Genomic DNA, 115343 nt, shown 5'->3' on the forward strand with positions numbered 1-115343 from the left:
AGCTCGCCGCCGCAGCCGGCAAGGACATCTCGGTGTGCGTGCTGGAAAAAGGCAGCGAAGTCGGCGCCCATATCCTCTCCGGCGCGGTCATGGATCCGCAGGCGATCACCGAACTGTTCCCCGACTGGAAAGAACGCGGCGCTCCGCTCAACACCGCAGTCACCGAAGACCGCTTCCTTTTCCTCTCCGCCGGCAAGGCCTACCAGACCCCCTCGTGGATGCTGCCGGCCTGTTTCCAGAACCACGGCAATTACGTCATCTCGCTGGCCAACGTCGTGCGCTGGCTGGGCCAGCAGGCGGAGGCGCTGGGCGTGGAAGTCTTCCCCGGCTTTCCGGCGGCGGAAATCCTCTATAACGACGACGGTTCCGTCAAAGGCGTCGCCACCGGCAACATGGGCGTGGACCGCCACGGCGAGCCGACCGCCGCGTTCCAGCTCGGCATGGAGCTGCACGCCAAATACACTTTCTTCGCCGAGGGCGCGCGCGGCCATCTGGGCAAGCAACTGATCGCGAAATACAAGCTCGATGCCGGCAAGGATCCCCAGACCTATGCCATCGGCATCAAGGAGATCTGGGAAATCGATCCGAAGATGCACAAGCCGGGCCTGGTGGTGCATACCGCGGGCTGGCCGCTGGACAGCAAGACCTACGGCGGCTCTTTCCTGTATCACCTGGAGAACAACCAGGTGGCGGTCGGCTATGTGGTCGGCCTGGCGTACGAGAATCCTTACCTGTCGCCGTATGAAGAATTCCAGCGCTATAAAACGCATCCGGAAATCCGCAAGTTCTTTGAGGGCGGCAGGCGTCTGGCTTACGGCGCGCGCGCGATTACCGCCGGCGGCCTGCAATCGCTGCCGAAGCTGACCTTCCCGGGCGGCGCGCTGATCGGCTGCGACGCGGGTTTCCTCAATGCCTCGCGCATCAAGGGCAGCCATGCCGCGATCAAGACCGGGATGCTGGCGGCCGAGGCGGTGTTTGAGGCATTGAATGGCGGCCGTCAGTATGACGAGCTGACGGCGTACAGCGCGGCGTTTGAAAAATCCTGGCTGCATGAAGAACTGCACAAGGCGCGCAACTTCAAGCCGTCGATGAGCAAGGGCCTATACACCGGCACGCTGCTGGTGGGGATCGATCAGGTGCTGTTCGGCGGCAAGGCGCCGTGGACGCTGCATCATTCGCACGCCGACCATGAATGCCTGAAGCCGGCGGCCGGCTTCACGCCGATTGCCTATCCGAAGCCGGACGGCAAGCTGACCTTCGACCGCCTGTCGTCGGTGTTCATCTCGAACACCAATCATGCGGAAGACCAGCCGATCCATTTGACGCTGAAGGATGCTTCGGTGCCGGTGGGCATCAATCTGGCGAAGTATGCCGGCCCGGAAGCGCGCTACTGCCCTGCGGGCGTGTACGAGTTCGTGAAGAACGACGACAATACGGATCGCCTGCAGATCAATGCGCAGAACTGTGTCCACTGCAAGACCTGCGACATCAAGGATCCGACGCAGAACATCGTGTGGGTGACGCCGGAAGGCGGCGGCGGACCGAATTATTCGAATATGTGATTTGGCTTCTGCATTGTTCGCAAAAATCAAAATGGCGCTTCGACAAAGACGAAGCGACTGCCATCGGCGTATCGGGATCGTCCAGCGCCGTACCTTTGACGTTTTGGAGAATCCTGATGATGGCCAAGACGGCGAACCAGCGTTGGGGTTCATTCTCATAAGCGTTTTCATGGCCGACGTTGGGACAGCAAACGCAGGCTTTGACGCGGCCTTGAGAAGCAAGCGTGATCGCGAACTTATTCTGGAAACGCATGCATCCGCCATGGCACCTTACGCTCCACCCCGCACCATGGCCAGGCGCTGTCGGTGCGCCAGCCAGGCGTTGACGCGAGCGGGCACCGGTGGTGGCGTCCCAGGCCTGGTAGAAGGCGTGGTTGAGCGAATCGAGAACCGCGCCGCGTGGCATGGTGGCCGTCGCGGTCCCAGTACGCGTCGCGCATGTTGTGGCCCATGACGAAGCCGACTGCATGGGCGGGGGCTTCGCAGTCGATGGAGACCATCTTCCTATGCCTGCTTCGTCTCAGGGTAGCCGATCAATGTCCATGTCACGTCAAGGGTGTGCGGATCCTTGGGCAAGACGTTATAGAGCAGGTCTTCGACCAGATTGGGCATCCAGGCATAAGTGCGGGTGTAGTAACGCAGGATGCTAGGCATGGGATCGCCTTTTCGCACGGCGATCTGCTCATGATCGCAATGGTGGTCGGTGTAACGCCAGACCCCACTCTCGGGACAGGCCGCGCCCGTTTTGATTTTAGTGCCTAAGGGCTCGCGCGGAATCAACAGGCCCGTGGTCGGGTCGAGGCGTTTGTCGTTGGCCAGGCGCTCGACCAGTTTCTCGTCAGGCTTGGCGGGGGGAACAGCGGCGTCTTGCTCCTTTTGCCATTGGAAGGTGCCGTCCCAGTGCGGCAACTTGGCAGGCGGCAAGGGGACGATCTGGTCGATGTCGGGGACTTTGGGGTTCTTGCTTTCGTTGCGGTCGATGAGCTGACCGATCAGCTTGTAACGGCGGGAGCGTTCGAGGTCTTCGGGGAGGGCGAGGTAGTCGAGAGTATCGGACGGTAAGACGCCTTTAAAACTATCTTCCAGTTTAAGAGCCGATTCGGTATTGCCTGCTGCTACAGCTTTTTGGAAGGCTTGCGCGGCTTCGGCGTAGTGCTTGTCTATTTTTAAGTTGATTCCTAATGCCTGAGCAGCCTCACCATGCCCTTGATCAGCCGCACATTTCCACATCTGCATGGCAATCTCCGGCGCAATATCAATCGGTGCTAATTGCTCGGCAACATAATATTGCGCCTCTGGGCTACCCAAGTCAGCCGCTTTGCGGTAGTAAGTCAGCGCATTTTGATGACTACGCTTGACGCCATAGCCCAGTTCCAGATACCGCGCCATGTCGTAGTAGCCGCCGGGAATGCCGGCATCAATCAATTGTTGTGCCAATAGCACAGTTTCCCTGCTCGGATTGGGCGACTCCACCTGTCCCTGCGACACCAGCTTTTGCAGGTTGCTGTTCGCCTTGTAATGCCCGTGAGCAGCCGCGATGCGGTAGTAGCGCGCCATCTCATCGTAGTGCTTCTCGCCGGGTTGCTTGTCCAGCCAGCGGGCGTATTTGAAGAGTTGATCGGCGTCGGGGTTCAGGGCGGGCAGACGGTCGGCTTCTTTGGCGCAGGTAAAAGCCAGATTGGCGCGCAAGGCGGTGGTATCAGGTACGGCAGGCACAGGTTTCTCCTTGGAGCAGGCAGTCAGTAAAAAGCTCGAAGCGAGCAGTAAAGTAATTAGGTGAAGGCAGGGATAGATACGCATGTTCAGTCCAGTGACTTGCGTTCAGTGCCGGTGTAGATGAAGCCGACCAGCGAGGCGATGGGACGCAGTTTTTTTGCTCGGTTGTATTTATTGTCTCTGATGATGTCGCCCCATTTCTTAAACGCCTCGCCCACATTGTCCTGCCCACCCTGCTTGTTCGTATGCAAATTCCACAACTTCTTACGCAACGGCTGAGTAGCATCAGACCGCTCATGGCAGATGTTTAATTCACTGTCTGCTTCCATGCTGCGCACATTGATATTGGCCGAGCCGAGCATGGTGTAGGTGTCGTCGATGAGCATCAGCTTGGCGTGGATGTAGACCGGCATCCAGTTCTCGGCGGGCGAGTCGGGGGCGACCAGGCTGCAGATGTGGGCTTTCAGGCCCGGGATGGCGGCAGGCAGGACGGTCTTTTCTGCGGCGTCGGGATCTTGCTGGAGCGCCTGCTGCTGTTGTGTGGCGTCTTTCATTTTCTGTTGCAGTTCAGCTTGCTTGTCCTTGGCTTGTTGCCCTTGCGCTTGTGCGGCCTTTAGCCTGTCGTTATTGGCTTGCCGTTGCGCCGGGGTGTCGTAGGGGCTGCGGTTGCCGGCAATGGCGTTGGCTTTGGCGTGGGCGCGTACTTCGGCATTGCAGGCTTCCTGATATTGCTGTTGCAGATTGTCTTTCTGGGTTGCGAGGGCGATGCCGGGCATGACGTCGGGACGGCCTAATGCGTGCAGGAGTTCGTAGGTGCGCAACGTCCCGGGGCCGATGCCTTCGTCGCTGGCGTTGGTGACGACGAACAGGTGGATCGGGTATTGGTCGGTGGGCCGCCCGGCATTGACCTGGCGTTGCACTGCTGCCTTGATCTGCGCGGCCAGTTTGGGATAGCGGAAGTATTGGTTTTCGATATAGAGGTAGTTGGTGGTGTTGTTGACGGCCACCGCGTAGCCGCGCTGGATGTCGGTTTCGTCATGCTCGGGCTGGGTGCGCAGGATTTGCGCCATGACGGAGGTGCCGCCTTGTCTGGGGAAGGCGTTTTTTACAGGTTGATGCGCTGCCTCGAAGGCTTTGCGTTTGGCCAGCAGGCCTTCCCCGGTGGCCTGGTCCCAGGCCTGACAGAAGTTGTGGTTGAGCGAGATGAGGATGGGGCCATGGAGACGGCTGGAGATGTCTTGCCGTGGCGTGGCGCCGTTGCGTCCTCTGTCGTGATCCTGCCGGGTAGCGCCGTGGCCGTCATTGTCCCAATACGCGTCGAGCATGTTGTGGCCCATGACGAAGCCGACAGCCTGGGCGGGGTCTTCGTAGTCGATGAGGACCATCTTTTGGTGATGAGTGGGGAAGAGGCTCATCATGCCGGTGGCTTGCGGATCTTTTGTTTGCTTACCGGTATGTGTGGCGGTGTGCGCGCGTCCCATCAGATTCATATCGCGGGTGGCGCAGATCAGATTGCCGCTCGGCAGCAAGGGATTGCCGGCGATTTGTGCCCGGCGGTACCAATGCGCATCGAAATCCCGTTGCCATGGGGTGCGCAGGTCTTTGGGCGCATGTTTATTCCAGGCGGCGGCGACGTGATCAACGGTGGTGGCGATGGGATTGGCACCGGGGGCGGGGTCTTCGATGAATTGGGCGAGGTTGTCTGTGCTTTTCCAGCGCAGCAGGCGCACTTTGATGCCTTTTTTCTCTGCTTTCTTGTCGAGCAACTGGCCGATGGCGAGGTTGCCTGCAATGTGGCCGCGCTTGAAGTACATCGAGGGCTGAAAACCCCAGCAGATGATGTCGATGCTTTTGGTGGCCTGCTCGATGGCGTCATGGATGGCGCCAAACGCGGCTTCGCCATTGACCAGGGCTTCAAACGAGCAGGCCGTGGGGTCATAGGTGGTGCGCTGGATGAACCATGGCAGCGTGAGGGTAGCGCTGCGCGTGCATTCGGTGGCGATGGGGACGGTGATGTGCTGGTCTTCGAAGAGAATGCTCATGCTGATCCTTCTTTGGTGGGGGTGAGCAGTTGCTGGTAATTGTCGCGATGCTGTGCGCGATCTTGCTTTGTTGCTGCGGCCGTCTGCCCTTGTTCGTGATGGTGAAATCCGGCGTTGGATAGCACGGCATTGGACGCTTCGCCTCGCCATGTTTCTGTGACGGGCAACTTCATCTGCACACCGTTGCCGAGTTTCACCGCATATTGCTGCACCCCACGCTGATGCGCCACCGGTATCTGCCCGCTGGCGTCGATGACGCCTTTGCCGACGGACACGCCATCGGCCAGCAGTGCATACGGCATGCCAACCGGCAGCATGGCGCGGCTGGCAGGGGCGGTGACGGCGCTGAGATGGAGTGCTTGCTTGGGCAGGAAGTCGCCAGCGGGCAGTGTCTGTTGACTGAACTGACTGGCCGGTCCTTGTCGGCGATGACTTGCGGCTTTCCACGTTCTGTCGCCCAGCGTGCCTTCTTCGATGCCCAAGGGAGTGATCTTGATGTACGAACCGCCTGCCTTGAGGATGATTTCTTCCTTGGCGCTGATGTCGAGGCGGCCGTTGGCGCTGGTCATCATGACGTTCTTGTCCGCCGTCAGCGCCATGTCGCCGCTTTGCGCCTGTATTTCCACTTTGCCTTTGGCGGCGAACAGCTTCATGCCCAGTTTGTGGGCAAACAGGGAGATGGCGTCGCCGGCGGCAACGGTGAATTTTTTCATGACGCTGATGTCGGCATTGCCGCCTGCCGAGACCGTCAGATGATCGGTGGCGCTGAGTTGCAGATGGTTACAGGAGGCCAGGGCGATGCCATCCGGGGCGCTCATCAGAATGGCGGCTTTTTGTAGTTGTCTGAATGTGTCGTCCAACTGTTGATGTAGCTGCTCGCAGTCCGCAGCGAGGGCTTGCGCTGCCTTGGCGGCTTCTGCCTGCGCTTGCACTTGCTCAAGCGCGGCTTCGAGCCTGGCAATTGCCTGCTGCATCTCCAGTTGCTGACCGTTGGCCTTGCTTTGCGCATCGGCGCTGATCAATACGCCCTTGCCGCCCCGAATGGCGGCGTGCGCATCGGTGCGCAATTCAACACCATGTCCTCGCTCCTTGCGCTGACTGTCGACCAGATGCCCCAGGTTCAATTGACTCTTGCCATGCTCAGTAGCCAGCTTGATGTGCTCTTGCCCCTTCCAGTCTTCCATCCTGAGCTTGTTGTTGCTTTGCGTGCGAATGACGTTGCGGCTCAGCCAGCGGTTCTCGGTGGTGATGTGGTCGGGCTGGCGGCTGTTGTGGTGCAGGTGGGCGATGTAGGGTTTATTGGGATTGCCGTCCATGAAGGCAATCGCCGCTTCGGTGCCGTCGATGATGGGGAAGTGGAAGCCGGTTTCGTTGGCCCCTGCAAACGGTTTAGCAAGGCGCAACGGCACGCTCTCCTGGCCCGGATCCCATTCGTCGAAATCAAGATCGAAGCGCACCTTGTAATGACCGTGCTTGGTGATGTAGGCATGGGGATATTGGTTCGGTGAGGTGACTCTTGCCGACAGCGTGCCGGCGATCTTCGGCCAGTTGGCTTCGTCGAGGGGGATGCGGAAGCGCCGGTCGCTGGGGATGGCGGTGTAGCTGTTCCTGTAGGCAGCATCGCGTGCGCCGCTGTGGGTGACGCTGACGATGACCTGGCCATTGGGCGCATCGGGCAGGGATTGATCCATGCGCAGGATGCGCGCCGGACGCAGTTCGAGGATATTGCTCTGGCCGGTGTAGACGATCTGACCGGCGATGGCGGCTTCATGTCTGAGTTGCGCTTCCCATTTGGCATCTTTCTGATCCAGATGGTGGCTGCCGTAGACGTAGGGCTGGCCGTAGGTGGTCTTGTCGGCGCGGGCGATATTCGCTTCTTCTTTGAAGCGCTCCCAGGCTGCGTTGGGATGATAATCGGCCACCAGATACGAAGCCGGCACGGTTTGCGATTGCGTTTGCAGGCTGAAGACCGTTTCCGTATTCGCTTCCAGTCCGGCGGTTTCGCGATACGGAACGCGTAATTCAGGCAGATAAATGTAATGGTCGATGTCGTCGCCGAAGACGATGATGTCGCCGAACTTGCCGGGGGTGAAGTAGCTATACAGACCTTCCTGGCGCATGAGCAGGTGGATGTAGTCCCAGTCGCTCATCTGGTATTGCAGGCGGAAGGCATGTTCGGGATAGGTTCGGCGCGTCTTGAACTGGAACTGATTGCCGTTGAAGTCATGTTTGCGCAGGATGGCTTCGATGATTTTCGGTGCAGTCTTCTTCTGGTAGATCCGACTGGCGTGGGTTAAACGCAGGCGCGCCACCAGCGGTTCGATGACGAATTCGTAGCTGTGGAAGTCGGCGGTCTGTTTGCGCTTGTTGAATTGGGTGATGCAACCGGCGAAGGTGCGGCCCTCGGGGGCATCGTTGGCGTAGCCGGTGAGCGCATCGATGACGGACGGGGTGATGGTGAAGCTGGCGTCCTTGCCAAGATAGTCGGCGCGATGCAGTTCTTGTGGATGGGTGAGTTGGATGGTGATGCGGTAAGGTTCGCCCAACGCTTCAGCAGCTTCAAAGGACACCACCGACAGCAGAGCGGCGGTGGCGGTGCCAGGGACGGTGAGGTGGTAACGCTGTTGACCTGACGCTGCATGAGCGAGCGCGGCGGCCTGATTGGATTGTGTGTTCATCTCTTGCATTCCTTCGAGGTGTCGTCGGGCTGACGTTATCGAAGGCTCATGCTAAGAGATGAACAAGAACATGCATATAGAACAATTTCTAAAATACATTTGATTATGCGAATGCATTACGGATTGAATTCTTTTTCGGGGCTGGCGGCGAGATGCCGCTCTTGACGATATTGAACAAAGGTAAAGTTCGGTCAGGATGGTGTTATAGTCCCCGGCACGGTTCTACACTGCATGCGTGATCAATCAGTGCAGAACCACCATGCGCTCAACAGCGATTTTCACGACCGGACCCGGCGGCTCATTGGACACCTTTTTGGATACCTTGCTGGCCGCGTTGCTGACCGCCGGCATCGCCTGCGCCCTGACCGGTTGCGCCAACTTCGGCGAAGTGGTTTCCGACGACGGCGAAGGCAATTACAGCCTGACCGCCACCGGCGTCAGCTACACCATGTCGATGTCCGAACTGACCGCCGCCAGCCGCGAAAAAGCCGGCGCGTATTGCGCCGCGCAGGACAAGGCAATGCAGTTGCGCCAGCAGATGCGCGGCTGGCGGCCGATGCAGGTGGAACTGAGCTTCCGTTGTTTGCCGCGGCAAGTCGGCCGGCTCGAACCGGCGCTTTCGCTGACCGTATCCGACCAGGATGGACATGGCGGCGCCCGCCAACCATGACGACGTCGCGGCCTGAAGCGAAGCCGCTTGTTTGATATGATCGACGCCAGCCGTCGATCATATTCCATGGTCGCGCACAACCTGGGAGTGCGCCATGCCGCCAACCGACACGTCCAACCCCTCCGCTCATCCGCAGCTCGACGACGCCACGCTGGAATTCGCCGCCAAGATGTTCGATCTGGCGCGCCACGGCGACGCAGACAATCTTGACGCCTTTCTGGCCAAGGGGCTGCCGCCCAACCTGCGCGATCACAAGGGCGACAGCCTGCTGATGCTGGCGGCCTATCACGGCCATGATGCCGCGGTGAAGATCTTGCTGCAACACAAGGCCGATGCCGGGCTGCGCAACAACAACGGCCAGACGCCGATTGCCGGCGCGGCGTTCAAGGGCCATGCGGCGGTGGTGCAATGTCTGCTGGACCACGGCGCCGATGTCGAGGGCGCCTCGCCGGACGGCAAGACGGCGCTGATGATTGCGGCGATGTTCAACCGCATCGATATCGTCGAGCTATTGCTGGCGCACGGCGCCGACATCAATGCGCGCAGCGACAATGGCGCCACCGCGCTGGAAGCGGCGCGCGCGATGGGCGCGCCGGAAACCGCAGCGCTGCTGGAACGCCATCCGGCGCGCTAGGATTCAGGCGTAGGGCTGGACGTTGACGGCGTTGCCGTCGGCGTCGAACTCTTCGGCCAGCGCCACCGATTTGACCCCCATGGTCAGCAGGGCGTCGCAGGCGTCGTCCAGTTCCGCCTGCAAGTCGCTGCCGGCGTCGAGCGGTTTGTCCGCCGTGGCGGCCACGGTCTCGCCGTTGTAGATGTTCACGCGCAGCGACACTTCCCCTTCCGTATGCACCGGCCCCATCACGGCGTGGGTATGCTGCGCGCTCACGCCGCTTTGCTGCAGGCCGTGGTCGAGTTCCGACATCATCTGCAGCGTGAAGTATTCGGCGATGCCGCGTTCCTTGCCGCCGTGAAACAGGTCCTGGTACAGGAAGTGCACATCGAATTCCCGTCCCTCGGCGACCAGGCAGCGCCGCAGCAGCGGCCCGACCTTTTCGCTCCAGGCCTGGAAGCGCTGGGCGCGCACGGCGAAGTAGGCGTCCATCGCCGCTTCGTCCTGCGGGATCGTGTAGAACGGATCGTCCGCGCTCTTGAGCGTGAAGCCGAGCAGGAAGCGCAATTCCACCGCGGTGTCGTCGGCGCCGAATCGGTTGGCCGGCCAACTGCTCATGCTGCGGTCGATTGCCGGCGTGGCGGTGATCTTCTTGTCGGTCATGGCGGCGAAGGCGTCGCGCACCATCGCTTCCAGATGGCTGTAGGTGATCGCGTCGATTTCATCGAGGTGGTAGGCGTAACTGACCAGCACCACCTTGGCCTCGGGGCTTTCGAGCTGGGCCTCCTTGATGCTGGCAGTCAGTTCGGCGAAGGCGTCGGCGTCGCGGAAGTTCTGTTCGGCGTCAAGGCCGCCGACGGTGCGCACGAACATCGGGATGACGAAGGCGTTGACTTCATAGCTGCGTTCGTTGCGGCTGAAGAAGACGATCTCGGCGGCTTCCTCGATCTTTTCGCGCAGGTAGGGATAGGCTTCGGCTTCCTGGTCGCGCGCGCGTTCCAGCGCCTCGTACAGGACGTCGTCCTGCTGCTGGCGCAGGCTCTTGGTGATGATGCGATGGAGGTCGCGCTGCTTGGCCGGCAACTCGGGGGATTCCTCGTCCTCGGTCGCCAGCTCGACGGCGAGATTGGCGAGCTTGTCGATCAGTGCGTCGTCGACCTGATGGTCGTCGGGACCGAGCGAGGGAGCTTTGGAGGTTTTGCCGGCGGCCGGGCGCTTGCTTTTGGACATGGCTGGAATGCTTGTGAAGAGAAGAGGCGGACATTGTAACTCCGCCCTCTTCCGCCGTCCCGCGAGCTTGCCGCGTCAGCTCGCTTTCCTGCCCGCAGTGCGCGCCAGGAACACCAGCCCCGCCGCGATCACCGACGCCACCGCCAGCGCATACAAACCGCCCTGGATGGAGCCGGTCTTTTGCTCCAGATAGCCGAAGGTCGCCGGCGCGAAGAAGCCGCCGAGGTTGCCGATCGAATTGATCAAGGCAATCACGGCGGCGGCGATGCGCGCGTCGAGGTAGGCTTGCGGGATCGGCCAGAACAGCGAGGACGCCGCCTTGAAGCCGATGCCGGCGAAACAGATGGCGACGAAGGCGAACACCGGACCGCCGGTGGTCGACGCGAACATGCCTGCCGCCGCGATGATCAGCGTCGCCGCGACCCACGCCTGCTGGCGCTTGAAGCGCGCCGCCAGGCTGGCGAATACATACATCGCGATGATCGAGATGATCCACGGGATCGAATTGAACAGGCCGACCTGGAAGTCGTTGAAGTGGCCCATCTTCTTGATGATGCTGGGCAGCCAGAAGGTCGCGCCGTAGATGGTCAACTGGATGGCGAAATAGATGAAGCAGAACAGCAGGATCTGCGGATCTTTCAGCAAGGACCACGACGATACGTGGACCGGCTTGCTGGCCTGGCGCTCCTTCTGTTCGCGCTCGATGACGGCCGCCAGGCTGTTGCGCTCGGCGTCGCTGAGCCAGGTGGCGTCTTGCGGGCGCGAATCCAGCCTGAACCACACCACCAGGCACAGCGCCACCGAGGCCAGGCCTTCGATGATGAACATCCATTGCCAGCCGTGCAGGCCGCCGCGTTCGATCTGCAGCAGCGCGCCGGAAATCGGGCCGGACAGGATCGAGGCGATCGCCGAGCCGCTCAGGAACACCGCCATCGCCTTGCCGCGCTCGCTGTTGGGCAGCCACTGCGTGAAGTAATACACCACGCCCGGGAAGAACCCGGCCTCGGCCACGCCCAGCAGGAAGCGCAGCACATAGAACGAGGTCTCGCTATGCACGAAGGCCATCGCCGCCGCCACCACGCCCCAGGTCAGCATGATGCGCGTGAGCCAGGCCTTGGCGCCGAATTTTTGCAGCAGCATGTTGGACGGCACTTCGAAGATGGCGTAGCCGACGAAGAACAGTCCCGCGCCCAGTCCGAACGCCGCCGAGCCGATGCCGAGGTCGGTCGCCAGATGCGAACGCACGAATCCGATGTTGACGCGGTCGATGTAGTTGGCGATGAACATGATCACGAACAGCGGCAGGATGCGCCATTTGATCTTGTCGATGGCGACGGCCAGCGTATCGCTCGCTGCGCCGTCGGGATGTGCGGGATGCTCAATGCTCGCCGCAATGCTTTGCTCACTCACGATGGATCTCCTTGATGTTGTTGCTACCGCCGGCCGCAATACGCGGCCGGCGCAATCTTTTTTTGTTTTGCATCGGTACGACGGTCCTGCAATTGCGTGCTGCGTTCAGCGCACCAGGCAAGGCTTCTTGTTATCGAACTTCCAGCCGGGTATCAGGTATTGCATGGCGATGGCGTCGTCGCGCGCGCCCAGGCCCCTGGATTTGTACAGGGCGTGCGCCGCCATGACCTGCTCCATGTCGATCTCGACGCCGAGGCCCGGCGCGGTCGGTACGTTCACCATGCCGCCCACGATCCTGAGCGGATCGCGCGTGAGGCGCTGGCCGTCCTGCCAGATCCAGTGCGTGTCGATGGCGGTGATTTCGCCCGGCGCGGCGGCGGCCACTTGCGTGAACATCGCCAGCGAAATGTCGAAATGGTTGTTGGAGTGCGACCCCCATGTCAGTCCCCATTCATTGCACAGTTGCGCCACGCGCACCGAACCCTGCATGGTCCAGAAATGCGGATCGGCCAGCGGAATGTCGACCGACTGCAACTGGATCGCATGGCCCATTTCGCGCCAGTCGGTGGCGATCATGTTGGTGGCGGTCTGCAGGCCGGTGGCACGGCGGAACTCGGCCATCACTTCGCGTCCCGAGAAACCGTTCTCGGCGCCGCACGGGTCTTCGGCATAGGCCAGCACGCCGTGCTGGTCGCGGCACAGGCGGATCGCGTCTTTCAGCAGCCAGCCGCCGTTCGGGTCGAGCGTGATGCGCGCCTGCGGAAAGCGCTCGTGCAGCGCGGTCACCGCTTCGATCTCGTCCTCGCCGCGCAGCACGCCGCCCTTGAGCTTGAAGTCGTTGAAGCCGTAGCGCCGGTAAGCGGCTTCGGCCAGGCGCACGATGGCGTCGGCGTTCATGGCCTTGTCGTGGCGCAGGCGCTGCCAGTCGTCGGCGGCGTCGGGTTCGCTGTGGTAATCCAGGTCGGTGGCATCGCGGTCGCCGACGTAGAACAGATAGCCGAGCATTTCCACCTTGTCGCGCTGCTGGCCTTCGCCGAGCAGGGCCGCGACCGGCATGCCGAGGAATTTGCCGAGCAGGTCGAGCATGGCGGCTTCCACCGCCGTGACCGCGTGGATGGTGATGCGCAGGTCGAAGGTCTGCAGGCCGCGGCCGCCGGCGTCGCGGTCGTTGAAGGTCCGGCGCATGCGGTTGAGGACCGCGTTGTAGGTTGCGATCGAGCTGCCGATCACCAGTGCGCGCGCGTCTTCCAGCGTCTGGCGGATGCGTTCGCCGCCCGGCACCTCGCCCACGCCGGTGTTGCCGGCACTGTCGGTGAGGATGACGATGTTGCGCGTGAAGTAGGGGCCGTGCGCGCCGCTCAGGTTGAGCAGCATGCCGTCGCGGCCGGCGACAGGAATCACCTGCATGGCGGTGACGACGGGCGCGCCCGAGGGCTGGAGTTGCGGAGCTGGCATAGGGACTTTCCGTAATCAGGGTTGGGGCAATGCGCTTGCCGGGCCGAAACCGTGTTGAGCTATCTGAGCCGAAACTCAGCCGAAGTAATTTGGTACCGCTACCAATTCAGATTGAAGCAAATGGTAGCGGTACCGTTTTGGACTGTCAATCGGTTTGCGAAGCTTGGCAATCAGGAAATATTGTTGAAACAACAATGAAACGCGGCATACGCGAATGGCAGGGAGCAGCGTTGCCGCCGCCGGCGGTGTGCCGGCTTGCCGCTAGACGCTCTCTCTTTCGATGATGGTGAAGCCGATGTCCTGCACGCGGTCGGCGACTTCCCGCCCCTCGGCGCGCTCGATGATGAAGTGCGCCGCCGCCTTGCCGATGCCGGTGCCGTCGATGCGCACGGTGGTCAGTTGCGGATGCAGGTCGCGCGAAAAGCTGAGGTCGCCGAAACCCATCACCGCCAGTTGCGAGGGAATGGCGATGTTGCGCACCTGCGCTTCGATCATCACGCCCATGGCGAGGATGTCGGAGCTGCAGAACACGCCGTCGATCCGCGCGTCGGTCGCCAGCAACCGGCTCAGGCCGCTGCGGCCGCTGCCCAGCGTGGTCGGCGCCGGCACCATGCACGACGGCACTTCCGCAACGCCGGCGGCAGCCATGCCGAGGCGCACCGCTTCATCGGAAAACGCCCGCGCGCGGCGGCGGCTGCGTTCGTCGACGCCGGCGATCACGGCCACGCGACGGCGACCGGCGGCGTGCAGGTGGCGCGCCACGGCGACGCCGATGTGTTCGTGCGAGAAGCCGACCAGCATGTCGATCGGCGTCGGCGTCAGGTCCCAGGTTTCCACCACCGGGATGCCGCTGGCCAGCAGGCGCTTGCGCGACTCCGCCGAGCGCATGATGCCGGTCAGCACCACGCCGTCGGGACGGCGGCCGATGATGGCTTCGAGCAGGGCGTCTTCGCGCGAGTTTTCGTAGCCGCTCTGTCCCAGCATCAACTGATAGCCCGCGTCGGCCAGCGACTCGGTCAGCGACTGCACGGTTTCGAGGAAAATCGGGCCGACGATGGTCGGCACCACGGCTGCGACCAGCCGGCTCTTCCTGGATGCCAGGCCGCCGGCCAGCAGGTTGGGTACATAGCCGGTGCGCGCGACGGCGTCGCGGACTTTCCTGAGCACGGTCTCGGAAACCGCGTCCGGCGTGTTCAGGGCGCGCGATGCCGTAATCGGCGCCACGCCGGCCAGCCGGGCGACATCGCGCAGCGTCAGTCCGGCGCCCTTGCGGCCTTTGCGCGGCACGGGCAACGGCGCGTCGACAACGGTCATGGAAACGTCAGGTGGGCGTGTTTTACTCATGGCAGGATTCTAGAACTCATTTCATCAATAGGCGTGAGTGCGAGCTTATCCTGTTTGGGATGAAGTGCAAGGCGCGAATTGGGGTCAAGACTGGACCGTCTTGCCCCCAATTCGTAACGCGGCAATTCGCCCAAAGAGGCCGCCCCCTTCGGGTTCTTCCCAGAAAGGGCGCTGGCCGCGTTGCGCTCCTTGCGCGTGGCACGCCTTGCCAGCGCCCTTTCTGGGAAGAACGCATCTCGCGCCTATTGATGAAATGAGTTCTAACATCGCACAATATGGTAGCGATACCATTCTGGTTGATGCATACTCGGATGCACGTTCATCATCGTGCCATGCCGCGCCATTTTTCCGGAGGAACGCTCTTGCGCCTCTTTGCCCTTGCTTCCGCCGCCTGCTTGCTGTTTGCATTGACAGTCGGGCCTGCCCGCGCGAGTGCCGCGCCGCCGGATTTTGCGCAGCCCGATGTCGACGTGATGTTGAGCCGTGCCAAGGGCTATCCGCTGTTTGAAGTGAAGACCGGCATCGTGGTCGATGCCAATGCGCAACGCAGTTGGAAGGTGTTGACGGACTACAACCGGCTGGCCGAATTCGTGCCGAACCTGTCCGCCTCGCAGGTGGTGTCGAGTCAGGGCGATGAGCGCATTGTCGTGCAATCCGGCTTCGCCAGATTCCTGTTTATCCGGCAAGCCGTCAACCTGACCTTGCAAGTCACGGAAGAACCGATCAACGCCATCGACATCCGGCTGGTCAGCGGCAACATGCGCGAGTACCAGGCGCGCTGGGAATTGAAACCGCTCGAAGATGGCCGCACGCATATCGCCTATGGCGGCATGATCGCGCCGGATTTCTATGTGCCGACATTGTTCGGCGCGACGCTGATGAAGCGCGACCTGCGCAACATGCTCAAGGCGGTGAAAGCGGAGATCGAGCGAAAATAGAAAAGCGGCCCGCCAATGAGCCGCCAACATGCGCCGCCATCGCAACCCGAGATGGACCGGCTCAGATTATTCCGAGTATCGAGTAACCGCCCTCGCACAATGCATCGTAGCAACGCGTGCATTGCGTGCAGAACAAGTGCGAGCGTTTGACCTGATGGCGGCGCAACACCAGTTGCAGCGCCACGCCGTCGCAATGCGGGCAGGTCTCGCGCATGGCGCCGACCGGAATCGGATCGGGCGCGAGGAACAGGCCGTTGTCGAGCACCACGCCATCCACCACCTCACGCGGATCGAGCTCCATCAAGGTGACCTGCAAATGTTCGCGGCGGCGTTGCGGCCTGGGTGATATGTCAATGCCGGGCGCCTCGGCGTAGGTTCTTGCAGCGCGTTCTTCCAATACGGCAGATGTGGCGGGACTCATTACTGTGCTCCTCGGGATGACAGTTCGAGCGTGTTATGCGCTATTTCCACCCTCGCGTTCGCTCTTCAGGCAAGCAGTTTTTCTGGTGGAATACCCAATTTAGTAAAGATGGAGGGGAAGTGCAAGGAAGGATTGCAAAGAGTTTTTGCAAACGGCGGGCAACTTCGTTCCGCTGCCCGCCGACTTGCAGAAGCGACATGTTTCCGCCGCGCAGCCAGGCTTGACCGTGTGTCAACAAGCCTGCCGGCAACATGATCCGACGACAACAATGCACGTCGTCAACAGAGTGTCCTCGTTCAACGTTCGATGGTGCGGTTCCAGCGCGTATTCCACACCGCGCGATTCTTGTTGACCTCGTCCCAGTCGACGTTGCGCGAATTCTTCACGTAGTCGTTCAGGCGTTTCTGTTCCGCCGCGGCTGTGCCCGTGACCTGGACTTTGGTGTTGGTCGGATTGAAGCTGCCGTTTTCCAGCGCCTTGCCTTGCGCTTCCGGGCTCAGCAGATAGGCCGCCAATTCCTGCGCCAGTTGCGGTTCGCTGTTGTTGGCGATCACGCATTGCGCCACCATCAACACCACGCCGCCTTCTTTCGGATGCACATATTCGACCGGGATGCCTTTGCTCTTCAGGATCGTGACTTGCGTCGGCGTGTACGGGAACAGGGCGGCTTCGCCGGTCTGCGCCATTTCGGATACCTTGGCGGAACTGGCGATGTATTCGACGACGTTGGGACCGACAGTCTTCGGCCAGGCGGCGAAGCCCGGTTCGACGTTGCTGTCGGTGCCGCCCTTGAGTTTGTTGAAGGCGAGGAAGGCATGCAGGCCGAAGGTCGACGACGACAGCGACTGGAACACCACCTTGCCCTTGAGCTTGGGATCGGCCAGGTCCAGCCACGAGGTCGGCGGCGCCCAGCCCTTGTCGGCGTAGACCTTGGTGTTGTAGGCCAGGCCGGTCATGCTGATGGTCACGCCGGTGGCCATGTCGCCCTTGATATGGGCGACGGGAAGAATGCCGGCGAGATTCGGATTGGGTTTCTGCTTTTCGCACAGGCCCATGCCGATGGCGCGGTACATCACGCCGTCGTCGAGGAACATCAGGTGCATCTGCGGTTTGTCCTTGGCGGCCTGCGCCTTGGCGAGAATGTCGGAAGAACCGCCCGGCACCACCACCACCTTGACGTTATATTTTTGCTCGAAGGGACCGAACACGTACTGGGTGTAGGTCTTCTCCATATTGCCGCCGTTCATGCCGATGTAAAGCGTCTTGGTTTCGGCATGCGCGCCGGCGGCGGCCGCCAGCATGCCGGCGAGGGCAAGGCTGAATCCGACGCGGCGGCGTCCGGCGGAAAGCGATGAAAGCGAAATCATTGAATTTTCCTTTCTGGTTCGGGAACAAGGTTGAAATCTGCAACGGGAAGAAAACGGCGGATGGAAAAAGCGTCGATCGGCGTGTCGCTGCGGCCGTGAAGGATCAGCTCGGCCAGCACTTCGCCGGCCGCCGGTCCGATCTGGAAACCGGCGCCGCAAAAACCGAAGCCGTGGAACAGGCCCGCCTGCGTGCCGCTCGGCCCCAGCACCGGCTGGCGATCCGGCAGGTAGCCTTCGACGCCGCTCCAGGTGCGGATGATGTGAACGTGGCGCAATGCCGGCAGCAATTCCACCGCCTGCGGCAGCAAGGACAGGATCGCCTCATGCGAGGAGCGCGCGCGACGCTCGTCCTGCGCATAGCCGCGGCCGCCGCCCAGCACGACGTTGCCGCGCCCGACCTGGCGGCAATAGATCGAGCCGCCCTCCACGCCCAGGCTCCACGGCAAAAAATGCGGGATCGGCTCGGTCACCGCCATGTTGGGATGGCCGCTGAACAACGGCACCGCCTCGCCGAAACCTTCCGCCAGTTTGCCGGCCCAGGCGCCGGCGCAGTTGATCATGACAGCGGCGCGCACTTGCAGCGGCTCGCCGTCGAGTTCGGCGCGCACCGAAAACGCCGTGCCGTCGTAACCGGCTTCGCGTACTTCGCAACGCTCCAGGATCTGCACGCCGGCACGCTGCGCGGCGCGCGCAAAGGCCGGCGCCACCAGACGCGGATTGGCCTGGCCGTCTTCCGGACACAAGGAGCCGCCGACCACCGCGCCGCCCAGCCACGGACATTGCGCGCGCAAGCGTGCGCCGCTGATGAGTTCGATGCCGAGCCCGAACGGCTTGCTGATCTCGGCATACGCTTCCAGCGCCTGCATGTCGGCTGCGCTGCGGGCCAGTTTGAAATGGCCGCTGCGCACGTATTCGCCGTCGATGCCGATAAGTTCGGGCAGGCCTTCCCAGATGCGGTGCGCGCGCTGCGCCAGCGGTAGTTGCGACGGCGGCCTGCCTTGCCGGCGCACGCCGCCGTAATTGATGCCGCTGGAACGCGAACCGCACAGGTCGCGTTCCAGCAAGACCACCTTGCGCCCGGCAACGGCCAGCGCGAGCGCAGCCGAGGCGCCGACGATGCCCCCGCCGACGATGACGACATCGGCGGCCATGCGCCGGATGCTGACGTGACGTTTCATTCGTCCTCCCCGGCGGCCAGCGCCACGCTGAAAACGGAGGAGCCTGCCGACGCTGATACTGATGCGGATGACGATGCCGATGACAATGCCGACATCCGCATGCCGATCGGCACCGGCTTGACCGGCGCCTGTCCGCGCAAACGTCCGACCTGCGCCAGCGGCACGGCGCTCGCCTGCGCCAGGATCTCGCCGGCGGCGGCGCCGCACATGCGTCCCTGGCAGCGGCCCATGCCGACCCGGGTCAGCGCCTTGAGCCGGTTCATTTCCTGCACATTGCCGTCGCGCACCGCCTGCCGCAATTCGCCGACGCTGATGTGTTCGCAGCGGCAGACGATCAGCTTGTCGTCCGCCAGTTGCGCCCACTTGTGCGGAAAGGGAAAAGCGCGCTCCAGTCCCTTGCGAAACACGGCGATGCGCGCCAGCCGGCGTTCCAAAAGATCGGCCCGCGCGGCGTCGACGCGCACGCCGCGATCGTGCAGCAGCGCCAGCGCGGCGCGTTCGCCGGCCAGTTCGGCGGCGTCGGCGCCCATGATGCCAGCGCCGTCGCCCGCCAGATACACGCCGGGCACGCTGCTGCGTCCGGCGTCGTCGCGCTCGGGCAGGTGAGCGCGCTGCACGGCGTCGAAACGGAAACGACAACCGAGCAAGTCCGCCAGTTGCGTCTCCGAACGCAGCGCATAGCCGAAGCCGACGGCGTCGCAGTCGATCGATCGTTCGGGACCGACGGCGAGCGCATCGGCCGTCATGCTTTCGCGCCGCCAGACGACTGCGCGCACATGCGCGTCGCCTTCGACGCGCAACACGCGCGCATGGCTTTCGAGCGGTATGCGATGCGCGTGCAGCCAGGCGAGGTAGTACATTCCCTTGAGCAGCAGCAGGGGTTGGCCGAGCATGTCCGGCAGCGCGGCGATGCGATCCGACAGGCTGCTGCTGTCGAGCACCGCCATCACTTCGGCGCCGGCCTTGACGTATTGATAGGCGACCAGATACAGCAGCGGACCGGTGCCGGCCAGCACCACCTTGCGGCCGATGGCGCAGCCCTGGAACTTGAGCGCCACCTGCGCGCCGCCCAAGGTGTACACGCCGGGCACGGTCCAGCCGGGAAAGGGCAAGACGCGGTCGGTCGCGCCGGTGGCGACGATGACGTCTTGCCAGGCAATGCTGTCGGCAGCCTGCGTCCCGGTATGCATCACGTCGAGCAGGCCGGGCTGCGCGTTCCACACCAGGGTCTCCGGACGATAGTCCAGTTTGCCGGCGAGTGCGCCGAACACGCGATGGATCGCGTCCGCGCGGCCTGCCTCAAAACCGTAAAGCGTTTTCTTGCTGCGGCGGAATCCCGGCGGCGGCTGGCGGTAGATCTGCCCGCCGGCGCGCGGCGCCTCATCCAGCAGGACCGGCCGCAAACCGTGCGCCACGAGCGTTTGCGCGGCGCGCACGCCGGCCGGACCGGCGCCGACGATGATCGGAGGCAATCCGCTCATTGCGATTCTCCCGGCGCATCGGTGAGCAATTGCATGCCGGCGCGGATGAAGGTCGAGCAGGCGCGCAGCTTTTCGCCGTCGGCGGTCTGCACCCAGCAGTCCTGGCATGCGCCCATCATGCAAAAACCGGCGCGCGGCTGGCCGCTGAATTCATTGCGTCGCACATGGCCGGCGCACGACAGGATCGCGGTCAGGACGGTGTCGCCTTCGAGCGCGGTAGCCGGCTTGCCGTCGAGCACAAAGGAAACCGGCCGGCGCGCGCTCTCGGCGACGCGGAAGAATTGCGGACGGGGCAGGCCGGCGTTCATGAGCGCCCCACCAGCACGCGATCGAGTCCGTAGACGCGATCCAGGATCACCATCGCGCCGGCGGTGATCGCCACCATCAGCGCCGACACCGCCGCCATCATCGGATCGATCGATTCGGTCGCATACATATACATGCGCACCGGCAGCGTCACGGTCGACGGCGAGGTCACGAAGATCGACATCGTCACTTCGTCGAAGCTGTTGATGAAGGCCAGCAGCCAGCCGCCGGTGATGCCCGGCAAGATCATCGGCAAGGTGATGCGCAGGAATACCGTGGTCTTGCTCGCGCCCAGCGACAGCGCCGCGTGTTCCGCGCTGCGGTCGAAGCCGATCAGCGCCGACATCACCAGGCGCATGGTGTAAGGCGTCACCACCAGCGCATGCGCCAGGATCAGCCAGCCGAAACTGCCGGCGCCGCCGATCAGCGTCAACAGGCGCAGCAGCGCCACGCCCAGCACCAGATGCGGAATGATCAGCGGCGACAGGAACAAGCCTTGCAGCACGCCGCTCCAGCGCATCGGATAGCGGATCAGCGCCATGCCAGCCGGCACCGCGATGACCGTGGAAATCGTCGCCGCGGACAGCCCCAGCCACAGGCTGTTCCAGAACGAGCTGACGAAATCGGGATAGTCGAATACCGCCTTGAACCAGCGCAGCGAGAGTTCCGGGCCGTGAATGGTCAGGGTGTTTTCCGGGGTGAAGGCGATCACGCACACCACCAGGATCGGCGCCAGCATGAAGCTGATCACCAGCGCGTTGAACAGCAGCGCAATCGGTCCGTTCTTGTTCATGATTTATCCCAGCGCTTTCTTGTAGCGGCGTTCGATCATGCGGTTCCAGCCGAGCATGATGACCAGATTCGCCAGCAGCAGCAGCAAGGCGATGGCGGCGCCGAGCGGCCAGTTGAGTTCGTGCAGGTATTCGTCGTAGATCAGCGTCGCCATCATCTTCAGGCGGCGTCCGCCCAGCAGGCCGGGAATCGCAAACGAGCTGGCCGACAGGCCGAACACGATCAGGCTGCCCGACAGCACGCCGGGCATGATTTGCGGCAGGATGATGCGGCGCATCGCGGTGAACGGCGAAGCGTTGAGCGACAGCGCCGCGTTGACCACGCCGGGGTCGATTTTTTGCAGCGAGGTCCAGACCGGGATCACCATGAACGGCAGCATCACATGCACCAGCGCGACCACGATCGCCGTCTCGGTGTAGAGCATCTTGAACGGGCCGATGCCGAAGGCCGACAAGGTGCCGTTGATCAATCCCTCCGGCCCCAGCAGCATGCTCCAGCCGAAGGCGCGCACCACCACCGAAATCATCAGCGGCGCCAGCACCACCAGCAGCATGATGGAGCGCCAGGGCTTGCGCATGCGATTGAGGATATAGGCCTCGGGCATGCCGACGGCGATGCAGATCAGCGTCACCAGCCCGGAAATCCAGAAGGTGCGCCAGAAAATCTGATAGTAGTAAGGATCGCCCAGCACCGCGCGGTAATGCTCCAGCGTGAAGGTGCCGCTTTGCGGGCCGGCGTCGGCATCGAACACGTTGAACGACAGGATCACGGTCAGCAGCAGCGGCACCAGCAGCATTACGCCGCACAGCAGGATGGCCGGCGCCGACATCAGCCAGGGCAGGCTGCGGCGGTGCATCGCCGTCGGCGCGGGCGCAAGCGCCGGCGCGGCGGGCAGGGCCGGCGCCGCGCTCATTGCGTCACCTCCGCCGCCGCAGCGGAGGGCATGCGGCTCGCCGAAATCAGGCGCAGGCTATGGTCGTTCCAGTCGATGCCGATGGTCTGCCCCTGTTCCAGCATGTCGGCGCCGTCGTTGGCGCTGAGCACGGTCAGTTCGCCCAGCGGCGTGGCGATGCTGTACATCCACTGGCTGCCCAGGAAGAAGCGCTGGCGGACCTGGCCGTCGCAGCGCCCGTGCCCGGCCGCCACGCATTTCAGCTTTTCGGGACGCAGCCCCAGCAATACCTGTGCGCCGGCGCGCAAGCCGCTGTCGGCGGCTGCCAGCGTCAGCGTCAGGCCGCCGGCGTCGATGTCGGCATAATCGCCGGCCTGGCGTAGCACGCTGCCGTCGAGCAGGTTGGCCTTGCCGACGAAGGTGGAAATGAAACGATTGGCCGGATGTTCATACACATCGAGCGGCCGGTCGACTTGCGTGACGTGGCCGGCTTCCATCACCACCACGCGGTCGCTGATCGACATCGCCTCGCTCTGGTCGTGCGTGACCATGATGGTGGTGGTGCCGACCTTGCGCTGGATGTCGCGCAGCTCGAACTGCATTTCCTCGCGCAGCTTGGCGTCGAGGTTGGATAGGGGTTCGTCCAGCAGCAGCACCGGCGGCCGGATCACCAGCGCACGCGCCAGGGCGACGCGCTGGCGTTGTCCGCCGGACATTTCGCGCGGATAGCGTTTGCCGTGTTGTTCCAGATGCACCAGCGCCAGCGCCTGCGCGACTCTCTCGCGGCGTTCGGCCGCGGGACAGTTGCGCATCTCCAGTCCGAACGCGACGTTCTGCTCCACCGTCATGTGCGGGAACAACGCATAGGTCTGGAACACGATGCCGAGGCCGCGGGTGTTCGGCTTGGCGTGCGTGATGTCGCGCCCGTCCAGTTCGATGCGGCCGCCGCTGACGTTTTCAAAACCGGCGATCATCTGCAGCGTCGTCGTCTTGCCGCAGCCGGACGGACCGAGCAGCGAAATGAACTCGCCCTTTTCGACGCTCAGGTTGAAAGACGATACCGCCTGGGTATCCCCATAGAACTTACTGACATTGGTCAGCGTGAGAAACGACATGGCAGGCCCTTTCCAGAATGATCGGCCGGGAGCGCGATCCGGCATGGTGCAGCGGGTATCCGAATTGCTTTAATCGGACAGGTTATTGCATACCTGATGCAATTTCCTTGCCAATTCTGCTATCGTATTTCACCAAACAGGATATTTTTTATATTTATTCCACTCAATGGAATAGATGAAACCAGACCGTCACAAGCATTCCACTCTATCGATATGGCGTCCGAACCTACCCTGCCGGCCAACGGCATCCAACGAACCTTTGCGGTGCTGCGCGCACTCGCCGCTGCACCAGCACAAGGCGCGCGCGTCACGCAGATCGCCAAAGACATCGGCCTGACGCAAGGCACGACGCATCGCCTGCTGCAGTCGCTGGCGACCGAGGGCATGGTCGAACAGGACGAGCGCAGCAAGCTGTACCGCCTCGGCATGGACCTGTTCAGCCTGGCGGCGCGCGCCGGCAACGGCTGGGATTTGCGCAGCCTGTGCCGGCCGGTGCTGCTGCGGCTGTGCGGCAGCCTGGGCGACACCATGTTCCTGCTGGTGCGTTCGCGCTTCGATGCGGTGTGCGTGGATCGCGTGGACGGACCGTTTCCGATCCGCGCCTTCACCGGCGACATCGGCGGTCGCGTCGCGCTCGGCGTGGGTCAGGGCGCGCTGGCGATCCTGGCGTTCCTGCCCGAGGAAGAACGCGAAGAAGTGATTCGCTACAACTTGCCGCGCATCCGCGAATTCGGCGTGTTCGACGAAGTCTATCTGCGCACGGAAATCGAACGCGTGCGCCAGAGCGGTTACGCCGCGCGCAACGCCGGCTTGCTGGATGGCATGGCGGGACTGGCGGTGCCGATCTTCGACTGCAGCGGCCAGATCGTCGCCGCGCTGAGCGTCGGCACGCTGACCACGCGCCTGAGCGAAGACCGCCTGCCGACGGTGGTGCAAATCCTCAAGCGCGAAGCCGATGCATTGAGCAAGCGCATCAATCCTTTCGACCCGGCGTTGCGCCGGCCCATGCATGCGGCAGGCGCGGCCGGAGAAACCGCATGAGCGCCGCCGGCCGTCGGCCGCTGTTGCTGGTCAAATCGGGCGGCGCCGAGGCGGTGGCGGAATGGCGCGCGCATTTCGGCAAGTTCGCGCCGGAAGTCGATGTGCGCTGGTGGAACGACCCCGAGGTCGATTCCCGCGCAGTGGAATATGTATTGGTGTGGCAGCCCGAAGCCGGACGCATCGCCGGCTATCCGAACCTCAAAGCCGTCCTCAGCAGCGCCGCCGGCGTCGACCACATCCTGGCCGACCCGGCCTTGCCGGCCGACATCCCGGTGATACGCATGGTGACCGGCGACACGGTGCAACGCATGGCGGAATTCACCGTCATGAGCAGCCTGATGCTGCTCAAGGACATGCCGCGCATGATCGCCCAGCAGTCGCAACGCCTGTGGAAGGAATTCGCCACGCCGCACACCGCGGTGGAAACGCGCGTGGGCATCATGGGACTGGGCGCGCTGGGACTGGCTTGCGCCCGCATGCATGCGCGCCTCGGCTTCATCACGGCGGGCTGGGCGCGCTCGCCGCGCACGGTCGACGGCATCGACTGCTACGCCGGTACCGACGAATTCGGCGCTTTTCTGGCGCGCACCGATATCCTGCTCTGCCTGTTGCCCGATACCGAAGACACGCGCGACATCATCAACGCCGACCTGCTGCGACAATTGCCGGCCGGCGCCGCGATCATCAATGTCGGGCGCGGCACGCATGTGCAGACGCAAGACCTGCTGGCGGCGCTGGATGCAGGCCATATCTCCTCGGCGCTGCTGGATGTCTTCGCGGTCGAACCGCTGCCCGCCGAATCGCCGTTATGGAATCATCCGCGCGTCATCGTCACGCCGCACGGCGCAGCGACGCCGTCGCGGCGCGAACGCGCACGCCAGGCCGCGACCGTGATCCGCGCCATCGAGAGCGGCGCGTCGGCGCCGCATGTTTACGACCGGCAGCGCGGGTATTAGGACAGGCCCTGGGACCTGACGCTGCGTTTGACCAGCAGCGAGATGCCGAAGCAGATGACGAAGTAGACCGCACCGGCAAAGAACAGCAGTTCGATGATGCGGCCGTCGCGTTCGCCGATGCTGTACGCGCGTCCGAAGAAGTCCGCCAGCGCGCTGACATAAACCAGAGAGGTGTCCTGAAACAGGATGATGCCTTGCGTGAGCAGCAGCGGAATCATGTTGCGGAAAGCCTGCGGCAGGATGACCAGGCGCATGCTCTGGCTGTACGTCAGGCCGAGCGCGGAAGCAGCCGCCATCTGGCCGCGCGCGACGCTCTTGATGCCGGCGCGGATGATTTCGGCGTAGTACGCCGCCTCGAACAACGAGAACGCCGCCAGCGCCGAGGTCATGCGCAGATCGTTGGAAGCCGACAGATGGAACAGCTTCTGCAGCAACTGCGGCACGATCAGAAAGAACCACAACAACACCATCACCAGCGGTATCGACCGGAACAGGTTGACGTAGCCAGTGGCGAACCATTGCAGCGGCTTCGACGGCGACAGGCGCATCATCGCCAGCAGCGTGCCCCAGACAATGCCGAAGACGATCGCCGTCGCCGTGATCTGCAGCGAGACCGCCATGCCGTGGCCGAGCACCTTGACGGCTTCCGGCGTGATGGAACTGAAATCGAATTGATAGCTCATGGCGCGCCTGCTCCTTATCGGGCGAAGCCGGGCAGGGCCACGCGCGCTTCCAGCCGACGCATCAGCGTCATGACCGTGATGTTGATCAGCATATAGGCCAGCGTCACGGCGATGAAGGCTTCGTACGGCTGCGCGGTATAGTCGACCAGTTGGCGTCCTTGTGCCGCCAGCTCCAGCAAGCCGATGGTGGAAGCCACCGCCGAGTTCTTGAAGATGTTGAGGAACTCGGACGTCAGCGGCGGCAGGATGATGCGGAACGACATCGGCAACAACACGTAGCGGTAAGTCTGCGCCAGCGTGAATCCCATCGCGAGGCCGGCGTTCTTCTGCCCCGGCGGCAAGGCGCCGATGCCGGAACGCACCTGCTCGCACACGCGCGCGGCGGTGAAGAAACCGAGGCACAGCATGGCCGTGACGAACTGCTGCGCCAGCGGGCTCATGCGCTTGATGTCGTCGCCGATGCCGAACGGCAGGAGCTCAGGCATGGCGAAATACCAGATGAAGATCTGCACCAGCAGCGGCACATTGCGGAACAGTTCGACATAGCCGGCCGCGACGCCGCGCAGCCAGCGATTCGGCACGGTGCGCATGATGCCCAGCAACGTACCCAGCGCCAGCGCGATCAGCCAGGCCGACAAACCCAGGGCCAGCGTGACCGACAGTCCCGACAGCAGCCAGTCGACATAGGTCTGGTTGTCGGCGGCCTGCGTAAGGAAGACGCTCCAGTTCCAGCGATAGTCCATCACGCTTTCCCGCAGGATGGCGGTTCGGGAAAGGGCAGCGCGGCCTGGCCCTCGGCGCGCATGCCGAAGACATTGAGCGTCATCGCAACCAATGCGTAATAACCGAGCAGGCCGATCAGGTTGACCACCACCCTGAGACCGAACAACTCCGCCGCACGCGCATACGTCGCATCGGCGACGCGCTTGTCGCGATACAGTTCCGTCGCGAAGGACCAGACCACGCGCTCGTCTTCCTGTTCAAACGACGGCGTCTGTCCGAGGCGGATCTGTTCCGCGACCTGCGCCGACAGGCCGGCATCGACGGCAATCGGCTGATGGATATGCCACTCCGCCTGCGATTGCCATTGCGCCGCCGTCGTCAGGATCGCCAGCTCGGACAGCCGCAGCGGCAGGCCGGTGCCGTAGCGGCAATAGGCCCCCAGCTTTTGCGCCAACTGGCCCAGTTCGGGACTGTGGATCCAGCTCACGAACGGACCGTTGAGATTGCCGCGCGGCCCCGACAGGATGTCGTCCAGCAGCGCTTTCTGTTCCGCCGTGGCATGCGCCGGATCGAATACCGGCAGGCGTGGTTGGGTCATGTTGTCGCTCCCGCGTGTCATGGATCGTCAGTCTAATCCATCGGCTTGTCGCTGGGATTGGCGTACAACTGACGCACCTGCTCCGGCATCGGAAAATTGAAACTGACGTTCTTCGGCGGAATCGGGAAGGTAAACCACTTCGCGTACATGCGGTTGATCTCGCCGCTCTTCATCAGCCCGGTCAGCGCACCGTCGACCAGTTGCTTGAATTGCGGATCGTCCTTGCGCACCATGAAGCCGTAAGGTTCGGCGCCGAAGGCCGTGCCGGTCAGCAGCCAGTCGTTGGGCTTTTGCGCGGTGGTGCGCGCGCCGGCCAGCAGGATGTCGTCCATCACATAGGCGGCGACGCGGCCCGATTGCAGGATCAGGAAAGCTTCGCCGTAGTCCTTGGCGCTCTGGATCTGCATGTTCATCTTGCGGCGCTCGTTGAGCGTGCGCAACAGGCGTTCGGAAGTGGTGCCGGCATTGGTGACCACGGCCTTGCCCGCGAGGTCGGGGAAGTCCTTGATGCCGCTGTCCTTGCGCGTCAGGATGCGGCTGCTGGCGACGAAGAAGGTGGTATTGAAGGACACTTGCTGCCAGCGATCCCTGAGGTTGCTGGTGACGCCGCATTCGAGGTCGATGGTGCCGTTTTGCAGCAAGGGCGTGCGGTTTTGCGACGTCACCGGGATCATGCGGACCTCAAGGCCGGGCATGTTGAGCTTGATCTTGACGCTGTCGATGACCTTGTTGCACAAGTCTTGCGAGTAGCCGACCACTTTCTGGTTTTCGTCGTAGTAGGAAAACGGGATCGAGCTGGTGCGGTGGCCGATGGCGATGACGTTGCCGTCCTTGATCTTTTGCAGGGTCGGACCGAGACCGGCGTCGGCGGCGTACACAGCGCTCGCACAGGCCAGCGTGGACAACAATGCAAGCAACGGATAAGTAAATCGTTTCATGGCGCTTCCTCTCCTGAAAGAATAGATGGGTGCTGCTTGGATGTCTTCTTATGCGAGCGCGGCGTCGACCGCCGGAACCAGTCGCTCGACCACGGCGTCGATGTCGGCGGCAGTACTGATGAACGGCGGCGCGATCAGGATGTGGTCGCCCTGGCGGCCGTCGACAGTGCCGCCCATTGGATACACCAGCAGCCCGCGCTGCATGGCTTCGCTCTTGACACGGCTGTGCGTGCGGCGCGCCGGATCGAGCGGCTGCTTGCGGTCGCGCTCGGCCACCAGCTCGACGCCGACGAACAGGCCGCGGCCGCGCACGTCGCCGACGTTGGGGTGATTCGCAAAGACGTCGCGCAGGCGGGCGCGCAATTGTTCGCCGCGCGCCTGCACGTTGAGCAGCAACTGTTCTTCGCGGATGGTCTGTTGCACGGCGAGCGCGGCGGCGCAGGCCGTGGCATGGCCGATGTAGGTGTGGCCGTGCTGGAAGAAGCCGCTGCCGCCGACCACGGCGTCATAAATGCGGTCGCTCGCAATCATCGCGCCGATCGGCTGGTAGCCGGCGCCGAGCCCCTTGGCGATGACCAGGATATCGGGCACGATGCCGTCTTCTTCGCAGGCGTACAGATAACCGGTGCGCCCCATGCCGGACATCACTTCATCGAGGATCAGCAGCACGCCGTACTTGTCGCAAACGGCGCGGATTTTCCTGAAGTAATCGCCGACCGGCGGCACCGCACCGGCGGTGGCGCCGACCACGGTTTCGGCGACAAAGGCAGCGACCTCGTCGACGCCGAGTTCGAGGATCTTGGCTTCGAGCTCATCGGCCAGGCGCTGCACGTATTGCGCGTCGGATTCGCCGCCCAGTTGCTCGCGATAGGCGTAGCAGGGCGAGACATGATGCGAAGGCATCAGCAAGGGCAGGAAAGCTTCTCGGCGCCAGGCGTTGCCGCCGATGGCCAGCGCCCCCAGCGTGTTGCCGTGATAGCTCTGGCGGCGCGCGATGAAATGGCGGCGTTGCTTCCGTCCGGTTTCCACATGATATTGGCGCGCCAGCTTGAGCGCGGCTTCCACCGCTTCCGAACCGCCCGACAGGAAATACACATGATTCAGGTCGCCCGGCGCCGATGCGCTCAGGTTGTCGGCCAGCTCTTCCGCCGCGCGGGTGGTGAAGAAGGAGGTATGCGCATAGGCCAGTTCGTCGACCTGTTTCTTGATCGCCGCGATCACGCGCGGATGCCCGTGGCCGAGGCATGACACCGCGGCGCCGCCGCAGGCGTCCAGATAACGCTTGCCCTGGCTGTCGATCAGTTCGACGCCCACGCCGGATACGGCGACCGGCAATTGATGTTTCGGATAGCGATGGAAAACGTGCGTCATGAAGCCGGCCCTGTATGGAATTCAAGTTGGGCCAACTATAAATTGAAAAAAATGCTTTTGCAACGTTTGTTGCATGAATATTTAAATTCGCATTTTTTGGTGCATTGCAATAAATGCACGCACCAAATCGGGCTGATCGGAAAATGGCTTCGGGGCAGGCGCGCTCAGATCGGCAAGGACGCTGGCCGACAGAGGCGAACGCGTTCTCGTTCCCGTCATCCCGGCGCACCCCGGGATGACGGAAAAGGAATACGAGGATGTCCGACGTTGCAACAATTGTTGCAACGTCGGCGACCAGAACAGGATTACTTGCTGCCGGCCTTCACATACGCGCCGCTGAGGTACAACTCATCCTCGGCTTGCTCCAACCGCTTGACCGCCTTGTCGTCGTCGAGCGAAATCACCAGCTCGATCAGGCTTTCGGCCACAGCGACCGCCGCCGCCATCGACGGGAAGAACGACGGGCTGTCGTGCGAGAACAGGATGGTGTGATCGGCCTGCAAGGCAATCGGCGCCACCGCGCTGTCGGTCAGCGCGATCAGTTTGCTGCCGGCGCGCTTGGCGGCTTCGGCCACTTGCACCGCCTCGATCGAATACGGCGCGAAGCTGATCACGACGGTGGCGTCCTGAGGCGCGACGGCGCGCAGTTCCATCGCCAGCGAGCCAGCGGTGCCCTTGATCAGGGTCACCGTCGGGCGGAACAGGCGGTACAGGTATTCCAACATGAAGGCCACCGAATACGCGGCGCGGAATCCGGCGATATGCACATGGCGCGCTTTGGTCAGCGTCCTGGCGGCGCGCAGCAGCTCATCGGCGTTCTTCGGTTCGGACGCATCGAGATTGGCGCGCTGGGCCTGGAAGATTTCGGCGATCAGGATGTCGCTGTTGTTGCGCTTGACCAGGTGTTGCGCCTTGTAGGCGTAGGCTTTGGGCGTGACGGCCAGGCGCTCGACGAACAGCGCGCGCAGCTCGCCCCAGCCGGGAAAGCCGAGATATTGCGACAGCCGCACCAGCGTCGATGGCTGCACGCCAGCCCGCGTGGCCACCGCGCGCATGGTCGACACCGCCACCTCGCCCGGATTATCGAGCAGGAAGGCCGCGCCGGCCTGGAACTGCGGACGCATCTCGGCATAGTTGGCGCGGATCAGCGCATCGAGTTCGGCAAAAGTGGCGGGCGTGGCGTTGGCTGTGGAATCCGTCATGGATGAATGCGCGCCGGCGGCAAGCCGGCCGATTGAATGAACGACGCTGCATTGTTTCACAAATTGCGGAGGAACAGGAATCTGCAATATTGGTTGCACCATGCCTGGCTCGCCGCTAGCCGCACCGCCACCACGCCCCTTTTTAATCCCGATCCATCCTGTTTCGCTATCCCGTCATGGCACCGTCGAGGTGCAAATCGGCCAAGGACGTAGTCCTTTGGTGCACGGGATTGAGTGCTTGTCGCCCGACACTTTTTGGGTATCCTTGCTGTTTTCCCTCTGACTGTCCCTATGGAAACGGGAAACTCGCCATAGACTTTCAGCTTGCCGGAGGGAATCGTTGAGCGCTGGCACGCACCTTGCATAAACCGGCATTGTGAAATTTAAATTTCAATAATAAGATTTTATGAAATTCAATTTCTTTGTCCACCGCCCTTCATTTTAAAGGAGTTCAAGATGCACACCTGCTCTCGCCTGCTTCGCCTCGCACTACTTGTCGGCGCCATATTTGGCGCTGCTGCGGTACACGCCCAAGATGCCTTGAGCACGATAGTTCAAAGCAAGAAAATCCGCGTCGCCATTCCTATTGATTATCCGCCCTATGGATTTGTCGGTGCGGACATGAAGCCCCAGGGGCTCGACATCGATATGGCCAATTATGTCGCCGGCAAGCTCGGCGTATCGACGGTCGAATTGGTGCCGGTAAACAGCGCCAATCGTGTTCCCTATTTATTGAGCAAGAAGGTGGATGTGGTCATTTCCACCTTGGGCAAGACGCCTGAACGGGAGAAAGTTGTGGATTTCACCCACGCTTATTCTCCTTTCTATCAGGCGGTGTTTGCGGCCAAGTCGACCAAAATCACCAACTGGGCCGACCTGGCCGGCAAGACCGTTTCCGTCACTCGGGGCGCGATGGCTGATACGGAACTGGAAAAAGTCATGCCCAAAGGAACCATCGTCAAACGGTTCGACGACCACGTGGGAACACTGTCAGCGTTCATGTCCGGTCAGGTTCAGGTCGTTGCAACCAGCGTCACCGAAGGTGCCGGGATGATCGAGAAGAATCCGCAGGTCGAGTACAAGCTGCTCCTGAAGGATAGTCCCAACTTCATGGGTGTGAATAAGGGCGAGGAGGCGCTTAAAAACAAGCTTGACCAAATTATTCTGGATGCCAGGAAAAACGGCGATCTTGAAAAACTCTCTCGCAAATGGCTGAATCGATCGACAGGAGATCTCCCTCTCTGACAATGGCATCGGCCATGAGCGCCGGCCAACCAGCCTCGTAAAACCGGGGGCATAAGCCAGAGCAACGCCCCACCGGCAGCAACAATATTTCGACATAACGCGACTGTCGCGCGATGAAGCCTTTCATCGCGTGTGGAAAAGCACGCCAAAAAATAGGGGTTACCACGCATGAAAAGAATCATTTACGCCGCCGCGACGGCAGGCATCCTGTCTCTGACCGCCACTGTTTACGCCCAGTCGCAGGTCACCGTCTACGGATTGGCGTCTGCCGAATTGCTGAACGTGTCGGGCTACAATTCGGGAACGGTGGCTGCACCGGCGCTGGGCACCGCTCGACGATTGGATAACAGTAAGGTCACCAATTCGCGTATCGGCTTTCGCGGCACCGAAGATCTTGGCGGCGGAACCAGCGCCTTCTTCACCATGGAAGCCGCATTCGCCATTGATACCGGCGCCCAGACAAATGCCAGTTCTCTCTGGAGCCGCGGTAGCTATGTGGGATTGAAGAATAATTCCCTCGGGGCGTTAAGCCTCGGACGCCAATGGGGAATCGAAGATCAGATGATGGGGCGCTATTTCATCGGCGCCGGTTATGCGGTTTTCCAATACCGCGAATTCGGTTACGTGAGCGACCTGATCGATAATTCGATCAAGTATGTGTCGCCCAGCGTGGGCGGCTTCTCCGTGCAGGCGCTGGCGGCCCCCGGAGAAAACGTGACGGGCTTCACCAAAGCGCTTGGCGTGAATTATGTGAATGGTCCCTTTGAGGCGGGTGCTACCTATCGAAGCACCAAGAACCTGACCGGCGGCGAAAGCAAGCAATCCGGACTCGGCGTCAGCTATTCATTCGGCGCGTTGCGCTTGCACGCCGGTTATGGCGTCAGCGATCCGCGCGCGCTCGTCCTTCGCAAGGCCAAAGCTTACGATCTCGGGCTGCAATGGGATGCGACCGCCAATACGTCTTACACGCTGGACTACGTAAAACGTGATCAGATCGGCACCAATGACGACTCCTTTTTTGTGCGTCTGCAAGCCACCTATCAGTTCACAAAACGCTCCTCTGTCTTTGTGAATCTGGTCACGCTGAAGAACGATGGCATCGCCAGCGAACGCTTTTACGGCAACGGCGCGAGCGGCGTCAACCAAAGCGTCATATCGCTGGGAGTCAGGCACGCGTTCTAGCGGCTCACGGGAGTCGACGAGCGCAATGGCTGGTATAAAATGCATTGTTGCTCGTCCAACCCAACCATCGTCCCCTATGAGAAATGCTCCTGATTCCTTTGTTCGTCGCGTGCGTAAGATTCTGGACGAATTATCTTCGACGGAACGGCAGCTTGCCGACTTCCTGTTGGAGTTTCCGGGAGAATTGGCGGGTTATGCAGGCAACGAGCTGGCGAACCTGGCGCAGGTCTCACCATCGACCGTGAGCCGCTTTGTACGCAGGTTGGGCTACGAGAATTACGAAGATGCCCGTCGCCACGTACGCAGAGAACAGGAAAGCGGATCGCCGTTGTTTCAGTCCGGCGTTGCCGCGGCAAAGCGCGGCGCGCTCGTCGCCACGCATTTTCAGCAATCTCAGGCCAATCTTGCGAGCACGTTTGACCGCCTCTCCGATGCAATGATGCTCGACATCGTCAAAGCCATGACAGATGCGCCTCAAGTCCTGATTTTCGGGAGCCGGAGCAGCCAGGCTTTTGCCGTCTATTTGCGCTGGCAAATCATCCAGGTGCTGCCCAGGGTCACGGTCATTCCCGGCCCGGGGGAAACCACCGCCGAGCACGTCGCCGGTTTGACCGAACGAGATTGCGTCATTGTCTTCGGCACGCGCCGACAGACGCGACAGATGGACGCCGTGCTGGCAGCCGCGGTCAAACTTCGCGCAAGAATTGTTTACATCAGCGATCAGACCTCTCCCGATTACAAAGCTGCAACCTGGTCCATTCAATGCGATTGCCGCGGCCCCGGCTCGCTGGACAATCATGTTGCCGTGATGGCCTTGTGCGATTTGCTCTCGACGATGGTGATCGAAGCATCGGGTTCTGCGGGAAGAAAACGCCTCACGATGATTGAGGCAATTCATGAAGACACGGAAGAATTGTAGACAGGGATGTCTTGAGATTCCTATCGAATGGGGGCAAGTATTTTCAAATCCGTATTTGAAATTATTATTTCAAATATATAACACAAAGAAAATATTGTGGCATCATGGAAAGATGTCCCTTGTAGCAATTCTTCGATTCTCGTCCTCAGTCCCGGCATGTTAGACATCCTCCTTATTAATCCGAATACATCGCAAGCCACCACCGACATGATGGTCGCCATTGCATCCGCAGAACTGCCGCCAGGTTTTCGGATTACGGGAATGACGGCGCGTTCCGGTCCCACGATGATCGTCAATGAAGAAGAACTGGCTGCCGCCGGCCTGGAGGTGGAACGCGTCTGGAGAAATGCCGGAGACCATTGGGCCGGCGTGATTATCAGTGCCTTCGGCGATCCCGGCATCGAGCGCGTCAGAGCGGTCAGCAAGGTGCCTGTCGTAGGAATTTGCGAAGCCTCGATGCTGGCGGCAGGGGCCGATGGCAGAGCCTTCGGTATTGCCACCGTCACCCCGGATTTACTGGAAGCAATCAACGCGGATGCCGACACCTTGGGGTTGAGCGAAAACTATACGGGAACCCGCCTGACAGTCGGCGACCCGCGTGTGCTTGCAAGCGACGCCGTCGCATTGGAAGCGGCCTTGAGTGGCGCGGTGCTGGAGTGTATGGAAGACGGTGCGCAGGCCGTCATCATCGGAGGCGGCCCCCTCGGTCAGGCTGCCGTCGGACTGGCTCCCCACTTTGATATTCCCATCATTGCGCCCATATCGGCTGCCGTTTCGCAGATGCTTGGCTTGCTTCAACAGAACAACAGGTGAGGGATCGCATCTGCCTTGCGATGCATACGTGGTCAGACCAGATTCATTTATCTGCCGCACCGGTCGCTTGAGGGCTCTGAACATCAGTGCTTTCACTGGCGCTTGCGTCCTCGCCGGTCGGCGATTGAGAAAGCGTGGGTAGTTTTTTGTTTATCAAAGGCAGATTTGCGCGCTCGGTCCCATCCGGCATGACCGCCTGTTCTGCGGATAACCAGCTTCCATTGTCTTTTGTCATCTTCGTTCTCCTTTGCTTGCTGTATGACAGCAGCTTACGGCGCCCGGCCGAGGAATTCGTTGATGCACCGCAAATCAATTCGATTTGGCGAGGCCTGCCGCCAAATGCGCGATGTCCGGATATGGCGCGCCTTGCCCGGCATGGCAAGGTTTTGGTATCGGAACAGCTCGCCGTTCGTGCTGCCGGCCAATCGCGGACTTCGGCAAGGCACAGACATGAGTCCGACGCATTTTTAACCGACTACGGGAGAAATCAGATCAACTGGGCCGCTCACTATCGCCATATGAGATGAAGCAGTTTCGCAGGCCGTATGTCGTGCCACGTCACATCCTCAGGTCTTGGACATTACATAGACCATGCGCGCCTGGAGAGAACGTGACATCAGACGGCTGCAGAAGATCATCATGACCCAGCGACATCGGAGAATTCCGTGTCGGTCAGGCCGGGCGACAGCATGGTTATTCGCTTCCGGCCGATGCGCCATTCGGATTCAATCAACTTAGTCGACCTTCGGCGCGACATCTCCGTTCAATGCCAACGGCAGCGCCCTGGCCCATCGGTTGGCCGACAGCGAAAAGCTCAGCGAGCGAACTTGGTGGTACCACCCCGCCGGCACATACAGGAGCTCACCGGCTTGCATGATGCATTCGATCATTGCTGCCTGGCGGGCAAGGGGAAACTTCTCGAAATCCGGCGCCTCGGGGTTAAACGGCGAACCGAACAGCATGGCGTTCGCCTCGCGCGGATAAAGGAATTCGTCGTGGTGGGGCGGGGCCAGGAAAATACGCTTGCCGCCCCAGATCTGCGCAAAAATATTATCGTCGTAGTCGCAATGCAGCGGCGTCACCGTTCCTGCCGGACCAAGCCAAAAACGCGGCGGGCCCATTTTATTGAAATAGGCCGGCCAGTAGCACAAGCTATTCAACGCGCGTAATTCGAGATTGCCGACATACGGCGGCAGCTCCTGCGTGTCATTGGCAACGAGCTCAAGATACGCCAGCAGAGACATGTCCTGCATTGCCCGGTCGGGCGCGAAAGCGGTATTGACATAGTCGCCCACCCTCGCGCGCACCTGCAGCTCGCCATAGCGGTCACGCAACGTTTGCGACGTGAGAGCGGACAGCGGCCACTTGCCGACGAGCCCGGTGATAACGAATGGCAAGCCTTTTGCTGCACGCAGACGGAACGCTGCTGCATCGAGCATGCCTATGCGCGGCACCGCCGAAATGGCAGGCAGGTCGCGGCTCGCCTGCTTGATCGCGTGACGCATTTCCTGTATCGAAGCGACCCCGCGAACCAGCGCGTCCTTCCGCTCCCGCGCCTGTTTTTCGACAATGGCCTCGTCGGGCGGCATGCTCGTCAATGACGGCCGAGGCGGCAGCGGTCGCGGCGATCGGCGCGTCTCCCGCCGTTCTTGATTAGCGGCTACCGGATCCTTCATATTTCCATATTTCTGTATCTGAACTTATTCACCCCTGACGGTAACTCACGAGATGTGCATTTGTGCCGCTTGGCAGCATTATGCTTCCAAATCCGCAAAGATTACTTGTACTGCCATTGGGCCGAAATATATATTTCATATATAATCAATACATATTTCGTATATGGAGGTTGGCATGGGTATTGTGAATATCGATGAAGATTTGCACGATCAACTACGCAAAGCGAGCGCGGTGTCGTGTCGGTCAATCAACGCGCAGGCGGCTTTCTGGATCAAGATCGGCATGTTGTGCGAAATGAATCCGACGCAGAGTTTCAATGAAATCGTTGGTCGGGAGCTGCGAACTGCGGGCGTTGTGGCGCAAACCGTCAGGGTGGCGTTGACATGACCAAGCGACCGGAAGAAATCGCATTGCTGGCGGAGTCAGGCAAGCTGCTGGCGGGTGTGTTCGGCCATTTGGATCGGCTGGACTTGATCGGCATGTCAACCATGCAGATCAACGATCTGGTCGATAGCCTGATCGTGAATGAACTCAACGCACGCCCGGCCAGCAAAGGGCAGTACGGGTATGCCTACGCGCTTAACTCCTCTCCCAACAACGTCGTTTGCCACGGCGTTCCATCGGCTACAGATATCTTGCAAAGCGGGGATATCGTTAATTTCGATATCACGTTGGAGAAGAATGGCTATATCGCCGATTCCAGCAAAACATATCTTGTCGGCGAGGTGTCGCCGCCGGCCAAACGACTCGTACAAACGACCTACGAAGCGATGTGGAAAGGAATCAAAGCCGTTCGTCCAGGGGCCAGACTGGGCGATGTGGGGCATGCCATCGAGCGGCACGCCCGGAGAAACGGCTATTCGGTCGTCAGGGAATATTGCGGGCATGGCATCGGACGTGAAATGCACGAGCCTCCCCAAGTGCTGCATTGGGGGAAGCCGCAAACAGGTCTGGTGCTGCGGGAAGGAATGGTGTTCACCATCGAACCGATGATTAACCAGGGGCGGCACGACGTTCAGACCGAGGAAGATGGCTGGACAGTCGTTACGACCGATGGGCAACTGTCCGCGCAATTCGAGCACACCGTAGCCGTGACTCGAAACGGCGTGCGCGTCTTGACCTTGCGCCCCGAGGAAAAGGCGCTGAACTGAGTCGGCGCCTGCCCGCGTTTCCGTGTGCCGAAGAAACCCGTATGCGGGCTTTTGACGCTATGCGGATGCAGGCTTCCGGCAGCAGATGGCAGCAGATAACGGACGTCCACTCGTCAATACTTGGGGAAATATTCCATCGCCGCCTTGCACATCATGCGCCCGGCACGAAGGAGCGACGCCTGATGACGCGGTCGATCAGGCCCCACTCCAGCGCTTCTTCCGCACTCATATAGCGGTCGCGGTCCAGCGTGCGCTCGACCTCTTCATAACTCCGTCCGCAGTGCTCGGCATAGAGGCGTGTAATGCGCTGCTTGGTCTTTTGCATTTCCTCCGCATGGATAAAAACGTCCGAAGCCTGCCCCTGGAATCCGCCCAGGGGTTGATGCACGTGCAGGCTTGCGTTGGCCAGCGCTGTGCGATGGCCGCGCTCGCCGGCCATGAGCAAAAAGGAACCCATCGAACGTGCCGTACCCATGCATAAGGTATGTACCGGCGCCGTGATGAACTGCATCGTGTCGTACATGGCCAGGCCGCTGGTGATGATGCCGCCCGGTGAATTGATGTAGAGATGAATGGGCTTGTCCGGATCCTCCGATTCAAGAAACAGCAACTGGGCGCAAACCAGGGCGGCGACGTTGTCGTTGACCTCGCCGTTGAGGAAGATAATGCGCTCCCGCAGCAAGCGCGAATAGATATCGAACGAACGCTCTCCTCTGCCGGACTGTTCTACCACCATAGGGACGAGTTGCATCGTTTCGTGCATGGACGAACTCCTTTCTTGCAGTTGCGGTGAGAGTGCAGGTCGCTGGAATCAGGCCGCGCACATATAGACGGCAGTACCGTCATTGGCCGCATCGGAGGCGGCGCTTGCGGCATGAATGATCGTAAGGATGGTTCCCCCCCCAGGCGCCGGAGCGATGTGCAAAGTGACCTCGCTTTCAAGGAAAGGCGGCTGAGCTTCGCGCATGGTGTAGCGGATTTCCTGCCCGGGCACGGAATGGATCGGATCGGGAGAGGCGAGCTCCAGGTCGGGCAACCAATGCTCGCGCAATGCGGGGACGCTGATGGCGCGCCACACTTTTCCCACGGAGGCGTCGAGCCGGTACCGTTGCTGTATCACCGCGCTGGGTTCAAGGTCGGCATTCTCACCGTCGCTGTGCTCGCTGTCGTCGCTTTTTTTCATTGATCCATGTCCTTCAACAAGGCCTTCAATGCGTTCACGCGCGCAGGCCAATAGGCGCGGTATTTACCCAGCCAGCCGGCGATGGCAGCGATACCGGCGGGGCTGACTTCGTAATGCACGAAACGTCCTTGCCGCTCTTCGCTCACCAAACCTGCTTCCCGCAAAACCGCCAAGTGCTGGGACATGGCCGATTGGCTGATGGTCATCCCTTCGCGTAATGCGCTGGCATTCCGACTTCCCCCGGCGAGCCTGTCGAAGATCATGCGGCGGGTCGGGTCGGCCAAAGCTTTGAAGATGTCGTTCTCGTTCATATGAAATACATTAGCACTTACTTATGTGTCGTGCAAGAGGGGAACGCAAACAATATCCGTTTATGACATCGTTGATTACATCCGGCGTAAGGGTGCGGCCGGCGACGCCTGGTCCTTTAAAAGATGGACGCCGTCGTCACGTACATGGTCGTCACACGACGGACGTCTTGGCCGTCAGGTCTGCTGGCAGTCAGAAAGTGTCGACGGAGACGATGGGTTGACCATCGCCAGTCTTGTGCCACAATGCCACAAGCGGCAACCGTCCGCCCATCCGACAGGCAGGAAAATGAGGCGAACTGCATGAAAACCAGTGACAGCGTCCAACGATCCGACACCGCTCGCGACGGCCTGGCGAGAGTTGCCTTGCCGGCCGGAAAATCGCCGCTGCAAGCCGACAGCGGCCAATTCCGCGACAACCGTCCGCAAGCGCGCCAGCACCACGCGCTGGTGCAAGCCATGCATGACACGGAGCGCGCCCAAACGCAGTCGCCCCTGACACAAGTGATCGCCCGTCCCGCCGCGCCGCATGCCATGCAAATGCGCGCGGCGGTAGCCATCAACGACGATGCCGAACTAGAACGCGAGGCTGACATCATGGGCGAGCACGCACTGCACGCTGGAGCAGGCTCGTCGCAGGCAGCACAAGCAAGTGCCGCGCCAACGCAGCCAACTATCCGCCCTGCCGCCAATGTCAGCCAGCGCAAACTGCTGCTGGACCCCGGGACGGTCAGTTATTCCATCGATGGCGCGGGACAGGATTACGCCTATGTCGGCAAGTATGAACATATCAACCGCTATGTCCGCTATGGCGATTTGCCGTTGTTGAAAACCGAAGCCGACAATCTGTGGACCGACATCAAAACCCAGGACTTCCATGGCGGGAGCAATATGGCGCGCATCAAAACGGGGGAACAGACAAACGACTTCAGCGCGCGTCCCGATCTTGCGCCCGGCGAAGAAAAATATGAAGACGAGCGCACCAAAGCTACCAAAAACTACCTGATCGGCATCGTCGCACCCGGCAAGGAGCATTACAAAGGGCTGGTCAAAGACGACGGCGCGTGGAAAGACCTTCAGCTTTACCACGCCGATAATGAAGATGACGACAACGCCGCCAGCATGACGGGCGTGCCCGCCGGCACGCTGGCGGCCGGGGAGAAATACGAATTGTTCGTCGCCCTGATGCAGCAAATCATGATCAATCAGGGCGAACCGTTCGAAAAGAGCGAAGGCGGAAAATCCGACCGCACCGCCAAAGCGAAAGGCAAGGTCTACATCAAGGCTAGCGACGCCGCGGGCTTCGTCTGGGACAGTGCGGACAATCCTTATCGGGAAAAACTGGCCGCAACCGAAGTCGTGCAAGTGCCCAGCCTGGACCACGCCAGCGTACCGGTTAAAAATATGCCTTTGGACATCAACGGCAAAAAAGTCGTCTACGCCACCACTGAGCAGTCCAAGGCGCGCACCTCAGCCAACTTCTACATCGTTGGCAAACCCTATACGCAAACCCAGATCACCGCGAAAAAAACGGATACGGAAATCACCACGCCGTGGACCGCGCTCAAAAGCAAAACACCTGCCAAACAACACGCCGAAACTTTTTCGCGCAAGGACCGCGGCAAGGGCCAGGCCGACGCCATGGGCAAGTGGAGCGCCAATGCCGCCGTCGCCGTCAGCAACGCGGTCGATGGCACCGGCTACGATGTCGGCCGCGCCTGGGAGTGGCTGCACCTGCGCGGCGCGGGACTGGGGGGCGCTACCGCCGCTGGCAATCTGACGCCCGGGACCTATAGCGCGAACTCGGAAATGATCCCGATAGAAAACAAGATCAAGTCACTCAAATCAAATCCGAAAGTCTCCAAGATAGAAGCCGATTTCGAGCCGAAGAACATCAGCGGCGTCTTTGCCAAACAGATAGAAATCGCCATCAAGGTCACTTACAAAGGCATTCTCGCTGCGCAGACCGGCTCCTGGACCATTGATGCTCAGACCGGCGCGGTGTTCGACAAAATGCACGAGAAGCGCTTGCAGCAAGATGTGGAAGGAAAACTCGACGAACCGCCGCCAGCGTCGTCGGCAGTCCCACCAGTAGCAGATCCGCTAGCGTCAGTTTCGGTCGGATCAGTGTCAACAGGACAGGTTTCGGCATCATCCGCGCCCAAGGACGTGGTCGGCGACAGCGTCGCAATCATCTACACCAACGGCTTGATGAGCGGGCCGCATAAGGTAATCAAGCACATCAAGGATGATCTGTATTTGCTCGAACTGGAAGAACATCGATTTATCGCCGGAAAACTGCGCCAGGATGGCTGCATGCTGGTGGAGGCAGCAGACTCCGACGATGAATGATTCGCCCCGGCCTCGTGTTTCAGAAGATTGAAACAAACCGGCATGCCATTAGGAATGAACCATTGCACAATCAACCGCCACTACTATCTGCGATGGAATTCGCCGCGCGCGCAGAAAAACTTGAAATGACGCGGGCAAGGCGCGTGAGCGATGCCCAACGAGCGCGACGCGGCCAGCGCCCTTTCCGGGAAGAGCCCGCAGGGAGCGGCCTGTTTCGATTGCGGACGCAGACTTAGCTTGATCAAGCCAATCCTGCCAGTTGCCATAGAGGAAGACCAGAAATTCACCTCTTTCGCACCTTCCCTTTCTATGCAAAACTCTCCCTGGGTAAAAGAAAAAATATGACATACCGGGAGAAATAGCATGTTCACTATTTTGCAAAAACGAAGTGCCCTTATGCTCGCGGGACTTATTGGCGCTTTCTTCTGCTCAACGGCAATTGCCCTTGATTTGAACTTGGGTCTTGATGTCGGCATCGACAAAAAGACTCGTGCACTCATTGAGAAAATGCCTGCTGAAGTGCGAATACAGATCGAAAAACTATTGGTCGACGCTCAACCACTCATTGATCAGAGTGTTCTTCTCTATTTAAATAGAATCGATCAAATATTGGCCGACAGGCTGAGCCAAGTGCAATGTGTCGCCGACGGAGTTACCAAGACTGCTATTGAAGAGCTCATTGCCAAATTGAAGCCGTGGAAAGATGGTCCCACAATCGTCGGTGATTTGGCAAAGAGCGTTGAGCACTATCCTGACAAAGTGAAACGCAAGTTCACTCCTGAACAGTACCGTATAACGTATGCGGATTTGCTGAACAACGCACATACCGTGGCATGCGCAGTAAAAGACACTCCCGCTGCTGAGCAAGAGGTAATGAAAATCAGATTTGATCTAACCGCGCGAATCCGACCATGGGTACGGCTGGAAGATGAATCTTGCATTGACGCACGTAGTTGTCTGCAATTGATGAAAAGTCGAGTTGCTCAAGAGCTCTCATTGGTCGATATTCGCGATTCGTCCGAACCGAAAACAAGACTCGATAAAATTGAAATCCCTAAACAGTCATGGGAAAAATTTGATCCGCTACCTTAAGAGATGAATTTGAAAGAGGTCTATGAGATTTCTGATGAAGTAAGAATAAAAACAGAATTGAGAAAATTGAGAGGAACGGAGGCAATGAATAATGCAACAAAAATTGCGGAAAATCTTGATGCTATTTTAAGAGCTGCACAACAGGTCGGAAACAATAAACCGGCTCTTGAATCTTCGATTGAAACATTGGTTCAACACAAGAACGATAGAATATCCGTAGAAAAAACCGTTGCAAATGCAACAGACATATTGCCCTCTCTTGCAAACCAGGGAAAGATTTTGAACGAAAGAATCAAATCTCTGGATGCGAATATTGATCCTTTAATCGCGACACTTCGGGTTAGGCTCGTTTCACTAGACAAGCCTTCCGGTCCGTTTGCAGGTTGCAGTGGCGGCGGTGGCGGTAAAGCAGGTCATTGCAATCCTTATTAGCTCGTCTAAACGAACCAGACTGCAATGGCTGCTGGTATTGAACTATGTGACCAAACTCACTCAACATAGTCATGATATGAAGAGCAGCTTTCCGCCCCAACCTACTGAGCAGATGTCAATATTGGAAGCCTCCCTTGGCGTGAAAGCTGCTTTAGCGAACATATAACTGTAAAGACGCAGAATATTTTGCGGTAATGTTCTTCTTACCTTAATCTGCACAAGCAGGCATCAGAATCTTCTGAGCGGCGAGAACGTGATTTGAAAAGCTAACGTTTGGGGGCTATATGAAAATTCGGGATTTGAGTATCGGAACGCGGCTTGGGATTGGTTTTTTTGTTGTTCTGTCGATGGCGACCATTTCGTCATGCGTGGGGCTGTGGCGCCTCAATGAAGTCGCCGTCAATACTCGAAACATGATGCAAGAACCACTGATAAAGGAGCGCATGACCGAGGAGTGGTATCACATCACATTTGCCGGTCTTAAGCGTCAATTGGCCATCGTCAAAAGCAGCGATCCTTCCCTGGCGGAATTTTTTACCGAAGACGCAAAGTCGTCGTCCGCCAGAATTACCGAAATCCAGAAATATATCGAAGGCCATCTTCTTTACGACAAGGAAAAAGAGCTGTTTCAAAAAGTCGGTGCTGCGCGCAAACGTTATCTTGTCAATCGAGACCAGGTCATGCAGGCGAAAAAAGAAGGGCGCAATGATGAAGTGGCCAAGTTGTTTGAAGAATTTACCCCTTTGTCCGAAAATTACAAAAAGTCTCAGCTCGAATTCCTCAACTTCCAGAAAGACACCGTCAACAATTTGAGCAGTGAAGTTGACGCCATTGCGAGAAGCAGTGAATTGCTCGTTTTATCGCTCATCGGCTTGTTCGTTTTGTCGGGCGGGATGCTTGCCTGGTCGCTGACCCGCAGCATTACCCGGCCCATTTCCTACGCATTGGAGTTGACCCGACGTGTAGCCGACGGCGACCTTACTGCGAAGATAGATGCCAACACCAAGGATGAGACGGGCCGGTTGCTGAGCGCATTGAAAGAGATGACGGGTAATTTGGTCAATATCATCAGCCAGGTTCGGACCAGCACGGGAATGATTGCGGACGAGTCCACGCAGATTGCCAGAGGCAATCTCGACCTCTCCGTCAGAACCGAACAGCAAGCGAACACTCTGGAAGAGACGGCGTCTTCAATGGACATATTGACCCTGACGGTGAAGCGCAATGCCGACAATGCTGGGCAGGCCAATCATTTGGCTATCACCGCTTCTGAAGTTGCCGTCACCGGAGGTTCCGTGATGACGGAAGTGGTGGAGACGATGAGCTCCATCAACAATTCATCCAAGAGAATCGTCGATATCATTGGCGTCATCGATAGCATTGCCTTTCAAACCAACATCCTCGCCCTGAATGCAGCAGTAGAGGCTGCCCGGGCCGGCGAGCAAGGCCGGGGCTTTGCGGTTGTCGCGACAGAAGTGCGCAGTCTCGCACAGCGCTCTGCGAGCGCCGCGAAGGAAATCAAAGACTTGATCAGCGATTCCGTGGACAAGGTGGAAGCCGGCACGAAACTGGTGGACCATGCGGGATCGACCATGCAGGCGATTGTCGAAAGTATCAAGAGCGTGACGAATATCATGGGAGAAATTACCGCCGCCAGCCAGGAGCAAATATCCGGCATCGAGCAGGTCAATCAAGCGATCCGGCAAATGGATGATGCCACCCAGCAGAACGCCGCATTGGTTGAAGAAGCGGCGGCGGCGGCCCAGACATTACAGGACCAGGCAAAAAACCTGGCGACGGAAGTCAACCTCTTCAAAATGAAAAAATGACGTGACGCCTGCATGGAGTGATTGCCGTTGAGCCAGCAGGGGATCGCGCATGGCACGCACTATTTGCGATCCTCTTGGCTGCGCCCGCGATGCCCGCCTCCGGTCAGTATTTTCCTGCCGCTTGGCGATGCAAGATATGCCCTCGCCGGCTTACCTCTCACCGGAATTCATTTCGTGGATAGGCCGGCTGCTTCAACCTCAATCGCAATTGCTACTGTTCAATCAGACGCGGCATTTTCCTGGGGCTGAACATGACAAAACTGAGCATTGCCAATATCCAGACGCCGATACCTCCGTATAACATCAGAGAGCCGAATCCATCTGCCAATGCCGCTTGCGCCAGGGCGCCGGACGCCTCCAGACCAGACAGCCTCTCTGTGCCCAGAATCAGATTGCCCGCAGCAATTGCTTGGGCGGCGCTGCGTAGCTGTGCGAGAGGAATGTTTTCCGAAGCATGTCCACGCAGATAAGACAGCACACTTTCCAGCAGCAGGAATCCCATCACCGCGATGTTGACTGCCAGTGTGATCAGTCGTGCGCTCATGTCGATTCCCGATGCCATGCCGGCGCGGTTGCCCGGTACTGATCCCGTGGTGGTATTGGTTACCGGTGTGTTGGTCAAGCCCAGTCCGATACCGGCGATCAGGCTTCCTGGCAGCATGCTGACCCAGCCGGCGTACTCCACATCGCTTCCATACCGCATCAGCATGAAACCGAGTCCGATCGTGAACAAGCCTGCCGGAATCACCGCGCCCGGTCGATACCGCAACGAGAGGCGTTCGGCGAACGGCGGGAGGATCAATGTCGGCAAAGTGTAAGCAAGCAGAGACAAGCCGGCATCGACCGTGTCGTATCCCAGCACCGCCTGGAAATACAGCGGCAAATAAATCATCAGCGGCCAGAAACTGAAGTTCATGCCGATGGAGCCGAGCAGCGCGCCGCAAAAGTCGCGAATCTTGAAGACTGAGAAATCGAACATGGGATGAGGAAGGGTTTTCTCCACATACACAAATACCGCAAAGCTGAGCACCGCCGCGCCGATGATGGCCATCCCGGCAGGACTGGCGAAGCCGAGATCGGCTCCTTGCGTGATGAAGTAAGTCAATCCAAATACCGCCAGAGACAGCGAGACGATTCCGACAAGGTCAAGCCGTTTTGCATCCGGATCGGACGATTCCGTCACGCCGGGGAAAGTCAGAAACAGAGTCAGCACGGTCAGCGGGACGTGCACCAGAAATACCCACTTCCAATCCAACAGCGCAACAATGGCACCGCCGATCAGCGGACCGAAACCCAAGCCTGCACCGAACACGATGCCGAATGCGCCGAACGCACGGCTGCGCTCACGATCCCCACGAAACTGATGCGACAAGATCGCCAACAGACAGATCACCATCGCGCCGCCGCTCAGACCCTGCAGGAAACGGCTGGCGATCAGTATCGACACGCTCGTCGCAGCGCCGCAAATCAACGAAGTGACGCCGAAACAAACCAGAGTAACGATGAACAGACGCTTGCGTCCATAGCGGTCGGCAAGCGTGCCCGCCGCCATCAGGACGGTGGTGCAGGCGATGGTGTACGCATTCATGATCCATTGCATGTCCTTGAGATCGCCGTGCAGCAAGCGTTCCAGCGTCGGCAGGATGACCGGTACGCTGGATATTTCCAGCCCGAACATGAGTGCCGCGAGACAGATCGATGCCAGCGCAAAGATGTTTTTTCGAGAGGAGGAGAGAGGCATTACGTGTATTCCCGTCATAGGTTGCATTGAATCCAGACCGCTGATGAAGATGCGACCTGAACGAGAAACCGATTCTGGGCGATACTTATCCATGCCACAAATGATTTAATTTTGTGAAATTTATTAATTATCGTCATTAATGTTTCGTTCGACTGGACACCATGGACCTGGATCCCACGCTGCTGCGCACCTTCGTCGCCGTTCACGATACGGGCAGCTTTACGCGCGCCGCTGAGCGCCTGCATCTTACGCAGTCGGCCGTCAGCCACCAGATCCGCCGGCTGGAAGAACAGCTCGGACGGCCATTGCTGCAGCGGACCACGCGCAGTCTGACGGCAACCGAGGATGGCGAAGACCTCATGCCTTACGCGCGACAGATTTTGGATACCCTGGACTCGTTGGGCCAGCGCTTCCGACCGTCACCCATTTCGGGAGAGGTGCGTTTTGGCGCACCGGAGAATTTTGTCGGCGATCGCCTGCCCACGTTGCTGTGTCAGTTCGCCCGCTCCTTTCCATCGGTGCGCCTGGATGTGCGCGTCAATATGCAACTCGATTTGCGTGCGCTGATCAAGGATGGAGAGCTGGACCTTGCCGTCATCATGACGCCCGGCGACAGCGAAGAAGGCATGCACATAAGGCAGACGCAACTGGTCTGGGTAGCGGCGAAATCATTTGATTTGCCGAGAGGAAGTCCGCTGCCCTTAGCCTTTTTTCCCGCACCTTGCATCAATCGCAGGGTGGGCATCAGCGCCTTGGACGAGATTGGCGTGAAGTGGCACACCGTCTTTACGTCGCCGAGTCAGCAAGGCATCAGTGCAGCAATCTTGTCGGGTCTGGCCATTTCGGTATTGCCGCTGGAAGACCTGGAGGAGGACATGCGCATCGTTGACGGCTGTTACAACCTGCCGTCTCTGCCCAAAGCCAGTTTCACACTTATCTGCAGCGACGAAGGAAAGACGCCCGCGGCACAGGCTTTCGGCCAGTTGATACTGGATTTATCAAAGCAGATGGTCCAGTCAAGGCCGAAAAAACGAGGGCGGAAGTAGCGCGCCTTAACGGATGAATCCGCCGCCGATAGCGGTCATGAGCAATTGGCATCCAGCCCGAGAGCGGTCTGGCACACCGTACGCACCTGCTCCCTCAGCCAACGATGCGCAGCGTCGCGTTCAAGGCGCGGATGCCACATCTGCGAAATGGTGATCGGCGCGGTGTTCACGGGAAGCTCAAAAACATACGTTGCGGCCATCGGCCCGTCCTGCGGATGTTCTTTGGCCGCGGACAAAAAGGACGCCGGCACCAAGGCCGCGAGGTCGGACGAACGGGCGATGGCGAGTGCTGCCGGAAAACTCGGGACGATGGCGACGATATTGCGCGTCAGGCCCATTGCCGCCAACGCGTCATCCACAGGCCCGGTGCTGCGGCCCCGGCGCGACGTGACGACGTGACCGCATGCCGCATAGCGTTCGGCACTTATCTCCGCCATCGCTGCAAGCGGGTGCCCCTTGCGAACCACGCCCACGAAGCGATCGCGAAACAGCGCCTGCACGCGCACCTCCGGCCCCATCTCGCTCACTACGCCGATTTCCAGATCCGCACTGCCGTCCCGCAACGGCAGCGGACTCTTTTCCGCCTTCGGAGCGAAACGCAGCCGTACAAAGGGCGCTGCGGAGGTGACCGCTTCGATAAGTGCAGCACCGAGGATTTCCACAAAACCATCATTGGCGCGAATGGTGAAGGTCCGCTTGAGCGTCGCGATATCGGGTTCGGAGGAGGAGGGGCGAAGGAGGGAACGTGCGTCATGGACGATATTCTTGGTCCGCTCGCTCAGCGCTTGCGCGCATGGGGTGAGCACCATGCGTCGTCCGGCCCGCACCAGCAGGGGATCCCCGGTCGCCATGCGAAGGCGGGTCAAGGTGCGGCTCACGGCCGAAGCGCTTAGTCCCAGGCGACGTGCCGCGCCGGCGACGCTAGCTTCAGTGAGCAATGCATCCAGCGCAATCAACAGGTTCAGGTCGGGTTCGGACATCGGGCAATCCTACCATGCAGCGCCCGGATAAGGCGTTTGATGCAGGTATCCAGTGCAAGCCATGCGCCTTCCGCCATCTCTGACGTATGGTTATAGTGGATGCACAAATCGTTTAACAGGACTCGCCAGACATGGAATTGTTTTCAGATATGCCCTCCGATGAGGGACTTCCCGGCGCCGAGCGACGCCGCGCCATGATCGCCGTCATGACCGCGACCACCATGGCGGTGTTCGACGGCACCATTGTCAACGTTGCACTGCCCCAGATCGGCCTCGCGCTCAATGCCTCTGTCAGCGCATCGATCTGGGTGGCCAACAGCTATCTGCTCGCCGTGGCCATGACCCTGGCGACATTTGCATCGCTGTCGGGCCGGGTGGGCTTTCGGGGGCTGTTCACCGCCGGCTTGGGAGTGTTCACGCTGGCGTCGCTGGGCTGTGCGCTGTCGTCGTCGATCGCCATGCTGATCGGCATGCGTGTGCTGCAGGGCATCGGCGGCGCGGCAATGCTGAGCATCGCACCTGCGATTCACCGCACGGTATTCCCGAACCGCCTGCTGGGACGCATCCTCGGATTGAATGCGGTGCTCATCGCGGCCAGCACGGCCATTGGCCCGGTCCTGGGCGGCACGCTCCTGGCGACCTTGGGTTGGGAGTGGATCTTCGCGATCAATGTCCCGCTGGGCATCGTCGCAGTAGTGCTGTCGCTGAGCGCGATCCCCGACGCACGCAAGCCGGCCGGCGCGCCGTTCGACATTGCCGGCGCGCTGTTGTCGGCCATCGCCATGGGGGCATTGATCATGGCCACCGATACCTGCGCCCGGCTTTCGGACAAGGGAGAGGCGCGCGATGCGGCGTTGACCGCAGTTGCCTATGGATTGACGGCGCTTGTCGCCGGCATCGCCTTTGTCTGGGACCAGCGTCGCGCGCGCCAACCCTTGCTGCCGCTGGCGATGTTTGCGTCAGGCCGGTTTTCGCTGGCGGCGCTGACCTCGCTGGCATCGTTCGTCGGCCAGGGAATCGCCTTCGTCGCCTTGCCCTTCCTGTTTCAGAATGCGTATGGCTATAGTGCTTTCCAGTCGGCGCTGCTGTTCACGCCGTGGCCGGTCGGCATCATACTGGTCGCCTCGCATGCCGGAAGACTGGCCGACCGGCACTCGCCCGCCGTGCTGTCGACGATGGGACTGGCGCTGTTCACCGTCGGCCTGGCTTTGCTGGCGCTGCTACCCGACGATGCGTCGGCATGGAACATCGGGTGGCGGACCCTGATCTGCGGAATGGGATTCGGTTTTTTCCAGAGTCCCAACAACCGCGAGATGCTCTCCAACGTCGTGCCCGAGCACAACGGCAATGCTTCCGGCGTTCTTGCCATCGTACGTACGTTCGGTCAATGTCTTGGCGCGGCGCTATTGGGTGTGGTCATCTCGGTATATACCGCCGAAGCCATGACCTTCGGCGAAATACAGATGACTGCCGCACAGGATGCCCGGGCCATTCAGATCGCGTTGTGGGCTGCGGTTGCGGCCACTGCGCTGGCAACCGCCGTGAGTTTCAGCCGTATCAGGAAGGCGCGTGGTTCTGTGGCGTGACTATGCGGGGTGGAGTGCGGGCGGATGTTGATATCGACGGAGGCGCCGCATGCCATCGGGATTCAGAGATTCCTGACTGGCCATCTCGGTCCAGGGGAACAGTTCTCCGATAGCCTGGATGGCGTCTGCCGCAACAGCATAGCTCCTGCGGGAGTGACCAGACCGCAATTGCCGCCAATATCAGTAGTCGACAGGTTTATGATGATGAGCTTGGCGACGACGTTTAAAAAAGGAGGCTTTTTCCTTTTTCTGTGAGCGAAACCATGGTCGACGACTTCAGAGCAGGGCGTGTCCGAATTTTCGTAAACGGGGTTTCGTTTAATTCATAGAGATACGTTCAGCGAACTGGAGGGTAACCTGGGTTAGCGCAGCCTTCCAATCCCGGATTGGCAGTGTCCACTTTTAATCTCTATTTCATTTTCACCTTCACCGGAATTTTTATGAAGCATCCTATCCGCACTTCTGCTGAAGCCTTCGAAGAGCACATACCGGGAGAGATTCTGAAGGAACGCAAAGCGCAATCGTCAGAGGAAGTATTCGTACAGATATTGTCACGTCGACAAATACAAGAGAGCGTTATTATTCCTGCCGTTCCAGAGCCGTTGATTGTCTGGATAATGTCAGGCGAAGCCATCGTCGAGGAACGTCCTCTTGGCGGAGAATGGCTGAGCAACAGCGTCAGGGCGGGTGATTTTTTTCTTACAACAGCACTCGAACCTACCGAGTTGCGATGGCGAGCCGACGGTAAGAAGCCGTTTCAAGTGATGCATGTTTATGTTGGTCTTGCTTTGCTCAGACAGATTGTCGCAGAAGTACTGAACAAGTCGTTGCCCGATTTTTCACTACGCGAGGTCTCGGGAGAAACCGATGAGGTTCTTTCTGAGCTATTGGGATATTTGAGTCGTGAATTGCATGATCAAAAAAAACCGAGTGCGGCATATATTCAAGGACTGGCGCAAATGTTGACGGTTCATCTGGTTCGCACCTACGAAACGGCAATCCTTCAGCCAAACGTAATGCGAGGCGGCTTACCCGCCTTTAAGCTGCATCGTGTTTTCGATGTCATGCGTCAGCATCTGGCAGAAGCATTCAATCTCGAACGTCTTGCGCAGGAGGCCGGCCTAAGCGAATTCCATTTCAGCCGAGTGTTCAAACAGGCCACGGGTATGCCGCCTTCAAGATATTTCATTCGCTTGCGCATGGAGCAAGCCAAGCGTCTACTATGTGAAACAGATGCATCGATCATCGACATTTGCTTGGCAATAGGCTACAGCAGTCCAAGTCATTTCTCGCAGATCTTCAAAAAAGAGACCGGAGTCGCGCCAAGCGACTACAGAGGAAGTTAGTACTTTTAATTCGATAGCAAAATCCCGACAGATTCCGCAAGACCCCGAGCGACGATAGGTGAAGGCAATTGCATCATGAGTCCGTGCTTCAAATTTCGTGTTGAAGCGCGTCACTCTATCAACTATCGAAGGAAATCATCATGGAACTCAAGGGAAAGGTGGCGTTGGTTACAGGCGCATCCAGCGGTATTGGCGCAGCAACAGCAAAGAAGCTCGCTAGCGAAGGCGTCAGGGTAGGCTTGGCGGCGCGCCGTCTCGACCGGCTTCAATCTCTCGCGGAAGAAATCAAGGCTGCCGGCGGCGAGGCGATTGCCATCAAAATGGACGTGACCGACCAAGAGTCGGTCAACAGGGGAGTACAACGGCTGGTGCAACAATACGGCACGATTGATATTTCGTTCAACAATGCAGGCCTCATGCCCATTTCCGATATCGCAAGCCTGAAGGTCAACGAATGGCATCAGATGGTGGATGTCAACATCAAAGGTCTGTTGAACACTGTCGCTGCCGTTTTACCTGTCATGCAAGAAAAGAAGTCCGGCCACATTATCAATACCTCTTCGATCGCTGGTCGTAAAACTTTCTCCGGACTAGGCGTGTACTGTGCAACAAAACATGCTGTAGCCGCATTTTCGGACATTCTCCGTATGGAGGTCGCCCCCAAGTACAACATCCGTGTCACCAGCGTTCAACCAGGAGCGGTCGAAAGTGAATTATTCGAACACATCTCAGACGCGAATTATCGTGACCGGATGGAAAAGCTGAAGGAACAGATGACGTTCCTGAAGGCTGAGGATATCGCCGACGCAATTGCGTTTGCGCTCCAAGCACCTGAACATGTCGATCTGGCCGAACTCTTTATTATGCCAACTAGTCAGCCGTGGTGATAGTCGGTGTTCTTGACGGCGCTTAACTGAAAAATGAAGGCATGTTCTCCCGAGATCATGCCTTCGTTCGCGCCATGCTCAGACATGTACGTTTCTGGACGACGCTGTCTGAAAACGTAAATTCGAAAAATCGCAGGTAAAGGGACTCTTCTCGATATCGAGAAAATTGAAGAGCAGCCGATCTGAACCGCCTATTTTTTAATTGATTAAAATCCTGCGTTTTTGCACAACCTCGGGCCATTGTAGCTTCTCAATAAATTTTCTCGCAGAGTTAAACCTCGACCGCTAAAACATCGCCGCCCGAGCGACCCGCGATGTTCTAATACCTGACTGATTGATGAAGGTCAGTCCGGCGACGACGTTTGAAAAAGGAAGTTCTTTCCTTTTTCCGTGAGCGAAATCGTGCCCGCCATTCCAGCGGTAGAGTCGACGAAGCCATTGGCGCAGGCATCTTCCCATATCGTCAGCCGGGGACATGTACTTTTCCAGACTTCAAGGACTTCGGAGTAGGAAGGTTTCCCTTGTTCAATCCAAGCCAGCATCTGCAACGTCAGCGCATCATGTGATCGGTCCATATGTCCCTCGCTTAACAGACAGGTACTTCCCAGTATCGTCCGATGTCACCGAATCTGCAAGTCGAAGGACTCGCACTTTCAGACCTGTTTCAGCCCGGATGCCGACAGAAAAATCGAGATCTTTAGCGGCTTGCTTCCGACCGAAAGCAGACTGGAATATTCTCGGCGCACCTCGCGCCGGAGCGAATCGGACCGCCTCCGATGCGCCTCTTTCCATTGCCGCGCATCACATGGTATTCAGCGCCGCCAATGTCGCCGCATCAAGTTGCAGGGCTCCGGCGGCGACGTTTTCGCGCAGATGCGCGACCGACGAAGTGCCCGGGATCACCAGGATGTTCGGTGCGCGCTGGAGCAGCCACGCCAATGCAACCTGCATCGGCGTCGCCTGCATCGCTGCGGCTACACGCGTCAATGTTTCCGATTGCAGCGGCGTGAATCCACCCAATGGAAAAAACGGCACGTAAGCGATCCCCTGGGCGGCCAACGTATCGATCAGCGCATCATCGCCACGATATGCCAGGTTGTATTGATTTTGCACACAAACGATCTTGGTAATTTGTTGCGCCTCGGCCACCTGCTGCGCGTCAACGTTGCTGAGCCCGATATGCCGGATCAATCCTTCCTCTTTCATGCGTACTAGCGTATCTAGCGCTTCGCCGATCGACGAACCATCTGCACCAGCCAGACCGGGCGCACGGAAATTGACCACATCGAGCGCCTCCAGTTGCAGGTTGCGCAGGTTGTCGTGGACGGCGTCGCGCAGTTGTTGCGCCGACGCCGCCGGCACCCAGGATTGATCCGCACCGCGTAGAAATCCGATCTTCGTGACGATGATCAACCCGTCCGGGTACGGATGCAGTGCTTCCCGGATGATCTCGTTGGTAACGTGCGGCCCGTAAAAATCGGAGGTGTCGATGTGGTTAATGCCCAGCTCGATGGCCTCGCGTAGTACCGCTACAGCGGCGCTGCGATCTTTAGGCGGCCCCCATACGTGCGGACCGGCCAGTTGCATTGCCCCGTAACCAACGCGGTTGAAGCTGATGTCGCAATGCGCGGGTGAAAATTTGTCATGGGAAGGTAAATAAGCGTTCATCAAAACTCCTGCAGAGTGATTGGATTGGCGAGAGACTCGCTATGCGCCGACGTTGCAGCATGAGTGCATGGTAATGAAGACTGCGCTGTGTGATAATCGGGGCAATAAAGTACAGGCCGTACGAAATTCCGCACAATAAAGCTGGGCGCCTCGATGACTACCGATATTCACTCCCTGGCAGATCTGTCTACCTTCGCGCTTGTCGTCCAGCACCAGGGATTCCGCCAGGCCGGACGCGCCAGCGGACAGTCCGCCTCGGCCCTGAGCGAGGCGGTGCGCCGGCTGGAAAACAAGCTCGGTATCCGACTTCTCTTGCGCACTACGCGCAGCGTGACGCCAACTGAGGCCGGCGCGCTTCTGCTGAGTCGTCTGCGCCCGGCGCTGGACGATGTCGCCAATGCACTCGATATACTGAACGATTTGCGCGACAGTCCGCGCGGCACTTTGCGATTGAACGTACCGGTGAGCGCGGCGCGCTTTTTTCTGCAGCCGTTGGTCAACAAATTCATTGATGCTTATCCGGAAATCATGCTGGAACTTGTCGTCGATAACAATTTTGTCGATGTCGTCGCCAGTGGTTGTGACGCAGGCATCCGTTATGGCGAACGGCTGGAGCAGGACATGATCGCCGTGCCCATCGGCCCGCGCACGCAGCGATTCGCAGTGGCCGCCGCGCCAACCTATCTCGCGCGGCGCGGCGTGCCGCAACACCCGCGCGACCTGCTGCAACATGCTTGTCTGCGCGGCAGATTTCTTAGCGGCGCCATCTATCCGTGGGAATTTGAGCGTGACGGACAGACGCTCACGGTTGAACCCGGCGGCCCTTTAATCGTCACCCCCACCGTGGCCGACCTGGCAGTAAGCGCCGCCGTGGCGGGACACGGGCTGATTTATCTTTTTGAAGAATGGCTGGAACCGTACATGACATCCGGACAACTGCAACCGGTGTTACAGGATTGGTGGCTGAGTTTCCCCGGCCCTTTTTTGTACTACTCAGGCCGACGCCATTTGCCCGCGCCGTTGCGCGCGTTTATCGATTTCATTCAGTCGCCGGCGGCTGGCTAAAATATCTAAAATATATTGCATGTCAGAAGCTAAGTCGCCAGCAATATTGGCGCTCCGATCTTCTGGCGATATTCCGTAGTCAGTGCTTGCTTGCCTCGCCATCAGGCTCCGCTGCCATCGAGATGCTGATGATAAACAGGTCAAAGATTCTAATGCTTTCTGCCAGCGGATCGTCCACCGGCAATCCCCAGCTTGGGAATTGGCCATCAATGTACATACGTGCCAAGCCATAGACCATGGCGCGTGCGGCAATTTGATATCGCTTGATATCGCCGGGGCGAAGCAAACCCTGAGACGCGGCATCACACATCAGTTCATTCATCCTGACGCGAATCAAATCGTTGCTGCTTCTCAACCGGGACCCTTCATAGTCAATCACCGACCGCGAAGAGATGACTTGAAAATGCGTCGGGTTGGCAAATGACCACTGCAGAAAGCCGACGCCAATAGCGCGGAATTGCATTAGTGGAGTCTCCCGAGCAGCGGCACGTAATGTGTCTGCAATGGAAGCGCCTAGCCGTTCCTGCGCCTCTTCGGCAACAGCGGTGAGTAGTGCCGTGCGTGTAGCAAAGTGACGGAACGGTGCCGCGGGAGAAACGCCGACCAGCTTTGCCACTTCGCGCACGCTGACAGCTTCCAGTCCCTTATCCTCGATCAGATGTACGCAGGCGTCTACGAGCGCCTTCCGTAGATCGCCATGATGGTAGGCACGGGGAGTTGCTGCTTTGCCAGCAGGCTTTCGCGAGTTTTTCTTGGGGGGCTGCATCGCTCATCCGCTAATTTTTCAAAAATGTGATTGCTGCTTACATTCTAGGTCAGAATTGCTATAATCAAAATGTAATCAATGATTACATTTACCAATCCTTTAAGGAAGCGTATGAAAATTCGAATGAATCCAGTCTGGTTTTACCTCGGCATTATATTTGCGCTTTCTTGCATAAGAACCGCTCAAGCTGCTGATCACATTGGGCATGTGGCGGCGGAGCAGACTTTGACGTCGGCAGGCCTGTCGGTGAGTGCTCCGATTGCAGCATTGCTGGCGAAGGGCGTCGTGGTGATTCCCTTCAAGTCGGACGATGTCAAAATCATGCCCCTCTATGGCGATGCGGCTGCACAAGTTGTCCCGCGCTTGGGACATTTGCATGTCACGTTGGATGGCGCTGCCTGGCATTGGGTGCATTCCGATGACGGGCCACTCGTTTTACAAGGCCTATCCAGCGGACGGCACCAGATCACGCTCGAATTGGCGGATGCTGCACACCGGATTCTTACCAGTCGCAAGGTGGAGTTTGTTGTACCGTGATTGAGGCGTGACGCAGACGGCGACACTCGTCGCTGTCCGCTTTTCAGCAGCGGTTCAGAATCTGCCGGGGACTTCATCTACAAGACTAATGGTGTGCAGAAGCACTCCGCGACAGAGAGATTTTCAGGCGAATTCCTGGAACCGGATATCGAGACCGCCATCAGTGGCGGCGTCAAGTTCTCGTGGAATTTCTCCCAGCGTAACCCGGTGGCCGTGCTGGGTCCGGTGCCAAGACCTGACTTTTCGCATTCGATCCGCCTGATCAAGTTCCTGATGGATGGCCAGCCGGGATGCCTGAAGATCAATGCCGGCTTTGTTGATGTTCGCGACGTGGCGGATCTGCATTTGCGGGCCATGACCGATCCCGTGACCGTCGGCGAGAACATGTGGGGCTTCGCCCAAGTACTGCACGACGCCCTGCGCGACAGTGGCCAGCGGGTCCACAGCGCGCCAATGAACCAGCTATCTGCGCGCTATCGCGCCGCCCGCAACCTGTTTTTATTGACGGCGACATATGGTAATGGCGAGGCGCCCGCTTCGGCCAATCAGTTCCTCGCGCCGCTCGATCGGGTGCCGGCTAATCCGGCGCTGAAATTTGCCGTACTCGGCTTCGGCGACAGACAGTTTCCCAAGTACTGCCAGTTTGCCCGGGATGTCGACGCGGCCATGAACCGGCATGGATGGCAACGCATGCTCGAGCTGGTCACGATCGACCGTCAGTCCACACAGGAATTCGCACGATGGGGCGCCAGCCTTGGCGGCGTGCTGGGTATCGGGCTCCAGCTCGAACATGTCCCAGTTCATCCGCGCACGTTTTCCCTCCGCTTGCAGGAGCGTATCGATTACGGTCGGCAAGAGCAGGAACCGTCCGTGGTGCTGCGTTTTGTCTCCGGGCAAATGCAGGAACCGGACGGACTGTTTGGCCGCCTGTTCCGGCCGCACGGGCTCCCGTCCTTCGAAGCTGGCGATCTGGTCGGCGTTATCGCGCCAGGCAGCGCGATGCCACGGTTCTATTCACTGGCCAGCGGCGCGCGCGACGGTATCCTTGAGATCTGCGTACGCCGCCAGCCAGGCGGGCTATGTTCGACCTACCTGCATGGCCTGCAACCGGGCGACTGCATTGAAGCGTTCATTCAGCCCAATCCACAATTCCGGCCGGCATCCGGGAAGGCTCCTGTGATCCTGATCGGCGCCGGGACCGGGATCGGTCCGCTCGCCGGCTTCATCCGCAACAACACCGGCAAGTACCCGATGTATCTCTACTGGGGCGGCCGCGATCCCGAATCCGACTTTCTATATGAACCCGAGCTGCGCAACTATCTGGCGGACCGTCGGCTCACGCAGTTGCACACTGCTTTTTCGCGCGTGAAGAATGGTGAGCGCGTGCAGAATCGGCTGATCGACGATGCCGACAACCTGCGCAGCTTGATTGAACACGGCGGCCAGGTGCTTGTTTGCGGCAGCAGCGCAATGGCCGAAAGCGTCCGGCAGGCCCTGAGCAACGTGCTTGCCCCGCTTAACCTGGACCTCCAGACGCTCAGAAACGAGGGAAGATACCGTGAAGACGTATTCTGAACCGCCAGCGTCGCCGGTCCTGCAACGCTATAGCCTGAATGGCGCAACTATGGGCACCCGCTATACCGCCGTCTTCTACGCGCCTGCTGCGATTGACGCAGCCGCCGTCGATGCAAGCCTGTCTGCCGCAGTGGACAAGGTCGACCGGCAAATGTCGACCTGGAATCCGATGTCCGACCTTTGCCGGGTCAACGCCGCACCAGAAAATACCTGGATCAGCATACCGGACGAGCTGGCCCACGTGCTCGAAACCGGACTGCAGGTAGGTCTAGAATCGCAGGGCGCCTTCGACATCGGTGTGGGAGCGCTGGTCGATGCCTGGGGATTTGGCCCATCCCAAGCGCCTGTCGTCGGCCTGCCGACAGCGCCCCCAGGGATGCAGCTTAGCGCGGGTGCTGCAAGCCTGGACGTCGACCGAAAAGGGGGCCAGGTGCGCAAGCGAGCCCCGATTCGCATTGACCTTTCCGGCATCGCGAAAGGCTACGGCGTCGACCAGCTTGCCCACTGCCTTGAGCGATGGGGCATCGCCAGCTACCTGGTCGGCATCGACGGCGAAATGCTGGCGCGTGGCAGCAAGCCAGGCGGACAAGCGTGGACGGTCGCGATCGAAAAGCCGACATATGGCGTACGTGAGCTGGCCGGAACAATGGAACTCATCGATGCAGCGATTGCAAGCTCTGGGGATTACCGACATTGGGTTGAGATTGCCGGAAAGCGCTACTCGCATACGATGAACCCGGTCTTGCAGCAACCATCGACGAACCGCGTCGCCGGGGTCACGGTGCTCGGCGCCACATGTATGCTCGCCGATGCCTGGGCGACGGCCTTGCTCGTGCTGGGAGAGCACGACGGCGTAAAGCTGGCCCGCGAGCGGGACATGGATGCCCTCTTTACGCTGCGCGACGGCGAACGACTCGAGGAAATCTGGGTTACCGGGGGAAGAGCATATGCTTGATAAGCAGGCATCCGTGCTCGGTGGTCCCGAAGGGATGCTCAACCAACAATGGATTTGTTACCCATCACCAGGAGAGTCAATGACAAAGTGCTCCATGCCGTCGCGGCGACTACGTGATCTCGCGAAGTTGCACCTTGTCGGAGATCGAATTGATCGAGGCTGCGCTCAATCGCTTCAGACATTGTTTCGTGAATACCCGCGACGGAAAAGCGACGTCGGCTTTCGACGAGTTTGTATAGGAACGCGGATTTACAAAGAAGTCGTGCCTGGCTAGCGCCCCACGACACAAATACCAATAAAAACAAACACTTACCTTATTAAATCCCCGCTCGATCGATTCAATTTATAACTTTCTCGTAGTTTAACTATGCGAAAGTTAATATATTTCCCTCGACTTACTTTTCCTAGAGTGCTAACTTTCCCGTAGATGAAATACGGGAAAGTTAAAAATGTCTCTCTACCTGGTCGGCCAAAACATCGATAAGGCCAAGAGCCACTACCAAGCGGAAAAAGGTCAGCTTGTTCAACTCATGCGCGGCATTTACGTCGATGCCGCCGACGACGCCAACGCCGTCGTGCTGAAACATGCTGTCCGGATCGCCAATTATCTCTACCCCACCGCGTATCTTTCAGCGGCGAGCGCCGTGCTGCTTGGGCCGACGCGCGACGGCAGACTATTCCTGAGCGGCCGGCGTTCGCAACGCACCAGAATTCGTTCGTTGGAAATCATCCAGAACCCCGCCCCGGATAAACCTTCCATCGGCAATGCCGTCATCGACGACGGCATGGGCGAGTTCCATGTCAAGGTTTCGGCCATGCGCCAGAGATTTCTCGAAGCATTCCGCGTACGAAGCGAACATGCGGCCTCCATCGACGACGACATGCGCGATGCCATCCGCACGCGGCTGATCGCGGAATTCGGCAGCCCCAAAGGCGCCGCCGACGCGGTGTGGGCTCTCGCGCGAGAAAACGCGTGGTACAAGGAAGGCGAACAAGCGGAGCGCTTTCTCCTTCATGCGCCAAGCTTCAAAACAGTACGTAACGAAGCGGCGATAGATTTGATCGTGGCGTGGCATGGCGTCGCGATCGGAAACCTGGTCCATGACGGTTTCGAATGGCGCTGGAACCCTGCCAAAACAAAAGGTCCCGCGCTGATCCGCCAAACGACGCCTGGCGCACTGCCGCCCTTTATCGTTTCCTTGCTGCCCGAAGGCTGGCTGGAGACCGTGTTGCGAAACGAAGACGAACGAACGATGCTGCGTTCGGGCAAACGGTACATGTCCAACATCACGATCGTGGAGCAAGAGCGCGAACTCAAGGAAATTGCGCCCGATGTTCTCGTCCGGCCACTCAGCGATTTCACCAGGGACGGCGTCTTCATCGGCAGGTACCGCGGACCGAGCCGAGACACGCTCGAAACAAGTTTCGAAAAGAACCTTGCGGACCTCTATGCGTCCGCCGACACACCGCGGCTATCCGGCATCCAGATAAAAGCGCCGATGTACCTGGACAAGGATGGCGATTTGTCGGCGAGTACCAGCATGCCCTTCACCCACATTCTCAAGCCGGCCGGCAAGAGCGGATTTGAAGCCCTCCCTGTCATCGAGTGGCTATCTCTTCAGCTCGGCAAAGCCGTAGGTTTTACCGTGCCGAGCATCGCTTTTGTCGAGATGCCGGACAACATGCCCCCGGCGCTGCTGGTCGAACGATTCGACATCCGGACCAGCGCGGAAGATCAAAGAAGACTCGCGATGGAGGACCTGTGCTCCGTCCTGGATCTTCCCCCGGAATTGAAATATTCCGGCACCATGGAACGCATAGCCCACGCTGTACGCAGCCTTTCCACCTCGCCCGAGGCAGACCTTCTTGGGATATTGAAGAGAGCGCTATTTGCATGGTTGATCGCCGATGGCGACATGCACTTGAAAAACATGGCCCTGCTGAAAATTGCCGATCCCGGCGACGACTTCTTCCGTTCGGTCCGCGTCGCTCCGCTCTACGACGCCGTCACGACACGTGTTTTCCCGCGCCTTCAAGATGACCGCATGGCGCTGAAGCTCAACGGCAAAAATAGCCGTCTTCGTCGCGCGGACTTTCGTGCGCTGGCAACGACAGTCGGCATCAGGGCCGGCGATGCAGACGCTGCGATCGATCAGATCGTCGATGCACTCAACACTGCCTTGATTACTGCGAGCCTTCCCAAGCTCCATTATTACGGCGACGACGGACAGGTCATGGCCAAAAAGATGCTCGCGGTCGTAAAAGGACAGCTAGACGGCTTCTCCTGAGATTTTATGCTGCGGCCTTGCCCGCCCCCTGGAAATGAAGCGCTGACAGAAGTATGAAGAGTATTTCGAGATCATCAGATGAAGATGACATTTTTGTCATTTGAATGTCATCTGGATGACTCCCTCGGCTGGCTAGGATCATTATTCCTCAACTCCCCGGTCCGATCCCATGAGCGCATCCATTCAAAAAATCCTCCGCGGCACCGTCGCATCGGCCATTCTCGCAAGCGGCTTTATCGGCTCCGCTGTCCTGGCGCAGACGCCTGCTTTGACCGGGATACGCGGAGCCATCACCTCGGTCGGCAGCGAAAAGCTGGTCGTCAAAAACAATCGCGGCGGTGAGCAGACCGTCGCACTCGATCAGAACACCCGGGTAGCCGCGATCTCCATCGCCAACATCAACGACATCAAGCCCGGCAGCTATATCGGCGCCGCCGGCATCCCGCAGCCTGACGGCTCGCAGAAGGCGCTTGAGGTACACGTTTTTCCTCCGTCGATGGCAGGCACGGGCGACGGCCACCGGCCTTTCGACCTGGCGCCTAACAGCACCATGACCAACGGCACCGTCGGCGATGTTGTCGCCAGCAACGGCCGTACGCTCACGCTCAAGTACAAAGGCGGTGAAAAGAAGATCGTCGTGCCCGAAGACGTGCCTATCGTCAGCATCGAAGCCGGCGAGCGCTCCCTGCTGGTCGTCGGCGCCAAGGTGGTGCTGCGCGCCCGCAAAAATGCGGACGGAAGCCTGACTGCCGTGTCGGTCAGCGTCGGCAAGAACGGGGTTACACCTCCGATGTAAGGAAGCGCCTCGATGGCTCAGAAAATTCTCCTCCATCCGCTGGCGATTCGCATTGCGCACTGGCTCAATGCATTCGCCATCGGCTGCATGCTCATGAGCGGCTGGGCCATCTACAACGCCTCGCCGATCTTCGGCTTTAAATTCCCCCCCTGGGCAACGCTGGGCGGATGGTTGGGCGGCGCCATCGCCTGGCATTTCGCGGCGATGTGGTTGCTGGTCGTCAATGGCCTGTTCTATCTGATTTACGGAGTGGCCAGCGGCCACTTTCGCCGGCACTTCCTGCCGCTGCGTGCGCGCGACGTGGCATCCGACGCCTGCCACGCCCTGCGCTTCCAGTTACCCCATCGGCCGGGCATCTACAATGCCGTACAAAAACTGTTGTACTGGGGCGTGATCGTGCTCGGGATAGGCGTTGCGCTGTCCGGGCTTTCTCTCTGGAAGCCGGTGCAGTTGGAATGGTTGAGCGACCTGTTCGGCGGCTTCGACTTCGCGCGCAAGGTGCATTTCGCCGCGATGGCCGGCATCGCCGCGTTTGTCGTCGTGCATCTGTTATTGGTCGCCATCGTCCCGACAACCTTATTGCCCATGGTGACAGGGCGAGGCCATGCGAAAGAGAGTGCATCATGAGCCAGCAAGACGAAACGCCTTCCCGCAAACCCGAGAAAATCCGTTTGGCAGATCACCGCACGGCGCTGGTGAAGGTCGAGCGGCGGCTCCTGCTGCGTTCCGCGCTGTCGCTAGGCGCGCTATCGATGCTTGCCGGTTGCGATTTGCAGGACAACGACGGCGTGGACAAGGTGCTGTGGGCCATGTCGCGCTGGAACGACCGGGTTCAGGCTCTGCTGTTCCGCGGCGACAAGCTTGCGCCAACCTATGCGGCGAGCCAGATCACCGATCCGTTTCCCTTTAATGCTTTCTATGATGAAGTCAATGCGCCGGATATCGACGTCAGCGATTGGCGCCTGGAAGTGTCGGGGTTGGTGCGCGACAAGCAGCCGTGGACAATCGAGCGCTTGCGCGCCCTGCCCCAGACCGGGCAGATCACCAGGCACATCTGCATCGAAGGCTGGAGCGCCATCGGCCAGTGGTCGGGCGTCCCCTTGAAAAGATTCCTCCAGGCCATTGGTGCCGATACGTCTGCGAAATACGTCGGTTTCAAGTGCGCGGACCGCTATTACTCCAGCCTGGACATGCCGACGGCGCTACATCCCCAGACCATTCTGGCGCTGGACTTCCGCAAGGAACCGTTGCCGACATCCTATGGCTTTCCACTCAAGGTACGTGTACCGACCAAGCTCGGATTCAAGAACCCCAAGCACGTCATCGCAATTTACGTGACCAACGAAAACCCGGGCGGTTACTGGGAAGACCAAGGCTACAATTGGTTCAGCGGCGTCTGATCCGTATCCGGGACCGGTCACAGGAAAAATGTAATGCCACAGGCACCGGCAAACCGGCCAGCACGGCAACATCGCCGACAATACCAGTCACTATCGATCGAGCAACACCTTCACCATGGCATCAAGCTCCCGCTTGCGAGCCTCCCAATCCGGCATGATTAACTGTTGGATCAATGCGAGCAATGTCGCATCAACAAACGCGCGATCCCCCTCGGGAAAATAGAAGTGCAGGCATTGGAAACAGATGAAGTTGCCGTTGGCCGCAGCTCCCAAACGCCCCTGACTTATTAATTTATGTGAATATCAAGGCAATTTAAATTGCATTTCCAACAAGCATTTGTTGCTTCCGGGAGAATATCTTTACAAAATCCAACATCCTCCTCCGTAGGAAGAATGCCCGACAGTAAAATTCCGCGCAGCAATTAAATCGAAAAATAAACGGGGTTTTACGGGGTGTTGTTTTGCATCGCAATAACAGAATATTTCAGCGTATTAGCTGTTGGGCAGGGTTTCGCTTTGGCGTCTTTCCGAATTCGCTCCGGGCTGCGGCCGCTCACGTAGGCGAGTGTCACGATGCCCTTCGTGGGCAAGACGACGAAGTACATGTTCCAACAAATTGGATATTCAAGAGTCTTACGGCCTTGATGTTCTTGGCCAGCGCAAGCCATGTCGCTCCCGCTTTGGGGCAAACCGATGCCGCAGCTCAAGAGTTTCAGCGCCAGCAGGAGCGGGAACGTCAATTGCGACGTCAGCAAGAACCGCAGCCTGATGTCCGTCTGCCCGAAGCGCAGGCGGCGAGCGGAGCGGCAGGAAAAATTCCGACAGGCGAGTCTCCGTGCTTTCAAGTAACACGCATCACTCTCGCAGGTGAGTTGGCTCAGCGGTTTCAGTTTGCGCTGGCGGGGCTCAATGCCGGCGACGATCCCGCAATCGGCCGCTGCCTGGGTGTGCAAGGCATTAACGTCGTCATGGCACGAATTCAAAACGAAATCGTTGCTCGCGGCTATATCACCACGCGCGTGCTTGCCGAGCCGCAGGACATCGCCGGTGGCGAACTGCGCTTGACGGTCGTGCCGGGGCGAATTCGCGCTATCCGTTTCGCTGCGGATGCCGATCCCCGCGCTACCCACTGGAGCGCCATTCCCGCGGCGCCTGGTGATTTGCTCAATCTGCGCGACATTGAGCAAGGCCTGGAGAACTTCAAGCGTGTGCCCACCGCCGAGGCCGACATCAAGGTGACCCCCAGTGAAGAGGCCGATGCCAAGGCCGGCGACAGCGATCTGGTGATCAGCTATCGTCAGGCCATTCCCCTGCGGCTGACGGCCTCGATAGACGATAGCGGCACCAAATCAACCGGAAAGTACCAGGGAAGCGCGACGGTCTCTCTCGACAACTGGCTGACGCTCAACGATTTGTTCTACATCAGCTACAACCATGACCTCGGCGGCGGAGACCCCGGCGTACGTGGCAGTCAAAGCCACGTGGTGCACTATTCGCTGCCCTTTGGCTACTGGGCTTTGGCGTTCACCAATAGCGCCAGCAGTTATCACCAGGCTGTGGCGGGCATCAATCAGACCTACATGTATAGCGGCGAAAGCGAAAACAACGAGCTCAAGCTCTCTCGCCTGGTCTATCGCGACGCGGCGCGTAAGACCACCCTCTCGTTCAAGGGCTTTTTAAAAACCTCCAGCAACTACGTGGACGACACGGAAGTGGAAGTTCAGCGTCGTCGCACCGCCGGTTGGGAACTGGGCGTGACGCATCGCGAGTTCATGGGGGACGCCACGCTTGATCTGTCCTTGGCGCACAAGCGAGGTACGGGTGCGTTTGATTCCTTGCCCGCCCCGGAAGAGGCATTCGGCGAAGGCACCTCTCGTTTCCGGATTACGACAGCCGATCTATCTCTCAATCTTCCTTTTGCCTGGCAAGCGCCTTGGGGTAAGCAGGCGCTGCGCTACTCGTTCGCCGCCCGCGCCCAATGGAATGGCACGCCGCTGACGCCTCAAGACAGATTCTCGATCGGTGGGCGCTACACCGTGCGGGGCTTCGATGGTGAAGTGACCTTGTTGGCCGAGAACGGCTGGTTTGCCCGCAATGAGCTTTCCGCAGCGTTGGGGCAAAGCGGCCAGGAAGTCTACGTGGGGGCCGACTACGGACAAGTCGGCGGCCCCTCGGCAGCCCTTCTGACCGGCCGTCGCCTGGCCGGCGCGGTCACGGGGTTGCGTGGCGCGTTCGGACGCGTCTCCTATGAAGTCTTTGCCGGCACGCCGATTTCCAAGCCTGATCGATTCCAGACTGCTCGCGTGACAGCGGGTTTCAACCTGATGTGGTCGTACTGACAGCGGCGTTGCCGCCTCCTGACGAGAAGAAAGAAGAACATGAACCAGTTGTGTTATCGCGTTATCTTCAACAAAGCCCGCGGCATGCTCATGGCGGTTGCCGAAACTGTCCGCAGTAACATGGGAATCTCTGCACGAGGTCCTGAAAGGAGCCGCCTCCCTGCACCACCGATGGCGCGCTTGAGCTGGATTGGATTGGCCGTGTTGACGCTGGTCGGAGCGACAATGACCTTGCTGCCTCGGGCGCAGGCGCAAATCGTGGCTGACCCTGGCGCACCCCGCAATCAGCAGCCGGTCGTCGTCAATACCGCGAACGGCATCCCGCAGGTCAATATCCAGACGCCCAGCGCGGCAGGCGTGTCGCGCAATACCTATAGCCAGTTCGATGTCCAGCGTAACGGCGCCGTCCTGAATAACTCCCGATCCGACGTGCAGACTCAACTCGGCGGCTGGATTCAGCGCAATCCGAATCTTGCCAACGGCACTGCCCGCGTGATCCTGAATGAAGTCAATTCCAGCAATCCAAGCTACCTGCGCGGATTCGTGGAGGTCGCAGGGGATCGTGCCCAAGTCATTGTCGCCAATCCGTCAGGGGTCACCTGTGACGGATGCGGCTTCATCAATTCAGCGCGCACTACGCTTACCACCGGCGAAGCCATCATGAACGGCGGCAATCTTGACGGTTATGTGGTGCGTGGGGGGCGAGTCAAGGTGGAAGGGGCCGGATTGAGCGATGCCCAGTCCGACTATACCGAGATCATCGCGCGCGCCACCGAAGTGAACGCAGGCATCTGGGCAAAGGAATTGCATGTGACCGTGGGGACCAATCGGGTCAGTGCGGATCACACGCAAGTGACGCCCATCGCCGCGCAGGATGCTGCGCCGGCGTTCGGCGTCGATGTGGCGCAGCTAGGCGGGATGTATGCCAACAAGATCTTCCTCGTGGGCACCGAATCCGGCGTTGGCATGCGCAATGCCGGCAATATCGGCGCCGCCATTGGTGAAGTCGCGCTGACGGCTGACGGCCGGATTGAAAATAGCGGCGTCCTGAACGCCCAGGACAAGATACGCATTCAATCGACGGGCGTGGCCGCCGGCTCCGCCCACGGTGTGGTCAACACAGGCAGCATCACCGCGGCAACGTCCGAGGTTACCTTGAACACCGACGGTCGCATCGACAATGGCGGTTCGGTGACGGCCCAGACTTCCATCAGCGCCACTGGGCAGGAGGTGCGCAACAGCGGAACCTTGAGCGCAGCAGGAAGCGCCGTCGACGTCGTCGCCAGCGGAACGGTCGACAACAGCGGCGCCATTCTTGCCCAGACCGATGTTCGTGTTGCCGGTGCCGATGTCAATAATGCCGGCAGCATTGCGGCCGCCAACGGCGGCGTCACCGTTGCCGCAAGCGGAGCCGTCGACAATGGCGGTTCGATGATCGCTCAGGGCAATGTCAATATCACGGCGCAATTGCAGACTCCGAATGGACGGCCTGCGTTGCGCAATGACGGTACGTTGAGCGCAGTGAACGGAAGCATTGCGGTCAATACCGGCGGAGGTATCGATAACGCGGGCACCATGGTCGCGCGCAACGATGTTCGCCTGGATGTGTCCGCCGCTGGCGGCACGCCGGCCGATGTGAGCAACCGCGGCAGTATTAACGCGATCCAGGGTGGGGTAAGGATCAATGCCGACGGCAGCATCGACAATGCCGGTTCCGTGATCGGTCAGGCAGCGGTCGACATCGCAGCACGCCATGCAGGCGCGGCCGCGGGGCAAGCAGGCCTGCGCAACGGAGGCACTATCAGCGTGGCCGGCGGCGCGATCTCCCTCGCGATTAGCGGCGCTGTCGACAACGGCGGAAAAATCCTCGCCAGGGATGGCGTAGACATGCGTGTTGCAAGCGCATCAGGAAGCAATGGCATTGACGGTCGCTATGGCTTACGCAATACCGGGGACATTGGCGCCAGCGCCGGCACCGTCCAACTGAACGTTGACGGCGGCGTGACCAATACGGGCGCTGTGATAGGCCAGAATAACGTGATCATTACGGCGCGCAATGCATCTGGTCAGCAGTTTGCCGGCGGCCAGTTTGATATCGACAACGGCGGCAGCATTCAGGCAGCGGACGGCCAGGCGCAATTGGGCGCTGACGGACGCGTCGCCAACAGCGGTACGATCATGGCGGCGCAGGCGGTGGACGTCGCCGCCGCCAATCTTGCCCGCGGCACGTTTGCCGGGAGCGATGTGGCCCTGACCAACAACGGCACCATCACTGCCACAGCCGGCGCATCGACGCTGGATGCCAACGGCGGCATACGGAACAGCGGCACCATTGCCGCGCAAAACGACGTGAACCTGAAAGCGCGCAACGCGGGTGCATCGTTATACAACGAAGGAAAAATCCAGGCCTCCGGCGGCACAGCGTCGCTGATCGCCGATGGGCAGTTGAACAACACGGCGACAGGCGCCGTCATGGCGAAGAAGCTGAGCATTTCCGCGCAAGATGTGGTGAACGACGGTAGCATCGGCGCCCAGGCGGATGCATCGCTTGCTTCACGCAGCGGCTTCCGCCAGTCCTCTGCCGCCGCCTTCGCCGCCAACGGCAATATGGTATTGAACCTGGCAGGCAACTATTCCAACGCGGGGCAATTGCGAGCAGGAACGCTATCGTTGTCCGCAGCCCAGATCAGCAATCTCAATACGGCAGCGATCCAGGCGGACTCGATCACCATTAACGGCAGCGGCACCCTTACCAATGCCGGCGAAATCAGTTCGAGGAACCTGCTCGATATCACCGCGCCGACCGTCGACAACACGGGCGTTATTTTGGGCGGCGATCTGGTCGTGCGTGCCCAGACGTTAAACAACACCGGCAACAATGCTTTACTGGGTGGCGGCAACAGCATGTCGCTGTGGGTGACGAGTGCTCTTTCCAATCGCAACAATGCGGTCATTTACAGCGCCGGCAGCATGGCGATCGGCGCTAACGACCAGCGCGATGCAAACGGCCTGACAAACGGTACGGCGCAGATCAACAACGAAGATTCGATCATCGAAGCCGGCGGCAACATGGAGATGGCCGCCGTCAATTTGCGCAATACCCGCAGCGGCGTGGCGGTGAGCACGGTGGGGACGCTCGATGAGACATACTCCATGCGAACGCCTTCGTGGTGGCACAACGGCGGCAACCAGATGTACTACAAGCCCGACTCATCGAACTTCAACGCCTATGAGATCTTGTATGTCAATCCGGCCGACGTGCTGGAGACCAAGAGCATCATCACGCCGGATGGCTATGTGATCGGTCGGGCAGTCATCAGGACGCACGCCGACGACAGCGTTTTCTACAAGGGTATTTCTTCCAACTGGGCAACCTTCGGACAGATCAGCCGCGGAAGCGCCACGGACGGCACGCGTGTGGTGTATTTCACATCGCAGAGCAGCAATGTCGGCAACCCCGACAAGGTCGCCGGAGGCGATGATCCGCGCGACGGCCGTAGCGACATCAACTGGGAACCCATGCCCGCGTACTCGAACCAGTACGGGAATTGCACCACGAACTGCATCCGGTTCGTGGCGGAACAGGACTACACCGATCCCAACACCATCTTCCGGCGCGATACGCAGCGCGCGCTGGCGCCCCAGCACGATTCGCTGGAACTCACCCGCAATGCCCATCACACGGCCACCGAAGACAGGCTGGCCAGCGGCGCTGGCGCCGTCGCCGAGATCCGCGCCGGCGGCAACGCGCGCATCAATATCGGCCAGTCGTTGAGCAACGAATTCAGCAATATTGTCGTCAATGGCAGCTTGTGGTTGGGCGGGGCCAACGCAAACATCACGAACCTTGGGCAGACCCTGTATCGCCGGCACAGCTTCGATGGCACCTTTACGACGACAGGGGGTACCGTCACTGCCTACAGCATGCCGGATATCTCCGAAGTGATTGGCACCACCCAGGGCGCGATTGTGGGCAATGGCGGCGTTACCATCGTTGCGAACAATTTCAGCAATGCCGACCTTTCCGCAGGCAGCGCTGCGAATATCCGCAACGACATTACTCCGGCCACCGGCAGTGGTCAGTCGATCGGCGGCATGCTGGGCAGCGTCGCCACACGCCCCGGCAGCAATGCGCCAACCGGCGGCGCGCTGCCCTCGGGCACAGGGCTTCCGACGATGAGCGGATTCCCCGCTGGCGCGCTCTTCCCGCAAAACGGAAATGTACCGGTGCCGATTCGCCCTGGCGTGCTGTTCCGGCCATCCACCAGCGGCAGCTACCTGCTGGAAACGCGTTCACAGTTCACCGACCATCGCACCTGGTTGAGCAGCGATTACTTGCTGACAGCCCTTAATGTCGATCCCAGTACGGTGCAAAAGCGGCTGGGCGATGGCTATTACGAGCAACGTCTGGTGCGAGAGCAGATTGCACAGCTTACCCGCAAGGTCAGCGGCGCCGCCAGCGACGACAGTCAATATCAAAAGTTGCTCAGCAATGGTGTCAGCACGGCACAAGCCTGGGGCTTGCGCCCCGGCGTGGAGCTCACGCCCGACCAGGTTAGCCATCTGACCAGCGATATCGTCTGGCTGGTCAGCCAGACCGTCACCTTGCCTGACGGCAGCACCCAGGATGTCCTGGTGCCGCGCGTATATCTGGCGCATCTGGACGACGGCGCGCTTCAGAGCACCGGCGCGCTGGTCAGCGGCTCTAACGTCACGATCCAGGCCGCCAACATCACCAACAAGGGCGGCATGATCGACGGACGGGCCGACGGCACGGGCCGCACGGTATTGGTTGCCTCGAACGACCTCGCAAACCTGGGCGGCGGCATCCGGGGCGACGACATCGTCATCAGCGCTGGCGGCAATATTCGCAATGAAACATTGACCGTTCAGCAAACCTATGCAAACGGTCAGAGCAGCGGCAGCTTTACTTCGTTGTCGAATACGGCAGGTATTGTCGCGGGTAAAGACCTGACCATCGCAGCCGGTGGAAATGTCCAAAATATCGGCGCAAATCTGGTCAGTGGTGCTGCGGGCGACAAGGGGGGTGGAAATCTGTCCGTCAGCGCTGGAGGTGACTTGATTCTGGATACAGTCAAGACTGGCAGCACCCTCGATGTCAACCATGCCGGCTACAACGTCCACCAGACTTCCACCGGCAATTCCGGCTCCATGATCAGCGCCGGCGGCGATCTGTCGCTGGTGGCCAAGCGCGATATCGTCCTGACTGGTGCGAATGTGGCAATCGGCACCAACGGAGAAGGTGACGGCCAGATCCTCGCAGGACGCGCGGTCACCATCGGCGCAGCGACGAATGAGTCCTCCGCGGACTATGTGCATACCACTTCAAACTCCAACTTCCAGGCGCAGCGGCAGACCACTACTGCGCAAGGCTCCAACATCAACACCACCGGCGCACTGACGATCGGCGCCGGCAAACTGGAGACGGCCGACGTCAAGGTGATCGGCAGCAACGTCACGGCAGGCAAGGCCCTCAATGTCGGCGCAAGCGGCAATATTGACGTACTGGCGGCGCAGGAAAGCAGCACCTACGACGAATACTCAAAGTCGACATCCAAGGGATTTTTGTCCAGTAGAACCAACACCGATATCATCAGCGACGATCGCAGCAACGTCATCAGCAGCACGTTAAGCGGCGATACGACGACGCTTCAGGCAGGCAAGGACATGAACATCATCGGCAGCAACGTGGTGTCGTCGGCCGGCACCAGTCTGGTGGCCGGCAACAACATCACCGTCGAGGCGGCCAGCAATACCGTGGACCACGCCGAACAGCACAACAAGAAGACCAGCGGGCTGTTCGGCAGCGGCGGGCTGGGGTTCACCCTTGGTTCACGCGAAATCGATGACAAGAACCACCAGATCAGCCAGAACACGGTCTCCAGCAACGTGGGAAGCATCGACGGCAACGTGAGCATCAAGGCGGGCAACGCCTACACCCAGACCGGCAGCAACGTGCTTGCCTTGCAGGGCGATATCGACGTCGTCGCCAAATCGGTCCTGGTGAAAGAAGCCCAGAACCTCACCAATACGACGCAGGACTATTCCGTCAAGCAAGGCGGCCTGACGGTAGCCCTGTCCAGCCCTGTTCTCGCGGCGATCCAGACCGTCCAGCAAATGGGTTCGGCGGCGCAACAGACCGGCGACGGCCGCATGAAACTGCTGGCCGGCGCGACCGCCGCGCTGGCAGGGAAGAATGCTTACGATGCCGTCGCCAGCAATCCGGCGCAGGCCGGCGGAGTCAACCTGTCCTTCAGCCTGGGGGCGAGCCAGAACCAGAGCCACCGTGAAACGTCGAGCACGAGTGTCGTCGGCTCCACGATCACAGGTGGCGGCAACGTCAATATCACCGCCACCGGCGACGGAGCCAACAGCGACATCACGATCCAAGGTAGCTCGGTCAAGGCAGGCGAAAACCTGAACCTGAAGGCCGACGACCAGATCAACCTGCTGGCCGGTAAGGGCACGGCGGACCAGCATGGGAAGAACAGTTCCAGTTCTGCATCGATCGGCTTCAGCATCGGCACCTCCGGCTTGCTGTTCAACGTGGGAGCATCGTTTGGCCGGGGTAATGCAGACGGCAGCGATGTCAGCTACACCAATACGCACGTCGACGCGGGCAATAAACTGACCATGAGCAGCGGCGGCGACACCAATCTGATCGGCGCCGTTGCTTCCGGCAAGCAGGTCGTCGCCGATGTTGGCGGCGACCTGAACATCCAGAGTCTGCAAGACACCAGCAAGTTCGACAGCAAGCAACAAAGCATGGGCTTCAGCCTGTCGGTCGGCATGGGGGCGATGGGAGGCAGCGTCAACTACAGCAAGTCGACCATCAAGAGTGACTTTGCCAGCGTGATGGAGCAATCGGGCATCAAGGCCGGCGACAGTGGTTTCCAAATCAAGGTGGACGGCAATACAGACCTTAAGGGCGCGATCATCGCCAGCACCGACAAGGCGGTACAGAACAACAAGAACAGCCTGAGCACTGCCAGCCTGACGCAAAGCGACATCCAGAACAGCGCAAGCTATAGCGCGGACAGCGTCGGCATCGGCGTGGGCTACAGCACCGGCAAGGAAAACCCCGTCGGCAAGGACCAGCAAGGCAATGCCCAAGCCGGTGGAGAGAAGGTGCCAGGAACGGAATTGCCGACTACTGGCAAGGACGGTGGTTTTTCCGCGACACCTCCTGCAGTGATGTCGGCCAGCGAGGATGCATCGAGCACCACCCGTAGCGGCATCAGCGGCGGCGCGATCACCATTACCAATGAGCAGCGGCAACAGCAGTTGACCGGACAGACCGCCGATCAGGTTGTCGCCTCTATCAATCGGGATGTCAGCAGCGACAAAGATGGCACCAATGCCTTGAAGCCCATCTTCAATGAGCAGGAAATCCAGGCCGGATTTGCCATCGTAGGGGCCATGACTCGCGAAGTCGGGACGTTCTTGGACAACCGGGCGAAGGAGGCAGACGACGCCAAGAAGAAGCTCGACGTAGCGCTTGCAGAAGAAAATGCAAAGCCTGCTGATCAGCGCGACGAGGAGCGAATTCGCGGCTTGCTGGATCAATATATTGATGCAAGTAAATGGTCTCCCAACGGGGATTATCGTAAGTATGTGACGGCTATTGTGGGTGCTGCAGGCGCTAACATAACCGGATCGACAGCGCAATTTGCTCAGTCTGCAGCAGTCAATTACCTCCAAGGATTGGGGGTTGAGCAGGTCAAGACGCTCGCGGACAATCTGGGTAGTGAGCCTGCGCGTGCAGCATTGCAAGGAATTCTTGGATGTATGGGTGCCGCCGCCCAAGGTGCCAATTGCGGGGCGGGTGCACTTGGAGCGTCCGCGGGCAGCATCATTAACAGCTTGCTTGATGCCACCGATGGACTAAGCGACGAACAGCGGGAAGCTCGAAGGAATTTGGTCGCCAACATTGTGGCAGGTGTTGCGACCGCAGTTGGTACTAACGCGAATACTGCGACCACCGCAACTGAACTGGAGACAGAAAATAATGCGCTGGGAATATATTCAAAGCGTCTGATGGCTGATATGCGGCAGTGCTCGGTATCAAAGAATGCAGGGTGCTTCGATGACATCAAGGCGAGAACGGAGAAGGCTACGCAGGATTTTAATGCCCGACTGAAGTCCGCCTGCGATGGTAGCGGGGCATCACTAACGAGCTGCCAGCAGATAGTCGCCACAGTGCAAAGCGCGGCGATGGATCTTGGCTCGGTCAAATATCTTGCAAAGACAAATGAGCAACGCGACTATCTTGAAACAAAGCAAACAGAGCAAGCAGCGGATCTGTTAAGTCAGGCTCAGAACCTGTATGAGCTTGGAGCCCAAGCGTCGTTATTAGAACAGTTGTTCTCAAGTTTGGCCCTTATGGCCATGGACGATCCAGCAGGACTAGGACAGGCAATCAGTAATGCTCGTGAGAAGATATTTAGTGCCAAACCCAGGGGCAATGCGGGCGGAAGCTCACTTCCCGTACCTGAAAAAGTTATCGCCGAAAACGGCCTTGCCTATCAGTCCAATAGCAAGCACACTCTTGGCACATCCGGAAGTCGGCCCAATGCAGGAGTCGAGCCTTCGAATTCGCTCGAACTATTTAATAGTTCCATAGGAACGAACAAAAGTGGAGTCCGACTCGCGGTGGACAAACAAGGCAATATTCACAGATTTTTTGATAACAATAATGGGACTTTCCACTGGAGTGGCAGTACTTCCGATAAAAGCGCTCCTTTAACCATCGCTGAGCTCCAGCAAGCTGGATTTGCAAAAGAATTAAGACAATTAGGAGTTAAGTAATGCTGGCAGGAAATTCTTTATACTTCTCTTTTTGGTATGACGTGGCAGAGCGATCTGAGGGCTTCTGCTTCGGTCCATTCAATATTTTTGTTAATGGGAGACTGTTGCTAAGTGAAAGCGAAGATAACTTTACGTTGAACATAATCGCCTCTGACTTGAGAAGGTCATTTGAAAAAATGGATCGCTTAGATGAAATTTCCGCGGACTTCAATGCAGGAGAAATTTTTGAGCGAGCCATGCACACGCACGGCTACCCAACCGCATCAGACCCTGTCTTTCCAGAGCAATGGTGGAAACAAACGAGTGGGACGGTATCGAAGTTGATCGACTTGTACGTTGAAGTGGAGCAAGAGCGAAGGTGCAATCCTCCATTTGGAGTAGAGCTTTCGATGTATACGGAGATAAGTGACAAGGGTTGGCGTTTTTTTCTGTTTGGTTGCGGAGAGCAAGAAATATTGCTTATATCAAAGGATCGAGGAAAAACCGTTCTAAGCCATGCATTGCCCAAAGGAGACGTGAAAAAGGCTGTGGAACAGTTTTTGGTGGTGGAGAATATTGATCTAGCCCGAAGTAACTAGTCCAGCCAATGTGAAGGGATTTCACAAGTTTGACGTTATTTTGGAGAAGCAAGTCATGCCAATCAAACATCACAAGCCAGAACAAATTATCGCCAAGCTGCGGCAAATCGAAGTGTTCACTGCGCAGGGTACACATCCGACACATGCCACCCTAGCTCCCGCACCTACACAGCAACACCCCAAACAACACCAGCCCCTATCGATTAAGCAACACCTCCGCCATACCATCAAGCTCCCGCTTGCGAGCCTCCCAATCCGGCATGATTAACTGTTGGATCAATGCGAGCAATGTCGCATCAACAAACGCGCGATCCCCCCCTCGGGAAAATAGAAGTGCAGGCATTGGAAACAGATGAAGTTGCCGTTGGCCGCAGATCCCAAAGCCATTGGGTTGGTAGGTGCAAATACCGGATATGATCGAATTCTTGAAGCAGTCGGTAATGACAGCTCGCGAGCTTCTTCCGTTCTCAAATCTTTGGATTCTGGGCGCGTAGAAAAATGGGTTGTGCATACCGATCCGGCAGGAGGAACCTCTATTTGGATTGTCAATAGCTCAGGAAAAATTGTTCAAGCTGACTCAACCTTGGTAAGTAAAGTATTAGGAGCCGTAAAATGATTCGCGCACCATTCTGTGACGAGAAATATTGGGATAAATGGATATCTTTCTTAGAGGAAGAGATCGCTAGCCAGACTGAAACACTTAAGCATCCTTCCGCAAATCCAAAATATCGGCCGCAATATGCATTTACTCTGGTGAAGCATTATCTACATCTGATACTGAGTAAATATTCTCGAGGTGACTCCGTTGCTGAATTGGGAAAACATTTCTCTCCGCTCTTAGCTGCTTGGGAAGATGCAAAACGATTGCACTTAGAAATACTCTCTGTCGATCAATATCATCACAAGTTTGACTGGACGAGGAATATAGATCATTACATAGTCTGCTTCTGGTTGACTGGTCTTGCCTTGTCTTTAGAGCTTGCAGAAGATCAATGGCAACGACTGGTCGCATTGATGGGCAACGAGGGAAAAGATCAGTTGCTTGATCGAGTGATTGCAACGAGACAGGCAGAGCGCCAAGTTGGAAGTGATCTTTGCCACCCCAAGCCGTATCAGCACCTCTTGAATGTGATCGTCTCATCAACCGAAAACCAGCGAAATCTGTTGAAAGATTTTGTGGAAGCCTGGTATTCGGAATTGAACCGCCCCCCTAAAAATAAAAAACTCTCGGAAGACACCGCAATCTATGACCGCCCCTATTGGTATAAATACGGCGAGACCAACATGGCTGGTGGCGCCTATTTCGGTCAATGGTGCATTGAAGCTGTTGCAGTCGTGAAAGCATTTGGTATAGACGATGATCTTTGTCTCGGACACCCACAATATCCAGGAGATTTACTTCGACCTGCGCAAGTCACTCCACCAGACAACACTCGATTGCCGAAAGCATTGCTCAAGTGGGGAACGCAACTTAACGATCTGGCGCCGGCAATGCCGGACTCCCACGATGAAGTGGTCGCTCAAGCTAATCCTTCGGCGAATTGGTTGAGACGTCTTTTCCGATAAAAATAAATTTTCACAGGTTACGTCTACCATCAATTGCACATTGCAAGCATTAGACGATATCAACCTATCATTCGCCCCCTATCATAAGATCGCAATACAAGGCCAAAGCGTCTCCGATTGAGTTTGCTTTGTGCGATTCGACGCATACGAGGAGGTTTGCATGAGCGAACTGGCGGACATGACTTGAAGGTGAAATGATGGAATGGCAATACTTAAAGGCTATGAAGAATTTTAATGCGATTTCTCACGGAGCCGTATTTCGTGTAAAAGGAAAATGGCCCTATGAGCCATTGGTAGATTTTATGCTTATTGATATGCCGGACGAAAATACAAAGCATGCATTAATAGTTTCTACCGGTAAAAAAGCAGGGCTGATTTTAGTGAGATTACCAATAGAAGCAGAATCCTCAGAAGGAAATGCGCTTTCTAAAGAGTGGATTATTCAAAATTGGGCTCGGTGGATTTATCCGGAATGCCTTGTTGAGGAGGTCTTATTTTTGTCGAGATACGACGTGGAGCGTAAATAAATTTTTTGTGTTGGATGCGAGCACTCGGTGTTACCCCAGCGTATGTGACTGCAGTAGTAGCCAGCGCCCCCGAGAAACAATAAGGATGGATTCTCGAAAAATAATATTCGGCAACGACTGTAATCGGCGGCGGTTGCGGACGTTAGTGCTTTCTATGTAACGAGTTTATTTTTTTGAAATCGACAGATAAATAAAAAAGCCCCACGACTGAACTGAACCCCGAAAGTTGGACAGCAACTTTCGGGGGTTTTCATTGGCGAAATACACGACGCAATTCAAGCAGGAAGTTGTCCAGCAATAGTGTAGTTATAAAAAATGGACATTTGGTTATTCTGGTTGACGTAATCTCTCAATTCGTTTTCCACCTAACCCGGCCAACTACCTTCGATTATTCACGCTTTGCCAACTGGCAAATAAGGAAAGCCGCATGCTTGAAATTAAGTTCGAACAACCCTTCAGCTTGCATATGGAGGTTGTAGAAACGGATGACCATATACCGTCAATGCGCGTTGAAACAAAGATCGTAGTTAAGCAGTTCAGCACACTTTTAGTTATCAAGGGACCTTCTGGCTGGAGTGCGCTAGCTGGAGTAACTTCACGAGTACGATAAATGATTCATCACCAGATGCTGTGTTGAAGGATATGAATGATTATTTTGTACTTGCGATTCGTGAAAATTGTGGCAAGAGGATTCTTTCTTGGGAGTTTAGAAAAATAGATGCCAACGGGGAAAGGAAAGTGGCCATTGCATTTTCTGCTGAAATTCACGATGACATGTTGGGGAAAATAAAGAGCGAATTTTCTGATTTTCCTGCATGGTGGTAAGCACGTGGAGATGTTGAGTTGCATCCAAAACTGATAATCATCTATGCTGAAAGCAAAGGGATCGAGATTGTTGTTACGAAAGTGAAATGATGAAGAATACATTTAGAGCAACGGTTTATTTCAATGGTGATATATATCAATTCATCACAATGTCGCAGGGCATACTTAACTACGCGGAACCCGAGGCTGCTCAGCAGGTTCTCGTATCCACAGCGATAGATGCTGAGCTAGGAGCTGCATTGCGACTCGCATTGTCCAAGAGCAAGCGAGTAACTACCGCAGAATTTCAGGAAATCTTTAAATCAGGGCTCGTACAGAAGATCTCCAAGGAACGCGACGCCGCCATCATGCAGCGGTATGGCTACAAGACGCGTAAGTCACTTCTGAGGAAAATGGCTTGCTGCTGGATCACGGCCGACGACGAGAAAATCGAAATCAAGCCAACGCACCACAAGAACATTGATGGCTACTCAGGAATAAGCAATGATGGTCCTGAGATAATTTTTGTAGCCGCTAACATAAGTGATGAACAGTTGGGTGTCGCCTTGCGGGAAGGTTTCTCCCGTTGCACCAGCGCAGTTGCTTAGCGTTTTCTTATCGTTTGTAAGCATTCGGGCCATGCCCGCGCTGAACGATTTGATTCGCTTCGTTAGCGACCAAGAAGGTACATTCTCAATCAACAGCATATTAAGCGGTTTGGTACAGATTGTTACAGATAGCGCACCTGACGCTAAGGAAGTCCATAAAGGAAAAACAAGGTCGCTGGTACGCCAAAGACAAGCTTCTCCAAAAATAGAAAGAGAGATTTCCTACTCATGATCGATGACTTCCCCATCCTCGAGTGAATTCTTCTTACCAGACCACTTGCGGCCGGTTGCCTCCCAACAACACCAGCCCCTATCGATTAAGCAACACCTCCGCCATACCATCCAACTCTCGCTTGCGAGCCTCCCAATCCGGCATGAGCGCGGCAAGCAGGCGGTAGTATGCGGGGCTGTGGTTGTGTACTTTGAGATGGCACAACTCATGTCCGATGACGTAGTCGATGCAGGGGCGCGGCGCTTTTACCAGTTGCGGGTTCAGGCATAGGATGCCGGACGGCGAACAGCTTCCCCATTGCGTGCGCATGTTCAGCAAGCGAAAAGACGGCATCTCCTTCAGCCAGCGCAAGCTGTCCGCGACCTCGGGGAGACGTCGCGCGAAAATTTCTTGCGCGCGCTTTCTGTACCAGGCATCCAGCAGGCGGCGCACCGTATCCGGGTCGCTGACGGATGTCGTCACTTCCAGCTTGCCGCGCAGCAGCTTCACCTCTGCGGCGGCATCGCTGGATACCTTCACCTTCAAGGCATGGCGCCTGCCGAGATAAAAGCAGCTTTCGCCACTGATGTATTCGCGCGGCAAGACGTGGCGCATGCGTTCCTTGTGCGCCGCCAGTTGCTGCCATATCCAGCGCGCGCGGCGATGCACTGCCGCGACGATCTCTTGCGGTTCGCTCGCTTGCGGCGCGTCGACGACCACCGCGCCGTCGGGCAGCACGCTGATCGAGATGCGCCGTTGCGATGCGAGGCCGAGGCGCGGCATGAAACGGATTGTGAACGCTATCCGCTCGTCGCCGTACCGGATGCTGCGCCGCATGTCAGCGCACGCTCCTGTCCAGGCCCACGCGGGTGACTTGTATCACCTGGTCGATCACGTCCTTTGCGCGTTCCAGTCCGATCAATGAAAACAAGCGCGGCAACAAGGTCTTGCGGATCACCGCTTCGATGTTTTGCGGGTTGAGGGAATTCTCCGCGACCGCCTGATGCACGACCTTATCGATCTCCAGCGACTCGCCGACCAGTTGGTCGGTCGGGATCGCCGCGAAGTCGGCCTCGCCCAATACCAGGCGGCAGATGCCGAAGTAGGCGCGCGCGTGCATGTTGTCGCCAAAGGCGTCAGGCACGCCGTCGAGCTGGCGGCGCTCGACTTGCTCTTCGAACTTTTTAAGCAGGGCGTATTGCTTGAGCGGATGATCGAACATGGCCTCCGCCTCGGCGATGGCTTGCTTCAGCAACTCGGCGAAGACTTTTTGCGCGTAGGGGTCTTCGGCCAGATCCTGTTCTATCGTTTTTTTCAGACGCGTGCGGATCAGGTCGGTTTCGTTGCGCGTCTTTTCTTCCGGCCATGCTTCGGGCGCGTCCTCGCCGAGCTTGTGCACGAGGTAGACGCCTTCCGGCTCGCGCACCTCGCGGCCGATCACCTGCTTGTCGACCATGCGGCGGATCTGTTCTTCGTAGACGCTGTAGTCCACCGTTTCCAGGGCGTCGCGACGCGCGGCGCCGCGCAGGTCGCTGAAGAAGCGCAGGTCTTCCTTGTATTCACGCACCTTGTCTTCGCTGAAGCTGTTGTCTTCATAAAAACTGCGCGAGGACAGCGCCGTTTGCAGGCAGAGGCCGAATTGCGTCAGCGCCTCGTAGAAATCCTCTCGCACCTTTTGACGCAGGTCATAGCTCTGGCCTTCTTCGTCCTCCGCATATTTCGGCATCAGCACCTGGCGGAACTGCTCAAAATCCAGCCGATTGACGATGCCGGGAAACAGCGCCCACAAGGCCTCGTGCAAACCCGGCAGCCGCTTGTATTCGCTGCTGAACTGTTGATACAGCCCTTCGATATCGGCCAGCTCATAGCCGCCCTGGGTGCGCATCTCCAGATCCTGATAGGCGCGCACCGCCGTATCCAGTTCCTTGAGGATGCCGCGATAGTCGACCAGGATGCCGTAGCGTTTCTCTTCATGCAGCCGGTTCACGCGCGCGATGGCCTGGATCAGGCTGTGCTCCTTCAATGGCTTGTCGATGTACAACACGGTATTGCGCGGCTCGTCGAAGCCGGTCAGCAGGCGGTCCACCACGATCAGCAGATCGGGATCGCCGTCGCCGCCAAAGCCTTCCAGCACGCGCCGCTCGTACTCGTCCTGCTGATTGCCGACGTTGGCGCTCCACCACTTCTGCACTTCGGGCAATTTGCTTTCGTCGACGTCGGTATTGCCCTCGCGGCTGTCCGGCGGCGAGATGATGATGGCGCTGCTGACCAGGCCCGTATCGTCCAGATACTGCTTGTAGCGCACCGCCTCCAGTTTGCTGGAGGTCGCGACCTGCCCCTTGAGGCCGAGGTTCAGCTTCTTGATGGTCTCGTTGAAATGCGCGGCGATGTCCCAGGCAATCAACTCGACGCGATTGGCGGCGCCGTAGACGACGCGCTTGTTGGCGAATTTCTTTTTCAGGTCGGCGCTCTGTGCCGGCGACAGGCCGGCGGTGATCTTGTCGAACCAGCGATTGACCGCCTCGTCGTTGATCGTCAGTTCGGGAACGCGCTCCTCGTACAGCAGCGGCGACACGGTGCCGTCTTCCACCGCGCGCTGCATGGTGTAGGCATGCACGATGGGGCCGAACTTGTTGGCGGCCTTTTCCTTCTTCAGCAAGGGCGTGCCGGTGAATGCCACATAGGCGGCCCGCGGCAACATCTTGCGCATGCGCTCATGCGTCTCGCCGCCGTGGCTGCGATGCCCTTCGTCCACCAGCACGATGAGATCGGCCGACGGGTTGTAGCACTCGGGCAACTGCGAAGCCGTCGCGAACTTGTGGATCAGCGTGAAGATAATGCGCTCGCTGCCCTGCCCGATCCGCCGGGCCAACTCGCGGCCCGAACCCACCTTGGCCTTCTCGCCCTCCTTGCGCGTCGCGATGGCCGAACCGAAGGCGCCGCTGTTGATGAAGTTGCGCGCCAACTGGCCTTCCAGATCCAGGCGATCGGTCACCACCAGCACGCGGCAAGCCTTGAGCTTGTCCACCAGCAGCAGCGCCTTGGTCAGGAACACCATCGTGAAACTCTTGCCCGAGCCGGTGGTGTGCCACACGATCCCGCCCTCGCGTCCGCCGTCCGGCCGCCGCTCGCTGATGCGCGCCAGCAAGGCGCGGATGCCGAAGAACTGCTGATACCGCGCCACCACCTTGCCCTTGGCGTCGAACAGCACGAACAAGCGCAAGAACTCCAGCAAGCGCGCCGGTTGCAGCAAGGCCGCCAGCAGACGGTCCTGCTCCGTGACCAGCATCGGCAAGGACCACAACCGCGTGCAGTACTGCCGTACTTTTGCAGGCTTGCCGGCGAACAGCGCCGTCTGCACGGCGGCGGGCAAGGGACGGTTCTTCCATTGCGCCAGTTGCGCATCGCTGAACTCTTCCTCGCGCCAGCGCGCCCAGAACTTGGCGGGCGTATGCGTGGTGCCGTAGCGCCCTTCGTCATGACTCACCGCCAGCAGCAACTGCGCATAGGTAAACAATTGCGGAATCTCGTCATGCCGCTGATTGCGCAAGTGCTGGCTGATGCCCTCCTCCACCATCGCCTTGTTGCTACTGCCACCGACACCCGGGCGCTTGGCTTCAATCACGGCAAGCGGAATGCCGTTGACGTAACAGACGATATCGGGAATGCGCGTATGCGTGCCCTGCGCCGACAAGACCTCCAGCTCCTCGGTCACGTCCCAGCGATTGGCGCTCGCGTCCTGCCAGTCGATCACCGCGATGGTCGGCTGATGCTTTTTACCGTCGGGCATGAACTCGGTGACGGTGATGCCCAACGCCAGCTTGGTGTACAGCCGCTCGTTGGCCAGCGTCAACCCTTCGGCCAGGCTCACCGACGACAACTCGCGCACGATCTGATCGATGGCCGACGGCGACAGCGGAAACGACTCGCCCTTGTACTCGAAGCGCCGCGTCTGCAAGACCTCGATCAGGCGCGGCTTGATGAGCACCTCGCGCGTGCCGCCGCGCAGGCGCAGGCAGTCCGCCGTGCTGAGGAAATGCCAGCCGAGGTTGCACAACAGATGCAGCGCGGGGATGTGGGTGCTGAGTTGTTCGCGCGTTTGGGGGACGGAGGTCATTTTTTAAACCGCCCCCAACATGCAATGCCGTTCAGTTGAGCCATCTCTTTCTATTGCAGTCGCCCCGGCGAACGCCGGGGTCCAGTGTCGTGATGACGGCCGATACGACACTGGGTCCTGACTTTCGTCAGGACGACGGCGATGCGGGGCTTGCGATGGCTGGATGACGCCGCGCAGGCGCAGGCAGTCCGCCGTGCTCAGGAAATGCCAGCCGAGGTTGCACAACAGATGCAGCGCGGGGATGTGGGTGCTGAGTTGTTCGCGCGTTTGGGGGACGGAGGTCATTTTTTAAACCGCCCCCAACATGCAATGCCGTTCAGTTGAGCCATCTCTTTCTATTGCAGTCGCCCCGGCGAACGCCGGGGTCCAGTGTCGTGATGACGGCCGATACGACACTGGGTCCTGACTTTCGTCAGGACGACGGCGATGCGGGGCTTGCGATGGCTGGATGACGCCGCGCAGGCGCAGGCAGTCCGCCGTGCTGAGGAAATGCCAGCCGAGGTTGCACAACAGATGCAGCGCGGGGATGTGGGTGCTGACTTGTTCGCGCGTTTGGGGGACGGAGGTCATTTTTTAAACCGCCCCCAACATGCAATGCCGTTCAGTCAAGCCGTCTCTTTCTATTGCAGTCGCCCCGGCGAACGCCGGGGTCCAGTGTCGTGACGACGGCCGATACGACACTGGGTCCTGACTTTCGTCAGAACGACGGCGATGCGGGGCTTGCGATGGCTGGATGATGTTTTTCTCTGACTGAACGGTAGTAGCCTCGAATGTGTTGGTTATTGTCATCACGCGCTTGTGTCTTCGTCGGTTTCTGAAAGACTGATTCGACGTTTGCCCGTAAGAAGGTTCCGCATGAGATCACGCCTTTCTACTCTCAACTTTGCTACCTGCGCTTCATACAAACCAATTGATCTATCCCATACTTGTATGGCCTCCGATATTGCTTGTTGCTCTTTCTTTGGAGGGAGATCAATCTCATATTGTTTAAGCAAATCGGTATCAAGCCGCCCCGTTCCATGTCCTGCCGTATCGACAAGATTGAGAATCTCAGACTTATTGGAAATTAACTGGTACGCCAAAAACCAAGGATTGATTTCCTCATTTGCGACTAATGCTTTGATATCCTGATTGAATGCCATTTCTCGCATGGCAATACCGACAGGCAAGTCTTTCAGCAAAGTCATGCCTCGAGTTAGCACCAAGATCGATCCAGCCGGCGCAATAGTAGAGACAGACTTGCCATTTGCGGTCAGGCCCAATCCGGATTGGTTCAAGCAAAGTCTTTTCATGTCCTTTGCCGTTATCCACGGAAATTCACCACCCCAGTAATCAGTGTCCTCTTTACTCGGGGTGTTCCCGGAAAGAAATCGAGCACATTCTCCGAGAGGGGCTCGAGTCCATCCTTTAGGCAGCATCATTTTTCCCTTTTCACTTTCTTATTCTGCGCAATCGTTTCCAACTCAGCGATGTCATCTACATCCGCTCTCAATGCCTCAGCACCACGCCGCTTCGCATCAAACTCCTCATAACGCTCATGCGCGAGCTTGACCATGCTGTCGTGACTCACGCGGCCGTTCCCTTTCAGTAAAGGCCGCTCGTTGAACTCCAGAAAATTGTCCACGTACTTGCGCCAGTCGAGCAAGGTGATGTTTTTCCTCTGTTCGGCGCGATCTTCTGCATAGTCGAGGAACATAGTGGCGATGCGATTGAGTTGTTGTATCTCGTCGCTCTGCAAATAATTCTTGGCGACGATGACGTCGGTTTTATGTGCGCGACCGCCCTGCCATGCTTGCAGAGCCCGATCCGGTTGATCTACGTCGGCGCGTTCGATAATGAGGTCGGCGGCGTCCTTGCCTGTCACGGAAAAAAGCATCTTGTTCTGGACCTCAGCGAAGAAGGTGTCTACGGCTTGCACATCGTCCCTGTAGTCGGCTGAGAGTGCGAACAAGTCCCTGATCTTTTGATAGAAGCGTTTTTCCGATGTGCGAACGTCCCGAATGGATTCCAGTAGTTCATTGAAGTAATCCCAAGCCTCGGGATCTTTTAGACGGGCGTCATCGAAGACAAAGCCCTTAATGAGGAATTCGTTCAGCCGAACCGCGGCCCATCGGCGGAATTGGATGCCGCGAGGTGACTTTATCCGGTAACCGACGGCTAGAATCATGTCGAGGTTGTAGAGCTTGACGGCACGGCGTACCTGCCGCGTGCCTTCTGTTTGAACTATTAACTTATCCTTCAGCGTTTGAGCTTTGCTCAACTCTCCTTCCTCAAACACATTGTTGATGTGTGTATTGATGTTCGACACGGAGGTGTGAAAGAGATCGGCAAGTTCGCTCTGGCTGAGCCAAAGGTTGCCATCTTCCATCTTCAGAAAGAACTGTGCGGTGCCATCCGCTGTGCTGTACAGCGCAGGTTCGGCATGGAGTGCTTGTTCACTCATAACCCAACGCCTTCAAATACCCCGCCATCTGTTTTTCCAGCACCGCCAGTTCCGCCTTCAGCTTCTCGCGCTCGGCGCGCACGGTCATGAGGTCGATTTCTTCCTCTTCTTCAAAGGTGTCGACGTAGCGCGGAATGTTGAGGTTGTAGTCGTTCTCGGCGATCTCGGCGGGCGTGGCGAGGTAGGCGTATTTGTCGATGCTCTTGCGCTTGGCGCAGGCGGCCATGATCTTGTCGAGGTCTTGCTGGCGCAGCAGGTTCTGGTTCTTGCCGTCGAGGTAGTCGCGGCTGGCGTCGATGAAGAGGACTTTGTCGTCTTTTTTCTTCTTGCGGAAGACCAGGATGGCAGCGGGGATGCCGGTGCCGTAGAAGAGTTTTTCGGGCAGGCCGATGACGATGTCGAGCAGGTTTTCGTCGATCAGTTGCTTGCGGATCTTGCCTTCGGCGGCGCCGCGAAACAGTACGCCGTGGGGGACGACGACGGCCATGCGGCCGCTGCCGGGGGCCATCGTCTCGATCATGTGGAGGATGAAGCCGTAGTCGCCCTTGGTGCGCGGCGGCAGGCCGCGCTGGAAGCGTTTGTACTTGTCGTTTTCGGCGGCGTCGTGGCCCCATTTTTCCAGCGAGAAGGGGGGATTGGCGACGACGACGTCGAACTGGCGCAGATGACCTTTGTCGTCGAGCAGCTTGGGGTTGCGCAGGGTGTCGCCCCATTCGATCTTGTGGTTGTCTTCGCCGTGCAGGAACATGTTCATCTTGGCCAGCGCCCAGGTGGAGCCGATAGCTTCCTGGCCGAAGAGGGCGTAGTTCTTGCTGCCGCTGCGGCGGCGGATGAGTTGGCCGCATTTCATGAGCAGCGACGCCGAGCCGCAGGTGGGGTCGCAAATCTGGTCGCCTTCTTGCGGGTCGACCAGTTGCGCCATGAGTTGCGAGACTTCGGGCGGGGTGTAGAACTCGCCGGCCTTTTTGCCGCTGGTGGAGGCGAAGTTCTTGATGAGGTATTCGTAGGCGTTGCCGATGATGTCGAGCGTGCCGACGCGGCTGGGGCGCAGGTTGAGTTCGGGCTTGGCGAAGTCTTCGAGCAGGTGGCGCAGGATGTCGTTCTTTTGCGCTTCGTCGCCGAGTTTGTTGTCGTTGAAGCTGATGCCCTGGAAGACGTCGCGCAATTTGGTCGGGTTGTTTTCTTCGATCGCGTGCAGCGCCTTGTCGATGCGTTCGCCGTTGCCGGGCTGGTGCCGCGCTTCATGCAGCGCGTAGAAATTGGCCTTGGGCGGCAGGATGAAACGCTCGTTCTTGAGCAGTTCCTTGATCAGTTCGGGATGGTCGCCGTGTTCTTTCTTGTACTGGTCGTAGTGGTCTTGCCAGACATCCGAAATATATTTGACGAACAGCATGGTGAGGACGAAGTCCTTGTAGATGCTGGGGTCGACGGTGCCGCGGAAGGTGTCGCAGGCGTTCCAGACGGCGGCGTTGATGGTGTCCTGATTGATGGCGTCCGGTTGTTGCCTGCCCGGCGTCGGGGCGGCCTTGTCCGAAGCTGCGGATACGGCAGGCGCGGCGGCGGGCTTGGTCTTGGCGGCGGATTTGGAAGTGGTCTTTGGCATGTTCTGTTCAGTGGTTGGGGCTAGGACTGATGCAAGTGCCGGGCGATGGCGTCTTGCTGCTGCTGGCGATTGTGGATGAGGGCTTCGAGATGGCGCTTTTCGGCGATGGCGTCGCCGGCCAGCGCGATGATGGCGTGTTGTTGCGGCAGCGGCGGCACGGCGATGGGCATGCCTTCGAGCACGCCCCGGCGGATGCTGAGTTGGTCCGAGCCTTCGGCATTGCTGGCGAGATAGCGCTGGGCCGGGGCGCGGTTGATTTGCCAGGCGAGGAACTCCGGCAACAGGCGGTCGGTGTTCAGCCGGATCAGGAAGAAGTATTGGCAGCACACGGCGTCGAGCGGGACTTCCGGCAGGCACACCGCGTAGTTGCGCACGCCGCGCGCGACAAAGACGATGTCGCCGGCGCGCAGCAGTTGTTCGTTGCGGCCGGCGTCGATCTGCGTTTGCGCCATGGCTTGCCAGTCGGAGATGCCTTCCGGCGTGAGGTCGCGCATTTGCAACGCGCGCGCGTTGCCGCCCTCAACCACCGGCACCGACCCGCGAAACGGGTAGCCGGCCTGGACATCGGCGAGTTGCTTGAGAGTTTTCAATATTGCACCAATCTGATTGATGCAGAATTTTGCTTGCTTATCGGCAAAGCCTCAACTAGTATTTGAAATTAATTGCATCAAGTTGATTGATGCGATTAATTTACTTTGCGGAAAGGTGATATGCACGAATTCAACATCGACAGCGTCAGTCGTTCTTCATCGGGCGGGATTGGCGGGCAGGGGTCTCACGAGCACATTACGCACATCGGCAATTCGGCCGGCAAATGGCGATTGACCCGGCAGGATGCCATCACGCAGATCGAGATGAAGGTTTCGGCGTTCTATACGGTGGATGGATCGACCGGCAAGCGCGCCTATATCGGCGTGGTGCGGGAGCAGGGCAAGGCGCCTTATCTGCGCACGCATGCGGATGGCAAGTGGAACGACAATTTGCTTGCTCAGCCGGAGTGCAGCGGGGAATGCAGGACGATGTAGCGATGGTTGGCTGCGATCCGATCCGTGATCCGATGCGACGCGAACGGGAACGTAGCGTCGAACTTGAGGCTATCCGGGGCTGCGTTGAGCGAGGGCGCATCCGGTGGGGAAGCCAGCCCCTTCGACGTCGGTGCATTCAAGCGGAGGATGCCGGCCACGCATGGCTGAAATCGTCTCACGTGCGACGCCGAAGCGTGAGTTGGAGACGACGTGGGCTTATCACCACTTACCGACTCAAGTCGATGGCGTCAGGAAATAAATCGGCGTAAGCGGCAGGCGCTGACGCGCTTGCTCGTCGAGCTTGCCGTAAAACTCGATCCAGAGATCGGTCAGGCGGTTCATGTCGATGAGGGTGATTTTGCGGGTCTCTTGCATGCGGGCCAATGTTTCGGCGTCACGGGTGAAACCGCCGGTGGAGACGAACAAACCAACGTCTTCGTTGCCGATCAGCGAGATGAAGGCGCGCAGTGAATCGGTGCTGACCTTTTGCTCGGTGCGCTTGACCTGCACTTTGATGCGGGGAGGGCGTGCGCCAAGCGGATCGGTATAGGCGAGGATATCGATACCGCCGTCCTTGCCGGGCGGCGAGATCCATGACACATGGTAGGACATGGCCTTGAGGAGGTCGGCGACCAGTTGTTGCAAGACATATGGGTTCATGGCGCGCAAGTGCTGCTCGATTTCGCTCCAGGCTTGTTCTTCGGCTTGCTCGAAGGTGATGCTGGTTTCTTTTTCGGCGACGTCTTCTTGCTCAATGCCATCATCACGAGCAAGTTCGATGTCGTTTTTCTGAGCAAGCTTCCATTTACGATAGAGCTTCAACGCAGCTTTTTGAAATTGCTCCGGATCTTTGAGCTCGCGATGAGCAGCCATGCCTTCTTCCGTGACGGTCCAGATGCCTTTGTTCTTTTGCATCCATCCTGCTTTGACACAATCTACCGTGGCAAAACGCACGATTTTTTCAAACCGGCGATCTCCCGATTCGTAAGTACCTGCTTCGTAGCTGCTCAGCGTCACTTGAGCGACCAACGCAGCCAACGCTTCACGCGCCGGCAAGCCATCGGGAGCATGCATCAAGATCTCAAACAGCTTACGTAAAAATTCGCCGGTACGCTTACGGGTGATTTCAGCCATGGTCTTATCGTTGTCATTAGGTGGAGGTGATGCGTAGATACTTCAGATGGAGGGATTCTAGTCGTAGTCAGATGTTGCCGACGATGATGAACGTCAAGCACGTCGAAAATAGATGTTTTTACAAAAATATCACCATAAATAGATATTTATTATATCTTGTAGAGACTTTTGCTAAATTCAACCGCAAAATAGACGTTTTCTGAAAACCGTAGATATAAATCTCTGCTGACGGAGTTGTGTAGATGATTGTGCCTCTTCCCCGGTTATTTCTTGGCTATGAAGCGCTCATCCGTACGCATCAGCTTCGCGTCCCGCCGCTACGGCGCGTTTTTCTGGCGACGGAACGTGCGCTGGAATTTCGATCGGTCACGGCCGAGGGCGAGGAACGCATCGAACTTCCTTTGCAACGCATCGCCGATGCCGACTCGCTGGTTGGCCGACTGACGTTTGCCTTTAAGCGGGAACACCTGAATCTCACGGTACTGGGCGCGCTTTTTGAGGTTCCTGAAGTACTCGTCGATGTCCAGGCATGGCTGCACGACAAACCCAGTTCGAAATATTCGCGCATGGCGGGGTATCTGGCCACGTGGCTGACCGGTCATGAGTTCGATTACAGCCTGGCCCCTGGCAGTCCGCGGGTTCCCTTGCTTGATGCCCGATATTACGTTGTGGGGCCCGCCGTTACCGATCCCAAGTTCGGCATTGTGAATAATCTTTTGGGCAACAAATGGTTTAGCCCGCTGATCCGGCGTACGGAGAACTTGCAACGGCTGCTTGATGAAAAATTAGCGGACAGGGTCAATGAGGCGTTCCAGTCTATCGAGCCGGAAATGCTGTCACGCGCGGTTGATTACCTCTATCTCTCTGAAACACGTTCCACGTACGATATCGAAGACGAGATTCCGGACAATGAGCGCGCCGCCAAATTTCGGCGCTTGCTGGAGTTGGCGGGTGAGCCGGGACCGCTTACCGAGGAGCAACTGGGTCAGTGGCAGTCGCAGATTGTCAGCGCAAGATTGGCGGAATACCATTTCCGCGATAGTCAGAACTGGCTGTCGCGTGCCGGTCGGTTGCGCAATATCGCCGATTTCATCCCGCCACCACCGGCGCACGTGCAGCCCATGATGGCGGCCATCAGCCAAGTGGCGGCATACGCGTCGTCAGGCGCACTAGACCCGGTGCTGGCAGCTTCTTGTACGTCATTCGGTTTTGTCTTCGTACATCCGTTTCTCGATGGCAATGGCCGACTTCACCGTTTCTTGCTGCACCATGTCTTGCGACAAGCCGGTTTTACACCGGCCGGCGTGGTATTGCCGCTGTCTGCGCGCATGCTCAAACAGTTGGATCACTATTCAACCTTGCTTAAACGGTATTCGCGCCCGCGCACGGAATTGATCGACTATGTGTTGGACAACGATAGCGCCACGATTCATGTGCGCTCAGACCAGCCGTTGTGGCTGTACGCTTATTTTGATGCGACGGAAATTTGTGAATTCATTCTGAATTGCTGCAAGGCCTGCGTTGAAGAAGATTTGCATGCCGAAGTTGTCTATCTGCGTGCTCACGATGCCACCGTCCGTGATCTGGAAACCTGGCTGGACATGCGGCAGGCGGCTCTCAATACCCTCATCGATACCATCGTGCAGGGCAACGGTGTACTTTCCAAGCGCAAGCTGAAGTTGGTTGAAGGTTTGCCTGAAGAAGCCATCAGGCGCATCGAAGCAACCGTAGGCGAGCACTTTGCGGCCTACATTGATCAACGCGCCCAAGAAAAATAGCGATATTTCAAATAAACATCTCGTTTATAGATGTTTTCCAAATTTCGTAGAGGTGGTGCATTCCAATCGCCCCAAAAATAGATGCACAGCAGGGGTGCCACAAACGCCTGTCATCACCCCCTTTGCAGCTCCAACGCGACACGCTGCCACCCCAGCCACAACACCCGTAACGTCACGCCCACAAAAAACACCCGCACCAATCCGCCGGTCAGCGCGGAGATGAAGTGAAACAGCATCGTCGCTGAATACGCGACCATCTCCACTACCGACAACAAAATCAGGACGTACTGAAGACCGCATTCTCAGCGCAGCGAGGCGCTGCGGCAACGCTCAGAACGAGCGCATGACCCTCACCGTGACGTAGGGCAAACGCTCGGTCGCAGCGGAAGCGCGCGCGCTGTGCAGGCGATGCAAGGTGATCTGGTTGACTTCCGCGTGGCTGCCGGCGATGTGGTCCGTGATCAGCCGGACAGCTTCATCCCCCGCGCGGGCCTCGATTTGCGCAAGGATGGCGGCATGTTCGTCGTAGGTCGATCCCACGCAATCGCCGTACACAAAGTCGAGCCGCCGCACGATGCGGATGCGGTCGGTGAGGCGGTCGAAGGCGTTGGCCATTTCCTGGTTGCCGGTGGCGCGCACCAGCGTCTGGTGGAAGGCTTCGTCGAGTGCGGCGGCGGCACGGCCGTCGGTCAGCCGCTGCTCCACCGGCACGCACCAATCCGCCTTGAGCGCCTCGATCTGCGCCATGTCGACGACGTGCTTGCCTTCGCCCGCGCACAGGCGCGTGACGGCATGCACTTCGATCAGCGTGCGCAGTTCGTACAGGTCTTCGAAGCGCTTGAAATCCATCGGCACCACTTCCCAGCCGCCACGCACATAGCCCTGCATCAGGCCGTCGCTTTGCAGGCGTTGCAGCGCCTCGCGCACCGGCGTGCGCGAGACTTTGAAGTAGGCCGCAACTTCGGTCTCGGTGACCTGGTCGCCGGGCAGGAGTCGCATTTCAAAGATGTCTTCGCGCAAACGCGCGTAGACGTACTCCGGCAAGGAGGCCTTGACCGGCTCTTCGGCGACGCTGTCGGACGGAGTCAGCGACGGATCGGGTGAGGCATGCATGAGCGGCGTGGCCTTTTCAGAGTGAAGTGGACTACCAGGCCGCAACGCAACCGTCGGTGCGCGGTTCGGTGCCGCCGCACAGCACGCCGTTGGCGTCGCGCCAGATGATCTGGCCGCGGCCGAAGCCGAGCTGGTTGCCGGACCAGCTCACTTCATGGCCGAGCCCGGCCGGACCGAGGCCGCGGAACAGGTGCTCGGCGGTGGTGTGCTCGATGCTGACCTTGTTGCCGCTTTCCCATTCCCAGCGCGGCGCGTCCAGCGAGGCTTGCGGATTGAGGCCGAAGTCGACCGTGTTCATCACCATCTGCACGTGGCCTTGCGGCTGCATGAAGCCGCCCATGACGCCGAACGGGCCGACCGCCTGGCCGTCCTTGGTGAGGAAGCCGGGGATGATGGTGTGGTATGGGCGCTTGCCCGGGGCCAGGCAGTTGGGGTGCGCGGCGTCGAGCGTGAAATTGTTGCCGCGGTTGTGCAGCGCGATGCCGGCGCCCGGCACCACCAGGCCCGAGCCGAAGCCCATGTAGTTGCTCTGGATGAAGGACACCATGTTGCCTTCGCTGTCGGCGGTGCTGAGGTAGACGGTGCCGCCGCGCGGCGGTTCGCCGGCCACCGGCAGCGCGGCGCGCGCGCCGATCAGCTTGCGGCGCTCGTCGGCGTAGGCGTCCGAGAGCAGGTCCTTGACCGAGACACGCATGTGGCCGACGTCGGCGATGTGCGCGAGGCCGTCGGCGTAGGCGAGCTTGATCGCTTCGATCTGGCGGTGGTAGGTGAGCAGGGCGTCGCGCTCGCTGAAGTCGAAACCCTTCAACATGTTCAACGCCAGCAGGGCGACCAGGCCGTGGCCGTTCGGCGGGATTTCCCAGACGTCGTAGCCGCGATAATTGGCGCTGATCGGATCGACCCATTGCGGCCGGAAGCTGGCGAGGTCGGAGACGTCCATGTAGCCACCGGCGGCGCGGATGAAGGCGGCGGTTTTTTCCGCCAGGGCGCCCTGGTAGAAGCTGCGCGCATTGTCGTCGGCGATGGATTGCAGCGTGGCGGCGTGGCCGGGCGAGCGCCAGATTTCACCGGCTTGCGGCGCGCGGCCGGAGCCGTCGAGGGCGCCGAAGGTGTCGAACCAGGATTTGAAATGATCTTCCTTGAATTCGCGCGTGAAGTTTTTGTACGCTTGCTGCCAGGCGACCGCCACCATCGGCGACACCGGGAAACCGTCCTGCGCCAGGCTGATCGCGCCGGCCATCGAGCGCGTCAGCGGCAGGCGGCCGAAGCGTTCGGCCATGCTGGCCCAGGCCGACGGCGTGCCGGGCACGGTGACCGGCAGGGCGCCGTATTTGGGTACGGTCTTGTGGCCGGCGGCGGTCAGCGCGTCGAGCGAGATGGCCATCGGCGCCGGGCCGCTGGCGTTGAGGCCGTGCAATTGGCCCTTGTGCCAGATCAGCGCGAACGCGTCGCCGCCGATGCCGTTGGCGGTCGGCTCGACCACGGTCAATGCGGTTGCCGCCGCGATGGCGGCGTCGATGGCGTTGCCGCCTGCTTGCAGGATTTGCAGGCCGGCTTGCGCGGCCAGCGGCTGCGAGGTCGCGACCATGCCGCGATTGGCGAACACCGCGCTGCGGCGCGAGGCGTAGGGATAGTGATTGGCGTTGAAGTTGGGCATGGGATGCTTTCCTGATCGGATGAAGGGATAAGTTTAACGGTACAGATGACAGGCGACGTATTCGCCGGGAGCGGTTTCAGGTGAAATCTCGACCCGCGGCGGCGTCTCGGTCTTGCAGATGTCCATGCAGGACGCGCAGCGCGGATGGAAATGGCAGCCCGCGGGCGGCGACGACGGATTGGGAATGCCGCCTTGCAGGACGATGCGCTGGCGCACCTGATCGGGATGCTCGCGCGGGATCGCCGACAGCAGGGCTTGCGTGTAGGGATGTTTAGGCGCGCGGTAGACGCTTTCGCAGGCGCCGTACTCGACCATGCGGCCGAGGTACATGACGCCGATGGTGTCGCTGACGTGGCGGATCACGGCGAGGTCGTGCGAGACGAACAGGTAGGTCAGGGAGAATTCCTTTTGCAGCGCCTGCAGCAGATTCAGTATTTGTGCCTGGATCGAGACGTCGAGCGCCGACACGGCTTCGTCGGCGACCACCAGTTTCGGCCGCGTGATGATGGCGCGCGCGATGCCGACGCGCTGGCGCTGGCCGCCGGAGAATTCATGCGGATGGCGGCCGGCGTAGGCCTGGCTGAGGCCGACGACGTCGAGGATGTCGGCGACCTTGCGCTTGCGCGTGGCGCGGTCGAACAGGCCGTGCACGATCAGCGGTTCTTCCAGCACTTCGCCGATGGTCATGCGTGGATTGAGCGAGGCGAACGGGTCCTGGAACACCATCTGCATATTGCGGCGCATGGCGCGCAGGGCAGGCGAGGACAGGGTGGTAATTTCCTCGCCCATGAATTGCACGCTGCCGGCGGTCGGCTCGATCAGGCGCAGCACGCTGCGGCCGGTGGTCGATTTGCCGCAGCCGGATTCGCCGACCAGGCCGAGCGTCTTGCCTTCGTCGATGGAGAACGATACGTCGTCGACGGCCTTGACCGGCGCCGCGCCGCGCTTGCCGGCGGCGAAATGTTTTTTGAGTCCGGAGACTTGCAGCAAAGGTGCGGTCGTCATTGCTTATCGGTCCTCTTCAGTTCGGATACCAGCAGCGCGCCAGATGGCCGTCGGCCACCTTGTCGAGCGTGGGCGCGTCGCGGTGGCAGCGCGGCTGCGCTTTCGGGCAGCGCGCGGCGAAACGGCAGCCGGCCGCCACCGAACCGGGCAGCGGCACCGAGCCGGGAATCGCTTCGAGCGGCGTGCCCGGTACGGCGTCGAGCGCAGGCCGCGCGCGCATCAGCGCTTGCGTGTAGGGATGCGCCGGAGCGTCGAACAGCTCGCGCACGCTGCTCTGCTCGACCACCTGGCCGGCGTACATGACCACCACGCGGTCGCACATCTCGGCCACCACGCCGAGGTCGTGCGTGATCATTAGGATCGCCGTGCCGTGCTCGCGCTTGAGCGCGCGCATCAGGTCGAGGATTTGCGCCTGGATGGTGACGTCGAGCGCGGTGGTCGGCTCGTCGCAGATCAAGAGGCCGGGATTGCACAGCAGCGCCATGGCGATCATCACGCGCTGGCGCATGCCGCCGGACAGGCTGTGCGGATAGTCGTCGACCAGTTGTTCGGCGCGCGGCAGGCCGACCCGTTGCAGCATGGCGATGACTTGCGCGTCGATCTCGCGGCGGCCGAGCTTGCCACGCACGGTGCCATGTATGCGCAACATCTCGCGCAACTGGTCGCCGATGCGGTGCAGCGGATTGAGCGAGGTCATCGGCTCCTGGAAGATCATGGCGATCTCCTTGCCGCGCATGCTGCGCAGCGTGGCGTCGTCGGCCTCGAGCAGATTGCAGGCTTCGACGCCGTTGTTGTAGTACACCGAGCCGCTCAGTTGCGCCTTGCTGGCCATCGGGAACAACCGCAGGATCGACAGCGCGGTGACGCTCTTGCCGCAGCCTGATTCGCCCAGCAGGCCGACGGTTTCGTTGGCGCCGACCGAGAAGGACACGCCGTCCACCGGGGCCACGCGCTTGCCGTGGCTGATGAATTCGACTTTGAGATTGGTGACTTCCAGCATGGTCGGTTCTCTCTATCGATACAGTTTGGGATCGAACACTTCGCGGATGCCGTCGCCCAGCAGATTGAAGCCGAGCACCACCGCGAAGATCGCCACGCCCGGCCACAGGGCCAGCGTCGGATCGGTGTTGAGGTAGCCCTGCGCGATGCGCAGCATCGAACCCCAGCTCGGGTCTTCCGGCTTGGCGCCGAGGCCGAGGTAGGACAAACCCGCTTCGGCGATGATGGCCGAGCCCATCGCGAAGGTCGCCTGGATCACCAGCGGCGCCATCGCGTTGGGCAGGACGTAGCGCCACATGATGCGCAGATGCCCGGCGCCGATCGCGCGCGCCGCCATGACGTAATCGAGGTTGCGGATGCTCATGGCCTGGCCGCGCGCCAGCCGGATAAAGGCCGGCGCGAAGCCGATGCCGACCGCCACCATGGCATTGTAGAAACCGCCGCCCAGGGCCGCCGCCAACGCGAGCGCCAGGATCAGCGAAGGGAAGGCTTGCAGCGCGTCGACCAGGCGCATCACCACCCACTCGTCCCAGACGCCGCGGAAGTAGCCGCTGGCGATGCCGATCGGCACGCCGACGCAGAAGGCCAGGCCGACTGCGATCAGCGCCGCTTGCAGCGAGATGCGCGCGCCGTACAGCATGCGCGAGAAGATGTCGCGGCCGAGGTCGTCGGTGCCCATCCAGTGCGTGGCGTCGGGGCCGGACAAGAGGTTGCCGTAGTCCTGGTCGAAGATCGGGTCGTGCGTGGCCAGCAGCGGCGCGAACAAGGCGACCAGCAACAGCAGCAGGATGATGGCCGCGCCGACCAGCGCGAGGCGGTTGCCGGCGAAGCGGCGCAGGCCGATGAAGCGCTGGCGCTGCGGCAGGGCTTCCGCGGCCTTGGTGGTGGTGTCGATTGTCTGATCCATGTTGTTCCTTATTTGGCGATGCGCGGATCGATGACGGTGTACAGCACGTCCACCACCAGGTTGACGATCACCACCATCAGCGCCGCCGCCAGCACGCCGCCCTGCACCATGACGTAATCGCGCTGGAAGATGGCGTCGACGATCATCTTGCCCATGCCGGGAATGCCGAAGATGCTCTCGGTGATCACCAGCCCGCCCAGCAGGCCCGAGACCATCAGGCCGCTGGCCGTGACCACCGGGATCAGCGCGTTGCGCAGCGCGTGGCCGATCACCACTTGCCAGTCCTTGAGGCCCTTGGAGAACGCGGTGCGGATGTAGTCTTCGTTGAGCACTTCGAGCAGGCTGCTGCGCACCATGCGCATGAGGATGGCCGACTCGCGCAGGCCGGTCGCCAGCACCGGCATCAGCATCGCCAGCACGTTACCGCGCCAGTCCTCGGTGAGCGGCACGTAGCCCGAGGCCGGCAGCCAGCCCAGCTTGACCGCGAACAGGATGATGAACATCATGCCCAGCCAGAAATGCGGCACCGACATGCCGAACAGCGCCACCAGCGTGCTGAAGTAGTTGGCGAAACCGCGCGGACGCGCCGCCGCCATGATGCCGGCCGGCACCGCGATCAGGATCGCCACGGCGAAGCTGCCCAGCGCCAGTTCGATGGTGACCGGCAGGCGCTGCATCAGCGCATCGACCACCGGCGTGCGGTCGATGAAGGAGCGGCCGAGGTCGCCGTGCAGCACGCCGCCCAGCCAGCGCGCATATTGCATATAGAGCGGATCGTCGAGGCCGAGCTGGGCGCGCAGGGCCAACGCCGCTTCGGGCGTGGCTTCCTGGCCGAGGATGGCGGACACCGGATCGCCTGGCAGGATCGCCAGCAGCGAGAAGATCACCATGCTGACCAGCAGCAGCGTGGGGATCACCAGCAAAATGCGTTTAATTAATGGAGACATGGGCAGCAGCGCCGTGACAAATGGGAACGTTCATTGCATACACAACACAACCGTTGTCCTGACGAAAGTCAGGACCCAGTGGCGTTCGGAGATCTTCACGACACTGGGTCCCGGCGTACGCCGGGACGACGGTAAACCAGGCATCCCTTACAAAACGGGACATTCATTGCAAGCACAACATCGCCGTCGTCCTGACGGAAGTCAGGACCCAGTGGCGTAGCGGACCTCTTCACGACGCTGGGTCCCGGCGTGCGCCGGGACGACGGTAAACCAGTCATCCCTTACAAAACGGGACATTCATTACAAGCACAACATCGCCGTCGTCCTGACGGAAGTCAGGACCCAGTGGCGTTCGGAGATCTTCACGACACTGGGTCCCGGCGTACGCCGGGACGACGGTAAACCAGGCATCCCTTACAAAACAGGACATTCATTACAAGCACAACATCGCCGTCGTCCTGACGGAAGTCAGGACCCAGTGGCGTTCGGAGATCTTCACGACACTGGGTCCCGGCGTACGCCGGGACGACGGTAAACCAGGCATCCCTTACAAAACGGGACATTCATTGCAAGTACAACATCGCCGTCGTCCTGACGGAAGTCAGGACCCAGTGGCGTAACGGACCTCTTGACGACACTGGGTCCCGGCGTACGCCGGGACGACGGTGAACCAGGCATCCCTTACAAAACAGGACATTCATTACAAGCACAACATCGCCGTCGTCCTGACGGAAGTCAGGACCCAGTGGCGTAACGGACCTCTTCACGACACTGGGTCCCGGCGTACGCCGGGACGACGGTAAACCAGGCATCCCTTACAAAACGGGACATTCATTGCAAGCACAACATCGCCGTCGTCCTGACGGAAGTCAGGACCCAGTGGCGTAGCGGACCTCTTCACGACGCTGGGTCCCGGCGTGCGCCGGGACGACGGTAAACCAGTCATCCCTTACAAAACGGGACATTCATTACAAGCACAACATCGCCGTCGTCCTGACGGAAGTCAGGACCCAGTGGCGTAACGGACCTCTTCACGACGCTGGGTCCCGGCGTACGCCGGGACGACGGCAAACCAGTCATCCCTTACAAAACGGGACATTCATTGCAAGTACAACATCGCCGTCGTCCTGACGGAAGTCAGGACCCAGTGGCGTAACGGACCTCTTCACGACGCTGGGTCCCGGCGTGCGCCGGGACGACGGTAAATGAGGCATGCCTTACTTCGCCAGCGTGGCCGTGCGGATCACGCCGTCGGGCACATAGCGGAAGCCCTTGACCGACTTGGATATGCCGAACAAGACGTTGTCGTGGTTGAGATAGACGTAAGGCACGTCCTTGACCAGGATCTGCATGGCCTGGTCGTAGAACGCCTTGCGCTTGGCGTCGTTGCTTTCCAGGCGCGCCTGTTGCAGCAGGTCGTCGACTTCCTTGGTGCCGTACTTGGAGTAGTTCAGCGAACCGTTGGTGACGACGAAGTCGTAGACGTTCTGGTCGGGGTCGGGACGGCCGCTCCAGCCGACGAACAGGCCTTCATAGGTGCCGGCCTTGCCCGACTCGATCTGCGTGGCCAGCTCGGCCTTTTCCAGCGTCACGCTGATGCCGGCCGGACGCAGCATGCCTTGCACCATCTGGCCGACTTGCGACTCATACGGCGTGGTCGGCAGGGTCAGCCGGAAGCTGAAGCCGCCTTCCTTGCCGGCCGCCTTCAGCAGCGCCTTGGCGCGCGCGAGGTCGACCTTGGGCGGCGCGTCGGCTTCGCCGTGGGCGAACTGGGCCTTGCTGAACGGCGAATGGCTGGGCGCGACCGCGCCGTTGTAGACCACCTTGGCGATGGCGTTGCGGTCGATCAGGATGTCGACGGCTTCACGCACTTCCTTCTTGTCGAACGGCGGCTTGGAAGTGTTCAGGTAAAAACCGCGGAAGCCCAGCGACGGCTTGTTGATGACCGAATACTTGGCGCCGGCGTCGATGTTGGTGATTTCCTTGTACGGGAAACGGTTGGTGATGTCGACCTGGCCGCTGCGCAGGTTGTTGAAGGCGACGTTGACGTCGTTCATGATCTTGTAGACCACGCCGTCGGCCTTGGGCAGGCCGGCCTGCCAGTAGTGCGGATTCTTTTCCAGCGTGATGGTGGCGCCCTTGAGGCGGCCCTTGTAGATGAAGGGGCCGGTGCCGACCGGGTTGTTGACGTAGTCGTCGCCGTATTTTTTCACCGCGTCGGGCGAGGACATCATGCCGGCGCGATCGGTCAGGATCGACAGGAACGGCGCAAACGGCGTGCTCAGTTCAAGCTTGATGGTGGAGTCGTCGACCACGGTGATCTGCTTGATGTACTTGAGGTCGTTGCGGCGCAGGGAGTTTTTCTCCTGGCCGCGCAGCAGGTTGAATTCCACCGCCTTGGCGTTGAACGGCGTGCCGTCCTGGAATTTCACGCCTTTTTGCAGGTACAGCGTATAGGTCTTCTGGTCGTCGGAGATGGTCCAGCGCTGCGCCAGCATCGGCACGATCTTGCCGTTTTCGTCGAGATCGACCAGCTTGTCGTAGATGCTTTGGTAGACCATGCGCTCGACGATCATCGACGATTGCGTCGGATCGAGCTTGCCGGGGTCGTCGTCGAGAGAAATATTGATGACCGCGGCGAAGGCGGACAAGGCGACGCCGGTCAGCAGACCGGCCGCGATCAGTTGCTGGAGAAGACGCTGAAACAGGGGGAAAGACTTGTTCATCGTTGTTCCTTTCAATGTAGGCACCAATGTATACATTGCCGTAGACATGCATTTATCGTGCCACACTCGTCCTGAAAGACGCGAGGGAAAACGTTGGGATAGCGTGATTTCCGTTGCTGCAGCGACAGGATATCCGCGCTGCTGCGGGCATTGCGCCGCAGCAAGAAGCGCGCGGCGGGGGCGTAATACCGTTCAGTGAAGCCTGTTTCCCCCGCCGTCGTCCCAGCGCACGCCGGGACCCAGCGTCGTGAAGACGCCCGATAACGACGCTGGGTCCTGACTTTCGTCAGGACGACGGTTGTGGCGGGCTGACGATGCGATGGCACCGTTCAGTGAAGCCTGTTTCCCTCTCGTCGTCCCAGCGCACGCTGGGACCCAGCGTCGTGAAGACGTCCGCTACGACACTGGGTCCTGACTTTCGTCAGGACGACGGTTGTGGTGGACTGACGATGCGATGGCACCGTTCAGTGAAGCCTGCTTTCCCCTCGTCGTCCCAGCGTGCGCTGGGGCCCAGCGTCGTGAAGACGCCCGATAACGACGCTGGGTCCTGACTTTCGTCAGGACGACAGATTGGTGGCGAGGGGCTGGATTTCTGTCTGGAACGCGACCGGATGGGAGGAAGAAAAACGACCCGGCGCCTCACTCAGGCGCTGCGCTGGTGCATACCCGGTAGCCGGGAACCCCTGATTGGTGCAACGCATGAAAATCCGGCAACAATCCGTCAGGCCGGCGACGCCGGCATTTGTCGCAGTTTGCCAACACCTTGGCTTGCTTCAGGCGCCCTTGCGAGCTTGCGGACTGGCTAGCGCAACGCATCGGCGCGCGAGGATTTCGGTGGGGTCGAGCACCGGGACCGTCTTGCCGGCGATGTCGAACGCGTCGTCCTGGGAGATCAGCAACGGCAGTTCGGTGCAACCGAGCACGATGACGTCGGCGCCGTTGGCGACCAGATAGGCAATCGCCTGCTTCAGCCTGGCGCGCGCGGCGTCGTTGACGAAGCCGGCCTTGACGCCGTGCTCGCCGTAGATCACGTCCATGACGATGGCCTGATGCTCGGCGTCCGGCGCCACGAGGCGGAATTTGCTGCGCTCGATGATCTGGTGATAGACGCGGCTGGCGATGGTGCCGGAGGTGGCGAGCAGGCCGATGCAGGTTTTGTCGCCGTGCTGCTGTTCGATGTAGCTGACGGTTTCGGTCAGCATGTTGACGATGGGAATCGACAGATAGGACTGGATGCGTTCGACGAAGGCGTGCGCGGTATTGCACGGGATCGCGATCATGTCGGCGTTGTCGTTCTCGAGGCGCTTGCAGGCGGCATAAATGGCCACCGTCGGATCGGCGCCGTCGGCGATCAGGTTGTCGGTGCGATCGGGAATCTTGGGGTTGTGCTCGACCACCAGCTTGATGTGGTCCTGGTCGCGCGCGGCGGGCGTGTTCTTGATGACCTTTTCGATGAAATCCACCGTGGCGGCCGGGCCGACGCCGCCGACCACGCCGATCTTGAAGGAGCGCCCAACCTGTCCGGCCTTGAAGCTCAGGGCCGATTCCGCGTAAATCCGGTTGGTGTCGATGATGGGGATGCCGCGCGCGGCGAGCGCGTCGGACACGGTGGAAATCTCGGTGATGCCGGGCACGATCACTTCCGCGCCCTGGTCGAGCAGGTCCTGGCAAGCGCGGTGGAGCAGGTCGATCGACTCGCCGTCGAGGTAGCCGTTCTTGATGCCGGTGGTGCCGTACACCGCGCGCATCAGGCAGGCATGCTGGATCGCCGGGGACGGATAGACCAACTGGCAGTCGTCGGCGAAATACTTCTCGAACAGCGCCTTCTTGCGCACGTAACTGGAGGTCAGGATGCCGATCTTGCGCGGCGCGGGCAGGCGCTGGGCCAAGTTGGCGCGGATGGCGGCCATCATGTCGATGATGGGCAGGCTGATCTCGGCCTGGACCTCGTCGAGGAAAGTGTGGCTGATGAAGCAGGGCAACAGCACGGCGTCGGTCTTGCGCCCCTCGAACTCGCGCAGCATGTCGAAGACGTAGAGCTTGCGCGTGTTGGTCTGGGCGTTTTCGGCGCCGGCCATGTCGATGTCTTCGAAGGCCTGCTGACCGAACAGGACCTTGACGCGCTCCTTGAGCGGGGCCTTGGCGGCCGCCTTGGTCACCTTGGCGTAGAGATCGGCGCTGCCGATGGCGCCGAGGCCGCCGATCACTCCGACTGACAAGGGGCGCGGCGCAAGTTGTTCGACTTTCATGACGGCTGTTCCGGAAGATACCGAGTGGTGGTGTTCAATACACCGAGGATAATTCGTTACCGGGCGCGAGGCTATGCAAAGTAGTACCAAAGTTATGTTATTGCTGCATAGTTCGCCAAAACCTTGCCTGACGGCACTATCCACGCCGCGCTGTCGCGAGCCGTCATTGCGGCTTCTTCAACAGGGCCAGCATATTGCGATGACGCGCATCGAAAATGCGCGCCATATAGCGATCCACGAACAGTTTCTCGACCAGTCTGCCGCCGATGGCGCTGTAGGCGACGCGGTCGGTATACAGCGTCCCGCCCGGGGCCGCGGCGACGATATGCTGATGGCGGAACGATTTCAGCGGACCGTCCAGCATCTCGTCGATGAAATGCCGGTTGGGCCGGACCTCGACAATACGCACCCGCCACCGGGCGGGAATGCACCAGAACATCCAGTGCCAAAACCGGAACTCGCGGCCCTGCTCGATGCGCAGGTCGGCAATATCGAGCTTGGCGACGGGACGCACCGGCTCGGGGAAGATTTTGGGGAAATTGGCGCCGTCCAGGCAGAATTCAAACACTTCTTCTGGCGTGCAGTTGGGAATGATGGTGGCGCGTTCAAGTATTGGCATATCGGATCATGGTCGGAGAGGTGCTGCCGTCAAGTCGGTGGAGTCCCACGCAGATCGAGCAGCTTAACGGCGCTGCGAAAACCTGTCACCCGGAAACCATGCCTGGCGACAAGATATCGCATGTCGGCATTGTTGCCTCAATTGCAAAAACAGTATCGGCAATGAAATGCCGCCCTCGCCGGCCGCCCGCCCATCGTATTCCTGCCTTGCATACCGGCATGTGCTTTTTTCTCAAGTCTCGTTGAGCGGACCCGTTATAGTGGTGCTGCACCTGCGTTTACCGGATGGGCGCGCAACCTCAAGGGATAGGGAAAAATGAAAAATCTGAAAATAGGCACGCGCCTGGGCATCGGCTTTGCCGCCGTCCTGGTGCTGATGAGCATCATCACCGCGATCGGCGTCTGGCGCCTCCAATCGGTCGGCAAGCTGACCGATTTCATGGTCAACGACGCGCTGGTCAAGGAACGGCTGGTCAATGCCTTTTACAAATCGATCGAGCTCAACGTGGGCCGCATCGTGGCCGCCGCCAAGAATGCCGATCCGGTGCAGCAGAAGTTCTACAAGGACCAGATCGTCGCTACCATTTCCAAGAACAACGAGTACGTGAAGCAGTTGGAAGCCCTGTTCCAGGACGAGCAGGGCAAAGCGATGCTCAACGAGATCAATGAGCGCCGCAAGGTGGTGATCGCCGACAACACCGCCGTCTTCAAGGAAAAGGATGCCGGCAATGAAGATGCCGCCAAGAAAATCGTCGACGAGAAGTTGATGCCGGACAGCCAGATCTACCTGGCGGCGATCGAGAAGCTTTCCAACGTGCAGAGCAACGCCATCGCCAGCCTGACGGTGGAGGCCGACAGGCTCTTCAAGACCGCGCGCACGCTGATGATCGCGTTGGGCGCCGTCGCGTTGCTGGCCGGCATTGTGCTGGCCGTGATCATCACGCGCTCGATCACGCGGCCGCTGGTGACCGCGGTCGACGTCGCCGGCCGCGTCGCGCAAGGCGACCTCGGCACCCGCATCACGGTTGAATCGCGCGATGAAACCGGCCAGTTGATGGCCGCGCTCAAAGGCATGAACGACAACCTGGTCAACATCGTCGGCCAGGTCCGCACCGGCACCGACACCATCGCCGCCGCCTCGACCGAAATCGCCAACGGCAACCTCGACCTGTCGTCGCGCACCGAACAGCAGGCCGGCGCGCTGGAAGAAACCGCCGCCGCCATGGAAGAGCTGACCTCCACCGTCAAGCAGAACGCCGACAACGCACGCCAGGCCAACCAGCTTGCCGTATCGGCCTCCGAAGTGGCGACCCAGGGCGGCGCCGTGGTCGGCCAGGTGATCGACACCATGAGCGCCATCAATGAATCGTCGAAGAAGATTGTCGATATCATCAGCGTGATCGACGGCATCGCCTTCCAGACCAACATCCTGGCGCTGAACGCCGCCGTCGAAGCGGCGCGCGCCGGCGAAGAGGGCCGCGGCTTCGCGGTGGTGGCGTCGGAAGTGCGCAGCCTGGCGCAACGTTCGGCCTCGGCCGCCAAGGAGATCAAGGAGCTGATCACCACCTCGGTCGACAAGGTCGACAGCGGCAGCAAGCTGGTCGAAACCGCCGGCGCCACGATGTCCGAAGTGGTCGCCAGCGTGCACCGCGTGACCGACATCGTCGCCCAGATCAGCGCCGCCAGCACCGAGCAGAGCACCGGCATCGAAGAGGTCAACCGCGCCATCGTGCTGATGGACGAAAACACCCAGCAGAACGCCGCGCTGGTCGAAGAAGCCGCCGCCGCCGCGCGCGCCATGCAGGATCAGGCCGCCAACCTGGCGCAGATCGTCGGCATCTTCAAGTTGCGTTGAGCCTGCGTCTGTCGCATCTGTTTTGTTGCCGTCGTCCCGGCGCACGCCGGGACCCAGTGTCGTAAAGAACGTCAATACGACGCTGGGTCCTGACTTTCGTCAGGACGACAGTGATGCAAACTTTGCGGTAAATTAAACGATGCCAGCCTGCCCCCTCCCTGGCCGGCGGCGGAAAATACCTGGCGCGACCCGCGCAAATACATTCCCGCAGCCGCCGTCTCTCTCGCTACAATGTCTGCTCCCCGTTTTTGGCAGACTTGAGCGAACCGCATGACCACCATCGAAGACATCCAGCGCGCCGCCCGGCGTCTGCAAGGCCAGATCCTCAATACGCCGTGCGTCGAATCGCGCACGCTTTCGGAGATCGTCGGCGCCCAGGTTTTCCTCAAGTTCGAGAACCTGCAATTCACCTCCTCGTTCAAGGAACGCGGCGCCTGCAACAAGCTGATCGACCTGGCCGCCGCCGGCGTGAGCGGCGTGATCGCGATGTCGGCCGGCAACCATGCGCAAGGCGTGGCCTACCATGCCCAGCGCCTCGGCCTGCATGCCCTGATCGTGATGCCGCGCTTCACGCCGGGCGTGAAGATCGAACGCACGCGCGGCTTCGGCGCCGAAGTGGTGCTGCACGGCGACACGCTGGAAGAAGCGCGCGCCCATGCCTTTGCGCTGGCGCAGCAGCGCGGCCTGACTTTCGTCCATCCCTACGACGACGAAGCCATCATCGCCGGCCAGGGCACGATCGCGCTGGAGATGCTCGACGCCGTGCCCGACCTCGACACGCTGGTGGTCGCCATCGGCGGCGGCGGCCTGCTGGCCGGCATGGCGGTCGCGGCGCGCGCGCGCAAACCCGATATCGATATCGTCGGCGTGCAGGCCAAGCGCTTCCCGTCGATGATCAACGCCGTGCAAGGCACCACGCACGCGCTCGGCACCAGCACCATCGCCGAGGGCATCGCGGTCGCCACGCCCGGCGTGCTGACGCGCGCGATCATCGCGCGCGAGGTCAACGACCTGCTGCTGGTCGATGAAGGCGACATCGAGCAAGCCGTGCTGATGCTGCTGGAAATCGAAAAGACCCTGGTCGAAGGCGCCGGCGCCGCCGGGCTGGCGGCCCTGATCCGCCATCCCGAACGCTTCCGCGGCAAGCGCGTGGGCATGGTCCTGTCGGGCGGCAACATCGACCCGCTGCTGCTGGCCGCCATCATCGAACGCGGCATGGTGCGCGCCGGCCGCCTGGCGCGGGTGCGCGTCTCCGCCCGCGACGTGCCGGGCGTGCTGGCGCGCATCACCGCCACGGTCGCCGAAGCCGGCGCCAACGTCGACGAAGTGCATCACCAGCGCGCCTTCACCATGCTGGCGGCGCAGAACGTGGACATCGAACTGGTGCTGCAGACGCGCGGACGCGATCATCTGGCGCAAGTATTGAATGCCTTGCGCGGAGCGGGATTCGAAGCCGAAGAGCAGCATTAGGACTGAATTCCGACCGTCGTCCCGGCGCACGCCGGGACCCAGTGTCGCGACAGCCGCGAACACGACGCTGGGTCCTGACTTTCGTCAGGACGACGGCATTGAGGGCATTTTCTGGCGCTGGCGCTGGTGCTCAACGCGTTGCGCCAGGCCGGGCTCGAAGCGGAAGAGCAGCATTAGGACTGAATTCCGACCGTCGTCCCGGCGTGCGCCGGGACCCGGTGTCGTGACCGCTGCAGACACGACACTGGGTCCTGACTTTCGTCAGGACGACGGCACTAATGACATCGACGGTATTGAGGGCATTGACGGCATTTCAAGGCTTGCGGTGAAGCCGTAGAGCTTCTCGCTTGACTGAATGGCATTGAGGGAAGAGACATGGGATTTTCGCTGGAAAATTTCGAATACCTGGCCTATTCGCGCCAGCATGAAGCGGCCGCGCGCGAGCTGATGGACCTGTTGTCCGGGCTCGACGCCAACTACGGCCTGCCGGGCGAGAACTTCAGCGCCAAACCGCTGGGCAGCGTGCTGCCGCAAGAGCTCAACGACCACGTGGTCACGCGCATCGCCGCCGCGATTTCCTGCCTGTTCGCCGACAGCGAATTGCAGTTTTCCCAGCCCGGCTTCAGCCAGATGATGCTGATGCATCGCTGGCTCTCCAGCCTGTTCGCGGCCAGCCCGTTCCGCAACGCCGACCACGTGGTGCGGGCTTGGAACATGCGCGGCCAGGGCAACCTGCGCGAAATCGAAATCGCCGACCGCGACCTGATCAAATTCTGCCTGCTGTATTCGCCCGAGTCGGAAATCCCGATGGACCTCGACGCCTTCTGGGCCCACGACAAGGTGCTGGTGGCCAGCCTGTGCCTGGCGCTGCTGTCGCCGCGCCTGCTGGCGACGCCGGTGGCCTATGAAAAGCGCGAGCAGATCCTGCCGTGGCTGGCGGCGCGGCTGGAACAGATCGACGATTTGGCGGGCCTGCCGGCGGGCATCCTGCACGACGTCTACATGCATTGCAGCTACGCGCGCCGCGCCGACAAGCACGACATCAAGAAGCCGATCAATGCGCTGATCCGGCGCAGCATCGCCAGGGCCGGACTGACGCCGCTCGGTGCGTCGGCGCCTGCACTCGTCGGCACCATCGGCGGCAAACCGGTCCTGCTGGTCGTGGTGGAATGGTTCAGCGCGGCGCACTCCATCTACCGCACGCACTCGCGCACGCTGGAAGCGGCGCGTGAACTGTTCCACGTGGTCGGCATGGGCTATCCGGGCACGGTGGACGATGCCGGGCGCGCGGTGTTCGACGAGTTCATCGAGATCGCGCCGGGCGAGGTCCTGCAACAGTTGGCGCAGATTCGCGGCGTGGCGCAGGACAAGTCGGCCCAGGTGCTGTACATGCCGAGCGTGGGCATGTTCGCGCTGACCATGTATCTGAGCAACCTGCGGCTGGCGCCGGTGCAAGCGATGGCGCTGGGCCATCCGGCCACGTCGCATTCGCCGGAAATGGATTATGTGGTGGTGGAGGACGATTACGTCGGCGACCCGGCCTGCTTCAGCGAACAGTTGCTGCGCCTGCCGAGCGACGGCATGCCTTACCGTGCATCGGCGCTGGCCGATGAACTGAGCTTGCCGACGCAGATCCGCGAAGAACCGGAAACGGTGCGGATCGTCGTGGCCGCGACCACGATGAAGCTCAACCCGGATTTCCTGCTGGCCTGCCAGCGCATCCTGCGCGAGGCGAAGAGCAAGATCCGTTTCCACTTCCTGATCGGCCAGGCGCAGGGCATGCTGATCTATCCGCAGGTCAGGCGCGTGATCGGCCAGTTCCTCGGCGACGCCGCCACCGTTTATCCGCACCAGCATTACAGCGCCTACATGCAGGTGATCGCCGGTTGCGACATGTTCATCAATCCTTTCCCGTTCGGCAATACCAACGGCATCATCGACACGGTCGGCGCCGGCCTGGTCGGCGTGTGCAAGACCGGGCCCGAGGTGCATGAGCATATCGATGAAGGCTTGTTCGGACGGTTGAAGTTTCCGTCATGGCTGACGACGCCGACGGTGGACGACTACGTCAAGGCCTCGGTCAGGCTGGCCGACGATCACGCCGAACGCAACGCGCTGCGCCGCGCGCTGACCGGCGTCGATGCCGTGCAGACCATCTTCCGGGGCCGGCCCGAGATCATGGGGCAGATGCTGATGGCTGCGCTCGACGCCAAAACGTCAATGGACTAAATATCCGCACGGTCTTTGCGAGCGCCGCGCTTGCAGGCATACATCGCCTCGTCGGCGCGTTGCAGCAGCATGGAAAAATCGCAGACCTCGCCCGGCGACAATGTGGCGACCCCTGCGCTGACGCTGAGCGGACGATGCGGCCAGTGCGCCGTTTTCAGCATGCTCTGGATGCGCTGGACCACCAGGTGCGCGCCGGCCTGCGGCGTGTTGGGAAGGATCACGGCGAACTCGTCGCCGCCGAACCGCGCAATGAAATCGCTGGCCCGCAAGGGCATGTGCAGCAGTTCGCACAACTGGCCCAGCACCACATCGCCGGCCGGATGGCCGTAGGTGTCGTTGTATTGCTTGAACATGTCGACGTCGATCATCAGCAGCGACAACGCTTCGCCGCTGCGCAGATGACGCGCCCATTCTTCGCGCAGGCGGCGGTCGAAACCGCGCCGGTTGCCGACGCCCGTCAGGGGATCGGTCAGGGTCTGGCGTTGCAATTGCTGCAGGTCGCGGTGCAGGTCCAACTGGGTGACGAATTGTTGCGCCAGCAAGTGCAGCCCGGTGCGTTGATGCGGTTCAAGCAGGCGCGCCCGGCGGTCGAGCACGCACAGCGTGCCGAGCAGATCGCCGCGCACGCTGCTCAGGGGCACGGCGGCGTAAAAGCGGATGCCCGTCGGCCCCCTGGCCATGCCGTGACGGCCGAAACGCTTGACGAGGCTGAGGTCGCTGATTTCGGTGATGCGCTCCGGCGTGCGGACAGCGGATTCGCACAAGCTGAAATCGGCGTTGCTGCAAACGATGCCCGACTGCCCGGAGAACCGCCACCATTGACGGCGCCGGTCGACATCGCTGTCGAGCGCGACGGCCGCCGTCAGCGACAACGCGCCGCTGTCGGTGCAATCGAACTGGCCGCGCAATTGCGACACCATGACGATGGGCGCTTCGCACATCGCGCCGGCGAGCGAGGCGACGTTCCAGAGCAACTTGCCGAGGCGCTCATCCGGCTCGCTCACGGGATGCCCGGGCAAGCGCGCAGAGTCGCCCGCAGCGCAGCCTTGCCGACCGGCGCCGTCGAGACTGAAACTGGGTGTGTCGCTGCTTGCTCCTCGCAAAACGTCCATCGCCGCTCTTTCCTGTTGTTCCGAGCCCTGAACCACAGAATGTAAGACTATCCGGCGCGGCTGTATATCCCTAAAACAGATGACATCGCGTTTCGACGACGGCAATTGCCATCACGCCGCAAAGCAGCATGGCAAAACGACAATGACAAAGAAACAAGCTGCGCTCACACCTTGCGATAAAAACCCTGATCGGTGCGGATGCCCAGCTCGTCCACCATCTTCTTCGGATCGAAGCCGTCCGCGGCAAATGTCTTTTGCACAACCTCATGCGCTGCCGCCATGGCGTCGGCGTTCTCCCACTCCAGGAAGGTGACGACATTGAATTCCGCGGCGCCGCCGGCCTGGGTCAGGATGTATTGCTGCAACAGGCCCGGCAAATCGGAGAAGATGCCGTGCACATACGCAAGCTGCCTGCTGAAGATATCAAGCGAAGCGGCGGGGACGGCGAACCGGTTGATGCGAAAGATGGAGGGATGCGCCGACGGCGACGCAAACGGACTTGCGGAAGACATGCGGTTTCTCCTATAGAATGACAAGCCATCGCAGTCTAAAACCTCAAGTAATATTCAGGTCAAGAGGAAATCGATGTACTCATTGGAACAAGCGGGCATCGCGCCCATGCTATCCGTCGGCGAGGTCGCCAGGCGCAGCGGCGTGGCGGTGTCGACGCTGCACTTCTACGAATCCAAGGGCCTGATCAGCAGCACGCGCACCGGCGGCAATCAGCGCCGTTATGCGCGCGAAGTCTTGCGCCGCATCGCTTTCATCCGCGTCGCGCAACGCGTCGGCATCGCGCTGGGCGAGATCGAAGCGGCCCTGGCCACTCTGCCGTCGACCGCCGCGCCGACCCGTGCCGACTGGGAACGCCTCTCGGCCGGCTGGCGCGCCGAACTCGACGAACGCATGGCGCAACTCAAGAAGTTGCGCGACACGCTGGACGACTGCATCGGCTGCGGCTGCCTCTCCCTTGACCGCTGCCGCCTGCGCAATCCGCTCGACAAGCTGGCGGTGCAGGGCGCGGGACCGCAGCGCCTGCTGGTCCGGCGCAAGCAGGAAGACTAAATTATTTTGGGCGGCTTGCAATATTCGCCGCTGTGATCCGTCTTCACAGCATGGAAACAACGCCGCCTTCCAACCCGATGGCCGAAGCCGACCGACACATCACCGACACCGTGCTGCGCGAGCGTTCACGCCTGCGCAACTTCATCCGCACGCGCGTGCCGGACCCGAGCGAGGCGGAGGACATCCTGCAAGATGTCTTTTATGAACTGGTGGAAGCCTGTCGCCTGCCCGAGCCGATCGAGCAGGTCGGCGCCTGGCTGTTCCGCGTGGCGCGCAACCGCATCGTCGATCGTTTCCGCAAGAAAAGGGAACAGCCCTTGCCGGATGCCGGCATCGGCACTGACGACGAGGACGACGACGGCTGGCTCGACCAGTTGCTGCCGATCGCCATCAGCGACGCCGACGTCAATCCCGAGGCCGCCTATGCGCGCACGCTGTTGCTGGCCGAGCTGCACGACGCGCTGGACGAGTTGCCGGAGGAACAGCGCGACATTTTCATCGCGCACGAACTGGAACGGCGCAGCTTCAAGGAGCTGGCCGCGGAAACCGGCGTCGGCGTCAACACGCTGCTGGCGCGCAAGCGCTACGCGGTGCTGCACCTGCGCTCACGCCTGCAGGCGCTGTACGACGAACTGGAATGAATGACCGACGCAAATCGTCGGGCTTCGCTTTTTTTTAACTCGCTCACTCGCACCACGTAAAGGAGGACATCATGAGCTGTCAACGCAAGTACTGGAAAATCCTGATCCCGATCCTGGTCATCGCCGCCGCCGCGGCCCTCGGCTGGATCGTCATGTCGCTGTGGAACTGGCTGTTGCCTTCTCTGTTCCCCGGGGTTCGCCAGATTGCGTTCCTGCAGGCGCTGGGCCTGTTCGTGCTGTGCCGCATCCTGTTCGGCGGTTTTCGCGGACGCGGCGGCTGGCGCGGCGGTCATCACCGTCAGCGCTGGGAACAGATGAGCGAAGAAGAACGTGAAAAATTCAAGCAGGGCATGCGCAGTTTCGGTCGCCGCTGGCACCGTGGCGAAATGAATCCGCCTGAGCAAAAGGAACCGAAGACCCCGACCCCGGACGGCGTCTGAGCGCATTGCAGGCGCTATGCAACCATCGCCCTGACGCAGGTCAGGAGTCAATGTCGTATCGCCTCCCTTTACGACACTGAGTCCCAGCTTTCGCTGGGACGACGGCGATAGACATTAACCGAACGGCTTTATCGTGCGACGCAGGATTGCTCAATCGTCGCCGATCGAGATCTGCGGTTCGTCCTTGTGCTTTTTCAAAATACCGGCGGCCTGCTCGTGATGCGGCGGGCGCGTATGGTCCAGTTTGGTTTCGGTCGATTCTTCGTACTCGTGAGCGGGATCGAGCGGCGCATCGGCGTTCGGATCGACGGCGGGGGATGACGGACGGGCGGACATGGCGTTCTCCTTCAGGCTCGCTTGCGGCACGCCTCCAGGCGCGCGCAACTGCCGGATAAAAGTCAGCTTACTCCTGTTGGAGCGATCGTGTCAGCATTCGCGTCGATGAGGAGCGTTGGCATCACCACTGTCGTCCTGACGAAAGTCGGGACCCAGCGTCGTATCGACCATCTTCACGACACTGGGCCTCGGCGCACGCCGGGACGACGGGGAATGGAATGCCTATCGATGGAAAATAATATCGCCGTCGTCCTGACGAAAGTCAGGACCCAGCGTCGTATCGACCATCTTCACGACACTGGGCCTCGGCGTACGCCGGGACGACGGGGAATGGAATGCCTATCGATGGAAAATAATATCGCCGTCGTCCTGACGAAAGTCGGGACCCAGCGTCATATCGACCATCTTCACGACACTGGGCCTCGGCGTACGCCGGGACGACGGGGAATGGAATGCCTATCGATGGAAAATAATATCGCCGTCGTCCTGACGAAAGTCAGGACCCAGCGTCGTATCGACCATCTTCACGACACTGGGCCTCGGCGCACGCCGGGACGACGGGGAATGGAATGCCTATCGATGGAAAATAATATTGCCGTCGTCCTGACGAAAGTCAGGACCCAGCGTCGTATCGACCATCTTCACGACACTGGGCCTCGGCCGACGGCCTGGAAAACAATCAGGCCCTAAAGCCGCAGTGCCGCTATTACCCACCCGCCTGCCGCTCATCGCAAACCGTCGTCACCAGCCGTGCCAGGCCGCCGCCTTGCGATACGCCAATCCCGCCAGCGCCACGTCTTCCAGGCCGATGCCGATGGCCTTGTAGATCACGATGTCGCCCTCCTTGCGCCGATACCCCATGCTGCCGTCGACGGCCTGGCCCAGCTCCCATACGTCGTTCCAGTCGAAGGCGCCCGGCGCGCATTGCACCAGGTCGCCGGCTTCGATCTGCGCCTGCGGCTTCCACTCGACCACCAGCGCGGCGGCGCGCTTGATGGCGAGGTCGTCCAACTCGCGCACGGTGGCCTTGCTGGCGCCGACGGCGGCGACGAACGCGCCCGGCTTGATCAGGTCGCCCGAGAACAGCGGCGTCGTCGCACGCGTCACCGTCACCAGCACGTCAGCCTGACGCGCCGCCTCGTCGATCTCCACCACGCGGGCGGGAACGCCGTAGGCGGCGGTGACTTCATCGGCCAGTTCCTGCCGGCCGGAGAGGCCGGCGATCAGGATTTCCTTGAACTTGCGCACCTGCAACAGCGCCGGGATATGCGAACGCGCCTGCACGCCGGTGCCGATGACGGCGAGCGTCCCGACATCCTTGCGCGCCAGCGCGTCGCAGGCCACGGCGGTCGCCGCGGCGGTGCGCAGGCCGGTCATGGTGTCGCCTTCGATGGTCGCCAGCGGCGCGCCGGTCTCGGTCGAGAACAAGGTGATGACGAACTTGAACGCGCCCTTGACGGTGGTGTAGACCTTGGCGCCGGCGATGCCGGCGTCGGGAATCACCGCGCCCATCATCGACAACATCACGCCGTTGGAGGCGCTGGTGCGCACGCGCGCCTGCTGTGCGCCGCTGCCGGCGGCGGCGAAGGCTTCGCGCATGGCTTGCACGGCCTCGGCCGTGGTCACGAGTTCGCTGACTTGCTGGTTGGTGATGAGCTTCACGATGGTCCTCTTCAAAATGATGGTTGATGCAAAAACGGATGCTTGCCGGGAACCGGACGACTGCGCTCAGCTCAGCGCACCGCATGCGCCGCGCTCAGGCAAGCCCAGATGCGATCCAGGTCGGGCCGCGCATCGTCGATGCGGCGATAGACGCGGATGTCCATCTCGTCGCTCCACAGGCCGCTCGACAAGGCCTCGTTGTCGTTGGGCGCGATCGCCAGCGTCAGCTTGCCCTCGGCCACTTCACGCGTGACCGCGCTGGCCGGCAGCCAAGCCACGCCGTGGCCTTCCAGCACCATGCTCTTCAAGCCCTCGGCAAGGTCGGATTCGAAGCGGCGGAACACATGCACCGGACGCGGGCTGGCGCTCAGTTGTTTCTCAACGATGCGGCTGAGCGACGAATAGAAAGAATAACTCAGGAAAGGCACCGGCTCCGCCGCCGTGCCCGGCAGCGCATACTTGGGCAAGCCCTTGCCGACGGTTTTGACGTAAGGGCGCAGCGGCTCCTTGCCGAGCGACAACATGGTGTAGCGCTCGCTGTCGAGATCGATGCCCTGCTGCGGATGGTGATAACAGATCAGCAAGTCGCAATTGCGCTCGACCAGTGCCATAACGGCATCGTGCACATTGGTGGCCTGCACGGTGGTCGCCATCGGGCCGGTGGCCTGCTCGATTTCGGACAGCAGCTTGGGATACAAGGTCAGCAGCAGCGTATGCGGCATGGCGAACTTGACCACCGCCTGCGCCCCGGCCAACTGGCCGCGCAGGATCAGGCGCGCCTGGGTCGACTGGCTGAGCATCTCGCGCGCGATCGGCACGAAGGACTCGCCCGCCCGCGTCAAGGCGCAAGGATAGGTGGAACGGTCGAACAGCTCGGCGCCGAGCCAGGCCTCCAGCGAACGGATGCGGCGGCCGAAGGCCGGTTGCGTCACATTGCGCAGCTTGGCGGAACGGCTGAAGTTCAGCGTCTCCACCACGGACAAGAAGTCCTCCACCCATTTGATTTCCATTGTTTCCCGCGCTTTTCCCTGATTTTTTGGCTTGAATGCCGCTGCTTTGGAAGACTCTGTGATGCCGTCCGGCGATGTGTACTTTCCGGCATGACACTATACAAATACGGCATGGGAAAGTCCCATGCCGTTTCGGCATTACCTGCGTGACAACGGTTTGGGGCGAGACATCCACGCCAAAAATGCCTGTCTTATGCCCCGT

At 59.8% G+C, this 115343-nt stretch carries 97 protein-coding genes; 45 read left to right on the forward strand and 52 right to left on the reverse strand.

What is annotated here, in order from left to right:
- Positions 1 to 1562, forward strand: a 1562-nt coding sequence (locus tag RV1423_RS17355; protein ID WP_034299175.1) for an electron transfer flavoprotein-ubiquinone oxidoreductase, incomplete at its 5' end; no start/stop codon positions are given.
- 504 nt (positions 1563 to 2066) lie between these two features.
- Here RV1423_RS17355 and RV1423_RS17360 read toward each other — a convergent pair.
- Genes RV1423_RS17360 through RV1423_RS17370 form a run of 3 tightly spaced genes read right to left on the reverse strand, consistent with a single transcriptional unit; the run spans position 2067 to position 7998 of the window.
- Positions 2067 to 3362: a sel1 repeat family protein gene (locus RV1423_RS17360; RefSeq protein ID WP_081768863.1), complete on the reverse strand. Its 1296-nt coding sequence runs from the start codon at positions 3360 to 3362 to the stop codon at positions 2067 to 2069.
- A gap of 2 nt (positions 3363 to 3364) precedes the next feature.
- Positions 3365 to 5320: a phosphatidylserine/phosphatidylglycerophosphate/cardiolipin synthase family protein gene (locus RV1423_RS17365; protein WP_034299177.1), complete on the reverse strand. Its 1956-nt coding sequence runs from the start codon at positions 5318 to 5320 to the stop codon at positions 3365 to 3367.
- The gene (locus tag RV1423_RS17370; RefSeq protein ID WP_197034956.1) at positions 5317 to 7998 is read right to left on the reverse strand and encodes a type VI secretion system Vgr family protein; all 2682 of its coding nucleotides are present in this window, start codon (positions 7996 to 7998) and stop codon (positions 5317 to 5319) included. Before RV1423_RS17370 ends, RV1423_RS17365 begins: the two co-directional genes overlap by 4 nt.
- Before the next feature lie 301 nt (positions 7999 to 8299).
- Between RV1423_RS17370 and RV1423_RS17375 the strand changes: the two genes are divergently transcribed.
- Positions 8300 to 8668, forward strand: a complete 369-nt coding sequence (locus tag RV1423_RS17375; RefSeq protein WP_051516755.1) for a hypothetical protein — start codon at positions 8300 to 8302, stop codon at positions 8666 to 8668.
- Between the two features lie 94 nt (positions 8669 to 8762).
- Positions 8763 to 9302 (forward strand): ankyrin repeat domain-containing protein, encoded by a 540-nt coding sequence (locus RV1423_RS17380; protein ID WP_034299179.1) that lies wholly within the window; start codon positions 8763 to 8765, stop codon positions 9300 to 9302.
- Between the two features lie 3 nt (positions 9303 to 9305).
- Here RV1423_RS17380 and RV1423_RS17385 read toward each other — a convergent pair whose 3' ends face one another.
- The 4 genes from RV1423_RS17385 to RV1423_RS17400 form a co-directional block, all read right to left on the reverse strand.
- Positions 9306 to 10511, reverse strand: coding sequence for a DUF2863 family protein (locus RV1423_RS17385; protein WP_034299181.1), 1206 nt, complete (start codon positions 10509 to 10511; stop codon positions 9306 to 9308).
- Positions 10512 to 10586: 75 nt separating this feature from the next.
- Positions 10587 to 11921, reverse strand: coding sequence for an MFS transporter (locus tag RV1423_RS17390; RefSeq protein WP_081768865.1), 1335 nt, complete (start codon positions 11919 to 11921; stop codon positions 10587 to 10589).
- 105 nt (positions 11922 to 12026) lie between these two features.
- Entirely contained in the window at positions 12027 to 13376 is a 1350-nt protein-coding gene (gene gudD, locus RV1423_RS17395; RefSeq protein WP_034299183.1) for a glucarate dehydratase, read from the reverse strand.
- Between the two features lie 261 nt (positions 13377 to 13637).
- Positions 13638 to 14690, reverse strand: a complete 1053-nt coding sequence (locus tag RV1423_RS17400) for a LacI family DNA-binding transcriptional regulator (protein WP_034299185.1) — start codon at positions 14688 to 14690, stop codon at positions 13638 to 13640.
- Between the two features lie 392 nt (positions 14691 to 15082).
- On the opposite strand from RV1423_RS17400, the gene RV1423_RS17405 reads away from it, so the two are divergent.
- Positions 15083 to 15658, forward strand: coding sequence for an SRPBCC family protein (locus RV1423_RS17405; protein ID WP_231502336.1), 576 nt, complete (start codon positions 15083 to 15085; stop codon positions 15656 to 15658).
- A gap of 61 nt (positions 15659 to 15719) precedes the next feature.
- Here RV1423_RS17405 and RV1423_RS17410 read toward each other — a convergent pair whose 3' ends face one another.
- The 8 genes from RV1423_RS17410 to RV1423_RS17445 form a co-directional block, all read right to left on the reverse strand.
- On the reverse strand, positions 15720 to 16079 hold the full coding sequence (locus RV1423_RS17410) for a hypothetical protein (protein WP_034299190.1): 360 nt from the start codon (positions 16077 to 16079) through the stop codon (positions 15720 to 15722).
- Between the two features lie 296 nt (positions 16080 to 16375).
- Positions 16376 to 17446 (reverse strand): ABC transporter substrate-binding protein, encoded by a 1071-nt coding sequence (locus tag RV1423_RS17415; RefSeq protein ID WP_034299195.1) that lies wholly within the window; start codon positions 17444 to 17446, stop codon positions 16376 to 16378.
- On the reverse strand, positions 17443 to 18624 hold the full coding sequence (locus RV1423_RS17420) for an FAD-binding oxidoreductase (protein ID WP_034299198.1): 1182 nt from the start codon (positions 18622 to 18624) through the stop codon (positions 17443 to 17445). The genes RV1423_RS17415 and RV1423_RS17420 overlap by 4 nt, the downstream gene beginning before the upstream one ends.
- The gene (locus RV1423_RS17425) at positions 18621 to 20105 is read right to left on the reverse strand and encodes an NAD(P)/FAD-dependent oxidoreductase (RefSeq protein WP_051516740.1); all 1485 of its coding nucleotides are present in this window, start codon (positions 20103 to 20105) and stop codon (positions 18621 to 18623) included. Before RV1423_RS17425 ends, RV1423_RS17420 begins: the two co-directional genes overlap by 4 nt.
- Complete coding sequence (locus RV1423_RS17430; protein ID WP_034299201.1) at positions 20102 to 20413, reverse strand: (2Fe-2S)-binding protein; 312 nt, start codon at positions 20411 to 20413, stop codon at positions 20102 to 20104. Before RV1423_RS17430 ends, RV1423_RS17425 begins: the two co-directional genes overlap by 4 nt.
- Positions 20410 to 21204 carry an ABC transporter permease gene (locus tag RV1423_RS17435; RefSeq protein WP_034299204.1) on the reverse strand — a complete coding sequence of 265 codons (795 nt, stop codon included), beginning with the start codon at positions 21202 to 21204 and terminating at the stop codon, positions 20410 to 20412. Before RV1423_RS17435 ends, RV1423_RS17430 begins: the two co-directional genes overlap by 4 nt.
- A 3-nt stretch (positions 21205 to 21207) precedes the next feature.
- Positions 21208 to 22116: an ABC transporter permease gene (locus RV1423_RS17440; protein WP_034299207.1), complete on the reverse strand. Its 909-nt coding sequence runs from the start codon at positions 22114 to 22116 to the stop codon at positions 21208 to 21210.
- The gene (locus RV1423_RS17445; RefSeq protein ID WP_051516741.1) at positions 22113 to 23210 is read right to left on the reverse strand and encodes an ABC transporter ATP-binding protein; all 1098 of its coding nucleotides are present in this window, start codon (positions 23208 to 23210) and stop codon (positions 22113 to 22115) included. Before RV1423_RS17445 ends, RV1423_RS17440 begins: the two co-directional genes overlap by 4 nt.
- A 213-nt stretch (positions 23211 to 23423) precedes the next feature.
- Between RV1423_RS17445 and RV1423_RS17450 the strand changes: the two genes are divergently transcribed.
- Both RV1423_RS17450 and RV1423_RS17455 read left to right on the forward strand, forming a co-directional pair.
- Positions 23424 to 24251, forward strand: a complete 828-nt coding sequence (locus RV1423_RS17450) for an IclR family transcriptional regulator (RefSeq protein ID WP_034299210.1) — start codon at positions 23424 to 23426, stop codon at positions 24249 to 24251.
- Entirely contained in the window at positions 24248 to 25207 is a 960-nt protein-coding gene (locus tag RV1423_RS17455; RefSeq protein WP_034299214.1) for a glyoxylate/hydroxypyruvate reductase A, read from the forward strand. Before RV1423_RS17450 ends, RV1423_RS17455 begins: the two co-directional genes overlap by 4 nt.
- Here the strand turns inward: RV1423_RS17455 and gltK are convergent.
- The 6 genes from gltK to RV1423_RS17485 form a co-directional block, all read right to left on the reverse strand.
- Positions 25204 to 25890: a glutamate/aspartate ABC transporter permease GltK gene (gene gltK, locus RV1423_RS17460; RefSeq protein ID WP_034299217.1), complete on the reverse strand. Its 687-nt coding sequence runs from the start codon at positions 25888 to 25890 to the stop codon at positions 25204 to 25206. The two genes, RV1423_RS17455 and gltK, sit on opposite strands and share 4 nt — an antisense overlap.
- A gap of 14 nt (positions 25891 to 25904) precedes the next feature.
- Positions 25905 to 26633: an amino acid ABC transporter permease gene (locus RV1423_RS17465; RefSeq protein ID WP_034299220.1), complete on the reverse strand. Its 729-nt coding sequence runs from the start codon at positions 26631 to 26633 to the stop codon at positions 25905 to 25907.
- A complete protein-coding gene (locus RV1423_RS17470; protein WP_034299466.1) occupies positions 26633 to 27211 on the reverse strand; it encodes a carboxymuconolactone decarboxylase family protein in 579 nt (192 codons plus the stop codon). Before RV1423_RS17470 ends, RV1423_RS17465 begins: the two co-directional genes overlap by 1 nt.
- A gap of 32 nt (positions 27212 to 27243) precedes the next feature.
- Positions 27244 to 28149 (reverse strand): transporter substrate-binding domain-containing protein, encoded by a 906-nt coding sequence (locus RV1423_RS17475; protein WP_034299222.1) that lies wholly within the window; start codon positions 28147 to 28149, stop codon positions 27244 to 27246.
- A gap of 48 nt (positions 28150 to 28197) precedes the next feature.
- Positions 28198 to 29520 carry an aspartate aminotransferase family protein gene (locus RV1423_RS17480; RefSeq protein ID WP_034299225.1) on the reverse strand — a complete coding sequence of 441 codons (1323 nt, stop codon included), beginning with the start codon at positions 29518 to 29520 and terminating at the stop codon, positions 28198 to 28200.
- 305 nt (positions 29521 to 29825) lie between these two features.
- A complete protein-coding gene (locus RV1423_RS17485; protein ID WP_034299469.1) occupies positions 29826 to 30722 on the reverse strand; it encodes a MurR/RpiR family transcriptional regulator in 897 nt (298 codons plus the stop codon).
- A gap of 456 nt (positions 30723 to 31178) precedes the next feature.
- On the opposite strand from RV1423_RS17485, the gene RV1423_RS17490 reads away from it, so the two are divergent.
- The 4 genes from RV1423_RS17490 to RV1423_RS17505 all read left to right on the forward strand — a co-directional run bounded on the left by RV1423_RS17490 (position 31179) and on the right by RV1423_RS17505 (position 34881).
- Positions 31179 to 31967, forward strand: coding sequence for a transporter substrate-binding domain-containing protein (locus RV1423_RS17490; RefSeq protein ID WP_034299228.1), 789 nt, complete (start codon positions 31179 to 31181; stop codon positions 31965 to 31967).
- Positions 31968 to 32135: 168 nt separating this feature from the next.
- On the forward strand, positions 32136 to 33149 hold the full coding sequence (locus RV1423_RS17495) for a porin (RefSeq protein WP_034299231.1): 1014 nt from the start codon (positions 32136 to 32138) through the stop codon (positions 33147 to 33149).
- A 76-nt stretch (positions 33150 to 33225) separates the two neighbouring features.
- Complete coding sequence (locus tag RV1423_RS17500; protein ID WP_034299234.1) at positions 33226 to 34068, forward strand: MurR/RpiR family transcriptional regulator; 843 nt, start codon at positions 33226 to 33228, stop codon at positions 34066 to 34068.
- A gap of 156 nt (positions 34069 to 34224) precedes the next feature.
- Positions 34225 to 34881 (forward strand): aspartate/glutamate racemase family protein, encoded by a 657-nt coding sequence (locus tag RV1423_RS17505; protein WP_034299237.1) that lies wholly within the window; start codon positions 34225 to 34227, stop codon positions 34879 to 34881.
- Positions 34882 to 34924: 43 nt separating this feature from the next.
- On the opposite strand, the gene RV1423_RS17510 is transcribed toward RV1423_RS17505, so the two are convergent.
- Positions 34925 to 35116 (reverse strand): hypothetical protein, encoded by a 192-nt coding sequence (locus tag RV1423_RS17510; protein WP_034299240.1) that lies wholly within the window; start codon positions 35114 to 35116, stop codon positions 34925 to 34927.
- Positions 35117 to 35615: 499 nt separating this feature from the next.
- Positions 35616 to 36557, reverse strand: coding sequence for a cupin-like domain-containing protein (locus RV1423_RS17515; protein WP_034299243.1), 942 nt, complete (start codon positions 36555 to 36557; stop codon positions 35616 to 35618).
- 175 nt (positions 36558 to 36732) lie between these two features.
- Between RV1423_RS17515 and RV1423_RS17520 the strand changes: the two genes are divergently transcribed.
- Both RV1423_RS17520 and map read left to right on the forward strand, forming a co-directional pair.
- The gene (locus RV1423_RS17520) at positions 36733 to 36945 is read left to right on the forward strand and encodes a ParD-like family protein (RefSeq protein WP_034299246.1); all 213 of its coding nucleotides are present in this window, start codon (positions 36733 to 36735) and stop codon (positions 36943 to 36945) included.
- Complete coding sequence (gene map, locus RV1423_RS17525) at positions 36942 to 37709, forward strand: type I methionyl aminopeptidase (RefSeq protein WP_034299249.1); 768 nt, start codon at positions 36942 to 36944, stop codon at positions 37707 to 37709. The genes RV1423_RS17520 and map overlap by 4 nt, the downstream gene beginning before the upstream one ends.
- A gap of 151 nt (positions 37710 to 37860) precedes the next feature.
- On the opposite strand, the gene RV1423_RS17530 is transcribed toward map, so the two are convergent.
- The 3 genes from RV1423_RS17530 to RV1423_RS17540 are packed head-to-tail and all read right to left on the reverse strand — an operon-like array spanning position 37861 to position 39203.
- The gene (locus RV1423_RS17530; protein ID WP_034299252.1) at positions 37861 to 38472 is read right to left on the reverse strand and encodes an ATP-dependent Clp protease proteolytic subunit; all 612 of its coding nucleotides are present in this window, start codon (positions 38470 to 38472) and stop codon (positions 37861 to 37863) included.
- Positions 38473 to 38520: 48 nt separating this feature from the next.
- Entirely contained in the window at positions 38521 to 38892 is a 372-nt protein-coding gene (locus RV1423_RS17535) for an SRPBCC domain-containing protein (protein WP_197034957.1), read from the reverse strand.
- Complete coding sequence (locus RV1423_RS17540; protein WP_034299255.1) at positions 38889 to 39203, reverse strand: helix-turn-helix transcriptional regulator; 315 nt, start codon at positions 39201 to 39203, stop codon at positions 38889 to 38891. The genes RV1423_RS17535 and RV1423_RS17540 overlap by 4 nt, the downstream gene beginning before the upstream one ends.
- 300 nt (positions 39204 to 39503) lie before the next feature.
- On the opposite strand from RV1423_RS17540, the gene RV1423_RS17545 reads away from it, so the two are divergent.
- The 4 genes from RV1423_RS17545 (at position 39504) to RV1423_RS17560 (ending at position 44905) form a co-directional block, all read left to right on the forward strand.
- Entirely contained in the window at positions 39504 to 41552 is a 2049-nt protein-coding gene (locus tag RV1423_RS17545) for a hypothetical protein (RefSeq protein WP_034299258.1), read from the forward strand.
- Positions 41553 to 41915: 363 nt separating this feature from the next.
- Positions 41916 to 42644, forward strand: coding sequence for a hypothetical protein (locus RV1423_RS17555; RefSeq protein WP_155835146.1), 729 nt, complete (start codon positions 41916 to 41918; stop codon positions 42642 to 42644).
- 9 nt (positions 42645 to 42653) lie between these two features.
- A complete protein-coding gene (locus tag RV1423_RS29910; protein ID WP_155835147.1) occupies positions 42654 to 43076 on the forward strand; it encodes a hypothetical protein in 423 nt (140 codons plus the stop codon).
- Positions 43077 to 43360: 284 nt separating this feature from the next.
- Positions 43361 to 44905: a methyl-accepting chemotaxis protein gene (locus tag RV1423_RS17560; protein ID WP_034299266.1), complete on the forward strand. Its 1545-nt coding sequence runs from the start codon at positions 43361 to 43363 to the stop codon at positions 44903 to 44905.
- 211 nt (positions 44906 to 45116) lie between these two features.
- Here the strand turns inward: RV1423_RS17560 and RV1423_RS17565 are convergent, their stop codons facing one another.
- Positions 45117 to 46646, reverse strand: a complete 1530-nt coding sequence (locus RV1423_RS17565) for an MFS transporter (protein ID WP_081768866.1) — start codon at positions 46644 to 46646, stop codon at positions 45117 to 45119.
- A gap of 161 nt (positions 46647 to 46807) precedes the next feature.
- On the opposite strand from RV1423_RS17565, the gene RV1423_RS17570 reads away from it, so the two are divergent.
- Positions 46808 to 47692, forward strand: a complete 885-nt coding sequence (locus RV1423_RS17570) for a LysR family transcriptional regulator (protein ID WP_034299272.1) — start codon at positions 46808 to 46810, stop codon at positions 47690 to 47692.
- A 35-nt stretch (positions 47693 to 47727) separates the two neighbouring features.
- On the opposite strand, the gene RV1423_RS17575 is transcribed toward RV1423_RS17570, so the two are convergent.
- The gene (locus RV1423_RS17575; protein WP_034299276.1) at positions 47728 to 48672 is read right to left on the reverse strand and encodes a LysR family transcriptional regulator; all 945 of its coding nucleotides are present in this window, start codon (positions 48670 to 48672) and stop codon (positions 47728 to 47730) included.
- 131 nt (positions 48673 to 48803) lie between these two features.
- On the opposite strand from RV1423_RS17575, the gene RV1423_RS17580 reads away from it, so the two are divergent.
- The 3 genes from RV1423_RS17580 to RV1423_RS17595 all read left to right on the forward strand — a co-directional run bounded on the left by RV1423_RS17580 (position 48804) and on the right by RV1423_RS17595 (position 52491).
- The gene (locus RV1423_RS17580) at positions 48804 to 50258 is read left to right on the forward strand and encodes a DHA2 family efflux MFS transporter permease subunit (RefSeq protein WP_034299280.1); all 1455 of its coding nucleotides are present in this window, start codon (positions 48804 to 48806) and stop codon (positions 50256 to 50258) included.
- A 440-nt stretch (positions 50259 to 50698) separates the two neighbouring features.
- Entirely contained in the window at positions 50699 to 51604 is a 906-nt protein-coding gene (locus tag RV1423_RS17590; protein ID WP_034299475.1) for a helix-turn-helix domain-containing protein, read from the forward strand.
- A gap of 140 nt (positions 51605 to 51744) precedes the next feature.
- Positions 51745 to 52491, forward strand: coding sequence for an SDR family oxidoreductase (locus RV1423_RS17595; protein ID WP_034299286.1), 747 nt, complete (start codon positions 51745 to 51747; stop codon positions 52489 to 52491).
- A gap of 344 nt (positions 52492 to 52835) precedes the next feature.
- Here the strand turns inward: RV1423_RS17595 and RV1423_RS29120 are convergent, their stop codons facing one another.
- Together RV1423_RS29120 and RV1423_RS17600 are read right to left on the reverse strand one after the other, a co-directional pair.
- Positions 52836 to 53066 carry a hypothetical protein gene (locus tag RV1423_RS29120; RefSeq protein WP_081768867.1) on the reverse strand — a complete coding sequence of 77 codons (231 nt, stop codon included), beginning with the start codon at positions 53064 to 53066 and terminating at the stop codon, positions 52836 to 52838.
- A gap of 226 nt (positions 53067 to 53292) precedes the next feature.
- Positions 53293 to 54159, reverse strand: a complete 867-nt coding sequence (locus RV1423_RS17600; RefSeq protein ID WP_051516742.1) for an oxidoreductase — start codon at positions 54157 to 54159, stop codon at positions 53293 to 53295.
- A gap of 153 nt (positions 54160 to 54312) precedes the next feature.
- Between RV1423_RS17600 and RV1423_RS17605 the strand changes: the two genes are divergently transcribed.
- Positions 54313 to 55224 carry a LysR family transcriptional regulator gene (locus tag RV1423_RS17605; RefSeq protein ID WP_034299290.1) on the forward strand — a complete coding sequence of 304 codons (912 nt, stop codon included), beginning with the start codon at positions 54313 to 54315 and terminating at the stop codon, positions 55222 to 55224.
- Between the two features lie 79 nt (positions 55225 to 55303).
- Here the strand turns inward: RV1423_RS17605 and RV1423_RS17610 are convergent, their stop codons facing one another.
- Complete coding sequence (locus tag RV1423_RS17610; RefSeq protein ID WP_051516743.1) at positions 55304 to 55990, reverse strand: TetR/AcrR family transcriptional regulator; 687 nt, start codon at positions 55988 to 55990, stop codon at positions 55304 to 55306.
- A 111-nt stretch (positions 55991 to 56101) separates the two neighbouring features.
- On the opposite strand from RV1423_RS17610, the gene RV1423_RS17615 reads away from it, so the two are divergent.
- From RV1423_RS17615 to RV1423_RS29920, 16 genes are all read left to right on the forward strand, one after another.
- Positions 56102 to 56527, forward strand: a complete 426-nt coding sequence (locus RV1423_RS17615) for a DUF6130 family protein (protein WP_051516744.1) — start codon at positions 56102 to 56104, stop codon at positions 56525 to 56527.
- Positions 56528 to 56620: 93 nt separating this feature from the next.
- Entirely contained in the window at positions 56621 to 58102 is a 1482-nt protein-coding gene (locus RV1423_RS17620) for a flavodoxin domain-containing protein (RefSeq protein WP_231502338.1), read from the forward strand.
- Positions 58103 to 58151: 49 nt separating this feature from the next.
- Positions 58152 to 59057, forward strand: a complete 906-nt coding sequence (locus RV1423_RS17625; RefSeq protein ID WP_081768869.1) for an FAD:protein FMN transferase — start codon at positions 58152 to 58154, stop codon at positions 59055 to 59057.
- 449 nt (positions 59058 to 59506) lie between these two features.
- A complete protein-coding gene (locus RV1423_RS17630) occupies positions 59507 to 61345 on the forward strand; it encodes a type II toxin-antitoxin system HipA family toxin (RefSeq protein WP_034299296.1) in 1839 nt (612 codons plus the stop codon).
- A 169-nt stretch (positions 61346 to 61514) separates the two neighbouring features.
- Complete coding sequence (locus RV1423_RS17635; protein WP_034299299.1) at positions 61515 to 62141, forward strand: DUF5666 domain-containing protein; 627 nt, start codon at positions 61515 to 61517, stop codon at positions 62139 to 62141.
- Between the two features lie 12 nt (positions 62142 to 62153).
- Complete coding sequence (locus RV1423_RS17640; protein ID WP_034299302.1) at positions 62154 to 62768, forward strand: cytochrome b/b6 domain-containing protein; 615 nt, start codon at positions 62154 to 62156, stop codon at positions 62766 to 62768.
- Entirely contained in the window at positions 62765 to 63541 is a 777-nt protein-coding gene (locus RV1423_RS17645; protein WP_034299306.1) for a molybdopterin-dependent oxidoreductase, read from the forward strand. The genes RV1423_RS17640 and RV1423_RS17645 overlap by 4 nt, the downstream gene beginning before the upstream one ends.
- 644 nt (positions 63542 to 64185) lie before the next feature.
- Entirely contained in the window at positions 64186 to 65880 is a 1695-nt protein-coding gene (locus RV1423_RS17655) for a ShlB/FhaC/HecB family hemolysin secretion/activation protein (RefSeq protein ID WP_034299312.1), read from the forward strand.
- Between the two features lie 39 nt (positions 65881 to 65919).
- Positions 65920 to 74709 (forward strand): hemagglutinin repeat-containing protein, encoded by an 8790-nt coding sequence (locus RV1423_RS17660; RefSeq protein WP_081768870.1) that lies wholly within the window; start codon positions 65920 to 65922, stop codon positions 74707 to 74709.
- Positions 74709 to 75287, forward strand: coding sequence for an Imm42 family immunity protein (locus tag RV1423_RS17665; protein ID WP_034299314.1), 579 nt, complete (start codon positions 74709 to 74711; stop codon positions 75285 to 75287). Before RV1423_RS17660 ends, RV1423_RS17665 begins: the two co-directional genes overlap by 1 nt.
- A gap of 352 nt (positions 75288 to 75639) precedes the next feature.
- Positions 75640 to 75903 carry a hypothetical protein gene (locus RV1423_RS29915; protein WP_155835148.1) on the forward strand — a complete coding sequence of 88 codons (264 nt, stop codon included), beginning with the start codon at positions 75640 to 75642 and terminating at the stop codon, positions 75901 to 75903.
- Positions 75900 to 76853 (forward strand): PoNi-like cognate immunity protein, encoded by a 954-nt coding sequence (locus RV1423_RS17675; RefSeq protein WP_081768871.1) that lies wholly within the window; start codon positions 75900 to 75902, stop codon positions 76851 to 76853. The genes RV1423_RS29915 and RV1423_RS17675 overlap by 4 nt, the downstream gene beginning before the upstream one ends.
- A 194-nt stretch (positions 76854 to 77047) precedes the next feature.
- Positions 77048 to 77380 (forward strand): Imm45 family immunity protein, encoded by a 333-nt coding sequence (gene imm45 / locus RV1423_RS17680; RefSeq protein WP_197034958.1) that lies wholly within the window; start codon positions 77048 to 77050, stop codon positions 77378 to 77380.
- A 642-nt stretch (positions 77381 to 78022) separates the two neighbouring features.
- The gene (locus RV1423_RS17690) at positions 78023 to 78205 is read left to right on the forward strand and encodes a hypothetical protein (protein WP_034299323.1); all 183 of its coding nucleotides are present in this window, start codon (positions 78023 to 78025) and stop codon (positions 78203 to 78205) included.
- Between the two features lie 86 nt (positions 78206 to 78291).
- Entirely contained in the window at positions 78292 to 78792 is a 501-nt protein-coding gene (locus RV1423_RS17695) for a contact-dependent growth inhibition system immunity protein (protein WP_034299326.1), read from the forward strand.
- Positions 78793 to 78823: 31 nt separating this feature from the next.
- Entirely contained in the window at positions 78824 to 79024 is a 201-nt protein-coding gene (locus RV1423_RS29920; protein ID WP_155835149.1) for a hypothetical protein, read from the forward strand.
- A 78-nt stretch (positions 79025 to 79102) separates the two neighbouring features.
- On the opposite strand, the gene RV1423_RS17700 is transcribed toward RV1423_RS29920, so the two are convergent.
- The 6 genes from RV1423_RS17700 to RV1423_RS17725 all read right to left on the reverse strand — a co-directional run bounded on the left by RV1423_RS17700 (position 79103) and on the right by RV1423_RS17725 (position 87756).
- A complete protein-coding gene (locus RV1423_RS17700; protein WP_034299329.1) occupies positions 79103 to 79840 on the reverse strand; it encodes a M48 family metallopeptidase in 738 nt (245 codons plus the stop codon).
- A gap of 1 nt (position 79841) precedes the next feature.
- Positions 79842 to 83120, reverse strand: a complete 3279-nt coding sequence (locus tag RV1423_RS17705) for a type I restriction endonuclease subunit R (RefSeq protein WP_034299331.1) — start codon at positions 83118 to 83120, stop codon at positions 79842 to 79844.
- Between the two features lie 788 nt (positions 83121 to 83908).
- Positions 83909 to 84541 carry a restriction endonuclease subunit S gene (locus tag RV1423_RS28580; protein WP_051516747.1) on the reverse strand — a complete coding sequence of 211 codons (633 nt, stop codon included), beginning with the start codon at positions 84539 to 84541 and terminating at the stop codon, positions 83909 to 83911.
- Positions 84538 to 85563, reverse strand: coding sequence for a RhuM family protein (rhuM, locus tag RV1423_RS17715; RefSeq protein ID WP_034299334.1), 1026 nt, complete (start codon positions 85561 to 85563; stop codon positions 84538 to 84540). The genes RV1423_RS28580 and rhuM overlap by 4 nt, the downstream gene beginning before the upstream one ends.
- Positions 85556 to 87166 carry a type I restriction-modification system subunit M gene (locus RV1423_RS17720; RefSeq protein ID WP_081768872.1) on the reverse strand — a complete coding sequence of 537 codons (1611 nt, stop codon included), beginning with the start codon at positions 87164 to 87166 and terminating at the stop codon, positions 85556 to 85558. Before RV1423_RS17720 ends, rhuM begins: the two co-directional genes overlap by 8 nt.
- 20 nt (positions 87167 to 87186) lie before the next feature.
- Entirely contained in the window at positions 87187 to 87756 is a 570-nt protein-coding gene (locus RV1423_RS17725; RefSeq protein WP_231502342.1) for a restriction endonuclease subunit S, read from the reverse strand.
- A 120-nt stretch (positions 87757 to 87876) separates the two neighbouring features.
- On the opposite strand from RV1423_RS17725, the gene RV1423_RS28585 reads away from it, so the two are divergent.
- Positions 87877 to 88191, forward strand: coding sequence for a DUF3892 domain-containing protein (locus RV1423_RS28585; protein WP_051516749.1), 315 nt, complete (start codon positions 87877 to 87879; stop codon positions 88189 to 88191).
- Between the two features lie 234 nt (positions 88192 to 88425).
- On the opposite strand, the gene RV1423_RS17735 is transcribed toward RV1423_RS28585, so the two are convergent.
- Entirely contained in the window at positions 88426 to 89325 is a 900-nt protein-coding gene (locus RV1423_RS17735; RefSeq protein WP_034299340.1) for a restriction endonuclease, read from the reverse strand.
- A 242-nt stretch (positions 89326 to 89567) separates the two neighbouring features.
- On the opposite strand from RV1423_RS17735, the gene RV1423_RS17740 reads away from it, so the two are divergent.
- On the forward strand, positions 89568 to 91103 hold the full coding sequence (locus RV1423_RS17740) for a Fic family protein (RefSeq protein ID WP_034299343.1): 1536 nt from the start codon (positions 89568 to 89570) through the stop codon (positions 91101 to 91103).
- A 330-nt stretch (positions 91104 to 91433) separates the two neighbouring features.
- Here RV1423_RS17740 and RV1423_RS17745 read toward each other — a convergent pair whose 3' ends face one another.
- The 9 genes from RV1423_RS17745 to RV1423_RS17785 all read right to left on the reverse strand — a co-directional run bounded on the left by RV1423_RS17745 (position 91434) and on the right by RV1423_RS17785 (position 103325).
- On the reverse strand, positions 91434 to 92216 hold the full coding sequence (locus RV1423_RS17745; RefSeq protein WP_034299346.1) for a GntR family transcriptional regulator: 783 nt from the start codon (positions 92214 to 92216) through the stop codon (positions 91434 to 91436).
- 31 nt (positions 92217 to 92247) lie between these two features.
- The gene (locus RV1423_RS17750; protein WP_034299350.1) at positions 92248 to 93873 is read right to left on the reverse strand and encodes a gamma-glutamyltransferase family protein; all 1626 of its coding nucleotides are present in this window, start codon (positions 93871 to 93873) and stop codon (positions 92248 to 92250) included.
- A 33-nt stretch (positions 93874 to 93906) separates the two neighbouring features.
- Positions 93907 to 94878: an ABC transporter ATP-binding protein gene (locus RV1423_RS17755; protein ID WP_034299353.1), complete on the reverse strand. Its 972-nt coding sequence runs from the start codon at positions 94876 to 94878 to the stop codon at positions 93907 to 93909.
- A 16-nt stretch (positions 94879 to 94894) separates the two neighbouring features.
- Positions 94895 to 95878: an ABC transporter ATP-binding protein gene (locus RV1423_RS17760; RefSeq protein WP_034299356.1), complete on the reverse strand. Its 984-nt coding sequence runs from the start codon at positions 95876 to 95878 to the stop codon at positions 94895 to 94897.
- A 12-nt stretch (positions 95879 to 95890) separates the two neighbouring features.
- Positions 95891 to 96784: an ABC transporter permease gene (locus RV1423_RS17765; RefSeq protein ID WP_081768873.1), complete on the reverse strand. Its 894-nt coding sequence runs from the start codon at positions 96782 to 96784 to the stop codon at positions 95891 to 95893.
- An 8-nt stretch (positions 96785 to 96792) separates the two neighbouring features.
- A complete protein-coding gene (locus RV1423_RS17770) occupies positions 96793 to 97731 on the reverse strand; it encodes an ABC transporter permease (protein WP_034299359.1) in 939 nt (312 codons plus the stop codon).
- 1217 nt (positions 97732 to 98948) lie between these two features.
- Positions 98949 to 100457, reverse strand: coding sequence for an ABC transporter substrate-binding protein (locus RV1423_RS17775; RefSeq protein ID WP_034299363.1), 1509 nt, complete (start codon positions 100455 to 100457; stop codon positions 98949 to 98951).
- A 773-nt stretch (positions 100458 to 101230) separates the two neighbouring features.
- Positions 101231 to 102706 carry an aspartate/glutamate racemase family protein gene (locus tag RV1423_RS17780; protein ID WP_051516750.1) on the reverse strand — a complete coding sequence of 492 codons (1476 nt, stop codon included), beginning with the start codon at positions 102704 to 102706 and terminating at the stop codon, positions 101231 to 101233.
- Positions 102707 to 102869: 163 nt separating this feature from the next.
- The gene (locus RV1423_RS17785; RefSeq protein ID WP_034299366.1) at positions 102870 to 103325 is read right to left on the reverse strand and encodes an SRPBCC family protein; all 456 of its coding nucleotides are present in this window, start codon (positions 103323 to 103325) and stop codon (positions 102870 to 102872) included.
- Positions 103326 to 103640: 315 nt separating this feature from the next.
- On the opposite strand from RV1423_RS17785, the gene RV1423_RS17790 reads away from it, so the two are divergent.
- From RV1423_RS17790 to RV1423_RS17800, 3 genes are all read left to right on the forward strand, one after another.
- On the forward strand, positions 103641 to 105179 hold the full coding sequence (locus tag RV1423_RS17790; RefSeq protein ID WP_034299369.1) for a methyl-accepting chemotaxis protein: 1539 nt from the start codon (positions 103641 to 103643) through the stop codon (positions 105177 to 105179).
- A gap of 270 nt (positions 105180 to 105449) precedes the next feature.
- The gene (locus RV1423_RS17795) at positions 105450 to 106649 is read left to right on the forward strand and encodes a threonine ammonia-lyase (protein ID WP_034299373.1); all 1200 of its coding nucleotides are present in this window, start codon (positions 105450 to 105452) and stop codon (positions 106647 to 106649) included.
- A 375-nt stretch (positions 106650 to 107024) separates the two neighbouring features.
- Entirely contained in the window at positions 107025 to 108878 is a 1854-nt protein-coding gene (locus tag RV1423_RS17800) for a peptide transporter (RefSeq protein ID WP_034299376.1), read from the forward strand.
- On the opposite strand, the gene RV1423_RS17805 is transcribed toward RV1423_RS17800, so the two are convergent.
- Both RV1423_RS17805 and RV1423_RS17810 read right to left on the reverse strand, forming a co-directional pair.
- Positions 108875 to 109990: a sensor domain-containing diguanylate cyclase gene (locus tag RV1423_RS17805; RefSeq protein WP_034299379.1), complete on the reverse strand. Its 1116-nt coding sequence runs from the start codon at positions 109988 to 109990 to the stop codon at positions 108875 to 108877. The genes RV1423_RS17800 and RV1423_RS17805 overlap by 4 nt on opposite strands.
- A 164-nt stretch (positions 109991 to 110154) precedes the next feature.
- Entirely contained in the window at positions 110155 to 110502 is a 348-nt protein-coding gene (locus tag RV1423_RS17810; protein ID WP_034299382.1) for an antibiotic biosynthesis monooxygenase, read from the reverse strand.
- Between the two features lie 73 nt (positions 110503 to 110575).
- Here RV1423_RS17810 and soxR point away from each other — a divergent pair, with 73 nt between their 5' ends.
- The 3 genes from soxR to RV1423_RS17825 all read left to right on the forward strand — a co-directional run bounded on the left by soxR (position 110576) and on the right by RV1423_RS17825 (position 112133).
- Positions 110576 to 111052 carry a redox-sensitive transcriptional activator SoxR gene (gene soxR, locus RV1423_RS17815; RefSeq protein WP_051516751.1) on the forward strand — a complete coding sequence of 159 codons (477 nt, stop codon included), beginning with the start codon at positions 110576 to 110578 and terminating at the stop codon, positions 111050 to 111052.
- 50 nt (positions 111053 to 111102) lie between these two features.
- Positions 111103 to 111693 (forward strand): RNA polymerase sigma factor, encoded by a 591-nt coding sequence (locus RV1423_RS17820; RefSeq protein WP_034299386.1) that lies wholly within the window; start codon positions 111103 to 111105, stop codon positions 111691 to 111693.
- Between the two features lie 71 nt (positions 111694 to 111764).
- Positions 111765 to 112133, forward strand: coding sequence for a hypothetical protein (locus RV1423_RS17825; protein ID WP_051516752.1), 369 nt, complete (start codon positions 111765 to 111767; stop codon positions 112131 to 112133).
- Positions 112134 to 112283: 150 nt separating this feature from the next.
- On the opposite strand, the gene RV1423_RS17830 is transcribed toward RV1423_RS17825, so the two are convergent.
- The 3 genes from RV1423_RS17830 to RV1423_RS17840 form a co-directional block, all read right to left on the reverse strand.
- Positions 112284 to 112469 carry a hypothetical protein gene (locus tag RV1423_RS17830; RefSeq protein ID WP_034299388.1) on the reverse strand — a complete coding sequence of 62 codons (186 nt, stop codon included), beginning with the start codon at positions 112467 to 112469 and terminating at the stop codon, positions 112284 to 112286.
- A 741-nt stretch (positions 112470 to 113210) separates the two neighbouring features.
- Positions 113211 to 114131, reverse strand: coding sequence for an ornithine cyclodeaminase family protein (locus RV1423_RS17835; RefSeq protein ID WP_034299512.1), 921 nt, complete (start codon positions 114129 to 114131; stop codon positions 113211 to 113213).
- Between the two features lie 71 nt (positions 114132 to 114202).
- A complete protein-coding gene (locus tag RV1423_RS17840; RefSeq protein WP_034299391.1) occupies positions 114203 to 115141 on the reverse strand; it encodes a LysR family transcriptional regulator in 939 nt (312 codons plus the stop codon).
- Positions 115142 to 115343: the final 202 nt, after the last annotated feature.

It is taken from the genome of Herbaspirillum sp. RV1423 (genome assembly GCF_000577615.1).
Classification (GTDB): domain Bacteria; phylum Pseudomonadota; class Gammaproteobacteria; order Burkholderiales; family Burkholderiaceae_D; genus Herbaspirillum.

Excerpts from the sequence above, each read along its gene's own strand:
- RV1423_RS17360 (WP_081768863.1), bottom strand. The coding sequence starts at position 3,362 with ATGCGTATCTATCCCTGCCTTCACCTAATTACTTTACTGCTCGCTTCG.
- RV1423_RS17365 (WP_034299177.1), bottom strand. The coding sequence starts at position 5,320 with ATGAGCATTCTCTTCGAAGACCAGCACATCACCGTCCCCATCGCCACC.
- RV1423_RS17370 (WP_197034956.1), bottom strand. The coding sequence starts at position 7,998 with ATGAACACACAATCCAATCAGGCCGCCGCGCTCGCTCATGCAGCGTCA.
- RV1423_RS17380 (WP_034299179.1), top strand. The coding sequence starts at position 8,763 with ATGCCGCCAACCGACACGTCCAACCCCTCCGCTCATCCGCAGCTCGAC.
- RV1423_RS17385 (WP_034299181.1), bottom strand. The coding sequence starts at position 10,511 with ATGTCCAAAAGCAAGCGCCCGGCCGCCGGCAAAACCTCCAAAGCTCCC.
- gudD (WP_034299183.1), bottom strand. The coding sequence starts at position 13,376 with ATGCCAGCTCCGCAACTCCAGCCCTCGGGCGCGCCCGTCGTCACCGCC.
- RV1423_RS17400 (WP_034299185.1), bottom strand. The coding sequence starts at position 14,690 with ATGACCGTTGTCGACGCGCCGTTGCCCGTGCCGCGCAAAGGCCGCAAG.
- RV1423_RS17410 (WP_034299190.1), bottom strand. The coding sequence starts at position 16,079 with ATGAGTCCCGCCACATCTGCCGTATTGGAAGAACGCGCTGCAAGAACC.
- RV1423_RS17415 (WP_034299195.1), bottom strand. The coding sequence starts at position 17,446 with ATGATTTCGCTTTCATCGCTTTCCGCCGGACGCCGCCGCGTCGGATTC.
- RV1423_RS17420 (WP_034299198.1), bottom strand. The coding sequence starts at position 18,624 with ATGAAACGTCACGTCAGCATCCGGCGCATGGCCGCCGATGTCGTCATC.
- RV1423_RS17425 (WP_051516740.1), bottom strand. The coding sequence starts at position 20,105 with ATGAGCGGATTGCCTCCGATCATCGTCGGCGCCGGTCCGGCCGGCGTG.
- RV1423_RS17430 (WP_034299201.1), bottom strand. The coding sequence starts at position 20,413 with ATGAACGCCGGCCTGCCCCGTCCGCAATTCTTCCGCGTCGCCGAGAGC.
- RV1423_RS17435 (WP_034299204.1), bottom strand. The coding sequence starts at position 21,204 with ATGAACAAGAACGGACCGATTGCGCTGCTGTTCAACGCGCTGGTGATC.
- RV1423_RS17440 (WP_034299207.1), bottom strand. The coding sequence starts at position 22,116 with ATGAGCGCGGCGCCGGCCCTGCCCGCCGCGCCGGCGCTTGCGCCCGCG.
- RV1423_RS17445 (WP_051516741.1), bottom strand. The coding sequence starts at position 23,210 with ATGTCGTTTCTCACGCTGACCAATGTCAGTAAGTTCTATGGGGATACC.
- RV1423_RS17450 (WP_034299210.1), top strand. The coding sequence starts at position 23,424 with ATGGCGTCCGAACCTACCCTGCCGGCCAACGGCATCCAACGAACCTTT.
- RV1423_RS17455 (WP_034299214.1), top strand. The coding sequence starts at position 24,248 with ATGAGCGCCGCCGGCCGTCGGCCGCTGTTGCTGGTCAAATCGGGCGGC.
- gltK (WP_034299217.1), bottom strand. The coding sequence starts at position 25,890 with ATGAGCTATCAATTCGATTTCAGTTCCATCACGCCGGAAGCCGTCAAG.
- RV1423_RS17465 (WP_034299220.1), bottom strand. The coding sequence starts at position 26,633 with ATGGACTATCGCTGGAACTGGAGCGTCTTCCTTACGCAGGCCGCCGAC.
- RV1423_RS17470 (WP_034299466.1), bottom strand. The coding sequence starts at position 27,211 with ATGACCCAACCACGCCTGCCGGTATTCGATCCGGCGCATGCCACGGCG.
- RV1423_RS17475 (WP_034299222.1), bottom strand. The coding sequence starts at position 28,149 with ATGAAACGATTTACTTATCCGTTGCTTGCATTGTTGTCCACGCTGGCC.
- RV1423_RS17480 (WP_034299225.1), bottom strand. The coding sequence starts at position 29,520 with ATGACGCACGTTTTCCATCGCTATCCGAAACATCAATTGCCGGTCGCC.
- RV1423_RS17485 (WP_034299469.1), bottom strand. The coding sequence starts at position 30,722 with ATGACGGATTCCACAGCCAACGCCACGCCCGCCACTTTTGCCGAACTC.
- RV1423_RS17490 (WP_034299228.1), top strand. The coding sequence starts at position 31,179 with ATGCACACCTGCTCTCGCCTGCTTCGCCTCGCACTACTTGTCGGCGCC.
- RV1423_RS17495 (WP_034299231.1), top strand. The coding sequence starts at position 32,136 with ATGAAAAGAATCATTTACGCCGCCGCGACGGCAGGCATCCTGTCTCTG.
- RV1423_RS17500 (WP_034299234.1), top strand. The coding sequence starts at position 33,226 with ATGAGAAATGCTCCTGATTCCTTTGTTCGTCGCGTGCGTAAGATTCTG.
- RV1423_RS17505 (WP_034299237.1), top strand. The coding sequence starts at position 34,225 with ATGTTAGACATCCTCCTTATTAATCCGAATACATCGCAAGCCACCACC.
- RV1423_RS17510 (WP_034299240.1), bottom strand. The coding sequence starts at position 35,116 with ATGACAAAAGACAATGGAAGCTGGTTATCCGCAGAACAGGCGGTCATG.
- RV1423_RS17515 (WP_034299243.1), bottom strand. The coding sequence starts at position 36,557 with ATGAAGGATCCGGTAGCCGCTAATCAAGAACGGCGGGAGACGCGCCGA.
- RV1423_RS17520 (WP_034299246.1), top strand. The coding sequence starts at position 36,733 with ATGGGTATTGTGAATATCGATGAAGATTTGCACGATCAACTACGCAAA.
- map (WP_034299249.1), top strand. The coding sequence starts at position 36,942 with ATGACCAAGCGACCGGAAGAAATCGCATTGCTGGCGGAGTCAGGCAAG.
- RV1423_RS17530 (WP_034299252.1), bottom strand. The coding sequence starts at position 38,472 with ATGCACGAAACGATGCAACTCGTCCCTATGGTGGTAGAACAGTCCGGC.
- RV1423_RS17535 (WP_197034957.1), bottom strand. The coding sequence starts at position 38,892 with ATGAAAAAAAGCGACGACAGCGAGCACAGCGACGGTGAGAATGCCGAC.
- RV1423_RS17540 (WP_034299255.1), bottom strand. The coding sequence starts at position 39,203 with ATGAACGAGAACGACATCTTCAAAGCTTTGGCCGACCCGACCCGCCGC.
- RV1423_RS17545 (WP_034299258.1), top strand. The coding sequence starts at position 39,504 with ATGAAAACCAGTGACAGCGTCCAACGATCCGACACCGCTCGCGACGGC.
- RV1423_RS17555 (WP_155835146.1), top strand. The coding sequence starts at position 41,916 with ATGTTCACTATTTTGCAAAAACGAAGTGCCCTTATGCTCGCGGGACTT.
- RV1423_RS17560 (WP_034299266.1), top strand. The coding sequence starts at position 43,361 with ATGAAAATTCGGGATTTGAGTATCGGAACGCGGCTTGGGATTGGTTTT.
- RV1423_RS17565 (WP_081768866.1), bottom strand. The coding sequence starts at position 46,646 with ATGCCTCTCTCCTCCTCTCGAAAAAACATCTTTGCGCTGGCATCGATC.
- RV1423_RS17570 (WP_034299272.1), top strand. The coding sequence starts at position 46,808 with ATGGACCTGGATCCCACGCTGCTGCGCACCTTCGTCGCCGTTCACGAT.
- RV1423_RS17575 (WP_034299276.1), bottom strand. The coding sequence starts at position 48,672 with ATGTCCGAACCCGACCTGAACCTGTTGATTGCGCTGGATGCATTGCTC.
- RV1423_RS17580 (WP_034299280.1), top strand. The coding sequence starts at position 48,804 with ATGGAATTGTTTTCAGATATGCCCTCCGATGAGGGACTTCCCGGCGCC.
- RV1423_RS17590 (WP_034299475.1), top strand. The coding sequence starts at position 50,699 with ATGAAGCATCCTATCCGCACTTCTGCTGAAGCCTTCGAAGAGCACATA.
- RV1423_RS17595 (WP_034299286.1), top strand. The coding sequence starts at position 51,745 with ATGGAACTCAAGGGAAAGGTGGCGTTGGTTACAGGCGCATCCAGCGGT.
- RV1423_RS29120 (WP_081768867.1), bottom strand. The coding sequence starts at position 53,066 with ATGGACCGATCACATGATGCGCTGACGTTGCAGATGCTGGCTTGGATT.
- RV1423_RS17600 (WP_051516742.1), bottom strand. The coding sequence starts at position 54,159 with ATGAACGCTTATTTACCTTCCCATGACAAATTTTCACCCGCGCATTGC.
- RV1423_RS17605 (WP_034299290.1), top strand. The coding sequence starts at position 54,313 with ATGACTACCGATATTCACTCCCTGGCAGATCTGTCTACCTTCGCGCTT.
- RV1423_RS17610 (WP_051516743.1), bottom strand. The coding sequence starts at position 55,990 with ATGCAGCCCCCCAAGAAAAACTCGCGAAAGCCTGCTGGCAAAGCAGCA.
- RV1423_RS17615 (WP_051516744.1), top strand. The coding sequence starts at position 56,102 with ATGAAAATTCGAATGAATCCAGTCTGGTTTTACCTCGGCATTATATTT.
- RV1423_RS17625 (WP_081768869.1), top strand. The coding sequence starts at position 58,152 with ATGGGCACCCGCTATACCGCCGTCTTCTACGCGCCTGCTGCGATTGAC.
- RV1423_RS17630 (WP_034299296.1), top strand. The coding sequence starts at position 59,507 with ATGTCTCTCTACCTGGTCGGCCAAAACATCGATAAGGCCAAGAGCCAC.
- RV1423_RS17635 (WP_034299299.1), top strand. The coding sequence starts at position 61,515 with ATGAGCGCATCCATTCAAAAAATCCTCCGCGGCACCGTCGCATCGGCC.
- RV1423_RS17640 (WP_034299302.1), top strand. The coding sequence starts at position 62,154 with ATGGCTCAGAAAATTCTCCTCCATCCGCTGGCGATTCGCATTGCGCAC.
- RV1423_RS17645 (WP_034299306.1), top strand. The coding sequence starts at position 62,765 with ATGAGCCAGCAAGACGAAACGCCTTCCCGCAAACCCGAGAAAATCCGT.
- RV1423_RS17655 (WP_034299312.1), top strand. The coding sequence starts at position 64,186 with ATGTTCTTGGCCAGCGCAAGCCATGTCGCTCCCGCTTTGGGGCAAACC.
- RV1423_RS17660 (WP_081768870.1), top strand. The coding sequence starts at position 65,920 with ATGAACCAGTTGTGTTATCGCGTTATCTTCAACAAAGCCCGCGGCATG.
- RV1423_RS17665 (WP_034299314.1), top strand. The coding sequence starts at position 74,709 with ATGCTGGCAGGAAATTCTTTATACTTCTCTTTTTGGTATGACGTGGCA.
- RV1423_RS29915 (WP_155835148.1), top strand. The coding sequence starts at position 75,640 with ATGAAGTTGCCGTTGGCCGCAGATCCCAAAGCCATTGGGTTGGTAGGT.
- RV1423_RS17675 (WP_081768871.1), top strand. The coding sequence starts at position 75,900 with ATGATTCGCGCACCATTCTGTGACGAGAAATATTGGGATAAATGGATA.
- imm45 (WP_197034958.1), top strand. The coding sequence starts at position 77,048 with ATGATGGAATGGCAATACTTAAAGGCTATGAAGAATTTTAATGCGATT.
- RV1423_RS17690 (WP_034299323.1), top strand. The coding sequence starts at position 78,023 with ATGAATGATTATTTTGTACTTGCGATTCGTGAAAATTGTGGCAAGAGG.
- RV1423_RS17695 (WP_034299326.1), top strand. The coding sequence starts at position 78,292 with ATGATGAAGAATACATTTAGAGCAACGGTTTATTTCAATGGTGATATA.
- RV1423_RS29920 (WP_155835149.1), top strand. The coding sequence starts at position 78,824 with ATGCCCGCGCTGAACGATTTGATTCGCTTCGTTAGCGACCAAGAAGGT.
- RV1423_RS17700 (WP_034299329.1), bottom strand. The coding sequence starts at position 79,840 with ATGCGGCGCAGCATCCGGTACGGCGACGAGCGGATAGCGTTCACAATC.
- RV1423_RS17705 (WP_034299331.1), bottom strand. The coding sequence starts at position 83,120 with ATGACCTCCGTCCCCCAAACGCGCGAACAACTCAGCACCCACATCCCC.
- RV1423_RS28580 (WP_051516747.1), bottom strand. The coding sequence starts at position 84,541 with ATGATGCTGCCTAAAGGATGGACTCGAGCCCCTCTCGGAGAATGTGCT.
- rhuM (WP_034299334.1), bottom strand. The coding sequence starts at position 85,563 with ATGAGTGAACAAGCACTCCATGCCGAACCTGCGCTGTACAGCACAGCG.
- RV1423_RS17720 (WP_081768872.1), bottom strand. The coding sequence starts at position 87,166 with ATGCCAAAGACCACTTCCAAATCCGCCGCCAAGACCAAGCCCGCCGCC.
- RV1423_RS28585 (WP_051516749.1), top strand. The coding sequence starts at position 87,877 with ATGCACGAATTCAACATCGACAGCGTCAGTCGTTCTTCATCGGGCGGG.
- RV1423_RS17735 (WP_034299340.1), bottom strand. The coding sequence starts at position 89,325 with ATGGCTGAAATCACCCGTAAGCGTACCGGCGAATTTTTACGTAAGCTG.
- RV1423_RS17740 (WP_034299343.1), top strand. The coding sequence starts at position 89,568 with ATGATTGTGCCTCTTCCCCGGTTATTTCTTGGCTATGAAGCGCTCATC.
- RV1423_RS17745 (WP_034299346.1), bottom strand. The coding sequence starts at position 92,216 with ATGCATGCCTCACCCGATCCGTCGCTGACTCCGTCCGACAGCGTCGCC.
- RV1423_RS17750 (WP_034299350.1), bottom strand. The coding sequence starts at position 93,873 with ATGCCCAACTTCAACGCCAATCACTATCCCTACGCCTCGCGCCGCAGC.
- RV1423_RS17755 (WP_034299353.1), bottom strand. The coding sequence starts at position 94,878 with ATGACGACCGCACCTTTGCTGCAAGTCTCCGGACTCAAAAAACATTTC.
- RV1423_RS17760 (WP_034299356.1), bottom strand. The coding sequence starts at position 95,878 with ATGCTGGAAGTCACCAATCTCAAAGTCGAATTCATCAGCCACGGCAAG.
- RV1423_RS17765 (WP_081768873.1), bottom strand. The coding sequence starts at position 96,784 with ATGGATCAGACAATCGACACCACCACCAAGGCCGCGGAAGCCCTGCCG.
- RV1423_RS17770 (WP_034299359.1), bottom strand. The coding sequence starts at position 97,731 with ATGTCTCCATTAATTAAACGCATTTTGCTGGTGATCCCCACGCTGCTG.
- RV1423_RS17775 (WP_034299363.1), bottom strand. The coding sequence starts at position 100,457 with ATGAACAAGTCTTTCCCCCTGTTTCAGCGTCTTCTCCAGCAACTGATC.
- RV1423_RS17780 (WP_051516750.1), bottom strand. The coding sequence starts at position 102,706 with ATGAAAGTCGAACAACTTGCGCCGCGCCCCTTGTCAGTCGGAGTGATC.
- RV1423_RS17785 (WP_034299366.1), bottom strand. The coding sequence starts at position 103,325 with ATGCCAATACTTGAACGCGCCACCATCATTCCCAACTGCACGCCAGAA.
- RV1423_RS17790 (WP_034299369.1), top strand. The coding sequence starts at position 103,641 with ATGAAAAATCTGAAAATAGGCACGCGCCTGGGCATCGGCTTTGCCGCC.
- RV1423_RS17795 (WP_034299373.1), top strand. The coding sequence starts at position 105,450 with ATGACCACCATCGAAGACATCCAGCGCGCCGCCCGGCGTCTGCAAGGC.
- RV1423_RS17800 (WP_034299376.1), top strand. The coding sequence starts at position 107,025 with ATGGGATTTTCGCTGGAAAATTTCGAATACCTGGCCTATTCGCGCCAG.
- RV1423_RS17805 (WP_034299379.1), bottom strand. The coding sequence starts at position 109,990 with ATGGACGTTTTGCGAGGAGCAAGCAGCGACACACCCAGTTTCAGTCTC.
- RV1423_RS17810 (WP_034299382.1), bottom strand. The coding sequence starts at position 110,502 with ATGTCTTCCGCAAGTCCGTTTGCGTCGCCGTCGGCGCATCCCTCCATC.
- soxR (WP_051516751.1), top strand. The coding sequence starts at position 110,576 with ATGTACTCATTGGAACAAGCGGGCATCGCGCCCATGCTATCCGTCGGC.
- RV1423_RS17820 (WP_034299386.1), top strand. The coding sequence starts at position 111,103 with ATGGAAACAACGCCGCCTTCCAACCCGATGGCCGAAGCCGACCGACAC.
- RV1423_RS17825 (WP_051516752.1), top strand. The coding sequence starts at position 111,765 with ATGAGCTGTCAACGCAAGTACTGGAAAATCCTGATCCCGATCCTGGTC.
- RV1423_RS17830 (WP_034299388.1), bottom strand. The coding sequence starts at position 112,469 with ATGTCCGCCCGTCCGTCATCCCCCGCCGTCGATCCGAACGCCGATGCG.
- RV1423_RS17840 (WP_034299391.1), bottom strand. The coding sequence starts at position 115,141 with ATGGAAATCAAATGGGTGGAGGACTTCTTGTCCGTGGTGGAGACGCTG.